Genomic DNA, 114,474 nt, shown 5'->3' with positions numbered 1-114,474 from the left:
AGGCTTTTAGCGATGCGAGCGTTCCCGCCGCACCACCAAGCTGAAGGACCAGTACACGTGGTCGGAGCTGGGTTAACCGTTCCTGCCAGCGCAAGAGCGCATCGAGGGTTCCGGCAAGCTTCAAACCGAAGGTAATGGGAAGCGCGTGCTGCATCCAGGTTCGCCCCGGCATAATCGTGGTGCGATAGCGCTCGACCTGCTGCGCCAGAATGGCGGTAAGCGTCGCGAGATCGCGGTCGGTTTGCGTTAACGCCGCGCGTAATTGCAGCACCAGCCCGGTATCAATGGCATCCTGACTGGTTGCCCCCCAGTGCACATAGCGAGCCGCATCAGCGTCCTGCGTCTTCACCTTCTGAGTGAGCTGTTTAACCAGGGGAATCGCCAGATTCCCGGCATTGGCAGCGGCAGCGGCCAGCGCCGGAAAGTCGATGTTGTGGAACTGACAGGCAGTAACGATAGGCTCTACAGCAGAAGGCGGAATCACACCGCACCGGGCCTGAGCCCGCGCCAGCGCGGCCTCAAACTCCAGCATCCCCTGCACAACCTGTTCATCGCTGAAAAGACTCGTTAGCGCGCCTGAGCGCAATAACGGGGTCAACAAACTCATTCCTGCTCCTTAAACGCGTTCAATGATCAGCGCAATCCCCTGACCCACACCAATACACATGGTGCACAGCGCGTAGCGCCCGCCGGTACGACGCAACTGATACGCCGCAGTCATCGCCAGACGACCGCCGGACGCGCCCAGCGGGTGACCCAGCGCAATCGCGCCACCGTGCGGGTTAACGTGCGCCGCATCGTCCGGCAGGCCCAGATCGCGCAGCACCGCCAGCGCCTGTGCGGCAAAAGCTTCATTCAGTTCTATCACATCCATCTGGCCGAGCGTTAACCCGGTTTGTGCCAGAACTTTACGTACCGCAGGCGCCGGGCCAAAGCCCATGATGCGCGGCGCGACGCCCGCCGTTGCCACGCCAACCACGCGCGCCAGCGGCTGTAAATCGTTCTGTGCCAGCGCCTGCTCGCTTGCCAGCAGCAGTGCACAGGCACCGTCGTTAACCCCGGAGGCATTTCCGGCCGTCACCGTACCGTCGGCGCGAACCACGCCTTTCAGCTTCGCCAGCGCCTCCAGTGAGGTACTGCGAGGATGTTCATCCAGGGTAAAACTCAGCGGCTCGCCTTTACGCTGCGGGATGGAAACCGTAATGAGCTCGTCGCTAAACATGCCGTTCGCCTGCGCCTGGGCGGTACGCATCTGGCTGCGCAACGCAAAGGCATCCTGATCGGCCCGCGAAATACCAAATTCCGTCGCCACGTTCTCTGCGGTTTCCGGCATCGAATCGACGCCGTATAGCGCTTTCATCTGCGCGTTAATGAAACGCCAGCCGATGGTGGTATCTTCCATTTTCATGCTGCGGCTAAACGCGCTTTCCGCCTTGCCCATCACGAACGGCGCGCGCGACATGCTCTCTACGCCGCCCGCGATCATTAACTGCGTTTCACCGCTTTTAATGGCACGTGCCGCCACGCCAATGGCGTCGAGGCTTGAACCACACAGACGGTTGACGGTGCTGCCCGGTACCGTTTCCGGATAACCCGCCAGCAGCAGCGCCATCCGCGCCACGTTGCGGTTATCTTCCCCCGCCTGGTTAGCACAGCCGTAAATCACATCGTCGATACGCGCCGGGTCGAGGCCACGATTACGTTCCAGCAGGGCTTTAAGCGGCAGCGCGCCGAGATCGTCCGCGCGAACGCTGGATAACGTACCGCCAAAACGGCCAAACGGTGTACGCACCGCATCGCAGATAAATGCTTGATTCATCATAGTTCCTTACGCGGTTTCCGCCACTTGTTGGTTGATCAGTTTGACCGGGGTGACGCGCTGTAGCTCGTCAAAAGAGAGGTCATTGAAAATTTCGCGCACCACCGGGCCTTTTGCGGTGATATCGATGACCGCGAGGTCGGTATAAATACGGCTGACGCAGCCGACACCGGTCAGCGGATAAGTACAATGCTGTACCAGCTTGCACTCACCGTCGCGCGTAAGGTGATCCATCATCACGAACACCTGACGCGCGCCGATAGCCAGATCCATCGCGCCGCCTACCGCCGGAATGGCATCCGGTGCGCCGGTGCTCCAGTTCGCAAGATCTCCGCTGGCCGAAACCTGATACGCGCCAAGTACGCAGATATCCAGGTGACCACCGCGCATCATGGCAAACGAGTCGCCGTGATGGAAAAAGCAGCCGCCCTGCAAAAGCGTGACGTACTCTTTACCCGCATTAATCAACTCAGGATCTTCTTCACCTGGCTGCGGTTTTGGCCCCATGCCCAGCAGGCCATTTTCGCTGTGCAGGAAAATTTCTTTATCTTCCGGCAGATAGTTAGCGATTCGCGTTGGCAGGCCGATACCTAAATTCACATAAGCCCCTTCCGGGATATCCTGAGCGACGCGTTTCGCCATATCGTCACGAGACAATTTTTGCATTGAAGGCTCCTTATGCGCGCTGCGCGTGTACGGTAAGATTTTCCAGCGAGAAGACGCGCTGAACAAAAATCCCTGGGGTGATAATGTTTTCCGGGTCCAGTTCACCGAGCGTGACCAGATTCGACACTTCCGCCACGGTGGTTTTGGCCGCCGTAGCCATAATGGGCCCGAAATTCCGCGCCGCTTTGCGATACACCAGATTGCCCCAGCGATCCGCCTGATGGGCTTTTATCAGCGCGTAGTCCGCTTTAATCGGATATTCCAGCACGTAGTGACGCCCGTCGATTTCGCGCGTTTCTTTGCCTTCGGCCAGCGGTGTGCCGTAACCGGTTGGGGTAAACACCGCACCCAGCCCGGAACCGGCCGCCTGAATGCGTGCCGCCAGGTTGCCCTGTGGCACCAGTTCCAGTTCAACTTCGCCACGGCGATAGAGGTCATCGAAAATCTGCGAGTCGACCTGGCGCGGGAATGAGCAGATCATTTTGCGCACGCGGCCCGCTTTGAGCAGCGCCGCCAGGCCAATCTCACCATTACCCGCATTGTTGTTGATGATGGTCAGCTCGCGCGCGCCCTGTTCAATCAGCGCATCAATCAGGTAGGTCGGTTGTCCGGCGGGGCCAAAACCGCCAATCATGATGGTCGCCCCATCGGGGATCCCCGCCACGGCATCGATCAGTGTCGATACACTTTTATCAATCATCAGGTTGCTCCTTGATGTGCGGTTATCGCACTTTTATTCGTTGTTCGAACAAAATGTGACCCGGTTAACGATGTCGGTCAAGGGCGATAATCGAAATATGGTGCGATAATCGAACATCATGTATCTTTAGCGAAAGAATGTGATCGATGGCAAATACGGAGAGAAAAATGGAGAAACATCCAGACGATATTCTGACGGGCGATAGCGATCCGTTTAAGGGCGACCCGAACTTTATGGCGTCGCTGGCGCGCGGGCTGGAAGTGATTCAGGCCTTTACCCCGCAGCGACGTTTGATGTCCATTTCCCAGATTAGCCAGAAAACCGGCATTCCGCGCGCTGCCGTGCGTCGTTGTTTGTATACATTGGGTAAGCTGGGATTTGTCTATGCCGAAGATGGCAAAAACTTTCAGCTGCGGCCGCGAATTTTGTCGCTCGGTCACGCCTGGCTGGCGTCAACACCGCTGGCGCGTTCAGCGCAGCCGGTGCTGAAGCACTTAAGCGACATGCTGAATGAATCATGCTCCATTGCCACGCTGGACGGTGACGATATCCTGTATATCGCCAGGGCATCCAGTTCGCGCATCATGACGATTGATCTGGATATCGGCAGCCGCCTGCCCGCCTGGTCGACATCGATGGGCCGCGTGCTGCTAAGTTATCAGCCCGAAGAGAAACTCAATGATATGCTGGCGCGCATCACCATGATTCGCTATACGCCGCAGACGATTTCCTCAGTGAGTAAGTTGAAAAGCGAGCTGAAACTGGTACGTCAGCAGGGATACGCATTAAACGATCAGGAGCTGGAAATGGGGCTGCGTTCGCTGGCGGTGCCGCTGTTTAATCCGCAAGGCCAGGTGGAAGCGGCGCTGAACGTTGGGGTGCACGCAGGCCAGGTGTCGGCTGAGGAACTCTTGTCGCGCATTTTGCCGGAGCTGCAAAAAGCCGCGACAGAACTCTCCTTGCTGCTGCGCTAGCGGCTGCGTTTGGCGTGGCGCTCCCAGTTGTCCTGCTTCGCGGCTTCCGATTTGCGCAGCGCCACATAGCACGCCCCGCTGCCGCCATGATGCGGCAGTGCGCTACAGAAGGCCTGGACGTCATCAAATTCCGTCAGCCAGCGCGCCAGATAGCTACGAACAATATTGGCATGTGAATTATCTTCCTTGCCTTTACCGTGAATAATCAACAGATTACGCAGCCCCTCTTTGTGCGCCTGCAGGATAAACGCGTACAGATTCTGCCGACACTGCTCGACCGGCTGGCGCAGCAGGTTAAGACTCGCCTGTTGGCTGTATTTACCCTGCCGGAGTTTATCGAGCACACCTACCTGTAACCCTTCGCGTTTGAATTCAAGGGGCGTGGAGAGCGGGACGATGTCAAGAAAGCCGGTCGTCAGAAAGTTATCAAGTTGCAGGGTATCGATGCGCTGTGGGGCTCGTGCATTGCGGGCTGGTTGCCAGTGTACATCCTGTGCGCGTTTTAGCGGCTGGACATCCTCCATGGCGTCAAGAAACAGCGATTTGTCGTCAAGGTTCATGAGAATCTCCCAGTTTGCAACGGACGCCCTACTATAGCGACGCGGAACCCCCGTCTCAATGCGTTTTCCTCTCAAGCCGATTATGCAGCGTCTGGATGATTAATCCCTGACTCATCTGTTGAAAAATTCAACGCGACTTAACTAAAACTTAAACAACACTAATGTTTTGTTTTTGTTGTGATTATGTGAAATATATCACCTCTGTTTTACTGGCAATCGCACCAAAAACCGTTATAAATGATTCATCTGCACAACGGATAAAAATGCGGAAACCGTTTGGAAACGCCCGTCTGTTCACTATGGGATTCGAGGATGTCATCGAATCCCTGTTTTTCTTCCCTGCTTCTACCCCGCCCACGATGCACCGCAATTGACAATTCAGGAGTATACCTCTCGCCCAAATCGCATGATATTCTGGACAAAACGTGAGCTTTAACAACAGGTAGACAATTAATGCTAACCTTGCTGGAAGATAAAATCGCCACTCCGCTTGGGCCGCTGTGGATCTTGTGTGATGAAACATTTCACCTGCGCGCCATTGAATGGGAAGAGCACAGCGATCGTATGGAACAATTGCTGGACATTCACTATCGCGGCGAAGGCTACGCGCGCGTTGCGGCGCAAAACCCTGGTGGGTTGAGTCATAAACTGGCGGACTACTTTGAGGGCGACCTGAGCGTCATCGAAAGCTTACCGACCGCCACGGCAGGAACCGCCTTTCAGCGCGAAGTGTGGCAGGCGCTACGCACCATTCCCTGTGGTCACGTTATGCATTATGGTCAACTGGCGGAACAGTTAGGACGACCTGGCGCGGCGCGGGCGGTAGGCGCGGCTAACGGGTCGAATCCGGTCAGTATAGTGGTTCCCTGCCATCGGGTGATTGGGCGAAACGGCACCATGACTGGCTATGCGGGCGGCGTTCAGCGTAAAGAGTGGCTTTTGCGCCACGAAGGCTATCTCCTTCTTTGATCTTCTGTGCCGTTTTCGGTAAACATTAATAGCAAGAGCGTCAAAAAGCTCCAAATAACATATTAATTATCAATAAGATAAAATGCGGAAACTATTTACCTTTTTAATATTAGGTGAATCAGGACTTCGCTACTTACCTGCTCACCAAAAAGATGTTAAAATTGACCAATATCAATTACGGCTTGAGCAGACTTATGATCCCGGAAAAGCGAATTATACGACGCATTCAATCTGGCGGTTGTGCTATCCACTGTCAGGATTGCAGCATCAGCCAGCTTTGCATCCCGTTCACTCTTAATGAACATGAGCTTGATCAGCTGGATAACATTATCGAGCGTAAAAAGCCCATCCAGAAGGGTCAGACCCTGTTCAAAGCGGGTGACGAGCTGAAGTCGCTGTACGCGATCCGTTCAGGCACGATCAAGAGCTACACCATCACCGAACAAGGTGATGAGCAGATTACCGGTTTCCACCTTGCAGGCGATCTGGTTGGCTTCGACGCCATTGGTACCGGGCATCACCCAAGTTTCGCACAGGCGCTGGAAACCTCGATGGTCTGCGAAATTCCATTTGAGACGCTCGACGATCTTTCCGGAAAAATGCCAAACCTGCGTCAGCAGATGATGCGTCTGATGAGCGGTGAGATCAAAGGCGATCAGGACATGATCCTGCTGCTTTCCAAAAAGAATGCGGAAGAGCGCCTGGCGGCGTTTATCTATAACCTTTCTCGTCGTTTTGCGCAGCGTGGTTTTTCTCCGCGTGAATTCCGTCTGACCATGACGCGTGGCGATATCGGTAACTATCTTGGCCTGACCGTTGAGACCATCAGCCGTCTGCTGGGTCGTTTCCAGAAAAGTGGCATGCTGGCGGTGAAAGGGAAATACATCACTATTGAGAACAGCGATGCGCTGGCGGTTCTCGCGGGGCACACGCGTAACGTCGCCTGATGTCCATCTGTTTTACGTATTAAAAAAGGGAAGCATTTCGCTTCCCTTTTTTTATTTAGCGTGTAGGCCTGATAAGCATAGCGCCATCAGGCAATTAACCACGAATAAATTTCAGGATATCCGCATTAATCACATCAGCATGCGTGGTGTGCATGCCGTGCGGGTAGCCCGGATAGATGCGCAGCGTGCTGTTGCTCAGCAGTTGATCCTGCAAAATAGCCGCGTTTTTGTACGGTACAACCTGGTCATCATCGCCCTGAAGCACCAACACCGGTACGGTGATCGCTTTCAGATCTTCCGTTTGATCGGTTTCTGAAAACGCTTTGATACCTTCATAATGCGCCTTGGCACTACCGATCATTCCCTGACGCCACCAGTTCTGGATAGTCCCCTGAGACACTTCTGCGCCGTCACGGTTAAAACCGTAGAACGGGCCGGAGGCGACGTCGAGATAGAACTGTGCACGGTTCGCGGCCAGCGCTTTACGGAAGCCATCAAATACTTCAACAGGCGTACCGCCCGGATTAGCCGCGGTTTTCACCATTAATGGCGGAACCGCGCTGACCAGAACGGCTTTCGCTACACGTCCCTGAGGCTGACCAAATTTCGCCACATAACGCGCTACCTGACCCCCGCCGGTTGAGTGCCCAACATGCACAGCATTCTGCAGGTCGAGATGTTCAACGACGGCTGAAGCATCAGCGGCGTAGTGATCCATGTCGTGCCCTTCACTCACCTGGTCGGAACGGCCATGCCCACGACGGTCGATAGCGATAACCCGGAACCCCTCGGCGAGGAAAAACAGCATCTGGTTGTCCCAGTCATCAGCGCTTAGCGGCCAACCGTGATGGAAAACAATCGGTTGTGCCTCTTTCGGGCCCCAGTCTTTGAAGAAAATATTGACGCCATCTTTAGTCGTTACAAATGCCATAAAATTAACCCCTTGTGTCGATTCATTGCTGTTAACGAAACGGGCTGCTCAGGAAATGAAGACGTTTCTGACCCAAGAATTGTGGTCAGAAGGAGTATAGATGATGGGAGAAATTTCTTGCTCCGCATCACACAATACAGCACAGAAGAGGCTCACCAGACTTGTTGGGCGATATCCGTAATAAGTTTAACTTTGTTCCACTGTTGGGCTTCGGTCAGGCTATTCCCTTCTTCCGTTGAAGCAAAACCACACTGCGGGCTGAGGCAAATTTGATCTTTCGCCACATACTGCGCTGCTTCCTCCAGGCGAGCCTTAATCCCTTCCGGGTTTTCCAGCTCACCATTTTTGGTAGTCACCAGGCCCAGCACCACCTGCTGGTGCCCGGGGCGAACAAAACGCAGCGGCGCGAAATCCCCGGAGCGATCATTGTCATATTCCAGGTAAAAAGCATCAACATTAACGCTGCCAAAGAGGATTTCCGCAACGGGTTCATAGCCGCCCTCTGAAATCCAGGTCGAGCGGAAATTACCGCGACAAACATGCAGGCCAATTATCAGGTCAGACGGTTTATTCTCCAGCGCTTTATTAATCACGCGAGCATAAATACGCGCGAGCTCATCCGGGTCTTCGCCACGTTCACGAATTTGCTGGCGTTGCGCATCAGAACATAAATAGGCCCACACCGTGTCATCAAGCTGTAAATAACGACAACCGGCGGCATAAAACGCCTGAATCGCATCGCGCCAGGTGGTCGCCAGATCGTCAAAATAAGCCTCAAGGTCAGGATAGACAGTGGCATCAATATCCTTACGACCACCACGGAAATGCAGCACGCTGGGGCTTGGAATCGTCATTTTTGGCGTCGCGCTGCCGCTGATACTCTTCAGATAGCGGAAATCATCCAGCATCGGATGCTCACCAAAACCGAGTTTACCCACCACGCGGACCCCGTGCGCTTTGGTTTGCACGCCATTAAACTGAATCCCCTGCTGCGAGTCATAACGTTCTACGCCCTGAAGACCGTCGAAGAAGTCAAAGTGCCACCACGCGCGGCGGAATTCCCCGTCGGTGACGATGTGCAGCCCGCATGAACACTGCTGTTCCACCACATGACGAATCGCCTCATCTTCAACCTGTCGCAGCTGCTGCGCACTGATCTCACCCTGTGCAAATTGCTGACGAGCAAGCTTAATGGTGTCCGGGCGTAAAAAACTGCCCACGACATCGGCGCGGAAAGGTGCGTGTTGTTTTTGCATGTGATCTCCAAAACGTCCAGTTAACCGTTGCTGAACGTGATTATTAATATTATAAATTAAGACTTCTGGATGGCTATACGTCCACCTTCACACAGGTGACCTTCACTGGCAAACGAGAAAAATTCAGCATACATGAGGAAAATTCATGTTTATGTTTCCGAAAACAGGTCAAAAAAGTGGATCTCGATCACAGTCAGCAGTACCTTAACCACCTGTATCTGCACGTTACACGCAGAGATAAGGATTGGGCCGCACGGGCCGGTAAAAGAAAAAGTTGGTTGTGAATATGAGTTTTGTTGTGCAATGGACCTTCGGCTGCATCGCGGTCGCATGGGTAATGAGAGCGTTTCTGCACGCGTGAATGCGGAAATATCAGGGTCGCAGCAATGCGGCCTTTTTGTTTCTCCAGGTTGAGAGCGTTTTTTCTCACCGCATTATTTCCCTTCAGATTTATCCTCCCGTCTTTATTAAATTTTCCTGATTTATTGATCTTGCGAAGGTTCTCCCCTGTTTCATTCACTCCATATGAGTTATCTTTTAAAGACGAACTGAGGTTACAGTTGTAAGGAGACCCTGTATGGCCAAGTATCAAAACATGCTGGTAGCCATCGATCCTAACCAGGACGATCAGCCCGCATTGCGGCGTGCCGTTTATCTACATCAACGGATTGGTGGCACCATTAAGGCATTTTTGCCTATCTATGATTTTTCGTATGAAATGACGACGTTGCTGTCTCCCGATGAGCGGACAGCGATGCGCCAGGGGGTCATTAGCCAACGTGCCGCATGGATCCGCGAGCAGGCGAAATACTATATTGAAGCAGGCGTGCCAATTGAAATCAAAGTGGTCTGGCACAACCGTCCCTTCGAAGCCATCATTCAGGAAGTCATTAGCGGCGGTCACGATTTACTGCTGAAAATGGCGCACCAGCACGACAAACTCGAATCCGTTATTTTTACCCCAACCGACTGGCACCTGCTGCGTAAATGCCCGTGCCCGGTGTGGATGGTGAAAGACCAGCCGTGGCCTGAAGGCGGTAAAGCGCTGGTGGCGGTCAACCTTGCCAGCGAAGAGCCGTACCACAACGCGCTCAACGACAGACTGGTTAAAGAGACGCTGGAACTGGCGCAACTGGTGAATCATACCGAAGTACATTTGATTGGCGCCTACCCTGTTACGCCAATCAATATTGCCATTGAACTGCCCGATTTTGATCCGAGCGTATATAACGATGCGATTCGCGGTCAGCATTTGCTGGCAATGAAAGCGCTGCGTCAGAAATATGGTATTGATGAGAAGTTTACCCACGTCGAAAAAGGGTTGCCTGAAGAAGTGATCCCGGATCTCGCGGAGCACCTTGAAGCGGGTGTGGTGGTATTGGGTACGGTCGGTCGTACAGGGCTTTCTGCGGCATTCCTTGGCAATACGGCGGAACAGGTTATCGATCACCTGCGCTGTGATTTGCTGGCCATTAAGCCAAACGACTATGAAACGCCAGTCGAACTGGATGACGACGAAGACGATTAATCGATAACGTTGTCGTCTGAAACAATAAACCCGCCATCTCGGCGGGTTTATTTTTTGCAGTTACGCTGCATTAGTGAATACCGTAACGCCAGGCAAGGTCGATCTCTTCTTTCAGCTCGAGGGAAGAAAGCGCCATCAGGTCGGCAAATTCTAATTCCAGCTGTTTCAGTTTTTTGAGGTATTGCGCGGGCGTAAGCACAGTGGTGTCACGACGAAGAAATTCAATAGCCAACTGTGCGGGGGTCAATTCGGTATCCATAGAAGCCTCTGTTTTTGAAGGAACCTGTGAAGTATATCACATCGCAGTGTCTGTTTTTTGACCAAAAACAAGCCATGGCACAAAAAAACCGTCCCCCGAAGAGGACGGTCTGTGAGGCGAAAGATAATTACAACGCTTTCAGAATCGCATCGACGCTGGCTTTCGCATCACCGAACAGCATGTGCGTGTTCTCTTTAAAGAACAGCGGGTTCTGTACGCCTGCATAACCCGTGTTCATGGAACGTTTGAAGACGATAACATTCTGCGCCTTCCACACTTCCAGAACCGGCATGCCCGCGATAGGACTCTTCGGATCGTCCTGCGCCGCCGGGTTAACGGTGTCGTTAGCGCCGATGACCAGTACGGTGTCGGTGTCGCTGAAGTCGTCGTTGATTTCGTCCATTTCCAGCACGATGTCATACGGCACTTTGGCTTCTGCCAGCAGTACGTTCATGTGACCTGGCAAACGCCCCGCAACCGGGTGAATACCGAAACGTACCTTAATCCCGCGCGCACGCAGTTTTTCGGTGATTTCTGCTACCGGATATTGCGCCTGCGCCACCGCCATACCATAGCCCGGGGTAATGATGACTGAATGCGAATTCTTCAGCATATCAGCGGTATCTTCCGCATTGATTTCGCGGTATTCGCCCATCTCTTCATCGCCGCCGGTAGAAGAACCGTCGGAGCCGAAGCCGCCGGCAATCACGCTAAAGAATGAACGGTTCATCGCTTTACACATGATGTACGACAGAATCGCACCCGAAGAACCGACCAGTGCGCCGGTAACGATAAGCAGGTCGTTGCTGAGCATGAAGCCCGCCGCCGCTGCCGCCCAACCGGAATAGGAGTTCAGCATCGACACCACAACCGGCATATCCGCCCCGCCGATTGACGCCACCAGATGCCAGCCAAAAGCCAGCGCGATAGCGGTCATGATAACCAGCACCAGCCCCTGCAGGCCGACGCTATCCGTGCGAACGAAGACCACCAGCAGCAGGAAGGAAACCACCAGCGCCGCCAGATTCAGCTTATGGCGATTCGGCAGCATCAACGGTTTTGATGAGATTTTGCCGCACAGTTTGCCGTAAGCCACCACCGAGCCGGTGAAGGTCACCGCACCGATAAAGATGCCGAGGAACACTTCAGTCAGGTGAATGTTCACCAGAATCTGTTCCTGACCTGCATCGTGATGCAGGTAGCTGTTAAAGCCCACCAGTACCGCGGCCAGACCGACAAAGCTGTGCAGAATCGCCACCAGTTCTGGCATTTCGGTCATTTCGACTTTCTTCGCCAGACGAATACCAATCGCACCGCCGATCGCCATCGCGATAATAATCCACACCACATTATGGGTATCCGGCCCGAAGATAGTGGCAATCAGCGCAATCGCCATCCCCGTGATACCAAACGTATTCCCCTGTTTGGATGTCTCGTGCTTTGAAAGCCCGGCAAGGCTGCAAATAAACAGAATTGCGGCAACAATGTATGCAGCAGTAACTAATCCTCCAGACATGTGTTACCCCTTAGTTCTTCCGGAACATTTTCAGCATGCGCTGAGTGACGGTGAATCCACCAAAAATATTAATGCTGGCGATCAGCACCGCGATAAAGCTCAGGAAGCTTACCCAACCACCGTCGCCAATTTGCAGCAACGCGCCGACGACGATAATCCCCGAGATGGCGTTAGTCACCGACATCAACGGCGTATGCAGCGCATGCGAAACGTTCCACACCACGTAGTAACCCACCACGCAGGAGAGCGCAAAGACGGTAAAGTGGCCGAGGAACTCTTTCGGCGCGACGTTGGCCAGCCAGCCAAACAGAATAATCGCCAGCGCAATCAAGGCGTATTTACGCCACGGGGAGACGGATTTCTCCGGCTCTTTTGGCGCTTCAACGGTTTTCGCAGCGGCCTGAGGCTGAGCGGATACGGTAATCGGCGGCGCAGGCCAGGTGACTTCACCTTCGCGTACCACCGTAACGCCACGCACGACAACGTCTTCGAAATCGATGGTAATAGAACCATCTTTCTCTTTGCACAGCAGTTTCAACAAGTTCAGCAGGTTAGTACCATAAAGCTGAGACGATTGCGTCGGCAGACGGCCCGGCAGATCGGTATAGCCAATCACCTTCACGCCACCGGCGGTGGTGATCACTTCATTGGCGACCGTATATTCACAGTTACCGCCATTTTGCGCCGCCAGGTCAACGATTACGCTACCCGGTGTCATGGAGTCAACCATTTCGCGGGTGATGAGTTTCGGTGCCGGTTTGCCCGGAATCAATGCGGTGGTGACAATAATGTCGACCTCTTTTGCCTGGGCGGCAAAGAGCGCCATTTCCGCTTTGATAAAGGCTTCAGACATCACTTTGGCGTAGCCGTCCCCACTGCCCGCTTCTTCTTTGAAGTCGAGTTCCAGGAACTCCGCGCCCATACTCTGCACCTGCTCTTTCACTTCAGGGCGGGTATCGAAGGCGCGCACAATCGCGCCAAGGCTGTTAGCAGCGCCAATTGCCGCCAGGCCCGCTACGCCTGCGCCAATCACCATTACTTTTGCCGGCGGTACTTTACCGGCGGCGGTGATTTGCCCGGTGAAGAAACGACCGAATTCGTGGGCGGCTTCGACAATCGCACGATAACCGGCGATATTGGCCATGGAGCTCAGGGCATCAAGGGACTGCGCGCGCGAAATACGCGGCACGGAATCCATCGCCATCACGTTAATACTGCGCGCGGCCAGTTTTTCCATTAATTCCGGATTCTGTGCCGGCCAGATGAAGCTAATCAGCGTCGTGCCTGGATTGAGCAGCGCAATTTCTTCTTCCAGCGGCGCGTTGACTTTCAGAATAACGTCGGCATGCCAGACGTTATCACCGTCGACAATTTCCGCGCCCGCCTGAGTAAACGCCTCGTCCTCAAAACTCGCCAGTTTACCCGCGCCGCTTTCCACCGCCACGCTGAAGCCAAGTTTTAGCAGTTGTTCCACCGTTTTCGGTGTTGCCGCCACTCGCGTCTCCTGGGGCCACCTCTCTTTTGGTACACCAATACGCATAGTTTTCCCTTCCATCGGTTTTTAATGATGGTTTGCCGTCATACCAGGCCAGAGCCGCTGGCGCAATAAACGCACAGCGGTTCACCAACCCAAAAATAAAACAGTAACAAACTTTCTATAACCTACTGAAAATACCCGTTGTGATCTACAACCTGAAAACACTATTTTTGATTTTATGCAGGAAAAATTACTTTGCATAAGCAGGTCAGGGATATTTACCTGAAATTGATAGCCAGGCCTGATAATTCGCTTAAGCGAAGCGGCAAAACATGATTTTTCGCCACAGTGATGAAGCGATTTAACAATATATTAACTTGAAAAAGTGATATCGATGACCCGCTTTTCCGGTCAACAGCCTGTTTTTTCAACATATCGCGAAAAGTTATGCAAAACAGTTATCCGCTTCGCATCTGATGTGAAAAATCACGCAGACAGTGAGTCGAATTAAATGCAATAATCATCGGGTTTTCAGTCAACAACAACACCAGTACCTGGTTTGCGCAAGGCGAAGGATTATTTTTATGAAGCTTAAGAACACTCTCCTCGTGTCCGCTCTGTTGTCTGCCGCGGCTGTGTCCGCTCACGCAGCGACAGAATTGACGCCGGAGCAAGCAGCCGCACTGAAACCTTACGACCGCGTCGTGGTTACCGGCCGCTTTAATGCCATTGGCGATGCCGTTCAGGCAGTTTCCCGTAAAGCAGATAAAGAAGGCGCTGCCTCTTTTTATGTGGTCGATACCTCCGATTACGGCAATGGCGGTAACTGGCGCGTGACGGCAGATCTCTACAAAGACGATGCTGCCAAAGCCGATGCCCCGAAAAACCGCATCATTAACGGTGTGATGGAACTGCCGAAAGATCAGGCCGTTGCCCTCGAACCGTACGATACCGTCACTATCCAGGGCTTCTATCGCAGCCAGCCGGAAGTAAATGACGCCATCACCAAAGCGGCGAAAGCGAAAGGCGCGTATTCGTTCTATATCGTGCGTCAGGTTGATGCCAACCAGGGCGGCAACCAGCGCATCACCGCATTCATCTATAAAGAAGATGCGAAAAAACGCGTTCTGCAAAGCCCGGATGCCATCCCGGCTGATTCCGAAGCCGGTCGCGAAAAACTGGCGAAAGGTGGCGAAGAAGCCAAAACTGTGGAAATCCCTGGCGTGGCAACCTCTGCCTCCGTGGGCGCAGGTACCGGCGTAGGCCGTTTCTTCGAAACCCAATCAACCAAAGGCGGACGTTACACTGTCACCTTACCGGACGGCACTAAAGTTGAAGAGTTGAATAAAGTCACTGCCGCGCAGATGATTCCGTTCGATAGCGTGAAGTTTACCGGCAACTACGGCAACATGTCTGAAGTATCCTACCAGGTTGCCAAACGTGCAGCCAAAAAAGGCGCGAAGTACTACCATATTACGCGCCAGTGGCAGGAACGTGGTGGTAACGTCACCATCAGCGCCGACCTCTATAAGTAATTCCCGTTGTGCATAAAGGCGGCGCTTGCCGCCTTTTTTACGCTTTTACGTCTGAACTCATTGCATGCACTCCCCACACTCCGTAAAATCCCGCGCCTGGCGCAATCTTCCATGTTTATGCGATTTCGCCAAATAAATATTCTGGTTTGATGTCGTTTACAACAGGATCCTCATGGAAAAGAAACTCGGCCTTAGCGCCCTGACCGCCCTCGTCTTAAGCTCCATGCTTGGCGCGGGTGTTTTCAGCCTTCCGCAGAATATGGCGGGCGTCGCCAGCCCGGCTGCGCTGCTTATTGGGTGGGCCATTACCGGCGTTGGGATCCTGTTTCTGGCAATCGCGATGTTAATCCTGACCCGCATTCGCCCTGACCTGGACGGCGGTATTTTTACCTACGCCCGGGAGGGATTCGGTGAGCTGATTGGTTTCTGCTCTGCGTGGGGTTACTGGCTGTGCGCGGTCATCGCTAACGTTTCTTATCTGGTTATCGTCTTTTCGGCGCTGAGCTTCTTTACCGATACGCCTGAACTTCGCCTTTTTGGCGACGGCAATACCTGGCAATCGATCGTCGGCGCCTCGGTTCTGCTGTGGATTGTACACTTCCTGGTATTGCGCGGCGTACAAACGGCGGCGGGCATTAATCTTGTCGCGACGCTGGCAAAACTGGTACCGCTCGGGCTGTTTATCGTTCTCGCAGCTATTGCCTTTAAAATGGACACTTTCACTCTTGATTTTACCGGGGTAGAGCTGGGCGTACCGGTGTGGGAGCAGGTGAAAAATACTATGCTCATCACCCTGTGGGTATTCATCGGCGTGGAAGGCGCGGTGGTGGTTTCGGCGCGCGCGCGTAACAAAAAGGATGTGGGGCGCGCCACGCTGCTGGCTGTGCTTTCCGCCCTCGGTGTTTATCTGCTGGTAACGCTGCTGTCGCTGGGCGTGGTTGCTCGTCCGGAACTGGCCGGGATGCGTAACCCATCGATGGCGGGATTGATGGTAAAAATGATGGGCTCATGGGGCGAAATCGTCATTGCCGCCGGGCTGATTGTTTCCGTTTGCGGCGCTTACCTGAGCTGGACGATTATGGCGGCGGAAGTGCCGCTGCTGGCCGCAACGCACAAAGCCTTCCCGCGCGTATTTGCCCGCCAGAACGCCAACAATGCGCCGTCGGCATCGCTTTGGCTGACCAACATCAGCGTGCAGGTCAGCCTGGTGCTGATCTGGCTGACAGGCTCTGATTACAATACACTGCTGACCATCGCCTCCGAGATGATTCTGGTACCCTATTTCCTCGTGGGCGCATTTCTGTTGAAAATTGCCACCCGACCGCTGCATCAAGCCGTGGGTATCGGTGCGTGCATTTATGGCTTATGGTTACTGTATGCTTCCGGGCCGATGCATCTGCTGTTATCCGTTGTGCTCTACGCACCGGGGTTGCTGGTGTTTATCTACGCGCGCCGTACCCATGTCGATAATGTACTGTTGAAGCGTCGCGAACTGGCATTGATTGGTTTATTACTGGTTGCCGCCATCCCGGCAACATGGCTGTTGGTGGGGTAAACGACGTACCCCATCGTGAAACGATAAGGAGACGACGATGGGAGAGACGCTTTCGCGCCCAATCCTCATTACCGGCGCGGGCCGTCGCATTGGCCTGGCGCTGGCCCACCACTTGCTCAATCAGCAGCAACCGGTGATTGTCAGCTACCGCACCCACCTTCCTGCTATTGATGTGCTGGAGAAAGCCGGCGCACAGTGTATTCAGGCCGATTTTTCAACCGATGGCGGCATAATCACTTTTGCCGAAGAGGTGAAAAAGCGCTGTAACGGCCTGCGCGCGGTGATTCATAACGCCAGTGCATGGGTGCCGGAAAGCCCACGTCAGCCGCTAAGCGACGTGATGCACGCCATGATGCAGGTGCACGTGAATGCCCCTTACCTGCTGAACCATGCGCTGGAAAGCCTGCTGCGCGGCCATGGGCATGCCGCCAGCGATATTATTCACTTTACCGATTACGTGGTGGAGCGCGGCAGCGATAAACATATCGCCTACGCCGCCAGCAAAGCGGCGCTCGACAATATGACTCGTTCATTCGCCAAAAAACTGGCGCCGGAGGTCAAAGTGAATGCCATCGCGCCGTCACTAATCCTGTTCAATGAAACCGACGACGCAGCTTATCGCCAGCAGGCTCTGAATAAATCACTGATGAAAATTGCCCCCGGCGAGAAAGAGATTATCGATCTGGTCGATTATCTGCTCACCAGTTGCTACGTGACCGGACGCACCTTTGCCGTCGACGGCGGGCGACCGCTCGCTTAATGGAAGCGGCTCCAGACCAGAATTAATAGCCAGGCGCTCAGGCTCCAGCACGCCACCGCCCCGGCCAGCGCCAGGGGCAGTCGCAGAAAACCGGTGAAATACCACAGCGACAGCAAATAGATAAAGTAAGGGATGATTGACCACATGCCGAAAACGATGGTGGCACGCAGCGCTTCCGTACCACGCTCGGTGGCGACAATGTAGTGTGCAATCATCGCAAAGGTAGGAAACAGCGGGATTAACCCGGCAATGTAGTAATTTTTTGTTTTTGCCAAAATCCCTATCAGCAAGACCACCAGCGCACCCAATAGCGCCTTAATCAGCAGTGCCATTTTTCTTCAGCCAACCAACAAGATGTGTTCGCAGCATAGCTGAATTTATGTTGTTTATGAATGATTAATGGAAGGCTACGCATAGCGGGTGTATGTTAATTCTTTTGAGCACATCTGAGCACATGAACAAGATCGTTTTCGTAGAGGATGATCCAGACGTTGGCGCACTGATCGCCGCGTATCTGGCAAAGCACGATATGGATGTTGTGGTCGAACCGCGCGGCGATACTGCCGAAGCGGCCATTGCCCGAGAGCAACCCGATCTCGTTCTGCTGGATATCATGCTACCCGGTAAAGATGGCATGACCCTGTGCCGCGATCTGCGCGGTCAGTTCCTGGGCCCAATCGTTTTGCTCACCTCGCTCGACAGCGATATGAACCACATTCTGGCGCTTGAAATGGGTGCCAGTGATTACATCCTGAAAACCACCCCGCCCGCCGTTTTACTTGCTCGCGTACGTCTGCATCTGCGCCAGCATGCCCCTTCCTCCGCTGGAATTGCCCCACAACCCGCCATGACAGCGCATAAAGCGATTCGCTTCGGCACGCTGTTCATTGACCCGGTTAACCGGCAGGTCGAACTGAGCGGCGAATCTATTGCTCTTTCTACCGCCGATTTTGACCTGCTGTGGGAGCTTGCAACCCATGCGGGGCAAATTATGGACCGCGACGCGCTGCTGAAAAACCTGCGCGGCGTCAGCTACGATGGCATGGACCGCAGCGTTGACGTAGCGATTTCACGGCTGCGCAAAAAGTTGCTGGATAGCGCGACAGAGCCTTATCGGATTAAAACAGTCCGCAATAAAGGCTATTTGTTTGCACCACATGCCTGGGATAACTGATCGTGAAAAAACTGTTCGTGCAGTTTTACCTGCTACTGTTTGTCTGCTTTCTGGTGATGACCATGCTGGTTGGGCTGGTTTATAAATTCACTGCGGAACGTGCAGGCCGACAGTCGCTGGACGATTTAATGAAAAGCTCGCTTTATCTGATGCGTAGCGAACTGCGCGAAATCCCGCCGCGTGACTGGAGCAAAACGTTAAAAGAGCTGGATCTTAACCTCTCATTTGATTTGCGCATTGAACCACTGAATAAATTCCACCTCGCCGAAGTGTCGATGAAACACCTGCGTGAAGGCGATATCGTCGCGCTCGACGATCAGTACACCTTCATTCAACGTATTCCTCGCAGCCATTATGTGTTGGCGGTCGGCCCGGTGCCCTATCTCTATTTTCTGCATGAGATGCGCCTGTTCGATGTGGCGCTGATGGCATTTATCGCCATTTCACTGGCCTTTCCGGTGTTCATCTGGATGCGCCCACACTGGCAGGACATGCTGCGCCTCGAGAGTGCCGCGCAACGTTTTGGCGAGGGCCATCTTGGCGAGCGCATCCATTTCGACAGTATGTCGAGCTTTGAGCGCTTAGGCGTGGCCTTTAACCAGATGGCCGATAATATCAACGCGCTGATTGCCAGTAAGAAACAGCTTATCGACGGGATCGCCCACGAATTGCGTACGCCGCTGGTGCGGCTGCGTTATCGTCTGGAGATGAGCGAAAACCTCAGCGCGGCGGAATCCCAGGCGCTGAACCGCGATATTGGCCAACTGGAAGCGCTGATTGAGGAGCTGCTGACTTACGCCCGTCTCGACCGCCCGCAGACCGAGCTGTCGCTCACCACGCCTAATCTCTCCGTTTGGATTGCATCGCATGTTGAAGATGTTCAGGCCGTCACGCCCGAGCGTACGCTATCGCTGAAGCAACTGATGCCCGGCGACTATGGCGCGCTGGATATGCGCCTGATGGAGCGCGTGCTGGATAATCTTGTCAACAATGCCCTGCGTTATAGCCAGAAGCAGATTCAAATTAGCCTGACGCTTGACGGCAGCCGCGCCTGTTTACGCGTAGAGGATGATGGCCCCGGCATCGCACCGTCTGAACGCGAACGGGTTTTCGAGCCGTTTGTGCGCCTCGACCCCAGCCGCGATCGTGCCACCGGAGGCTGCGGTTTAGGTCTGGCAATCGTGCACTCCATCGCGGTAGCGATGGGTGGAGAAGTCCGCTGCGACAGCAGCGAACTGGGCGGCGCAAACTTCAGCCTTCATTGGCCCGTTTATCATCACATCACCTTTCCCCCCGCTGCCTGACGCCGATTTGCACGGAGCCCGATGCCGGGCTATAGTGCAATAATTAAAAAGTATGTTGTAACTAAGGTAAAAAATGGCCAGCTATGACCTCGTTGAACGTTTAACCGGTACATTCCGTCAGCTTGAGCGCGAATTGCTTGCGGTGCGTGAGCAACTCGCTGAGTGCCGTTTGCTGGCTGCGCGCATTTTTGAGCTGCCGGAGGTGCGTAAACAGGACGAGCACGCCCCGCTGTCAGAAATTCAGGTCGTGCAGCATATTGGTAAAACTGCGCTGGCCATGGCGCTGTCGCATTTCGGTCATCTGTTTATTCAGCAGCAGTCGGAAACCCGCAGCAGTAAAGCCGCTGTGCGCCTTCCCGGCGCCATTTGTCTTCAAGTGACAACGTCACAACACGAGGCGCTGCGCGAGCGAATTTTGCGCGTGAATACCCTGAAGGCCGCGTTTGAGAAGATCATAACCGTTGATTCCGGGCTGCCGTCCGTCGCCCGCTTCGACTGGGTGCATCGTCATCTTCCGGGGCTTATCACCCTCAATGCTTATCGCACGCTGACATTGCTTGATGACCCCAGCACCATCCGATTCGGCTGGGCAAATAAACATATCATCAAAAATTTAACCCGTGATGAGGTGCTGGCACAGCTGGAAAAAAGCCTGCAATCGCCGCGCGCCGTCCCGCCGTGGACGCGCGAACAGTGGCAGGCGAAGCTGGAGCGGGAGTATCAGGACGTGGCGGCGCTGCCGCAGAAAGCGCGGCTGAAGATTAAGCGCCCGGTGAAAGTACAGCCCATTGCGAGAGTGTGGTACGCGGGGGAGCAAAAACAGGTACAGTACGCCTGCCCTGCACCGCTGATTGCGCTGGTTTCCGGGCAAGGTGCCGTCAGCGTGCCCGATTTAGGCGAGCTGCTGAATTACGATGCCGATAACGTTCAGTATCGCCATAAACCGCAGGCGCAGCCGCTACAGTTGATTATTCCACGGCTGCACCTGTGGCTGGCAACCGATTAACCTTTCGCAGGCATACTGCCGACCATGGCTTCCGGGCGAACCCAGCTATCAAACTCAGCTTCCGTGAGATAACCCAGCGACAGCGCGGAGGCTTTCAACGTTAGCCCCTCTTTATGCGCTTTTTTGGCAATTTCGGCAGCTTTGTCATAGCCAATATGCGTATTCAGCGCGGTGACCAGCATCAGCGATTCATTGAGCAACTGATTAATTCGCTCGCGATTTGGCTCGATACCCACCGCACAGTGTTCGTTAAAACTTTCCATGCCGTCCGCCAGCAGGCGAATGGATTGCAGGAAATTATGAATGATCATCGGCCGATAGACGTTCAGTTCAAAGTTGCCCGATGCCCCGCCCATGTTGATGGCGACATCGTTGCCCATCACCTGACAGCACAGCATAGTCATCGCTTCACATTGAGTCGGGTTGACTTTACCCGGCATGATGGAAGAGCCAGGCTCGTTTTCAGGGATAGCGATTTCACCGATACCACAGCGCGGGCCAGATGCCAGCCAGCGGACATCATTGGCGATTTTCATCAGCGACGCCGCTAAGCCTTTCAGGGCACCGTGGGCGTGAACCAGTGCATCACAGGTGGCGAGCGCTTCGAATTTATTGGGCGCAGTGATAAACGGCTGATGAGTAAATTCCGCCAGTTCTTTCGCCACGCGTACCGCATATTCGGGATGCGTATTCAGCCCGGTCCCCACCGCTGTTCCGCCCAGCGCCAGCTCGCCGACGTGCGGCAGGCTAAGTTCGATATGCTTCAGGTTGTGTTCCAGCATCGCCACCCAGCCTGAGAATTCTTGCCCCAGTGTTAACGGCGTGGCGTCCTGTAAATGGGTGCGGCCAATTTTGACGATATCCTGGAAGGCATCCGACTTCTGCTTAAGCGTCGATTTCAGCACGTTTAACTGTGGGATCAGCTGTTCGCGCAGGCCAATCAGTGCCGCGACGTGCATTGCCGTCGGGAAGACATCGTTTGAACTCTGGCTTTTGTTCACATCGTCGTTGGGGTGAACCTTGCGCTCCATGCCGCGCACGCCGCCCAGCAGTTCGCTCGCACGGTTGGCCAGTACCTCATTCATGTTCATGTTGGTCTGCGTACCGGAACCGGTTTGCCAGATAGCCAGCGGAAACTCATCGGCATGTTTTCCTGCCAGCACTTCATCCGCTGCGCGGATAATGGCATCCGCTTTTTCCGCCGACAGCAGGCCTAAATCCTGGTTTACCTTCGCCGCCGCACGCTTGGTGAGCGCCAGAGCGAAGATCAGCGAGACCGGCATTTTCTCCGTGGAGATGCGAAAATGCTCCAGCGATCGTTGGGTTTGTGCGCCCCACAGCTTATCGGCAGGGACATCAATGGGGCCCATTGAATCGTTCTCGCGGCGTGTCGTTGTCATTACTTTCTCCTTGATTACAAAGTGATTGTGAAGTGACATTGCTCATGCAAACCATTTTTAATTATGGAAGGTTTTACGCGTTTAAGCATAAAAAAACCGCCCCGTAGGGCGGCTAACTCATTTCACGCAGCGGGTGCATTGTGAGGCCTGAATCTGCTGGAAGAAGTCATTTCCCTTGTCATCGACGAGAATGAACGCCGGGAAGTCTTCAACTTCAATTTTCCAGATGGCTTCCATCCCGAGTTCAGGATATTCCACACACTCCAGGCTCTTGATGCTGCTTTGCGCGAGCACCGCCGCCGGGCCGCCGATGCTGCCCAGGTAGAAACCGCCGTGCTTGTGGCACGCATCGGTAACCTGCTGGCTCCGGTTACCTTTCGCCAGCATGATCATGCTGCCGCCGTGCGACTGGAGCTGATCCACGTAGGAGTCCATGCGCCCTGCGGTGGTCGGGCCAAGTGAACCAGAGGCATAACCTTCCGGCGTTTTGGCCGGGCCTGCGTAGTAGATCGGGTGATCTTTAATGTACTGCGGCAGACCTTCACCGCTGTCCATGCGCTCTTTCAGTTTCGCGTGCGCGATATCGCGCCCCACGATAATGGTGCCGGAAAGCGACAAACGCGTGGAAACCGGATATTGCGAAAGCTGTATGAGGATTTCACTCATCGGGCGGTTGAGGTCAACTTTTACCGCTTCACCCTCGCCCGCTTTACGCAGCGATTCCGGAATGTATTTGCCTGGATTGCTCTCCAGTTTTTCAATCCAGATCCCGTCGCGGTTAATTTTGGCCTTGATGTTACGGTCCGCCGAACAGGAAACGCCCATGCCCACCGGGCAGGATGCGCCGTGACGCGGCAGACGGATCACGCGGATGTCGTGAGCAAAATATTTGCCGCCGAACTGCGCGCCCAGGCCGAGGTTTTGCGCTTCAATCAGCAACTCTTTTTCGAGTTCGATATCGCGGAACGCCTGGCCGTGCTCGTTCCCTTCCGTCGGCAGGCCATCGTAATATTTGGTCGAGGCCAGTTTCACGGTTTTCAGGGTTGTTTCGGCAGAAGTACCGCCAATCACGAACGCGATGTGATACGGCGGACAGGCCGCTGTACCCAGGGTTCGCATCTTCTCAACCAGATAATTTTTCAGTTTCGCCGGGGTAATCAGCGCCTTGGTTTCCTGATAAAGATAGGTTTTGTTAGCGGAACCGCCGCCCTTTGCTATGCACAGGAATTTATATTCGTCGCCATCGACGCTGTAGAGGTCAATCTGCGCAGGCAGGTTGGTCCCCGTGTTCACCTCTTTGTACATGTCCAGCGGGGCGTTTTGCGAGTAGCGCAGGTTATCTTCAATAAAGGTGTCATACACTCCGCGCGAGAGCGCCGCTTCATCACCGCCGCCGGTCCACACGCGCTGCCCTTTTTTACCGACAATAATCGCTGTGCCGGTATCCTGACAGGTTGGCAGAATGCCTTTAGCGGCGATATCAGAGTTACGCAGGAACTGAAGTGCAACGTACTTATCGTTTTCGCTGGCTTCCGGGTCGCTGAGGATATCGGCAACCTGCTGTTGGTGCGCAGGACGGAGCATAAAAGAGGCATCGTGGAATGCGTGTTTAGCGAGGAGCGTCAGGGCTTGCGGGTCAACTTTCAGCACTTCCTGGCCGGCAAACTCGTCCACGCTAACGTAATCGGGGCTGAGGAGGTAATACTCGGTTTCATCCTTTTTCAGTGGAAAAGGATCCTGATAGTAAAAAGGTTTGTTCGACATTGTATTCTCACTTACTGCTTCAGGTGATGTTTTCTACCCGTTTGGGAATGTAGGGCAAACATGCAGAGCACATATCCATTTGCCCGGCTCAAAAGCGAGTCACCCTATCGTACACAATTTTTTAACAAAAACTGAGACTAGTACGACTTTTTATTTTTCCGGTGACGCCATAGCGCATTTATTGCTTTAATACCGCCAAAGAATCCACATTGATACAGGGCTTGATAATGCAAAAACTCATCAACTCAGTGCAAAACTATGCCTGGGGCAGTAAAAGTGCGTTAACGGAACTCTACGGCATCGCCAACCCGGACAATCTGCCGATGGCAGAACTCTGGATGGGCGCGCATCCGAAGAGCAGCTCAAAAATTACCGATAGCCAGGGGACTGTACGTTCACTGCGCGACGTGATTGACGCCGACAAAACCACGCTTTTGGGCCAAGAGGTCGCCGACCGTTTTGGCGAGCTGCCGTTCTTGTTTAAAGTACTGTGCGCCGCACAGCCGCTGTCCATTCAGGTTCACCCGAACAAGCGCGCCTCGGAAATTGGCTTTGCCAAAGAGAATGCGGCAGGTATCGCCATGGACGCGGCTGAACGTAACTACAAAGATCCAAACCATAAGCCGGAGCTGGTCTTTGCCCTGACGCCTTTCCTGGCGATGAACGCGTTTCGCGAATTCAGCGAAATTGTTTCACTGCTGCAACCCGTTGCCGGGGCGCATACCGCCATTGCCCATTTCCTCGAACAGCCGAACGGCGAGCGTCTGAGCGCCCTTTTCGCCAGCCTGCTGAATATGCAGGGCGAAGAGAAAGCGCGCGCGCTGGCAATCTTGCGCTCCGCGCTGGAGAGCCAGCAAGGCGAGCCGTGGCAGACCATCCGCGTCATTTCAGAATTTTACCCGGACGACAGCGGTTTGTTCTCACCGCTGCTGCTGAACGTGGTGAAACTCAAGCCAGGCGAAGCGATGTTCCTGTTTGCCGAAACGCCGCACGCCTACCTTCAGGGGACGGCACTGGAAGTGATGGCCAACTCCGATAACGTACTGCGCGCCGGGCTGACGCCGAAATACATTGATATTCCGGAACTGGTGGCAAACGTGAAGTTTGAGGCCAAACCGGCGGCGGAGCTGCTCACCCAACCGGTGAAAAACGGCTCTGAACTGGACTTCCCAATTCCGGTCGAGGACTTCGCGTTTTCGTTGCACGATCTCAGCACGCAGCCCACGGCAATCGCCCAGCAGAGCGCCGCGATCCTGTTCTGCCTGGAAGGTGAAGCCGTCCTGAGTAAAGGCGAAGAATCTCTGACTCTGAAGCCGGGTGAATCCGCGTTTATCAGCGCGGCAGAATCACCGGTTCAGGTGAGGGGTAACGGCAAACTGGCGCGTGTCTATAATAAGCTGAAATAAGACCATTCGACAGAATCGGTAAGCTCGATAGGCTTAGAAGTTCAGTGGGGACAAGGGTTACGCTCTTTCCCCACATTTTACGCGCTTTCAATGCGTACCAAAATCACATTACAGATAAGGCGAACCTCTTTCTGAGGAGCATTCGCCGTCCCTCACGCTCTCACCTGACAGCCATTGCATGCGATGTGACGGTAATAATCATCAGTCCTGTACTTTTACAAGTTTAAGACTCCCTTAGTAGGTAAAAGAGTTAAATGCAAATACTTCCGCGTAACCCCATAGGCCTGGCTTACCAGACCTGTTGTTATTCTTTCGGCTGGTGCTGAGAAATACCGATGATGTAACTATTGTGTAATCTACGGTGAATGAAGCATGTTAATGATAGATAGCGGAGATGACATAAAGAGCGTAATTATTATTCTCATCTTAAGTTCTAAGTGCTAAAGTTCGAAGGGCTTCCTTAATTCTGATATTTAATAGCACAAATACCTCATAAGCTTTGTCTTATTCTTGATTTAATTCGCCTCCTCCACTCCTTAGTGAGCTAATGACAATGACCACGCTGATTGAAGCACTTAACATTGAACACTTTAAACACCCCGTACGTAGTGATGCTATTCTTGATGTACGTAAGGCTGGAGCGCCTCAGTTTATTGTTTATTACAATGACAGCAAGAAAACCCAAACAGCACTATTATTAGAGAGAAATAAGTGTGCCATTCATTCCAGGTGTTATTGATCTTATCTGGTTGTCATTGCCTGAAACGGTATTTAGTATTGGCGAAGTTAAGAGTGGTTATATACTTCTTTTTCTATTATAGATAAAACAAGACTGCGTACCCATGTAAGGGTGGGAGGTACGTTATTAGTCTGGTAGAAGATAAGTAAGTTACCAACCTAATTCACATTGTCTAAAACATGCAATAATCGTCAGATAATAAAACCACTCGCAGATCACACTAAATGTTTCGCTTTCCTCTGAGATTAAACCTCCCAAATGTTAACACAAGATTATATTAACTACACCCCCTAAAATCTATATATATGTGAAAATTACCATTGTTATTTTTAAAAACCAAACGAGATATTTCCCCAATGAAGAAATTGTTTTTAGTGGCAGGCGCTCTATTCCTTTCAGGTTGTGTCAACAATATTCCAAGCAAATATGACCATTCAACAGTAAAAGGTTGTGGAATGAGCAAATCAGAACTTGTGGCAAAACTTGGCATTCCTAGCCGCACCATGAAAATTGATGACAATATAACCACATATCAGTGGGACAGTAATCAAGGAAACTCCTCTACAAATCATTCGCAAAGTAATTCTCTTGGTGGTGCTTATGGCCAATCTCAACATTATTATGGAGGAGAAACAGATTCTGGTGCTATTGGTAGCAGCGTTACTTTTGGTGATAGTTCCGATGATATTACAACTCACGTATGTGCTTATTCAGCAGGTATTGATAATAAGAGTAACAAAGTTGTTTCTGCTGATTTAGTAGGTACTGTTGATAACAAATGTTTAAATCACTTTGAAAACATGCTTAGTCTGGATAATAAAGCCGTAGTCAAACACAATGATGTAGAGACTCACAATGCCAATGTACACGACTATGCAGCATGGTGGCTCCTAATGCCAATTGGTGGATTGTTTGTCGCTATACATAACCACCATGCTGTCGCTACAGAGCTTGAACCTGTTCGTTAACCACAAAGGGCAAGGATGCCCTTTTACACCTAATTCAACCCTTCCCTATTGGATGATCTCATCCGAGGGCTTTATTCCGTTACAGGGGCACGCTTTTCTTGCGACCTATCCCAATTAAGAAAGCAACCACCGCTTCAGATTGTAGCGAGCAATTGAACACATTTTACCTCTTCTGCGCTTGTCTATTTTTGGAACAACTTGTCACTATCCCTCAAGGCGTTAGCTCCTAATGCTTCCCGTGATCGTATGTGTATGAATAAGTTGGAAACTTTACCAAACTTTGCCTGCACCCTTACCTGACACCCTATCATAAGTTACTGAATTGTCTTGATCTTGGTAACTTATTGAAGTAAATACTGAAGTTTTAGCGTGGGCTTGCTAATCTTAAACACAGCCTTATGACATAACCGGGCGATATGACTTCGCCCGGTTTCATTTTATGGATAAATGCTATGAAAAAATCGCTGGTCGCTGTTGGGGTTGTTGTTGCGTTAGGGATTATCTGGACAGGTGGAGCCTGGTATACCGGGAAACAGCTGGAAAGTCGTTTTGCGGATATGGTGGCGCAGGCCAATGACCAACTGAAACGTACCGCACCGGAAGCAGGCCTGGAGCTGAGCTATCAGGATTACCAGCGCGGCATCTTTAGCAGCCAACTGAAAATGGTGGTTAAACCGATTGCCGGCGCAGATAAAGCCCTGCTGAAACCGGGCCAGAGCGTGGTGCTTAACGAAGACGTCGATCACGGCCCGTTCCCGCTCGCCGCGCTAAAACGTTTTAACCTCATTCCGTCTATGGCCTCGGTGAATACCACTCTGGTGAATAATGACGTCACCAAACCGCTGTTTGATATCGCCAAAGGTGAGACTCCGTTTGTGGTGGATACCCGTATCAGTTACAGCGGTGATACCCACTCAGCTATCAATCTTAAACCGCTGAACTATGAAAAAGACGCTGAAAAAGTGGCGTTCAGCGGCGGTGATTTTGAACTTTCGGCAGACCGTGATGGTAACGTCGTGTCGCTTACCGGCGAAGCGGAAAGCGGCCTCGTAAATGCGGTCAACGAATACAATCAGAAGGTGCAGCTCACCTTTAATAATCTCAAAACCGAAGGCAGCAGCAAACTGGCGAGCTTCGACGAACGCGTTGGCAACCAGAAAATCAGCCTGGATAAATTGGCGGTTTCCGTTGAAGGCAAAGAGCTGACCGTTCTGGAAGGTATGACGCTGGATGGCAAATCCGACCTTTCTGCTGACGGCAAGAAAGTGAACAGCCAGCTCGATTACGCAGTTAACAGCCTGAAGCTGCAAAGCCAGGATATGGGTAGCGGCAAACTGACGCTGAAAGTCGGCAATATTGACGGTCAGGCGTGGCACCAGTTTAGCCAGCAGTATAATGCGCAGGCACAGGCGCTGCTGGCTCAGCCGGAACTGCAAAGTAACCCGGAACTGTATCAGGAAAAAATTACCGAAGCGTTCTTTAGCGCGCTGCCGGTGCTGCTGAAGGGCGATCCGTCAATTACCGTCGCGCCGCTCAGCTGGAAAAACGCCAAAGGCGAAACCACCCTGAATCTGTCGTTGCTGCTTAAAGATCCCGCGCAGGCCACTCAGCCGGTGCAAACGCTGGCGCAGCAGGTGGACACGCTGGTGAAATCACTCGACGGCAAGCTGGTTATCCCGATGGATATGGCGACCGAATTTATGACCCAGATTGCGAAGCTGGAAGGGTATCAGCAGGAAGAGGCCGAGAAACTGGCCAGCCAGCAGGTTAAAGGCTTCGCCGCGATGGGCCAGATGTTCCGTCTGACCACCACGGAAGACAACCAGGTGACCTCCAGCCTGCAGTACGCCAACGGTCAGGTGACCCTTAACGGCAACAAAATGCCGCTGGACGACTTTGCGGGAATGTTTGGTTTACAGGCTCCTGCCATTCAGCAGGATGAACCGCAGCCGCCAGTCGCGCCGAGCGAACCAGCTCCGGCTCCGGCTCCGGCTCCGGCTCCGGCTCCGGCTCCGGCTCCGGCTCCGGCACAGTAAACCACGCAGCCCCTCATTCGAGGGGCTATTTTCTTGCCACCAGCCTTGGCGGCATAATCACATTACGGGTTGACGTCTGCCCGGTATCAATGCGCTGTAAAATTCGCTCGGCCACGCTTTCGCCCATCTCACGCGCCGGGGTTGTGACCCAGGTTAACGGCACGTCATCTAATGCACTTTCCGGCACTTCGGCAAATGCCGCCAGCGTGACGCGCTGGTCAAAATAGCTCTCGACGCTGCCTTCCCCGCTTTGTCGCCCGCCGCGCATCAGGCCAAACCACGCCCCCATGGCGATCACGTTGTTGTAGCACAGCACCGCAGTGATGGTTGGATTGTGGCGCAATAACGACGTGATGGCCTCCGCCGCCTGCTTCTGGCTGGACTCGCACTCAACAACCCATTCACTGTGGAACGGCAGGCCGTACTTAATCAGCGTTGAGCAATAGCCGCCAACCCGTTCGGCACGCGTTAACGACGCGCTCTGCCCACCCAGCCAGGCAATACGCTGGTGCCCACGGCGAATGAGATCTTCGGTCACCACCTGCGCCGCCTGCATGTTATCGGGGCGAATTAAATCCACCTCATCGAGATAACTCGCACGAGAAGCGAACACCAGCGGAATATTCGACGCTTCCGCTTTCTCGCGCAGCTCGCTGGCTTGATCCACCGCTCCGGCAATCACCACGCCATCCACGCCCTGCGCCACCAGCGCATCGAAGCGCGCCAGCATGTTTTCACCCTGGCGCCCGCTTTGGGTCAGAAAAACCATTTTGCCCTGCGATTCCAGCGACGCCGTCAGCCCGGCGGTCAGCTCCGCATAAAACGGTGACGACAGTGAGCCGACAATCAGCCCAATAACGCCGGTTTGCCCGCCGCGCAAAGAGACCGCCTGACGATTACGCACAAAGCCTAACTGGTCGATGGCCTGATATACCCGCTCACCGGTCGCGCTTGAGATCCGCCCTTTCCCGCTGAGTACCAGTGAGACCGTACTCACCGATACGCCAGCGGCCAGAGCGACATCATTGATCGTGACTTTTTTTGCAATTGCCATAAGGACTGGCGATTCCTTTTAAGTGATCGATAAAACGTTTTACCTAATAAGATACTTTATAAACGTTATCATCATTTCATTATGTGATTTCACTCGCACTAAAATTGGGTAAAACGTTTTATCTTGCGCTCCACAACATCTTCAACCCATTTTTTGTACAAGGAGTCGTTCGATGACGACCAGAGCAGCACAAAAAGTCACATTGTGGGAGTTCTTTCAACAGCTTGGCAAGACATTCATGCTTCCTGTCGCCCTGCTGTCCTTCTGTGGGATCATGCTGGGGATCGGCAGCTCCCTAAGCAGCCATGACGTTCTCACGCTCCTGCCGTGGCTCGACACCCCGTTCCTGCAGGCGCTCTTTATCTGGATGAGCAAAGTTGGTTCTTTTGCCTTTAGCTTCTTGCCGGTGATGTTCTGTATCGCCATCCCGCTGGGGCTGGCGCGTGAAAACAAAGGTGTTGCGGCCTTCGCCGGTTTCGTCGGTTACGCGGTTATGAACCTGGCGGTCAACTTCTGGCTGACGGCTAAAGGTATCCTGCCGACCACCGATGCCGCGATACTGAAAGCCAATAACATCCAGAATATCCTCGGTATTCAGTCTATCGACACCGGTATTCTTGGCGCGGTGATCGCCGGGATCATCGTCTGGCTGCTGCACGAACGTTTCCACACCATTCGCCTGCCGGATGCGCTGGCGTTCTTTGGCGGCACTCGCTTTGTTCCGATTATCACCACCGTTGTATTAGGCCTGGTTGGCCTGGTGATCCCGCTGATTTGGCCGGTGTTTGCGATGGGCATTAACGCGCTGGGTCATGTTATCAACAGTGCGGGCGACTTTGGCCCAATGATCTTCGGTACCGGTGAACGTCTGCTGCTACCGTTTGGTCTGCATCATATTCTGGTCGCGCTGATTCGCTTTACCGAAGCCGGCGGCACGATGGATGTCTGCGGCCATTCTGTCAGCGGTGCATTGACCATCTTCCAGGCACAGTTAAGCTGCCCGGACACCCACGGCTTCTCCGAAAGCGCTACTCGCTTCCTGTCGCAGGGTAAAATGCCTGCCTTCCTCGGCGGCCTGCCGGGTGCGGCGCTGGCGATGTACCACTGTGCTCGTCCGGAAAACCGTCACAAAATTAAAGGCCTGCTGATTTCCGGCGTCATTGCCTGCGTCGTGGGCGGCACCACTGAACCGCTGGAATTCCTGTTCCTGTTCGTGGCCCCCGTGCTGTACGTTATCCACGCGCTGCTGACTGGCCTGGGCTTCACCATGATGGCGATTCTCGGCGTCACCATTGGTAACACTGACGGCAACGTTATCGACTTCGTGGTGTTCGGCATTCTGCACGGCCTCTCCACCAAATGGTATATGGTGCCGGTGGTGGCTGCGGTGTGGTTCGTCGCCTACTACGCGATTTTCCGCTTCGCCATTACCCGCTTTAATATCAAGACGCCGGGCCGCGATATTGAAACCAGCAGCGCCGTCGAAAAAGCGGTCACCGGGACTATCGGTAAATCCGGTTACAACACCCCGGCCATTCTTGCGGCTCTCGGTGGGTCTGAAAACATTGTCTCTCTTGATAACTGCATCACCCGCCTGCGTTTGTCCGTCGAGGATATGTCAAAAGTCGACGTTGAAGCGCTGAAAGCGAACCGCGCGATTGGTGTGGTACAGCTTAACCAGCACAACCTGCAAGTGGTGATTGGGCCGCAGGTGCAATCCGTTAAAGACGAGATTGCGGTACTGATGAATACCGTTCAGGCATAAAACGCCCTTTGCCCCTGCCGCTCGCAGGGGCAAAATAGCGTCCTCGCTAACAGTTAAGGATTTCACATGTTTGACTTTTCAACGGTGATAGACCGGCATGGCACATGGTGTACCCAGTGGGATTACGTTGCCGACCGTTTTGGTGACGCCGACCTCCTTCCGTTTACCATCTCCGATATGGATTTCGCCACCGCCCCCTGCATTCTGGATGCGCTGAGCAAACGCCTGGCGCACGGCGTCTTCGGCTACAGCCGCTGGAAAAACGACGAGTTTCCGCCCGCCATCGTTCACTGGTTCGCCCGTCGTTTTCAAAGTGTAATTGATCAGGAAAGCATTGTTTACGGGCCGTCCGTCATCTATATGGTGGCCGAGATGATTCGCCAGTGGTCCGCGCCCGGTGACGGGATTGTGGTGCACACGCCGGCGTATGATGCCTTCTTCAAAACCATTACCGGCAACCAGCGCACGATTGTCGGCGTGCCGCTGGAGAAGACCGATAACCAGTGGTTCTGCGATATGGCGAAGCTGGAAGCGGCGCTGGCGCAGCCACAAAACAAAATTCTGCTGTTGTGCAGCCCGCATAACCCCACCGGGAAAGTGTGGACGCGCGATGAGCTAAATGCGATGGCTGAACTGTGTGAGAAACACGGTGTGCGAGTCATCAGCGATGAAATCCACATGGATATGGTGTGGGGCAACCACCAGCATACTCCGTGGTGCGACGTGGCGCGCAGCCCGTGGGCGCTGTTCACGTCAGGTTCAAAAAGCTTCAATATTCCGGCCTTTACCGGGGCCTATGGGTTGATAGCCGACGAAACCGCGCGCAACGATTATCTGTTTGCGCTGAAGAGCCGCGACGGCCTCTCTTCCCCGTCGGTACCTGCGCTGGTAGCGCACATCGCGGCTTATCGCGAAGGCGAGCCGTGGCTGGACGCTCTGCGCAACTATTTACAGGATAATATGCGTTACATCGCGCAGACGCTAAATACCGCATTCCCGGAGCTGAACTGGGCAATGCCCGAGTCAACGTATCTGGCATGGGTCGATTTACGTCCATTAAACATTGACGACAACGCGCTACAGGATGTGCTGATCAAACAGCAGAAAGTGGCGATCATGCCGGGCTATACCTACGGCGAGGAAGGCAACGGCTTTATTCGCCTGAACGCGGGCTGCCCTCGATCCAAGCTAGAACAAGGCGTCGAGCGTTTGATCTCGGCCATCAATACGTTACGCTAGCAATTTTGCGCAACGATAATTTTTCGTTGCGCAAATAGCTTTTTACAGTGAAATGTTTTTATAATAGCGCGCACTTAATCTAATAAAGAGTGCGACCATGATTGATACTACGCTCCCCCTCACCGACATTCATCGCCACCTTGATGGCAACATTCGCGCCCAAACTATTCTCGATCTTGGCCGTCAGCACAATTTAACCCTTCCTGCCTCCAGCCTTGAGGCATTGATTCCGCATGTGCAGGTCACCAGTAATGAACCTGATCTGGTGAGCTTTTTAAGTAAACTCGACTGGGGCGTCAAAGTACTGGCCGACCTCGATGCCTGTCGCCGGGTGGCCTACGAAAATATCGAAGATGCCGCCCACAACGGTCTGCACTATGTCGAACTGCGTTTCTCGCCGGGCTATATGGCGATGACTCACCAGCTTCCGGTTGAAGGCGTAGTGGAAGCCGTAATCGCCGGTGTGCGTGAAGGCTGCCGTGATTTCAACGTTGAGGCGCGTTTAATTGGCATCATGAGCCGCACCTTTGGCGAAACCGCCTGCCTGCGCGAACTGGATGCCCTGCTGGCGCATCGTGACGGTATTACCGCGCTTGACCTGGCGGGCGATGAACTCGGCTTCCCTGGCAGCCTGTTCCTGAGCCACTTTAACCGCGCACGTGATGCGGGGCTGCGTATTACCGTACACGCGGGCGAAGCCGCTGGCCCGGAAAGCATCTGGCAGGCCATTCGCGAACTGGGCGCTGAACGTATCGGTCACGGCGTCAAAGCCGTAGAAGACGCGGCGCTGATGGAATTCCTGACGAAACAGCGCATCGGCGTGGAATCCTGCCTGACATCGAACATCCAGACCAGCACCGTGCCATCGCTGGCCCAGCATCCCCTGAAAACCTTCCTGGAACATGGCGTGCTGGCAAGCATCAACACCGATGACCCGGCAGTTCAGGGTATCGATATTCAACACGAATATCACGTTGCGGCACCGGCGGCCGGGCTGACGCCTGCGCAAATTCGTCAGGCGCAAATCAACGGGCTTGAAATTGCTTTCCTGTCGGAAGCCGAAAAAGCGGCGCTTCGCGCACGGGTACAAGACGCATAAAAAAACGGGCGCACAGCGTGTGCTGCGCGCCCGTTCTTGTTTACCTTCATCAGGTCAGAGAAAGCACCGCGCGATGTTTCGCGGATTCAATCCCCAGCTCAATTAATTCCATAATCTGAATAGCCTGGCTTGCCGGAACCGGGTTCTCGCCCGCGCCGTTTAGCGCATCGCGGATCGCCGCGTAGTAAGCCGGATAGTTGCCCGGCGTGGTGAGCAGCGTCTCTTCAACACGATCTTCACCGTCTACCCGCGTCAGCACGCCATCGCGCATGTCATAGCCCCAGTCTTCCTGCGGCAGGCGCTCGCCGTTCTTCAGCCGTTCTTCCTGTGGGTCGAGGCCATATTTCACGTAGCTGGCACGCGACCCGTGCACAATATATCGCGCGGTTTCAGCCGCGGCCAACAGCGTTCCGTGCAGCACCACACGGCGTTGTGGATACACCAGCACCGCATGGAAGTAATCCGTCGCCTGCGCGCCTGGCCGCAGCTGCGCGAGATCGACGAACAGGCTGACCGGCAGACCAAAAAGATTCACCGCCTGGTCCAGCAGATGTGGGCCTAAATCGTACCAGATGCCGCTGCCAGGGCCTGCCAGCTCGCGCCAGCGGTTACGCACCTGTGGGCGATAGCGGTCGAAGTGCGATTCAAAATAGGCCACCTCGCCCAGGCGGCCTTCATTAATCAGCGACTTCACGGTTAAGAAATCGCTGTCCCAGCGACGGTTATGGAACACTGACAGCAATTTACCCTGGCTTTTTGCCAGCGCATCCAGCTCTCGCGCTTGTGACAGTGTCACGGTAAAGGGTTTATCAACCACCACGTGTTTACCCGCCTCCAGCGCGGCTTTCGCCAGCGGGAAGTGGGTATCGTTCGGTGTAGGAATCACCACCAGGTCGATAGTGGGATCGGCGAAAATGTGTTTAGGTTCAGAGACCACGCTGACATTGGGCCAGTCGGCTTTAACTTTGTCGGCGTCGCTACTGGACACCACCGCCAGCTCCATCCCTGGCGTTCCGCTGATAAGCGGCGCATGAAAGGTTTTGCTGGCATAACCATACCCAATTAATCCGACACGAATACTGTCACTCATAATAGCCTCTTATCTGTGCTGTTTTTGTCCGACCCGGTGAAGCACCCGTCGCCGTGTAATCGATTTCTTATTTCACAACATATTGCGGTGACGAACAACAGATTAATAACATTATGGCGTATGGAAGCATGGAAATATCGGAAAATGAGCGAAAGACATGAATCGTTTCGGCTGAGGACTTGCGTTGCGCGCCAGGCGAGGTAAGATCTTTGTCCGTATCATTAATTTTGTCGAAATTGTCTTAATTACTATGTCTATTGTCTTTACACGGATCGTTGAACTGATCGGTTGGGGCGTACTTAGCGTCTCGGTTCTTCTTCTTGTTATCGCGCACCATATTGATAACTACCAACCGCCAGAGCCGATTGCGGCTGTACAAAAGAAATAAGTCTGTTCACTGAACAGTGACGGCGATCGCAACTGTGTAACCGGTTTCTGAAACCGGTTGCAACACCCTCTTTCCCCTCTTTACACTCACCTTATTGCACAGATAAGGAGAGTTTCATGGCTGCTTTTCCAAAAGATTTCCTCTGGGGTGCTGCAACCGCAGCCTATCAGGTCGAGGGCGCGCACGATGAAGATGGCAAAGGGCTGTCTATCTGGGACGTGTTTTCTCATCTGCCCGGAACGACTTATCAAGGAACCAACGGCGATGTCGCCGTAGACCACTACCACCGTATGCAGGAAGATGTCGCGCTCATGGCGGAAATGGGCCTGCAAAGCTATCGTTTTTCCATCTCCTGGCCGCGCTTATTACCGAATGGTCGTGGCGAGGTTAATGAAGCCGGAGTTAAATTTTACAGCGATTTGATTGATGCCCTGCTGGCGCACAATATTGTTCCGATGATTACGCTTTATCACTGGGATTTACCCCAGGCGTTGCAGGATGAAGGCGGCTGGGAAGTCCGTTCAACGGCGGAAGCCTTCGAAGAGTACGCTCGTCTGTGCTACGCCCGCTTCGGTTCGCGCGTTAAACTCTGGGCAACGTTTAACGAAACCATCGTCTTTATCGGTCATGGCTATATTACCGGTAGCCATCCGCCGTCGGTGAAAGACCCGGCCCGGGCGATTCAGGCTTGCCACCAGGTCTTTATCGCTCATGCCATGGCAGTAAAAGCCTTCCGTGAAATGAACATCGACGGCCAGATTGGCTTTGTTAACGTCCTGCAACCGCATACGCCGCTTACCGATTCACCGGAAGATACCGCCGCCAGTGAGCTGGCCGACGCCATTCACACCCACTGGCTGTACGATCCGGTGCTGAAGGGCACCTATCCGGCTGAACTTGTTACCCAGACGCAAGCCCTGTGGGGCGTGCCGCGCTTTGCGCCCGGCGATGATGAATTATTACGTAAATATCGCTGCGACTTTATCGGCCTGAACTACTACCGTCGCGAAACCGTTACCGCCAACCCAGGCGAGACGCTAACGCAGTCCAATCATAGCGGCGAAAAAAATAGCGGCGGCGAATTTGGCTTTAAAGGTTTGTTTAAATTTGTCCGTAACCCCAACGGCGTTTATACGGATTGGGACTGGGAGATTTGGCCGCAAGGGTTGACCGACGGCATTATGACTATCAAAGAACGCTATGGCGATATCCCCATCTACATCACGGAAAACGGGCTTGGCGCCAAAGATCCGATTGTTGATGGTGAGATCGTTGACCAACCGCGCATCGATTATTTGCGTATGCATATTGATGCGCTGGAAAAAGCCATTGCGTTAGGTGCCGACGTACGCGGTTATTATCCGTGGTCCTTCATCGACCTGCTAAGCTGGCTGAACGGTTACAAAAAACAGTACGGTTTTGTTTATGTCGATCATCAGCAAAACCTTGCCCGTAAGCGCAAGAAAAGCTTTTACTGGTATAAAGAAGCGATCAACAGCCACGGCAACGTGCGCTAATCCGCTCCGGGCGCCCTGGGGCGCCCAAATGCTTTTCGTGATAACGTCATTTCCTGCGATATATCAATAACGCCATTTTCTGTTCTTGAATTTGTCATTTATAACCCAAATAATTACAGCGTCCTGAAGAGAGTATGCTCGTTGCGGGCTGAACTCTTAATGAAAACGGGTGTCGATAAACTTGTTGTCAGACTGAGCGATGTGCCCTTGCGGTACCGCGCTTTTGCGCCCCTTCAGGCCCTGCGTGATTTAACATTATAAAATGGATACCTACAAATGACCGTCCTGGATTATTTATTGAAATTCCGTAAAGTCAGCTCGCTGGACAATCTCGAAAAACTTTATGATCATCTTAACTATTCGCTTTCCGACACCAATGAATTAATCAATATGTATCGCGCTGCCGATCATCGTCGTGCGGAGCTGGTTTCTGGTGGTCGTTTGTTCGATATTGGCCAGGTGCCAAAATCCGTTTGGCATTACGTGCAGTAACTATTGTTATCATCAGCGTCAGTTGCTTATACTCCACCGCCATATTTATAACTGACGCTGATAATCAGGAGACGAAATGTCGTCAAATTCTGCAGAACGAATTGGTGGATGGTTGCTCGGCCCGCTGGCGTGGCTGTTGGTCGCCCTGCTTAGCATTAGCCTGCAACTGCTGATGTTCGTTAACGCCCTGCTTAATCCGCAGATCCTGAACCTGTTAAAAGCACAAAGCAGCACGCATCTGGCCCTTTGGGTTCTCTCTTTAGCATTCGTGATTGCCATGTGGTATTACACACTGTGGCTGACCATTGCTTTCTTTAAGCGCCGTAAAAATGTGCCTAAACATTATATTATCTGGTTACTGGTCTCATTATTGCTGGCGATTAAGGCATTTGCATTCGCACCGGTGTCCGATATCATCGCGCTGCGCCAGTTATTGCTGCCGTTGGCCGCTGCGGCGCTGGTTGTGCCCTATCTCAAACGCTCATCCCGCGTGAAACGTACGTTTGTGAACCCTTAATAACCACACTCTTGCCCTGTTGTCGATGAACGCGCTTTCGTCGATAATAGGCGGCTTTTTTTGTTACAGGTCGAATGATGACTGACTACTTATTGCTCTTTATCGGTACCGTACTGGTAAATAACTTCGTCCTGGTGAAGTTTCTCGGGCTTTGCCCGTTTATGGGCGTGTCCAAAAAGCTGGAAACAGCAATGGGCATGGGGCTCGCGACCACCTTCGTGATGACGCTGGCGTCAATTTGCGCGTGGCTGATTGATACCTGGATCCTGATTCCGCTTAATCTGATTTATCTGCGCACCCTGGCCTTTATTCTGGTGATTGCCGTAGTGGTGCAATTCACCGAAATGGTGGTGCGTAAAACCAGCCCGGCGCTTTATCGTCTGCTGGGCATCTTCTTACCGCTGATCACCACCAACTGTGCGGTGCTCGGCGTGGCGCTGCTCAACATTAACCTCGGCCATAACTTTTTGCAGTCGGCGCTGTATGGCTTCTCCGCCGCCGTCGGTTTCTCGCTGGTGATGGTGCTGTTTGCCTCTATTCGTGAACGTCTGGTGGTATCGAATGTACCCGCGCCGTTTCGCGGTAACGCGATTGCGCTGATTACCGCAGGGTTAATGTCGCTGGCGTTTATGGGCTTTAGCGGGTTGGTGAAGTTGTAATGATGACCTTCTGGATTGCTGTCGCCGCTATCAGCGTTTTAGGGCTGATTTTCGGCGTCATACTGGGATACGCCTCACGCCGTTTCGCGGTGGAAGATGACCCGGTTGTTGAAAAAATTGATGAACTCTTACCGCAAAGCCAGTGCGGGCAGTGCGGCTATCCGGGCTGTCGCCCCTATGCCGAAGCGGTAAGCAACGGTGAAAAAATTAACTGCTGCGCCCCCGGCGGTGAAGCGGTGATGCTGAAAATTGCCGAATTACTTAACGTCGATCCGCAACCTGTCGACGGCGATACCGCCGTTCAGGAACCGGCGCGGATGCTGGCCGTGATCGACGAAAACAACTGTATTGGTTGTACCAAGTGCATTCAGGCGTGCCCGGTGGACGCCATTGTCGGCGCGACCCGCGCGATGCACACGGTAATGAGTGACCTCTGCACCGGCTGCAACCTGTGCGTTGCGCCCTGCCCGACCCAGTGTATTGAACTGCGTCCGGTCGCCACTACAACCGACAGCTGGAAATGGGACCTGCAAAGCATCCCGGTACGTAATATTCCTGTGGAACAACATGCTTAAGTTATTTTCCGCGTTCAGAAAAGAGAAAATCTGGGATTTCGATGGGGGGATTCACCCACCGGAAATGAAAACTCAGTCTAATGGCACGCCGCTGCGTCAGGTTCCCCTTGCGCAGCGTTTCGTCATTCCTCTGAAGCAACATATTGGTGCTGAAGGCGAGCTGTGCGTGAAGCCCGGCGATCGCGTGCTGCGCGGTCAACCACTGACGCGCGGCTGGGGGCGAATGCTGCCCGTACATGCGCCAACCTCCGGCACTATCGCCGCCATTGAGCCGCACGCCACGGCGCATCCTTCCGCCTTGCCGGAAATGAGCGTCATCATTGATGCCGATGGCGAAGATCAGTGGATCTCACGCGACGGCTGGCACGATTATCAGACTCGTTCGCGTGAAGAATTGATTGAACGAATTCATCAGTTCGGCGTCGCGGGCCTTGGCGGAGCGGGTTTCCCGACCGGCACAAAACTGCGCGGCGGCGGGGATAAAATCACCACGCTGATTATCAATGCGGCGGAGTGCGAACCGTATATCACGGCGGATGACCGGCTGATGCAGGATTGTGCGGCGCAGGTTATCGAAGGTATCCGTATTCTCGGTCATATCCTGCAACCACAGCAGATTCTAATAGGCATTGAAGATAACAAACCGCAGGCAATATCAATGCTGCGCGCGGTGCTGGCGGGCGCACATGATATCAGCCTGCGCGTCATCCCCACCAAATATCCGTCCGGCGGCGCGAAGCAGTTAACGCAAATTCTTACCGGCAAGCAGGTTCCGCACGGCGGGCGTTCATCCGATATCGGCGTACTGATGCAAAACGTCGGTACCGCGTTTGCGGTGAAGCGCGCGGTGATAGACGGCGAACCGTTAACCGAACGCGTGGTGACCTTAACCGGTGAATCCGTGAGCCGACCGGGTAACGTCTGGGCGCGTCTGGGCACACCGGTCAGTCATCTGCTTGAAGACGCGGGTTTCTGCCCGTCTGCCGAACAGCTTGTGATTATGGGCGGCCCGCTGATGGGCTTTACCCTGCCGTGGCTGGACGTCCCGGTGGTCAAAATCACCAACTGTCTGCTGGCGCCATCGCCATCGGAAATGGGCGAGCCTGAAGAAGAAAAAGGCTGTATTCGCTGTAGCGCCTGTGCGGACGCCTGCCCGGCCGATCTTCTGCCGCAGCAGCTTTACTGGTTCAGCAAGGGCCAGCAGCACGATAAAGCGACTGCGCATAATATCTCTGATTGCATCGAGTGCGGCGCCTGCGCGTGGGTCTGCCCGAGCAGCATTCCGCTGGTGCAGTACTTCCGCCAGGAAAAAGCGGAAATCTCAGCAATTCGTCTTGAAGAGCAGCGTGCCGCGGAAGCGAAAGCCCGCTTTGAAGCACGTCAGAATCGTCTTGAGCGCGAAAAACTGGCGCGTGCTGAACGCCATAAAAAAGCAGCCGTGCAGCCAGCGGCGAAAGATCAGGATGCAATCAATGCCGCGCTGGCACGCGTGAAAGAGAAGCAGCAGCAGGCCACGCAGCCGGTCATCATCAAAGCAGGTGCACTGCCGGATAACAGCGCCGTAATTGCAGCTCGCGAAGCGCGTAAAGCAAAAGCCCGAGCAGCGCAGGCAGAAAAACAGCCATCATCGGTCAGCGATGCGGTAGACCCGCGTAAAGCCGCCGTTGAAGCCGCTATTGCACGCGCTAAAGCGCGTAAAACGGAGCAGCAAGCGGCCAGTGAACCCGCTGCGACAGCGGAAACGGTTGATCCGCGTAAAGCGGCTGTTGAGGCCGCTATTGCACGGGCCAAAGCGCGTAAAGCGGAGCAGCAAGCGGCCAGTGAACCCGCTGCGACAGCGGAAACGGTGGATCCGCGCAAAGCCGCTGTTGAAGCGGCTATTGCACGTGCTAAAGCGCGTAAGGCGGAACAGCAGGCGGCCAGCGAACCCGCAGCAACAGCGGAAGCCGTTGATCCGCGTAAGGCCGCCGTTGAAGCCGCTATTGCACGAGCCAAAGCACGTAAAGCCGAGCAACAGGCCGCAAATGAGTCGGCTGCCAATGATGATCCACGCAAAGCGGCCGTTGCGGCAGCTATTGCCCGCGTTCAGGCTAAAAAAGCCGCGCAAGCTGTAAACGAGGAATAAATGGTTTTCAAGATAGCGAGTTCCCCTTATACCCATAACCAGCGCCAGACATCGCGCATCATGATGCTGGTGATTTTGGCCGCCCTGCCCGGCATTGCGGTGCAAAGCTGGTTTTTCGGCTGGGGAACCCTGATTCAGCTTCTGCTGGCCTCGCTGACGGCCTGGGCTACGGAATCGTTCATATTGCGTCTGAGAAAGCAGGCTATTGCCGCGACGCTTGCAGATAACTCGGCCTGGCTGACCGGCATTCTGCTGGCCATCAGTATCCCCCCTTTCGCCCCGTGGTGGATGGTGGTGCTGGGCACAGCTTTTGCGGTGATCATCGCTAAACAACTGTATGGCGGCTTAGGGCAGAACCCGTTTAACCCGGCAATGATTGGCTATGTTGTGCTGCTGATCTCCTTCCCGGTGCAGATGACCTCCTGGCTGCCGCCGCATGAAATTGCCGCCAACACGCCAGGTTTTATCGACGCATTACAGGTCATTTTCACCGGCCATACGGCTGCGGGCCAGGACATGAATGCGCTGAAAATGGGCATTGATGGCATCAGCCAGGCCACGCCGCTGGATACCTTCAAAACGTCGCGTCACGCAGGTCATTCGGTAGACAGCATCATGCAATCTTCGATTTATCACGGCGCACTCGCGGGCATTGGCTGGCAGTGGGTGAACCTGGCATATCTGGCGGGCGGGCTGTTTTTACTGTGGAAAGGCGCCATTCGCTGGCATATCCCGGTCAGCTTCCTGTTGAGCCTGGCCGTCTGCGCGACGCTTGGCTGGTGGTTTAATCCGGAAAATGTCGCCTCACCGCAGATGCATCTGTTGTCTGGCGCGACCATGCTGGGTGCATTCTTCATTCTGACCGACCCGGTAACCGCCTCTACGACCAACCGTGGACGCCTGATTTTTGGCGCACTGGCGGGCCTGCTGGTGTGGTTGATTCGCAGCTTCGGGGGCTACCCGGATGGCGTTGCTTTTGCTGTTTTGCTGGCGAACATTACCGTACCGTTGATTGACTACTATACGCGCCCGCGCGTTTACGGCCATCGCTGAGGATTGATGATGTTAAAAACGATGCGTAAGCACGGGGTAACCCTGGCACTGTTTGCCGCAGGCTCTACCGGCCTGACGGCGGCTATCGACCAGTTGACCAAAAATACCATCGCCGATCAGGCGGCTAAACAGCAGAACGCGCTGTTTCAACAGGTGATCCCGGCGGACCGCTATAATAACGATTTGCTGCAGAGCTGCTATTGGGTTACCGCGCCGGAGCTGGGAAAAGGTACGCATAAAGTCTATATCGCTCGTCAGGGCGAGCAGGCAGTTGCCGCCGTGATGGAAGCTACCGCACCGGATGGCTACTCTGGTGCTATTCAGCTTCTGGTCGGTGCCGACTTCAGCGGCACGGTGCTGGGCAGCCGGGTTACGGAACATCATGAAACGCCGGGGCTGGGCGATAAAATTGAGCTGCGCATTTCGGACTGGATCACCCACTTTGCCGGGAAAACCATTGCTGGCGAGAGCGACGCAACCTGGGCGGTGAAAAAAGATGGCGGCCAGTTTGATCAGTTTACCGGCGCGACCATTACGCCTCGCGCTGTGGTAAATGCAGTAAAACGCGCCGGGCTTTACGCTCAGACGTTGCCAAATCAACTTTCTAACCTGCAGGCCTGTGGAGAATAAACCATGAGCGAAGTAAAAGAGGTTATTGTCCAGGGTCTGTGGAAGAACAACTCCGCACTGGTTCAGCTACTGGGGATGTGTCCGCTTCTGGCCGTCACGTCAACGGCCACCAATGCGCTGGGCCTTGGTCTGGCCACGACCCTGGTTCTGACGTTAACCAACTTTGCCATCTCCTGCCTGCGTCGCTGGACGCCTGCGGAGATTCGTATTCCTATCTACGTGATGATTATCGCGTCGGTAGTGAGCGCCGTGCAAATGCTGATCAACGCCTACGCCTTCGGTCTTTATCAGTCATTGGGGATTTTTATCCCGCTGATCGTGACCAACTGTATCGTCGTAGGGCGTGCTGAAGCCTTTGCGGCCAAAAAAGGGCCAGCGTTATCGGCTCTGGATGGTTTTGCCATCGGCATGGGTGCGACCTGCACCATGTTTGTGCTGGGCTCCCTTCGCGAGTTATTGGGTAACGGTACGCTGTTCGACGGCGCAGACGGCCTGCTGGGCAACTGGGCGAAGGCCCTGCGTATCGAGGTGTTCCATACGGATACGCCCTTCCTGTTAGCGATGCTCCCGCCGGGTGCTTTTATTGGTCTGGGTATGCTGCTGGCGATTAAATATCTGATTGATGAACGGACGAAACAACGCAAGGCGAAAGCCGTGCCCGCCACGGACGTCGGCGTTGAAACTGCTGAGAAGGCCTGATGAATAAAGCAAAACGGCTGGAAATTTTAAGCCGCCTGCGGGACAACAACCCGCACCCGACTACCGAACTCAATTTTAGCTCCCCTTTCGAGCTGCTGATCGCGGTGCTGCTTTCCGCGCAGGCTACGGATGTAAGCGTCAATAAAGCGACAGCGAAGCTCTATCCGGTCGCTAATACGCCACAGGCGATGCTTGAACTTGGCGTGGACGGGGTGAAGTCTTATATCAAAACTATCGGCCTGTTTAACAGCAAAGCCGAGAACGTGATAAAAACCTGCCGGATGCTGATTGATTTGCACAACGGTGAAGTGCCGGAAGATCGCGCGGCGCTGGAAGCGCTGCCGGGCGTGGGACGCAAAACGGCGAACGTGGTGCTCAATACCGCGTTTGGCTGGCCGACTATCGCGGTTGATACCCATATCTTCCGCGTCTGTAATCGCACGCAGTTTGCCCCGGGTAAGAACGTAGAGCAGGTTGAAGAGAAACTGCTGAAGGTGGTACCGGCAGAGTTTAAGGTCGACTGCCACCATTGGTTGATTCTCCATGGCCGCTACACCTGTATTGCCCGCAAACCACGCTGTGGTTCCTGCATCATCGAAGATCTCTGTGAATTCAAAGAGAAGGTCGATATCTAATCTTTAAAGGCGGCGCAGTGCCGCCGCTAAATCCCTGCCGCTACGATGTTAATCATTAGAATTTTGGAAATTATTGGTGTGAACACCTTGCTCTAAACACTTTTTGTGGTTAATTCTTTTTTTATCACCTAAATTTTCTATATCCCTTGGGTTTTGAACAGCCCGGTAACATTGTGTTATCTCAATGTTATCTTCTGTTCATATAACGCCCATCAATTCAATGTGTCACCCTGGTGACGCAAGACGATCAACCAGTTATTTTTCAGAATCCAGGCTATATCACTGCCTCAAAAGCGATTCAGCAGAAGATATGGTCACTACGCCATCTTTCGCCCTGGTCAGCAGAGTAAAACGCTACCTAATGGCGATGCGTGAAATTTAAATCTGAATAACATTTATATATCTGGTCATTTGTAGTAACTTACGTATTTGTAACAGAGTATGACAAAAGCCTTGTGCGAAAGCACTGGATAGTGAACATTACTCCCCGTTTCCCTCCAGAATAACTATAAAGGCGGATGTCGATACGAATTTCCGCCCAGTAACGCCCCGTTAAGATGGGATGTAAAAAAAGAGGTATATGTGTCTACTGCAAACAATAAACCAACTGAAAGCGTAAGTTTGAACGCTTTTAAACAACCAAAAGCGTTCTATTTGATCTTCTCGATCGAACTTTGGGAACGTTTTGGTTACTACGGCTTGCAAGGTATTATGGCTGTCTACCTGGTTAAACAACTGGGTATGTCCGAAGCCGATTCGATTACGTTGTTCTCCTCCTTCAGTGCCCTGGTCTACGGTTTAGTCGCTATCGGCGGCTGGCTGGGCGACAAAATTCTGGGAACTAAACGCGTTATTATGCTGGGCGCAATTGTGCTGGCGATTGGTTATGCGCTGGTTGCATGGTCCGGTCATGACGCGGCTGTCGTGTATATGGGTATGGCGACCATTGCGGTCGGTAACGGCCTGTTCAAGGCTAACCCATCGTCCCTGCTTTCTACCTGCTACGACAAAGATGATCCGCGTCTGGACGGTGCATTCACCATGTACTACATGTCCGTTAACATCGGTTCCTTCTTCTCTATGCTGGCAACCCCGTGGCTGGCTGCGAAATTTGGCTGGAGCGTTGCATTCGCACTGAGCGTTGTGGGTATGCTGATCACCGTCGTTAACTTCGCGTTCTGCCAGCGTTGGGTGAAACAGTACGGTTCTAAACCTGACTTTGAGCCTATTAACTACCGTAATCTGCTGCTGACTATCGTGGGTGTTGTTATCCTGGTCACTATCGCGACCTGGCTGCTGCACAACCAGGATGTCGCACGTATGGTGCTGGGCGTGGTTGCGCTGGGTATCGTGGTTATCTTCGGTAAAGAAGCGTTGGCAATGCAGGGTGCTGCTCGTCGTAAAATGATTGTGGCATTCATCCTGATGCTGGAAGCGATTGTCTTCTTCGTTCTCTACAGCCAGATGCCGACCTCGCTGAACTTCTTCGCCATCCGTAACGTTGAGCACTCCATTCTGGGTATCGCGTTTGAGCCGGAACAGTATCAGGCGCTGAACCCGTTCTGGATCATCATCGGTAGCCCGATTCTGGCCGCTATCTACAACAAGATGGGCGACCGTCTGCCGATGCCGCACAAGTTTGCAATCGGTATGGTGCTCTGCTCTGGTGCCTTCCTGGTACTGCCGCTGGGTGCGAAATTCGCCACCGACGCAGGTATCGTTTCAGTAAACTGGCTGATCCTGAGCTACTGCCTGCAGAGTATCGGTGAACTGATGATCTCCGGCCTTGGTCTGGCGATGGTTGCACAGTTGGTTCCGCAGCGTCTGATGGGCTTCATTATGGGTAGCTGGTTCCTGACCACTGCCGGTGCAGCGCTGATTGCTGGCCGTGTTGCAAACCTGATGGCAGTACCTGAAAACGTCACTGACCCGCTGATGTCCCTGGACGTCTACGGTAAAGTCTTCATGCAGATTGGTATTGCCACTGGCGTTATCGCCGTGCTGATGCTGCTGACCGCATCGAAGCTGAATCGCATGACTCAGGACGACGACAAAACCGTAACTGCGCAGAAAACTGCTTCCGCGTAATGTCATCGGGAAACATTTGAATTTGAGCCGTTAACGCGAGTTAACGGCTTTTTTTTTATCCCCGCTGGCACTAACATAGCGAAATGCCCTTCGTCACCCCTGTGTGGCTCAAGATAAAAAACCGATGACATCTGCCAGAAGGAGTTAGCCATGAAACTGTTTTATAAACCTGGAGCCTGTTCCCTCGCGTCGCATATTTCGCTGCGTGAAAGCGGTCTGGATTTCACGCTCGTGGGCGTAGACCTGCAAAAGAAAGTGACTGAAACCGGGGAAAATTTCCTGCAAACTAACCCTAAAGGGCAGGTTCCTACGCTCCAGCTGGACGACAACACCGTTCTGACCGAAGGCGTTGCCATCATGCAATACATTGCCGACAGCGTCGCCGACCGTCAGCTACTTGCGCCGGTCAGCAGCATCAGCCGCTATAAAACGCTGGAGTGGCTCAACTTCATCGCCACCGAGCTGCATAAAGGCTTCACCCCGCTGTTCCGCCCGGATACGCCGGAAGATTACAAACCGACCGCTCGCGCGCTGCTGGACAAAAAAATGGCCTATATCGATAGCGAACTGGCCGATTGCGAATGGATCAGCGGCTCACGCTTTACGATTGCCGATGCGTATCTGTTCACCGTACTGCGCTGGGCATTTGCGGTGAAACTGGAGATGAGCGGTTATAAAAATATTGCGGCCTATATGGCGCGTGTCGCGGCGCGTCCTGCCGTTGCGGCAGCGATGGCGGCGGAAGGTCTGAAATAACACAAACTTTTGCGCTTATCTGGCCTGCCAGTTCCCTGCAATGTATTAAATTCGCACGATTTTGTAGGCCGAATAAGTGCAAGCGCCATCCTGCAAGATGCCGCAAAAGATGTAAAAAAGGGCGTGATTTCTCACGCCCTTTTTCATTTCTGTTGCGCTGTATTACTTCCAGCACACCAGGCAGTAGTTTTTCTTACCGCGACGCAGCAGCGTGTAGCGGCCATACAGGCGATCGCTTTCGCTGAAGGTATACTCCGGGTCGGACTGTTTCTCACCGTTGATGGTGACCGCGTTGGAGGCAATGGTTTTACGCGCCTGACCGCGAGACGGTTGCAGCTCTGAATCCACCAGCGCCTGCATCAGGTCAGCGCCTTTCTCCATCTCAACCATCGGTACGCCATCCTGCGCCAGCTGTTCGAAGTCTGCTTCGCTCAGCGCGCTCAGGGTGCCATTAAACAGGCTTTCGGTGATGCGTTTTGCCGCCACCAGACCTTCTTCGCCGTGAACCAGACGGGTAACCTTCTCGGCCAGAACGTACTGGGCACGCGGGGCTTTACCGCTGTTTTTGTCTTCTTCTTCCAGCGCATTGATCTCTTCAATGTCCATGAAGGTGAAGAATTTCAGGAAACGATAAACGTCCGCATCGGCGGTGTTGATCCAGAACTGGTAGAATTTATACGGGCTGGTTTTCTTCGGATCGAGCCATACCGCGCCGCCTTCGGTTTTACCGAATTTGGTGCCATCCGCTTTGGTGATCAGTGGAACCGTCAGGCCGAATACCTGATTTTGGTGCAGACGGCGGGTCAGATCGATACCGGAGGTGATATTGCCCCACTGGTCAGAACCGCCAATCTGCAACGCAACGCCGTGCAGTTTATTCAGGCAGGCGAAGTCATAACCCTGCAGCAGGTTATAGGAGAACTCGGTGAAGGAGATGCCCTGATCGTCACGGTTCAGACGCTGCTTAACCGCTTCTTTGTTGATCATCTGATTAACGGAGAAGTGTTTGCCGATATCGCGCAGGAAGGTCAGCACGTTCATGCTGCCAAACCAGTCGTAGTTGTTCGCGGCAATGGCTGAGTTGTCGCCACAATCGAAATCGAGGAACGGCGCAACCTGTTTGCGGATTTTATCCACCCACTCCTGAACCGTATCTTCAGTGTTCAGTTTACGCTCGGCAGCTTTGAAGCTCGGGTCGCCAATCAGACCGGTCGCGCCACCTACCAGTGCGACGGGCTTATGGCCCGCTTCCTGGAAGCGTTTCAGGCATAACAATGGAACAAGATGCCCCAAATGCAAGCTGTCAGCGGTGGGATCGAAGCCGCAATAGAGCGCGATCGGGCCTTGCGCCAGTCGCTCTGCTAACGCTTCCTCGTCCGTCACCTGGGCCACGAGGCCCCGCTCTTGCAATTGTTTAATCAAGTTACTGCTTGCCATCAAATTCTCCATGTATAAACGACTGCACCTCTGTCGGTACACGACTTTTTCGCCTGACGCGAAAGGGATATAGAATAAAGCGCCAGCCCTTTCAGCACCAGCGCTTAACGCAACAATTTTGCCCTTAAGGCGCGAGTCGGTCGATTTTCCAGTCGTTCGCATCGCGCTGGTATAAAAAACGGTCGTGCAGACGATGCTCACCGCCCTGCCAGAACTCCATCTGTTCGATGGAAACGCGATACCCGCCCCAGAAACTCGGCAGCGGTACGTCGCCCTGCTGGAACTTCTGCTTCAGTTCAAGGAATTTGCTTTCGAGGATGCCACGTGCGGAGATACGGCTCGACTGTTTAGATACCCAGGCGCCAATTTGGCTGTCGCGCGGGCGGCTGTGGAAGTATTTAACCACTTCAAGCGTAGAGAGACGCTCGGCTTTGCCGGTGACCATTACCTGACGTTCCAGCGTATGCCAGGGGAACAGCAGGCTGATACGCGGATTTTGTTCCAGATGATGCGCTTTGCGGCTGCCCAGGTTGGTGTAGAACACCATCCCTTTTTCATCGTAGTGCTTGAGCAAAACGATACGCTGGTAAGGTTGCCCGTTCTCATCAACGGTCGCCACCACCATCGCGGTAGGATCGGCGAGCTTCGCCTCACAAGCCTGAGACAACCAGCGCTCAAACAGCGTCAGCGGGTCAGCGGGAAGATCGCGGCGGCGAAGACCGCCACGGGTATACTCTCGGCGCAGATGCGCAATTTGCTGCAATTCGTCGTTATCGGACATAGCGATTGTGATTGTCAGAAATGGGTAGCGTTATTGTGCGCCGCCCGGTTGAAAATCTCAACGCTTAGGGTTTTGTAACTGACAGTTATTCAGCACGATACGGTCACGTTTGTAGACGGTAGCGTCGTTGCCTTTCGACCAGAAAACGTAAATGCCGTCAGTGTAACGCGCCCCGGATGCCGACAGACCCTGCGGCAGATGCAACTGCTGATTGTCATAAACGAAGCTGACTTCCTGACGCGGATTGTTCAGTTTGACGGTGAGCGGCTTCTCATCACACTGGTACTCCAGCGTGTCGGTTTGCATCCGTTCCATAAACTGATTGTAGGTGCTGCAACCAGCCAGCATTAAAGGAATAACAGCGATAAGTAATTTTTTCATTGGCGTGCCTTACGACTTTCCTGGTCCACAGGAGGTACGAATCCTCCCTTTTTCCTGAGTTTATCGTGCAGCACGCCAGGATGATTTCAGCAAACTCCTATTTGCGCGGATTTGCTGGGAAAATAGCACCCAGAACACTCTCCTGCGATGCGCCAGTCACCGAAGGCAGATTTCCCGGTAAACCCGCAAGGGTACGCCAGGCCAGCCATGCAAAGGCCAGCGCTTCCATGTCGTCACCGCTGATACCGTATTCATCCGTTGCGGCGACTTCCGTTCCCGGCAGCATACCGGCCAGGCGAGTCATCACTATCGGGTTACGGCTACCGCCGCCGCACACCAGCAGACGATCGCAGCCGCCGCTCAGCAACACCTGTTCGCTGATGGTGGTGGCCGTTAACTCAGCGAGCGTCGCCTGCACATCCTGCGGGCGTAGCGCCGGGAATTGCCCAAGGATGCGTTCGATCCAGCCGTAGTTGAAGTACTCGCGCCCGGTGCTCTTCGGCGCAGGCGCAGCAAAATACGGGTCGCAGAGCATCTCCTGCAACAGCGGCAACAACACTTTGCCTTCGCTGGCCCATGCCGCATCTTTGTCATACGGTTTTTGCAGATTGCGCCAGATCCAGGCGTCCATCAGCATATTGCCAGGGCCGGTATCAAAACCGCGAACCGGCTGACCCGGAATGAGCAAAGAGAGGTTGGCAATCCCGCCGATATTCAGAATCATTCGTCGCTCGCCAGGATGCGCCAGCAACGCGTGGTGGAATGCAGGCACCAGCGGTGCGCCTTGCCCGCCCAGCGCCATATCGCGACGGCGAAAATCACCTACCACGGTGACGCCCGTTCGCGCCGCAACAATATTGTTATCGCCAATTTGCAGCGTATGAGGCGCATCGCCCGTGGGTTCATGCCAGACGGTTTGCCCGTGACAGCCTATCGCCACGATATCTTCAGGCCGCAGATTTTCCTGCTTCATCAGCGCCAGCACCGCATCGGCAAACAACCTTCCCAGACGTGTATCTAACTGACCAAACTGTGAGAGCGTCAGCTGTTGCCCCTGACAAACGGCCAACACCGCTTCTTTCAGGTTAATGGGAATGGGAAACGCGAGGCTGGCCAGTTGCGCCACTCTGCTTTCATCAATAGCCGCCAGCACAACATCAACCCCGTCGAGACTGGTTCCCGACATCACGCCAATATAACGGCCTGATTTCATACGCCTTCCTTAGTTGCATAAGCAGTGGAATTACACTCCACCATAAAGCAATGCCCAATGCTATGATGCAATAATAATTTTTAGTGATATTTTATACAGCAGCTGCACACCTGGATAAAAAATGTGCGGTTTTCAGGAGGAGTGTTTAACGTTGGTTAAGTTATTCCACGTTATTATTTGTCTATAGTCGTGCAGAATATATAACCTGCCATGAGCAAATACCATATAATTACCTGATACGGATGCTCGCAAGAGCGTTTCTTGGTGAACAGGAGATTCATAAATGATGTTACGTGTTTTGGCCGCTTCAATGATCGGTTTATCGTTAGCAGGGTGCGTTAGCAGCAGCGGTCTGTCCGGCGATGTCTATTCAGCTTCCGAAGCCAAGCAGGTTCAGAATGTCACCTACGGTACCATCGTCAACACGCGTCCGGTACAGATTCAGGGCGGTGATGATAGCAACGTCATTGGCGCCATCGGCGGTGCGGTGCTGGGTGGTTTCCTCGGTAATACCATCGGTGGCGGTACAGGCCGTTCACTGGCAACAGCAGCCGGCGCTGTCGCAGGCGGCGTAGCAGGCCAGGGCGTCCAGGGTGCGATGAACAAAACCCAGGGTGTTGAGCTGGAAATTCGTAAAGATGACGGCAACACCATCATGGTTGTTCAGAAACAGGGTGACACCCGCTTCTCTGCTGGCCAGCGCGTCGTGATGGCGAGCAACGGCAGCCAGGTGACTGTTTCCCCGCGTTAATGATTTTCAGCGTGGCCTGGTCAGGCCACGCTTTCTTACTTTCTCCCACTGACATTTCCTGACTTATCTCCAGACTCGTTTAGATTCATTGACAGCGTGAATATAAACAAGCCGTTCTGTGTAATTATTATTTGCGCAAAAACAATATTCCTTCGAATAAATTCCTCTAAGATTAATCCCACCGGGCTGGATGCCCAGTGAGCCTGAGAGTATTTTCACTCCGAATAATATTGGAATGTCGTCTATGCTGATGAAATTGAAGTTTCCGTTACAGCGTTTTTTGGTTTACTTCACCATTTGTATTATAGGGATTGTTATCCTTAACCATTTTTCGGCGGCGATAATTCATCGTACTCCTACGATTGCGCCGTTGCTTTTTCCTATTTTAACTATGTTTTTAATGGTTTTTCATGCCATGATCGCCGCCTTCATGGTAATGAAATACTCCTGTGATAAACATCGTCTTTACCTCACGCCGATTGCCTTCGCCTTTGCGGGTTCCGCCATTCTGATGCTGGGCACGCTGGATAGCTTCCCGGACTGGTTTATGTGTACCGGACTAACGCGGGTTAACTATAACGACACATTAATCTTTTATTTTTTCCGAAATATTATGATGGCATTTCTTTTTATTTTCGCCGTCATTTTGTATGCATTTAAAAAACGCGAGATGCATACTTTTAAAATCCATACGATTATCCTCGTAGGCATCCTACTATTTACGTTAGGCATGCTATTATTATCCTGGCTTTACTCCAGTCATTACGAATTGCTAAGCGTAGACTTTGTAGATAATAACACCTATCAGTTTACGCAATTGTGGGGAAACCAGCTGGGATGGATATTAATTGCCCTATGGGTTATCGCTTTGCTGGCAATTCTGGTTGTGACACAGCTCAATAATATATTCTGGTACAGCGGAGCCTTCTTTTGCGCCTGCTACATCTTTACCCTGATTGTGCTGATGTCGTCGGGGCATAGTGCGGGTTATACCTGGTATGAAGCCCGTTTGTTCGAAACCATCTCCACTATGTTCCTGATTCTTGTGCTGCTCTGCGATGTCTTTACGCTCTATCGTCAGTCCAACACCCGGTACATGCATTCGTATCAAAACTCTATCCGCGATCCGCTGACGCAACTTTTTAACCGTAGCTATTTCTACGACACGTTTACCGCATTGATGCCAAAAGTCGCGACCGGGCAACCTATCTCGGTGATTGTCAGCGACCTGGACCACTTTAAACGTATCAACGACAAATACGGCCATTTGCAGGGCGATAAGGTGATTCAGTTTGTCTCAAAGGTGCTACAGGATTCCGTTCGACAAAATGATGTTGCCGCACGCATCGGCGGAGAAGAGTTCGCCCTGCTGCTGGTCGGCGCGTCCTCAGACGTTGCCGAAGGCATTGCCGAGCGTATTCGTGTTGCCATTGCCAGCCAGGACGCTGAAAGTAGTCAATCGCAATTGCCGGAGCCTATCACTATCAGTATGGGCGTTTTCACCGCCACTGACCTGACGGTTAACGTTGAAGAGTGCGTGCGTCGGGCGGATGAAGCGATGTATCGGGCAAAAGAAGCCGGGCGCAACCGCGTGGTGGTATGGGAATAGGACGTAAAAAAGCCCTGTCTTCTGGCAGGGCTTCTGGCGAACACAATCAATCTCTGGATTGCAGATCGATAATGTTTTGTTCCAGCTTATGGATAAGCGCAACCAGCTGGTCGGTCTCTTCCGGCGAGATCCCCGAAAGAATTTCGCCCCGCGTCTTACTGATCACCGCTTCCATCTCTTCAATCAATGGTTCGGCTTTTTCAGTCAGTTTTATTCTCTTAGCACGACGATCGTTTGCGCACGTTTGGCGAGAGATAAGCCCTTTCTCTTCCAGTTGATCCAGAGTGCGAACCAATGACGGCTGCTCGATGCCGATCGCTTTAGCCAGCTGGATCTGCGACTGCTCAGGGGGCAACTGATGAATATTATGCAGCGTGACCCAGTGCGTCTGCGTGAGTTCCAGAGGTTTGAGGCGATGGTCGATCAGAGCACGCCAAATGCGCACCAACCGTGCCAGATCAGAACCTAATGGCGATTCCAATTTCATCTCCTTATAATTAGCTTGCTAAGTTATTATACTGATTTTAGAATAGTGTGCAGTATTTAAATACTCAAAACAAATGTATTGCTGCATACGCGCAAAGCAGAGCAATGATTTACACTGTGTTAAAATTGTCTGCATGGCGTTAGCGTTACGCTCACTATCGAGTCTTAACTCTTCAATTGCAAAGGATTTCTGCTTGTGAAGTCGATTCTTCAACTCCCGGGACTACCGCTGCAAGACCTTATGGTGGGTGCCTCTATCTATTTCCCACCGCTATTTAAAGCCGTCCTGCTCGGCTTTCTTATCTGGCTGGTTGCGCACCAGCAACTCCGTGACTGGATGTACGCGGGCGATATCTGGCATCCCTTGCTGATGGATCTCTCGCTGTTTGCCCTGTCCGTATGTGGCGCGTTGCTGATTTTAGTTCTGTGGTGAAGCTATCTAAATGAAAAAATTAAAATATTTCTCTACGCTTCTGGTTGCTGCCCTGGCAGCCATCGCGGTCTGGCTGTGCTGGAACTATTACATGCAATCCCCCTGGACGCGCGACGGGAAAGTCCGCTCAGAGCAGGTCAATATTACCCCGCAGGTTTCCGGCAGCATTCTGAAATTGAATGTGAAGGACAACCAGTTTGTTAAAGCAGGCGACGTCCTGTTTGAGATTGACCCAACGCCGTGGCGCATTGCCGTGATGAACGCCGAAGCGCAGCTGGCAAAAGCGCAGTCTGACCTGGTGAAAGCTAACCATGAAGCCACACGCCGTCAGAACCTGCCGCATAATTATATTTCAGCAGAAGATCTCGATAGCGCAAATATGTCGGTCAAAGCCGCTAAAGCCACCGAGGATGCCGCCGCCGCAGAGCTTGAACATGCCCGCTGGCAGCTGACGCAAACCCTCGTCAAAGCGCCGGTCGACGGCTGGGTCACTAATCTGTCTACACGCGTCGGCAACTATGCCACTCAGGGCCAACCGGTGTTTGCGCTGATCGACAGTCATTCATTCTATGTCGTCGGCTATTTTGAAGAGACCAAGCTGCGACATATCGCACCAGGCGATAGCGCCTCTATTCAGCTCTACAGCAACGGCAAAACGTTACAGGGTCACGTCAACAGTATTGGTCGCGCGATTTACGACCAAAGCCTGGAGAGCGACAGCAGCCTGGTGGCCGACATCAAACCCAATATCCCGTGGGTTCGTCTGGCGCAGCGTGTTCCGGTGCGTATCGAATTTGATAGCCTGCCGGATGACGTCGTGCTGGTCGCGGGGACGACCTGCTCCGTATCGATTGGCAGCCAAAAATGACCTTACCCAGTCTGAGCCTGGCGTCACTGCCCTGGTTTAAGGCAAGCCCGGCGCAGTGGCGATACGCATTACGTAACGGTATCGCCATGTGCCTGGCGCTGAGCATCGCCTACTACCTGCAACTGGATGAACCTTACTGGGCGATGACCTCCGCAGCGGTAGTGAGTTTTCCTACCGTCGGCGGCGTTATCAGCAAGAGTTTTGGTCGTATCGCCGGTAGCCTGTTTGGCGCCTGGGCGGCGGTGATTATTGCGGGACATACCTTAACCGATCCGTGGCTGTTTTTAGTCTGTATGGCAGGCTGGATAAGCTTCTGCACCTGGGCATGCGCGATGTTCACCAACAACGTGGCCTACGCGTTTCAACTGGCGGGCTATACCTGCGCCATTATCGCGTTCCCGGTGATCAACGTCACCGATGCCACCGAACTGTGGACTATCGCACAGGCGCGTGTTTGCGAAGTGATTGTCGGGATTTTATGCGGCGGGTTGATGATGATGATCCTGCCCAGTACGTCCGACGGCACCGCACTGCTGACCGCGCTTAAAAACATGCATGCCCGCCTGCTTGAACACGCCAGCCTGCTCTGGCAACCGGTGACGACCGATGCGATTCGCACCGCGCATGAAAGCGTCATCGGCCAGATTCTTACCATGAACCTGCTGCGTATTCAGGCATTCTGGAGTCATTATCGTTTTCGCCAGCAAAACTCGCTGTTGAATGCGCTTCTCCACCAGCAACTGCGGCTAACCAGCGTGATCTCCAGCCTGCGACGCATGCTGCTCAACTGGCCCAATCCCCCGGAAAATATTCGCCTGGTGATTGAACAACTTTTGCAGGCGCTGGCGCGGCCCGGTTGCGATATCTACACCGTTGCGCGGATCATTGCGCCGCTGGCTCCGACCGACCCGCAGGATTACCGTCATCGCGCATTCTGGGATCGTCTGCGGTATTTCTGCCGCGTTTATCTTGCCAGCAGCCGATGGATTTCGCGGCTGGAAAATGCGACCGCCGTTTCCGAATTTGCCGTACCTGCCGCGCCCGCCCTGATGCGCCATACGGATCACGCGGAGGCCGCCTGGAACGGCGTGCGCACTTTCTGCGCCCTTCTGGCAGTCGGCGCGTGGGCTATCAGCACACAATGGGAGTCGGGTGCCGCGGCGCTGACGTTATCGGCTATCTGCTGTGTACTCTATTCCGTTTCACCTTCGCCGTTTAACTCACTGACGCTGTTGATGCGCACCCTGGTGCTGCTCTCTCTGTTCAGCTTTGTGGTTAAATTTGGCCTGATGGTGCAAATAACCGATCTGTGGCAATTTCTGCTTTTTCTGTTTCCGCTGCTGACCACTATGCAGTTACTCAAATTACAAATGCCGAAGCGCGCCGGGCTGTGGGGGCAACTGATTGTCTTTATGGGCTCGTTTATCGCCGTGACCAATCCGCCGGTCTATGACTTTGCGGATTTTCTGAATGATAATCTGGCTAAGATCCTCGGCGTTGGGCTGGCATGGATGGCCTTTGCCGTACTAAAACCCGGTTCCGATGCGCGCAAAAGCCGTCGCCATATTCGTGCGTTACGGCGTCACTTTGTCGACCAACTCAGCCGCCATCCCAACAACAGCGAGCACGATTTTGAGTCGCTGGTTTATCACCATATCAGTCAGTTAAGTAACAGTAAGGATGAGCTGGCCCGGCGCTGGCTACTGCGCTGGGGCGTGGTATTGTTGAACTGCAGCCACGTGGTGTGGCAGTTACGCAGTTGGGAAGCGCGCTCTGACCCGCTTTCACAGGTGCGCGATCTCTGTATCAGCCTGCTGCGCGATGTGATGAGTGAGCGCGGCGTACAGCAACGTCCGCTCACCACGTCACTACAGGAATTACAACGTATCTCCGAGGCACTGTCCCATCACCACCAGCCTGCCGCCCGGGAACTGGCGTCGATTGTCTGGCGCCTGCACTGCTCATTATCGCAGCTGGAACAGGCGCCGGTAACCGGAACGATTACCGAGCGAGCTACTTAATCACCCCACAGGCATAGCGCGCCCCGCCGCCGCCGAGCGGTTTGGGATGATCGGACATGTTATCGCCGCCCACGTGGATCATCAGCGCCTTGCCTTCAATGTCCGCAAATTTCTTCAAGCGTGGCGCGTAGACCGGCGTGGTGGCTTTTCCGTCTTTATCAACGATTAACGCAGGTAAATCACCGAGATGGCCTTTGCCATCCGGCCCTTCATGTTTACCGGTTTTTTCAGGATCGAAATGGCCACCGGCGGCTTCCGCAGCGCTGGCTTTCCCCTCTTTGATGGCGGGCTGGCAACTGCCGTTGGCATGAATATGGAAACCGTGTTCTCCAGGCGGTAATGCCTTGAGATCGGGCGCAAACTCCAGCCCTTTATCCGTTTCGCTAATTTTGATGCTACCAATTGACTGGCCGACGCTTTGGGATGTGACAAGATTCATTTCAACATTGTCACCCGCAGCCTGTGCGCCAGCAGAAAAAGCCAGCGCAAGGATAGTCAGGGTAAATCTTTTCATGAGACCTCCGTTACTGTCGTGTCCCCGTTAAGTGTAAACCAGGGACACGTTTTTCACCGGGGGTCGGGGAAATGGCTCAGGGAACGTCAAAGCCTAAAGCCGCCTTGCGGATGCGGAACCACTGCTGACGCGTCATTTCCAGAGACTGGGATTCAATCGCTGAGCGTACGCGCTCAATTTTACCGGAACCGATGATTGGCAACGGTTTCGACGGCAGACGCATCACCCAGGCGTAAACCACCTGCTCGATGCTGGCAGCGTTTAGCTCCGTGGCGACCTGCGCCAGTTCCGCGCGTAACGGCTGGAACTCGTCGTCGTTAAACAAGCGCCCCCCGCCAAGGCAGGACCACGCCATCGGACGAATGCGCAGCTGCTGGAGTTGATCCAGCGTGCCGTCGAGAATTGTCGGCTGATGAATGGGCGAGATTTCAACCTGATTGGTCGCCAGTGTAAACGGCAGACGCGACTGCAACAATGCGAACTGTGCTGGCGTAAAGTTTGAGACGCCGAAGTGGCGCACTTTTCCGCTCTGATGCAGGTTCAGAAATGCTTCTGCCACTTCGTCAGCGTCCATTAGCGGATCCGGGCGGTGAATAAGCAGCAGATCCAGACGGTCGGTCGCCAGGTTAATCAGCGACTGTTCTGCACTGCTGATAATGTGCTTGCTGTCGGTAATGTAGTGGCCCAGCACGTTTTCGGCTTTCGCCGTGGTGGCGATACCGCACTTGGTGACGATTTCCATCCGCTCGCGCAGATGCGGCGCCAGCTTCATCGCTTCGCCGAATGCCGCTTCACACTGATATCCACCGTAAATATCCGCGTGATCGACCGTCGTCACGCCCAGGTCGAGGTGCTCTTCAATAAAACTCACTAACTGACGGGCGGACATGTTCCAGTCCATCAAACGCCAGTATCCCATGACGAAACGTGAAAATTCCGGCCCTTGCGGCGCCAGGGTAATACGCTGAACCATAACAGCTTCCTCAACGAAAATTTGTAACGAGTATACGCAATTCTGCCGTTAAAACAGTGAGGGCTGCTGAGGTTCTTCGGCATCGTTGGTTTTGTTTGCGCGTAATTTGCGCAGCAGACGCTGTCGGCAGAGGCGTAATACCTCCTGCTTTTGCGTATCGCTCATCTTTTGCCAGTTAAAGCGCTCATCGCGACTGCGCATACAGCCCCGGCAATATCCGCGCTCATCACTCTGACATATACCCCGGCACGGACTCTGCACCGGGAAAAATTCCAGCTGCTCCGCCACGTTGGCCTCCTGTTAACGACGCTTCTTCACATTGAAGACGTTTACGCTCGCCTCTGCAACTTTATTGTCAACGGGCCAGGCGAAAAATAACTTGCACTAGACCGATTGGTCTATTAGATTATTTCCCCATGAGCAAACAGAGTGAACACGATACCCGCGAACATATTCTGGCCACCGGCGAGCAGCTTTGCATGCAACGCGGTTTTGTTGGAATGGGCTTAAGCGAACTGTTGAAAACGGCGGAAGTTCCGAAAGGATCGTTCTACCACTATTTCCGTTCGAAAGAAGCCTTTGGCGTCGCGATGCTTGAACGCTATTTTGCCGATTACCACCAACGCCTTGCGCAACACTTTGCCTCGGGTGAAGGGACCTATCGCGATCGCCTGCTGGCTTACTATCAGCAGGCCGTTAACCAGTTTTGCCAGCAGGGAAAAATTAGCGGTTGTTTAACCGTGAAACTCTCCGCTGAAGTGTGCGACCTGTCGGAAGACATGCGTACAGAAATGAATAAAGGCGCCAGTCAGATTATCAACCTGCTGGCGCAGGCGCTGGAACAAGGTCGTCGTCACGGTTGTTTACGCTTCGACGGCGAGGCGCATACCCAGGCTGAGGTGCTCTATTCACTCTGGCTGGGCGCGAACCTCCAGGCCAAGATTTCAAAGAGTTCGACGCCGCTGGAAAGCGCCCTGGCACACGCCAAAATTATGATTGCAACGCCCGCACAATAAGGGCGTTTTATTTTATCGAATCACTAGACGACCGGTCTACTCAGGAGTCACTATGTCGCAAGAAAAACTGTTTACCCCGCTGAAAGTGGGCGCTGTTACTGCCCCTAACCGTGTCTTTATGGCCCCGCTCACCCGCTTACGCAGCATTGAGCCAGGCGATATCCCAACGCCGCTGATGGCTGAGTACTACCGTCAACGCGCCAGTTCAGGGCTGATTATTTCTGAAGCGACGCAGATCTCCGCCCAGGCGAAAGGCTATTCCGGCGCGCCGGGCCTCTACAGCAAAGAGCAAATTGCCGCATGGCAAAAAATCACCGCGGGTGTTCACGCTGAAGGCGGCCGCATTGCCGTGCAATTCTGGCATACCGGGCGTATTTCCCACTCCAGCCTGCAACCTGGCGGCCAGGCTCCGGTTGCGCCATCTGCCCTTAGCGCCGGAACGCGTACTTCCCTGCGTGACGAAAACGGTCATGCTATTCGCGTTGATACCTCTATGCCACGTGCGCTGGAAACCGAAGAGATCCCAGGGATTGTGAATGATTTCCGTCAGGCAGTCGCCAATGCCCGTGAAGCCGGTTTCGACCTGGTTGAACTGCACTCCGCACACGGTTATTTACTGCATCAGTTCCTTTCGCCGTCTTCTAACCACCGTACCGATCAGTACGGTGGCAGCGTCGAAAACCGTGCACGTCTGGTACTGGAAGTGGTTGATGCCTCGATTGAAGAATGGGGTGCAGACCGCATTGGGATCCGCGTATCGCCGATTGGTTCCTTCCAGAACGTGGACAATGGCCCGAACGAAGAAGCCGATGCGCTGTATCTGATTGAAGAACTGGGCAAACGTGGGATTGCTTACCTGCACATGTCTGAACCAGACTGGGCCGGTGGCGAACCGTACAGCGAAACGTTCCGTGAAAAAGTGCGCGCCCGCTTCCAGGGTGTGATTATCGGTGCCGGGGCCTACACGCCGGAAAAAGCCGAAGATCTGATCCAAAAAGGGTTGATTGACGCCGTTGCCTTTGGCCGCGCATATATCGCCAACCCGGACCTGGTCGCTCGTCTGCAACGCAAAGCGGAACTCAACCCGCAGCGTCCCGAAAGCTTCTACGGCGGCGACGCCGAAGGTTACACCGATTACCCTACGCTGTAATCGTGCATTGATAGCGGCAGGGATCCGCCGCTATACTAAAATAATGTTTTGTTTTAAATAACGATTATCCAGTGAGAGGAAATTATGCGCTTATTGCACACCATGCTTCGTGTCGGCGACCTGCAACGCTCCATCGAGTTTTACACCAAAGTACTGGGTATGAAACTGCTGCGTACCAGTGAAAACACCGAGTACAAATACTCCCTCGCCTTCGTCGGCTACGGTGACGAAAAAGACGAAGCGGTAATTGAGCTGACCTATAACTGGGGCGTCGATAAATACGACCTCGGCAATGCTTATGGCCACATCGCCCTGAGCGTTGACAACGCCGCAGAAGCCTGTGAGCGTATCCGTAACAACGGCGGTAACGTTACCCGTGAAGCGGGCCCGGTAAAAGGTGGCACCACGGTTATCGCCTTCGTTGAAGATCCGGACGGTTATAAAATCGAACTGATTGAAGAAAAAGATGCCGGCAAAGGCCTCGGCAACTGATTCCCCACGGGCGCTACGGCGCCCGTTCTTTTATCCGCTTTTACTGCATCCCCTGGCAAAATTTGCCATAATGCGCGCTACTTTTTTCAGGTTAAGAGATTCTAATGTCCGACAATGCGCAACTGAATGGTCTGTGCGACCGTTTTCGTGGTTTTTATCCCGTGGTGATTGATGTGGAAACCGCCGGATTCAACGCCAAAACTGATGCTCTGCTCGAAATTGCAGCGATCACGTTGAAAATGGATGAAGATGGCTGGTTGATGCCGGACACCACTGCACATTTCCATGTTGAGCCGTTTGAGGGTGCGAATCTGCAACCGGAAGCGCTGGCGTTTAACGGGATTGACCCAACTGACCCTGAGCGTGGCGCCGTAAGCGAACATGACGCGCTGCATGCCATTTTCAAAATGGTGCGCAAAGGCCTGAAAGACGCGGGCTGCAACCGCGCCATTATGGTCGCGCATAACGCTACCTTCGATCACAGCTTTATGATGGCCGCCGCCGAGCGCGCGAATCTGAAACGCAATCCGTTCCACCCCTTCGTGACTTTCGATACCGCTGCGCTGAGTGGGCTGGCGCTGGGGCAAACCGTTCTGTCGAAAGCCTGTATTGCCGCAGGTATGGCCTTTGACGGCGAGCAGGCGCACTCCGCGCTGTACGATACGGAACAAACTGCGCAGCTCTTCTGCGAAATCGTCAACCGCTGGAAACGTCTGGGTGGCTGGCCGCTGCCAATGGCTGCTGAATAAATCACATAAAAAAAGCGACCGTTTCAGGTCGCTTTTTTTTGCCAGAAGGCGGCTAACGCTGTAACCGCCTGCGAATTACTCCGCTTTCGGCTCTTCTTCTTTATATTTTGCAGCAGTCTCTTTGATCAACTGCTGCAATTCGCCGCGCTGGTACATCTCGATGATGATGTCGCAGCCGCCAACCAGTTCGCCATCTACCCACAGCTGCGGGAAGGTCGGCCAGTTCGCGTATTTCGGCAGCTCAGCGCGGATTTCCGGGTTTTGCAGAATATCTACGTAAGCAAAACGTTCGCCACAGGCAGAGAGCGCCTGGACAGCTTGTGCGGAAAAACCGCAGCTTGGCAGTTTCGGGGAACCCTTCATGTACAGCAGGATGGGGTTCTCGGCGATCTGACGTTGGATTGTTTCAACAGTTGTGCTCATTGTCTTACTTCCTTAACTTCGAATACCACATGTAGTCTGACATTGTAGCGTTTCAGACCTCAGACGGAAAATAACATTTTATTCACTCTTTACTATTTTACCGTCTGAGCGCAGAAGATGCCTTCGAAATGTCACTTTAGCAGCCTGCCGATAAAAAAACTGTGCATTTTTTGGCTGATTGTATTTCGATTGCTGTTTTTTTTTGCACTTGCTAACGAAACACTATTTTAGATACAAAATCGCTATTAACTTTATTGGTTTATATGGATTAGAATTGATGAGTTTTGTAAATCATACCCAGGCATGAATTTTATGCCTCCATACTCAGAGGATTGCTCAGTGGCGCGAATAAAAAAAATGTCGATCACGCTCTGTGCTTTGCTGTTTTCATCATTAGCATTCTCGCCGCTCTCGCACGCTTCCGGTCACACGAAAGCCACGGCGGCGCAAAAATCGCTTTCCGCAAAAGGAAGCGAACGGAAGAAGAAAAATACCGTCAGCAAAAGCAGCAGCAAGAAGAAGTCCACCGCCTCAACCAATAAAAAAACCACCACGAAGGCGACGGCAAGTAAAAAAACCACCTCTACCGCCAGCAAATCATCCCGCATCGCGCGCACTGCCAGCACCACGAAGACGGCCACTACGCGCCGGGGCAAAAGCAGCACGATGAAAACCGCAGCGGCAAACGTCACCACCAAATGCGTGGTGCGGAAGGGCCATAAGAAATCCTGCACCACCAGCGCAGTGGAGAGCAAACCGTTAACCATCGCCGAAGCGCATAAAGCGCGCGTGCAGAAAGCGCAGAAAACCGCGATGAACAAATTGATGGACCAGATTGGCAAACCTTACCGTTGGGGCGGCACCTCGCCACGCACCGGTTTTGATTGCAGCGGCCTGGTGTATTACGCGTATAAAGATCTGGTGAAATTCCGTATCCCGCGTACCGCTAACGAAATGTACCACCTACGCGATGCCCGTGCGATTGACCGGGGTGAGCTGGAGAGCGGCGATTTAGTGTTCTTCCGCACACGTGGGCGCGGCACCGCCGATCACGTTGGCGTCTATATCGGCGGCGGGAAGTTTATTCAGTCTCCGCGAACCGGTCGCGATATTCAAATCACCTCCCTCAGTGAAGACTACTGGGATCGCCACTACGTCGGCGCGCGCCGCGTGATGACCCCGAAAACCATCCGCTAACCCCTGCCCTGCCACGCTGCTGGCAGGGTAACCTTCTCTTTTATCACACCTTTTAATTTGCTACTCTATCCACACTCAGTACAAGGTTACTGGGGATATTAACTATAAAAAGGAGAGTAGCAATGTCGTTCGAATTACCTGCATTACCGTATGCCAAAGACGCTCTGGCACCGCACATTTCTGCCGAGACGCTCGAATATCATTATGGGAAACACCACCAGACTTACGTCACCAACCTGAACAATATGGTGAAAGGGACGGCGTTTGAAGGCAAATCGCTGGAAGAGATCATTCGCACCTCTGAAGGCGGCGTGTTTAACAACGCAGCACAGGTCTGGAACCACACCTTCTACTGGCACTGCCTGGCACCGAACGCCGGTGGCGAACCGACCGGTGAAGTGGCAGAAGCCATCAACCGTGCTTTCGGTAGCTTTGCTGAGTTTAAAGCGCAGTTCAGCGATGCCGCCGCGAAAAACTTCGGTTCTGGCTGGACCTGGCTTGTGAAAAAAGCCGACGGCAGCCTGGCGATTGTCTCTACCTCTAACGCGGGTACGCCGTTGACGACGGATGCCAAACCGCTGCTGACGGTAGATGTGTGGGAGCACGCTTACTATATTGATTACCGCAATGCGCGCGTGAGCTATCTGGAGCACTTCTGGGCGCTGGTAAACTGGAAGTTTGTTGCTGAGAATCTGGCGGCATAAAGAAATGACGCAGAAGGGTTTCCCCTTCTGCGTTTTTGTTACTGGCTAACCACGGCCTCTTCACCCTGTGAACGGCTGCTGAAGAAGACCAGCAGCAGTGCAACCCCTGCTACAATCGCCCCCATCACTGGCACAAAGCTGTAACCCAGGCCGCCGGAAATCACCGCCCCACCGGCTACGGCCCCCAGCGCATTGCCAAGATTAAACGCACCAATGTTGACCGAAGATGAAAGCCCCGGCGCTTCATGCGCAACACGCATTACGCGCATCTGCAATGGTGGCACCACGGCAAAGGTCGCCGCGCCCCACACCACCATACTGAATGCCGCGCCGATTTCCGTACGCGCCAGGAACGGGATCGCCAGCATAATCAACATCAACAGCAGCAGAAAACCTTTCAGGGTGCCGCTGACCGAACGGTCAGCAAATTTACCGCCAAGATAGTTACCGATTGAGAAGCCCACGCCAATCAGTACCAGCATTAAGGTGATAAAGGCAGGCGTCGCATGCGTGATAGTGTGCAGCACCGGTGAAATGTAGGTATAGAGCGTGAACATCGCCCCGGCACCCAGCACGGTCGTGAGCAACGCAGACAATACCTGCGGGCGTACCAGCACCGACAGTTCACGTTTCACGTCCGGTTTCTCGCCCGCCCCGCCTTTCGGCAGGGATAACCACAGGCCGATAATGGCAATCACGCCAAGCCCAGCCGTCGCCAGGAACGACATGCGCCAGCCGATGGTCTCTCCAAGCCACGTGGCCGCCGGAACGCCGCCGATATTGGCGATGGTTAACCCCATAAACATGGTTGCTACCGCGCTGGCTTGTTTATGTTTTGGCACCACGCTTGCGGCAACCACCGACCCCAGGCCAAAGAACGCGCCGTGGTTGAGGCTGGTTATAATGCGCGACAGCATCAGCGTGGTGTAATCCGGGGCGATAGCAGAAAGGACGTTACCCAGGGTAAAAATCGCCATCAGGAAAATTAAGGCATTGCGGCGTGCGCGGTGTGAGAGCAGCAGCGTCATCAGCGGCGCGCCAACCATGACACCTACAGCGTAGGCGCTGATCAACATACCTGCGGCAGGAATCGAGACATCAACCCCTTTGGCAATAACGGGTAATAGCCCCATCGGCGAAAATTCGGTGGTACCGATCCCGAATGCGCCTACGGCTAACGCCAGTAAGGGATAATTCACTTTCATGCTTTGACTCCGGTTTGCCGCAAACGCAGAGCGGCGTGACAACAGATTGCAAAAGCATGACATCAATCACAAAAAAACAGAAGTGAACAAATTAGCAAAATATTTTTGCTGAATTGATAACAATCGAAGAGAGGGAGAGCCGTCTCTCCCTTTAGGATGGGTTAATGCAGGACGGCGGTCAGCGCGGCCGCGACGATCAGCGCCAGCGTAATAACCGTTGTGGTAATTGACATCTTCAGTTCGGTACTCATCAATTTTTCTCCTTATTATCCCCACACCAAAAGTGAGCTATGTCATTTTTGCACACTTATTCGCAAAAATCTTCCCGGATTTCACGCAATAACCGATTTTGCGCTTCCACTTTTGGCAAAGATAAGACAAAATTCGACGCTTATTAAAAAGTGTATCGGCCATTGACCCCCTCCTGTCGTCCTGTGTCGTTTTCCCGGCGAACCGCAATTCATAACATTGCGCCAGGGTGAGTGAAGGCAAACGTTTTCGTATTGAATCGATCAGGGGCAGGCCCGGGTCTGGAGTGAGATGGAATGGCAACTATTAAAGATGTAGCGAAGCGCGCAAACGTTTCCACTACAACTGTATCACATGTGATTAACAAGACGCGTTTTGTCGCCGAAGAGACGCGTGAAGCGGTATGGGCGGCAATCAAAGAATTGCACTACTCTCCCAGCGCCGTGGCCCGTAGCCTGAAGGTCAATCACACCAAGTCCATTGGTTTGTTGGCGACCAGCAGTGAAGCTGCCTACTTTGCAGAAATTATTGAAGCCGTTGAGAAGAACTGCTTCCAGAAAGGCTATACCCTGATCCTCGGTAATGCGTGGAACAACCTTGAAAAACAGCGCGCGTATCTCTCCATGATGGCGCAGAAACGCGTGGACGGCCTGCTGGTGATGTGTTCCGAATACCCGGAACCGCTGCTGCAAATGCTGGAAGAGTACCGCCATATTCCGATGGTGGTTATGGACTGGGGCGAAGCGAAAGCTGACTTTACCGACTCGGTTATCGATAACGCCTTCGAAGGCGGCTACATGGCTGGTCGCTATCTGGTAGAACGTGGGCATCGCGAAATTGGCGTGATCCCAGGTCCGCTGGAGCGCAACACCGGTGCAGGTCGTCTGGCTGGCTTTATGAAAGCCATGGACGAGATGATGATCAAGGTGCCGGAAAACTGGATCGTGCAGGGCGATTTCGAACCGGAATCCGGCTATCGTGCGATGCAGCAAATTCTGTCCCAGAATCCGCGCCCTACCGCTATCTTCTGCGGTGGCGATATCATGGCGATGGGTGCGTTGTGCGCCGCAGACGAAATGGGACTGCGCGTGCCGCAGGATATCTCCCTGATTGGTTATGACAACGTGCGCAACTCACGTTTCTTCACCCCGGCGCTGACCACTATCCACCAGCCGAAGGATTCCCTCGGAGAAACCGCCTTCAATATGCTGATGGACCGAATTGTCAGCAAACGCGAAGAGTCGCAGTCCATCGAGGTGCACCCGCGCCTGATTGAACGCCGCTCCGTGGCCGACGGCCCGTTCCGCGACTATCGCCGTTAATCGCCACAGCGAACGCTCAATTCGGGCGTTCGCAGCCATTCGCTGTTCAGCGTTTCACTGTCTCCCAGATACTCTAATAACCAGCTTAGCGCCGGTGAACTGTCGTTTTGCTGCCAGGTCAGGCAACAGGCCGCATCGGGAAACGGGTTTTCCAGCTCCAGGGCAACCCATTCGCCTTTATCTATCTTCGGTCGCGCAAAATGCTCTGGCACCATGCCAACGCATAATCCTGCGGATAAGCAGGTTTCTGACGATTCCCAGTCGGGCACCACGACCCTTTTCTGATTATCCAGCAACCAGGTGGTACGTTTCGGTAACGACCGTGACGTATCTTCGCGCACCAGCGACGGCCAGTTGCGCAACACGTCATCACTCAGCGGCCCTGTCATCTGTGCTAGCGGATGCGTGCTGGCCACCACGCACTGCCAGCTCAGCATACCCATGTCGCGGAACGCATATCGCCCCCCAACAGGGATGGCGCGCGTCGCGCCAATCGCTAACTCCACTCGCCCATCGGCCAGGGCATCCCACACGCCGTTAAATACCTCCTGATACGCCAGCAGCTCTACGTCACTGAAGTGGCGATAAAAATCGACAATCATTTGTCGGGTGCGCTCTGGTTTTACAATATTGTCCACCGCGATAGCCAACTGCCCTCTCCAGCCATTGGCAATTTGCTGACACTGCTGACGGGTGATCTGCATTTTTTTGATAACAGACCGCCCCTCCTTTAAAAACCACGCCCCGGCAGGGGTTAATTCCACATCCCGGTGGCGCCGTTCGAACAGCGGAACCGCCAGCCACTCTTCCAGTTGTCGCACCGTATAGCTGATTGCAGAAGGCACCCGGTGCAGCTCATTTGCCGCGCCGCTAAAGCTTCCGTTACGCGCGACGGCATCCACAACTTCCAGTGAATATTCAGACCACATTTTCTGCTCACAAAATTTTTGAAACCAATACGCAAATATTAGCGTTTCACAAGCCAGATTTCACTCTCTACACTCTCAGCCTCCTCCAAAACAAGAAAAGGCGTTTTTATGCAACCTGGGAAAGGATTTTTAGTCTGGCTGGCGGGCCTGAGTGTGTTAGGTTTTCTCGCCACCGATATGTATCTTCCGGCCTTCGCCGCGATTCAAAGCGATCTGCAAACGCCAGCGGCTGCCGTAAGCGCAAGCCTGAGTTTGTTTCTCGCCGGGTTTGCCGTGGCGCAGCTGCTGTGGGGACCTCTCTCAGACCGCTATGGCCGCAAGCCTGTTTTGCTGATTGGCCTGACGATTTTTGCCCTTGGTTGTCTGGGAATGCTGTGGGTTCGCGATGCCACCACCCTGCTGATCCTGCGCTTTGTGCAGGCGGTCGGCGTCTGTGCAGCCGCGGTAACCTGGCAGGCGATGGTGACCGATTACTACCCGGCCCAGCGCACTAACCGTATTTTTGCGACGATTATGCCGCTTGTCGGGCTTTCTCCGGCGCTGGCCCCGCTGCTGGGAAGCTGGATCCTGCATCATTTTGAATGGCAGGCCATCTTTGCCACCCTCTTTGCCATCACGCTGATTTTGATGATCCCGGCGCTGCGCCTGAAACCCGCGCACAAAAAGGTTGCCGTCACTGGCGATAAACTGACCTTTATGAAGCTGTTACGCAGCCAGGACTATCGCGGCAACGTACTCATCTACGCCGCCTGCTCCGCCAGCTTCTTCGCCTGGCTGACCGGCTCGCCGTTTATTCTTAATGCGATGGGCTACAGCCCAACTGTGATTGGTCTGAGCTATGTGCCACAAACCATTGCCTTCCTCGTGGGTGGTTACGGCTGCCGCGCGGCGCTGCAAAAATGGGATGGTGCAAAACTGCTGCCATGGCTGCTGTTGATTTACGCCGTCAGCGTCCTGGCCACCTGGGGCGTCGGCCTCACCGCACATGTGTCGCTCACCGCGCTGCTGATTCCATTCTGCGTGATGGCAATGGCTAACGGCGCGATTTACCCGATCGTCGTGGCGCGCGCGCTGCGTCCGTTCCCTCAGGCAACAGGCCGCGCGGCAGCATTACAGAATACGCTGCAATTAGGTCTTTGCTTCCTCGCAAGCCTGGTGGTTTCTTCACTGATTGCCGCCCCGCTGCTGGCCACCACCAGCGTAATGGTCGCCACCGTCGTTCTCGCCGGAATAGGCTATAAGATGCAGGCTGGCGCAGCAGAGAATTCAGCGGAAGAAACTTCTCGCGCCTAACATCATGAATATCAATGTTATTAACTCGTAGTTAGTTTGCTAAGATTTTTGATTGAATCAGTAGATTTTGCGTCCTATACTGAATCGGTATCACATAATTACGATAGTTATTACTTGTTAACGGGAGCAGGACGCCTCCCGGTTCCCCAGGGATGGTCTTTTCGGCAAGGGTTATCTCCCTTCCTCTGTGCTACGTCGGATAGCAGGCTCACGGAAGTTCCGTGAGATTTCTCACAAACTCTAAAAAGCGTCTACGCTGTTTTAAGGTTCTGATCACCGGGTCGGGATGGAGAAGCTATGAGCTCATCGTGTATAGAAGAAGTTAGGGTACCGAATGATGACTGGTACCGCATCACCAACGAATTGTTAAGCCGGGCAGGCATCGAAATTAACGGTAACGCCCCCTCAGACTTGCAGATCAAAAATCCCCAATTTTTTAAACGTGTATTGCAGGAAGGTTCTCTGGGGTTAGGCGAAAGCTATATGGACGGCTGGTGGGAATGCGAGCGTCTGGATATTTTCTTCCAGAAAGTCCTGCGAGCCGGGCTGGAAAATCAACTGCCCCGCCACCTGAAAGATACGCTGCGCATCGCGGCGGCCCGTCTGTTTAATCTGCAAAGTAAAAAACGTGCCTGGATGGTGGGTAAAGAGCATTACGATCTTGGCAACGATCTCTTCAGCCGCATGCTGGATCCCTTTATGCAGTACTCTTGCGGGTACTGGAAAGACGCCCAGACTCTGGAAGAGGCCCAGCAGGCGAAGCTCAATCTGATTTGTCAGAAACTGAAACTTGAGCCCGGCATGCGCGTGCTGGACATCGGCTGCGGCTGGGGTGGTCTGGCGCAGTTTATGGCCGAGCACTATGGCGTGAGCGTGGTCGGCGTGACCATTTCCGCTGAACAGCAGAAAATGGCGCAACAGCGCTGTGAAGGGCTGGACGTCACGATTCTGCTTCAGGACTACCGCGACCTGCACGATAAGTTTGACCGCATCGTTTCCGTCGGCATGTTTGAACACGTTGGGCCGAAAAACTACGCCACCTATTTCTCAGTGGTCGACAGGAACCTGAAACCTGACGGTTTATTCCTGCTGCACACTATCGGTTCAAAGCGAACAGACCTTAACGTCGATCCGTGGATCAACAAATACATCTTCCCGAACGGCTGCCTCCCCTCCGTGCGCCACATTGCGGATGCCAGCGAGCCGCACTTTGTGATGGAAGACTGGCACAACTTTGGCGCAGATTACGACACCACGCTGATGGCCTGGCATGAGCGTTTTCTGGAAAGCTGGCCGGAAATCGCGGACAACTATTCGGAACGTTTCAAACGGATGTTCACGTATTATCTGAACGCCTGCGCGGGGGCATTTCGCGCACGTGACATTCAACTCTGGCAGGTGGTGTTCTCGCGTGGCGTGGAGCACGGTTTACGCGTCGCACGCTAGTTAATCTCCCCCGGCATACACCGGGGGATTTTTTTTAGGCTTCCGGCTGCGCGGCTGCGATGGCTGCGGCTTCTTTCGCCGCCAGTACGCGTTCGACCGTATCAACAACCGCCTGCGTCTGCGGGTCAATTTCGATATTGATTTTATCGCCCAGACGCTTCGCGCCAAGCGTGGTGCGTTGCAGCGTTTCCGGGATCAGATGCACGCAGAAGCGCGTTGGCGTCACTTCACCGACCGTCAGGCTGATGCCATCAATACCGATAAAGCCTTTATACAGGATGTACTTCATCAGTGACGGGTCCTGGATTTTAAACCAGATCTGCTTGTTGTTTTCGGAGGTGACGATTTTCGCCACTTCAGCGGTGGTCATAATATGGCCCGACATCAAATGCCCGCCAATTTCGTCGCTGAATTTAGCCGCGCGCTCAACGTTAACCACATCACCCACGTTCACATCACCCAGATTAGTAATGCGTAGCGTCTCTTTCATCAGATCGAAGCTAATCTGATTACCATTAATTTCGGTCACGGTCAGGCAGCAGCCGTTGTGCGCTACCGATGCGCCCGTTTCCAGGCCATCCAGCATGTAGTCCGGCAGCTCTACAACGTGCGTGCGGAAATTTGGTTTTTCATCGATGGACACGATTTTTGCCGTGCCCTGCACAATACCAGTAAACATGCACTTAACTCCTGTCGATAATTACTCCGGCGGGGCTTACGGCCACACCGTATTTTCTGATACGAACAATAACAGTTGCCCAAACAGGTTGCCAGCCTCGGCGTAAAGACGTCGATTTTTAGACTGGCTTAATGGCAAATCCCCGCTACAATAGCTGGCAATCCTCTTTATTATCTTCTTGCTGCCTGTTCAGGCGGCTTTTCTGTCTCTCAAATAACAAAAAATATAGGTGTTAACGTGCAGAAGTATTTTAGCGAAGCGCGTCAGTTATTGGCTCTGGCTATCCCCGTTATTCTTGCGCAGGTTGCCCAAACGGCAATGGGGTTTGTGGATACCGTGATGGCGGGTGGTTACAGCGCGACCGATATGGCCGCCGTGGCTATCGGGACCTCCATCTGGTTACCGGCCATTTTATTTGGTCACGGTCTGCTGCTGGCGCTGACGCCAGTCATAGCTCAGCTCAATGGTTCGGGCCGACGCGAGCGCATTGCGGCGCAGGTTAGTCAGGGATTCTGGCTGGCGGGCCTGGTGTCCGTGTTAATTATGGTTGTTCTGTGGAACGCGGGCTATATCATCCGCTCAATGCATAATATCGACCCGGCGTTGGCCGATAAAGCTGTCGGCTATTTACGCGCACTGCTGTGGGGCGCGCCGGGCTATCTGTGCTTCCAGGTTGCGCGTAACCAGTGCGAAGGGCTGGCGAAAACCAAACCGGGCATGGTGATGGGGTTTATTGGTTTACTGGTTAACATTCCGGTGAACTATATCTTTATCTACGGTCATTTCGGCATGCCGGAACTGGGCGGCGTGGGCTGCGGCGTAGCTACTGCTTCGGTCTATTGGGTGATGTTTATTAGCATGCTCTACTATGTTAAGCATGCCGGCTCGATGCGCGATATCCGCAATACCGAAGGCTTTGTTAAACCTGATGTCGCGGTACTTAAACGTCTCTCTTCACTCGGGTTGCCGATTGCGCTGGCGCTGTTTTTCGAAGTCACCCTGTTTGCCGTAGTGGCACTGTTGGTATCGCCGTTGGGTATCGTCGACGTCGCAGGACACCAGATCGCGCTGAACTTTAGCTCGCTGATGTTCGTTCTGCCGATGTCGCTGGCGGCGGCTGTCACTATTCGCGTGGGATTCCGTTTGGGCCAGGGCTCAACGCTGGATGCGCAAACATCGGCATGGACCGGGCTGGGCGTTGGCGTTTGTATGGCGGTACTGACGGCCATTTTTACCGTGTCGCTGCGCGAGCACATCGCCCTGCTGTATAACGATAACCCTGAAGTGGTGACGCTCGCGGCACAGTTGATGTTGCTGGCGGCGCTGTACCAGATTTCTGACTCCATTCAGGTGATCGGCAGCGGTATTTTGCGTGGTTATAAAGATACGCGTTCCATCTTCTTTATCACCTTTATCGCCTATTGGGTGCTGGGCCTGCCAAGCGGTTACGTGCTGGCGCTCACCGATCTGGTGGTTGATAGAATGGGGCCTGCCGGTTTCTGGCTCGGCTTTATTATCGGCCTGACCTCTGCGGCGATTATGATGATGCTGAGAATGCGCTTTTTACAGCGTCAGCCGTCAAGCCTGATATTGCAGCGTGCTTCGCGCTAATTCTTTAAAGGCCGCATCCGTGCGGCTTTTTCATTAATGATGCAGCATTTCATCAACGACCTGCTCCGTGGTCATTTGCCACGGATAGTAGGTCGGCCAGTTATCCATCTCTTTCAACAGCGCTTCCTGTGATGTGTTGCCCATAAAAATGTGGAAATGGGCGGATTTACGCGGCGCAATGGTGTGATCGCTAAACTGCACGAATTTTGGCGCGGCTGAACCGGCATCCTGACACTCAAAAAGATAGCGTACGCCCTTCTTTCCTGACGTGTAGGTCAAAATTTTATGTCCGGCATAACGGTAGTGACAGGCGTTAACCTTATCGCCGACATGAAACTCCATCACGCCATTTTCAATACCAATCGTGTCGACGTCGGTCGCATACCCTTTGCGGTAATAAGCCTTGAGTTCTTCGGCAGTTTTACCCGATTCTTTTGCGGCTTTCTGCTTAAAAACAGGATCAAGGTCGCCTTTCAGCAGCAGGCCGTTAACGGATTGCCATACGCCATCCCAGTCAGAAAGCGCACGATCTTTTACCGCGCTGTCTTCGAAAATACCGTTCGCCGCTTGTTGCTCGGCAGCCGTTAGCGGAACGCCATGGCTATGGTCGCCATGCGCATAGGCTGCGCTGGCCGTCATCAATGCTACCGTCAGTGTGATTTTCCCCAGATGTTTCAACGCCATTCCCTCATTCGTAAAAAAAATAAATGTTATATTATAACATTTCAGTTTTCAACACGAACACGGCAAACCGCCATCACACCTGTCGCCCAAAAGCCACTCGGGTCACCGAATAATCGCTAACGGCAGAAAAATGCGCCAGATGTGCGTAAAACTTCTCCAGTCACATGAAATTGCCTATTTTCCCCTTGCCACATCCTGCGGCTGCCGCTAATATTCGTCCCCGTTGTCACGACAACAATGCGTTCGTAGCTCAGTTGGTTAGAGCACCACCTTGACATGGTGGGGGTCGTTGGTTCGAGTCCAATCGAACGCACCATTATGCGTTTATAGCTCAGTTGGTTAGAGCACCACCTTGACATGGTGGGGGTCGTTGGTTCGAGTCCAATTAAACGCACCATTATGCGTTCGTAGCTCAGTTGGTTAGAGCACCACCTTGACATGGTGGGGGTCGTTGGTTCGAGTCCAATCGAACGCACCATTCTCGTTTTATCTCTCCTCTTCTTTCTTATTTTTTATCCTCTGCTCATCATCTATTTTAAATAAATAAAAAGCTCCATGAGTAATGAACAACAATTTGCCCATTACCCACGACGCCTTCAACGGTGCTTAGCGATATGTAATCTGTAATACCTGTAAATTAGGATTGTCCGCAACGTTATACACTTGTGCCGTCGCGAGATGCTGCATCATGGTAAATTGTGCGCCCTGACGTAGTGATTGCGTTTCGCGCTGCTGCTTTCCATCACGGAAACAGGAGACGTGAACCACATCACGTTCAGGATTGACGCGGCAGGCTTCTTCAACAATCGAGCCGCGGAAGTGAATTACCCCTGAATTAGCGTTCGCCAATACAGGGCATGCAAAGAGAGCGGCCATCAGGCCAAACTGAAGAGTACGTTTCATCCGTGTATACCTCACGTCCTGTGAGAAAGTCCAGTGACGCGGTGGACGAGCGCCCATCAATCATTGATAAGCTTTTATTTCAACCATCCCACATCACATCCAAATAAGCCGAGAATGTTTTAAGAATTTTCTCAAGCTCATAATTAATGTAGCGTGATTTTTTACGGCTGAAAATAGTATTACCCGCGATATCTTCTATCGATAATCAAAAATGAGAGGTCGCGCAAGTCTACGTCGTAGAGCTCATGCTCAAATTATTTGCGACCTGATGATTTTCCAATCGACCGGTGTAACTCATTGATTCTCTTCATTGAACGAATAGTGCGCTGCGATGTGGTTGATGCCACGCTCAGCACCAGCATTTCAAGGCATACCATCACCGTGCCATGCAGCGGCACGCGTCCATTTTCGCCACGCGGAACGTCAATAACCACCTGCGACAGCTCGCTGAATCGTGATTCCGTCGCCTGGGTCAGCAAAATCACCGGGATCCCCAAACGCTTCGCCTCGCCAAGCGCAGTTAGCCCTTCCCGGTGCGGCGACTTCTGCCCCATCATAATCAGCACATCACCGCGCTGCATAGAGATAAGCTGTTCCGCCAGGCTGAAGCCGGTACGGTTAAGCACATAAGACGATAAACCAATGCGGCTGAATAAGCGCGCGGTGTATTCCGAAAGGATCCCGGATGCGCCAATACCAAATAATCCGACCTGACGCGCCTCACTCAGCAGCGCGACGGCCTGGGCGATAGCGACACGGTTGTGTGGGCTGGCCAGCATTTCACAGGCGCGTTGGTGCCCTTCCAGCACAAAGTCGATGCTGGAATGTACGTCGCTGGTTAATTCGCTGACCGTTGACACCATTTTCTCCGACGAGGTGATAGTGGGGCCAAACCAGTGCGCCATCGTCTGTTTTAAATCACGCAACCCGGCGAAACCCAGCGCCTGAATGGCGCGCACCACGGTGGCATCCGACGTTTGTGTGGCATGGGCGATTTCCATCGCCGTGTGGTCAAGCACCGCTTCTCGATGGTCGTCAATCCACTGCACGACGGCCAACAGGCGCGGAGAAAGCTGTGCGCTACGGTGGCGTAATCGTTCGCCAAACAGATCGACCCGGCGTTTATCTTTGCGTTGCGGCATGCGTGTCATTTTGCGTCTCCTGGCACTGGCCGCCCGGCGATATGCGATTGTACCTGCGCCACCATTAGACTCAACGCGGCAAAGGAGTTGGAAATCACCTCTTCACGCGGCAGCAGAATGTAACGACCGATACGGCAGGCTTGCATAAAATCACACCAGCCCGGCATCACTTTTTCCATTGCCTGTAGTTCATCCTGCGGTTTACCCCCCGTGTCTGAACGGTATGTTGCAAAGATAAAATCCGCATCCAGATCGGGAAGTTGCTCTGCGCTGACGTCGATACGCTGCCCGTCAGGAATCGCATCAACCAGCGGCGGGAAGCGGAAGCCCGCATCACGTAATACGCGTCCCAGAGTGTGATAGCTATGATGCACGGTGACTTTGCCATTATTGGCCTGAATCACCGAAACCGTGATTTTCTGCGTATCTATCGTCTGTTTAAGCTGCGCGATTTGCGCCTGATAGCGACGTTCCAGCACAGCAAGGCGCGCCTGGGTGCCGGTGAGCTGCGCCAGTTTGCTGTAAATACGCGGCGCACTGCCGAGCAGATGATCGATACTGACGGTCGGCGCGATTTTCGCCAGTTGTTCCACCGGCACATTCCGGTTCGGTTCCGTAATAATCAGATCGGGCTTTGCCGCGGCAATGGCCTCTACATCGATATCAGCCGTGCCAATAAAGGCGATGTCGCTGTTATCAAAGTCGATGCCTGTAAGCTGCGCGCTGGAGCGCAAATAGTGGCTGCCGTCCGGGCGCGTACGACCGTGGCTGGCGACTGGCGGCACACCCAGCTCAATCAGCGGGATCGTGATATCCAAATCGTGAAGAGAGACAATTCGCTGCGGATGCACGGGTACCTGCACCACGCGTCCGAGATCGTCGGTAAACGGTTGAGTTTGCGCACCTGCCGATGCCACCACACCTGCCAGCATGAGTAATAACCAACGCATGATTCAGTCCTTATAAAACGTCGCGACGACGCCATAACAGCAAAATGAAAAAGGGACAGCCAAACAGAGAAATCACAATGCCTGCCGGAATTTGTAAGGGGGCAAAAGCCAGCCGTCCAACCGTGTCGGTCACCAGTACCAGCAGCGCGCCGATGAGCGCGCTGCCGCTCAGCAACGCCACCTGCCCGCCGCGCAGCCAGAATCGCGCCATATGCGGGGCCATAAGCCCCACAAATCCCAGGCTGCCGACGCAGGAAACGCTCGCCGAGGTCAGCAGGACGGGTGCCAAAAACCGCAGCCAGGTTAAACGCATGATATTCACACCTAACCCGTTAGCAACCTGATTGCCCAGCAGTGCTACATCTGCCGCCCGGGCGGTGAGATAGAGAATGATCATCGCAGGCAGCGCCCAGACCAGCGCCACCAGCAGCAGCGGCCAGGTCGCGGCGTGCAAACTTCCGGCAAGCCAGGTCATCGCCGTTTGCACATCGCGAATATCCGCCGTAGTAATAAAAATCCCCATCGCCGCCGACAGCGCCCACGACACGCCAATACCCACCAGAATAAACCGTGGGCGCGAAAGATCCCTTGCCAGCACCATCACCAGCAGGGCAATCAGCAGCCCGCCCGCCATCCCGGCGAGTGGACGCCAGACCAACCCTATGGACGGAAACAGCAAAATCAGCGTGAGCACTACCACGCTGGTTCCCTCTTTGACGCCAATTAAACCGGGGTCGGCGAGGCCATTGCGGGTAATAGATTGCATCGCCGCCCCCGCCATACCGAGCATGCCGCCGCACAGTACCGCCATCAGCAGGCGCGGCAGGCGGATATCCCGCACGATGGTTATCTGCTGCGCGTCGAGCGCCTCGGGCATAAAAAGCGCCTTCCCGATAGCGCTGGCGGGGATGGGTAACGACCCGCGCGTGACGCCAAAGAGAATCAACATTACGATAATTGCCGCCAGTGTCGCCGCAATTTTTAACGCTCGCGGGCGGATCAGCCGCTGAAATACGCCCAGCGATAATCGACGAAAGCCAGCGCGTGCAATGACGTGATTCATTTGAAAAACCTCACGGCAATCAGGATAAACAGCGGTGCGCCCACCAGCGCGGTCATTACCCCCGTCGCCAGCTCCTGCGGCGCCAGCAACCAGCGAGCAAAGATATCGGCAATCAGCAAAAGCGCGGCGCCCACCGGCATAGCCAGCAGTAAGCCACTGCGCAGGTTGTGTCCGGCCAGATAGCGCACAATATGCGGCACCACCAGGCCAATAAAGCCAATGGGCCCGGCGACCGTCACCGCGCCGCCGCACAGCAGCGCAATGGCGACAACCGACAACGCACGTGTGCGCGTCACATTCACGCCAAGCCCGCGGGCAACGTTATCGCCGAGCGCCAGTTGGGCGATACGCGACGCCAGTAGCATTGCCATCAGCAGGCCTGTTGCCATGGGGATCACGGCAATGCGAAGTACGCTCTGGCTCACGCCCGCCAGATCGCCCGCAAGCCAGGTGCGCATGGCCTGCAACGTTTGTTCATCGAGGATCAGAATCGCCGCACTTACCGCCGACGCAAACGCTGACAGCGCCACACCGCAAAGGGTGATTTTCATCGCCGTCGGGCCGCTGCGCCCGGCGCTGGCGGTGAACATCACCAGCGCGAATAATCCACCCGCGCCGCAGGCCGCTACCAGCGGTTGCATCACGCCCCAGTGCGCCGAAGAAACACCCAACGCCGAGCAGATCACCACCGCCAGCGTGGCACCGGCATTCAGCCCAAGAATATGCGGCTCGCCCAGCGGATTGCGGATAATCGTTTGCAGAAGCATCCCGGCGACGCCCAGCGCCGCGCCGGTAAGCAGCGCGGCGATAAGACGCGTCAATCGCAGGCTGACAATAATGCGATGGTCAAAATTGCGCGGATCGTAACTCAGCAGCGCCTCTACCACCGTGCGCGGGGAAATGGCCCGCGCCCCTAAGCCAAGATGGATTACCGCACTCGCCACGAGCACCAACGTAAGGGGCACAACTGCCAGCGTTGCACGACGCAAAGAAGGGTGTCGGGCGATCGACGAAGCCGCCATCATGCGCGGTCCGCCACTGCGCGAAAAGGCATAAACCACGGTTTGCCATTCTGCGGGTTTATCATCATCTCGACGTCCACATCAAACACATGGCGGATCAGCTCCGGCGTACAGCGGGTCAGGTCGTCCAGCACCTCAACCACCCGTCCCTGTTTCATCAGCACCAGCGTATCGGCGTAATTGACCGCGAAATTGAGGTCGTGCAGAACGGTGACCACGGTGCGGCCATGATCGCGGGTTAAGCGTTGCAGAAGTTGCAGGATCTCCACCTGATAACGCAGATCCAGCCACGCCGTCGGTTCATCAAGCAGAATGGTCGGTGTCTGCTGCGCCAGCGCCATCGCTATCCAGCAGCGTTGACGCTGCCCGCCAGAGAGACTCTCAACGGGTAAGTGCGCCAGAGCAGCGGTGCCCGTAAGAGCCAGCGCGTCTGTCACCGCGCGTTCATCATCATCAGACCATTGGCGAATCAGCCCCTGCCAGGGAAAGCGTCCCCTTGAGACCAGTTCAAAAACGGTTAATCCTTCCGGCGTGATCGGTGACTGCGGCAAAATGCCCATCTGTCGGGCGACCTGTTTAGTGGGCTGTTGATGAATGTCGCGCCCGTTCAGGTGTACGCTTCCGCCCTGCGGTTTTAATGTCCGCGCGATGGTCGATAACAGCGTCGATTTTCCCGACCCGTTAGCGCCGATCAGAACGGTGAGTTTCCCGGCAGGAAGCGTAAGGTTGATATCATTGACGATACGCTGGCTGCCATAGCCCGCGCATAACGATTTCAGCACAATGCCTTGTTCGGCGTGCGGTGATTGCCGTTGTGGCATGGTTTAACTCTCCGGCCACTGCGGCCTGGCTTCAAATTGTAATAAATCTCATTCTCTTTTGATCATGCAGCGTCGTAATGTAGTAGTCAATAGCGCTACATCTTCAGCTCGCTTTACGGCTACATCGTGTACACAATGCCGTTCACAAAGTCAGTAATGCATTATTTATCAGATATATATTTTCTTTCCCCTCCACTTACCGCCGCCAATTTCGGTGCGAATCACGCCCCTCTATTTTTATTACCATAATCATTTACTACTACATTCCCGCATGGTTGAATGATTCTCAATTACAAACCTGAGCGTATCTCACGATCGCAAACAGGTAAGCCATGCGATTCCGGGAAATGACTTTTCGTGATTTTGAGCTGCCAGATAAGGCAGCTTTTTTATGGGAAAACAGACAGATGACACACTTAACCCCGTCGTTCACGGGCAAAAATGGCTACGCGCTTTTTTCACTACTCTTCCTTGGCGTGACAACCGCCCCTTCCGTCAACGCGGCCACCGCCGAGCAAAAGCCGACGGAAGAGACGATGACGGTCGACGCAAGCGTCGCACAGGCCGATAAAAACGTGACCGACGGCTATCAACCATTAAGCACCTCTACCGCCACGCTCACATCGATGCCGATGCTGGATATTCCGCAGGTTGTGAATACGGTCAGCGATCGGGTACTTACCGATCAGCATGCCACTACGCTTGATGAAGCGTTGTATAACGTCGCCAACGTGGTGCAAACCAATACGCTTGGCGGCACGCAGGATGCGTTTACCCGTCGAGGCTTCGGCGCCAACCGCGACGGTTCGATTATGACCAACGGCCTGCGTACCGTGTTGCCTCGTAGCTTCAACGCCGCCACCTCACGCGTGGAAGTGCTGAAAGGCCCCTCCTCTACGCTGTACGGCATTCTCGACCCTGGCGGGTTGATTAACGTCGTGACCAAACGTCCGGAACAACAATTTGCAGGCGAGATTTCCGCCACCTCCAGCAGCTTCGGCGGCGGTACCGGGCAGCTTGATGTGACCGGCCCGATTGAAGGCACGCGGCTGGCTTATCGGTTAATCGGCGAATATCAGCATGAAGATTACTGGCGTAATTTTGGCAAGGAGCAAAGCAGCTTTATCGCCCCTTCCCTGACCTGGTTTGGCGATGATGCGACGGTTAACGTGTCTTACTCGCACCGCAACTATCGTACACCGTTCGATCGCGGCACCATTTTCGACCTCGACACCGGGCATGCGGTGAAGGTTTCGCGCAAAGAGCGTTTCGATGAGCCTTACAATGAAACCAACGGTGAGTCGGATCTGGCGCAGCTAAATGCCGAGTATCGCCTCAACTCCGAATGGACGGCGCGTTTTGATTACAGTTTCAGCCAGGATAAATATGACGATAACCAGGCGCGCGTGACGGCCTATGACTCTGCCACCGGCGACCTGACGCGTCGCGTCGATGCCACGCAGGGTTCAACCCAGCGGATGCACAGCACGCGGGCGGATCTTCAGGGCAATATTGTGATTGGCGGTTTCTATAACGAGCTTCTGACCGGCGTGGCGTATGAAAATTACGATCTGCTGCGCACGGATATGATTCGCTGTAAGAATGTTAAAGGATTCAATATCTACAATCCGGTATACGGAACAGTGGGAAAATGCACCACCGTGTCTGAATCCGACAGCGATCAGCGCATCAAACAGGAGAGCTACGCGACCTACGTTCAGGACGCGTTATATCTGAGTGATAAATGGATTGCCGTGGCGGGCGCGCGTTACCAGTACTACACGCAATATGCCGGGAAAGGTCGTCCGTTTAACGTCAATACCGACAGCCACGATGAAAAACTGACGCCGAAATTTGGCCTGGTTTACAAGCTATCGCCCTCGGTTTCGCTGTTCGGCAACGTGTCACAGGCTTTTATGCCGCAGTCATCCATCGCCAGCTATATCGGCAACCTGCCACCGGAAGAGTCAACCGCCTATGAACTGGGTGCGAAATTCGATCTGTTCGATGGCGTAACCGCCAACATCGCGCTGTTTGATATTCATAAGAAAAATGTGCTCTACACCGAAGACGTGGGTGACGAAACTGTCGCTAAAACCGCAGGCAAAGTGCGCTCGCGCGGTGTCGAAGTGGATGTTGCCGGTTCACTGACCGAAAACCTCAACGTGATTGCCAGCTATGGCTACACGGATGCGAAAGTGTTGGAAGACCCGGACTACGCGGGTAAACCACTGCCAAACGTGCCGCGCCATACCGGTTCGCTGTTCCTGACCTATGACTTCAACAACGTTATCGACAGCAATACGCTGACCGTCGGCGGTGGCGGCCACGCGGTGAGCCGCCGCAGCGGCACCAACGGCGCGGATTATTACCTGCCGGGCTATGCGGTAGCCGATGTTTTCGCGGCGTACAAAATGAAGCTGAAATATCCCGTCACGCTGCAGGTGAATGTTAAGAACCTGTTTGATAAGACCTATTACACGTCGTCTATCGCCACCAATAATCTGGGCAACCAGATTGGCGATCCGCGAGAAGTACAATTCACGGTTAAAATGGCGTTCTGAACCCTCTGGCAGCCCTTGCGGCAAGGGCTGCCTCATCCGAAACATTTACACATACTTGCAATCACCCTTCACTTCCCGACACTTCCAGCAATCATAATATCCGTTTATGTTTTAGCGACTTGTTAACTGGATGAACATGATGAGTAAACAAAGACGTGTTTCGCGTTGGGCAATGGGCATCGCGCTTGCCGCCACCGTTGCGTGGAGCCTGCCCGTTTCAGCCAACACCTGGCCGCTGCCAACCAACGGTAGCCGTCTCGTCGGGGAAAACCGCTATCATGTGGTTGAGAATGACGGCGGCTCGCTGGAGGCAATCGCTAAAAAGTATAACGTCGGTTTCCTGGCGTTATTGCAGGCAAACCCTGGCGTTGATCCCTACGTTCCGCGCGCAGGCAGCGTACTGACCATTCCGCTACAAACGCTTTTGCCGGACGTGCCGCGTGAAGGTATCGTCATCAATCTGGCGGAATTACGCCTCTATTACTACCCGCCAGGAAGCAACAAGGTTACCGTCTACCCTATCGGCATTGGTCAGTTAGGTGGTGATACGGTAACACCAACCATGGTGACCACCGTATCGGACAAACGTGCCAACCCGACCTGGACACCCACGGCAAACATTCGCGCGCGCTATAAAGCACAGGGCATAATTTTGCCTGCGGTGATGCCCGCCGGGCCGGATAACCCAATGGGACATCACGCCATTCGCTTAGCGGCTCAGGGCGGCGTTTATCTGCTGCACGGAACGAACGCCGACTTTGGTATCGGCATGCGCGTCAGCTCCGGCTGTATTCGCCTGCGCGATGGCGATATCCGCAACTTGTTTGAGAAAGTTACGCCGGGCACCAAAGTGAATATCATCAACACGCCGATTAAAGCCTCGGTTGAACCGGGCGGCGTGCATCTGGTTGAAGTTCACCAGCCGCTGTCAAAACATATCGATGATGACCCGAAAACGCAGCCTATTGTGCTGAATGAGACGATGAGTGCGTTTAAAGAGAAGGCACAGACGAATACGGATGTGATGAACTATGCGATGGAGCTGCGCTCCGGCATGCCGGTTGACGTCACCCGCCATCATGTTGCGCAAGAGCAGTCGATGTAACGCTGATTCCAGACAGGCAAAAGCCCTGAGTGATGCGATCACTCAGGGCTTTTTTATGGCAGTGGCTTATTTAAAACGGCATTAATGAGGGAGTTAATGCTTATTTATAAATAACAGCCGTACCGTGCAGGTTGTTCGGACCACTTACTGAAGTGATACGGAACGATTTAGCGCCCATTTCGTCTGCTTTCTGAGACAGCTGATCTTCCAGAGAAGCCAGGTTCGGGCCTGCTGATGCCGCGATGGTACCGACTTTGTGCTGATCCGCCGGGGTAGATTGAACTTCAACCGCAGCGAAACTTGCGAATGACAGAGAACTCAGAACAGCGGCGAGAGCCAGAGTTTTTACGTTTTTCATGATTATGACCTATGCAGATGAACTATGATGTAGAGCAAACTTTATTAACTTAACGATCGATAAGGTAATGATAATGAGATCTGGATCACTCGTCAACATGATTTTTATAACGATCATTTAAATAATTAAAATCAGCCTATTTTTCATACCCATATGAATTATTTATTTTTGGGAATTCACCGCTGGCAGCCTGAAGCGATTATTTTTATAATGAGCGTTCACTAAAACCGAAAGAGGTACAACGGCACTATGACAACTGAGACGCAAAGTTGCGCTAAAAAGGGCCGTGGTCGACCAAAAGTATTTGACCGGGAAGCAGCGCTGGATAAAGCAATGACGCTTTTCTGGCAGCATGGCTACGAAGCCACGTCACTCTCCGATCTCGTAGAGGCCACGGGCGCAAAAGCACCTACCCTGTATGCAGAATTCGTGAATAAAGAGGGGCTGTTCCGCGCCGTTCTCGATCACTACATCGCTCACTTCGCTGCTAAACATGAAGCGAAGCTCTGTTGTGATGACAAGCGTGTGGATGAGGCGCTGAAGGATTACTTCACCGCTGTCGCGACCTGCTATACCAGTAAAGACACTCCGGCGGGCTGCTTTATGATTAACACGTCCGCCGCGCTGGCGGCGTCGTCGAAAGAGATAGCCAAAACCATTAAATCCCGCCACGCCGTTCAGGAACAAACCCTGCGCGAGTTTTTACAGCATCGTCAGGAGAAAGGTGAAATTCCGGCCGGGAAAGATGTGAATGAGCTGGCGCTTTTCTTAAGCTGCGTATTGCAGGGCATGTCGATTAGCGCTCGCGAAGGCGCAAGTTTTGACACGTTGATGCAGATTACCCGCACGACGCTGGGGTTGTGGCCGCATATGTTGGGTGAGTGATTTTCTGGCAATAGGATAACGGTTGAGACGGGGAGCGCTGGTATGTGAAGAACTCCCCGTTACGATAAAAGCGCTCTATTTTTCATCATCAGGCACACCGTTTTGAATAGCTTCAAGTCTTTTATCCATTAACACTCGAAAGCAACATGATATTGAAAATTATAAAAACAAAAAATATTTTTACCCGTCGAATATAATTAAATCCCTTCATGCTGACTCCGCCACAGTACCCCGTTACACAGCATCAAGTGACATTGGCTGATAATTATCAGGTCCAATCCGTTTGTCTTTATCTGGTGGTTCTTTTTCTTCATTAAATTGCTCCTTTAACGCCAAAACAGTCGCAAAATGAAGTCGTTCACAAAATTTTTGATTAGCTATTTTACACTGACTGGAAGAGAGAAATTGCAGTTTTTCAAGGTCTTCCTTATCCGTATACGTGCTAATATGACTAAGGATATAATCCGCTAAAGGTGGTCTGGCTTTAATTAGAGGTGATAATTCCTCAAGTCTGTACCATTCATCAACCAGCAGTCTCGCAATTCGGTCTGACGTTCCTTCGAGGATGTAACCATCATCACAATTGCGATAACGTGTATAGAAATCGTCTACGGCTCGCCAGGATGTTAGCGTGTCCATCGCGATGTCGGCTTTATCAAAAGTTTGCGAGGGACATAACGCCGCATTAGGAGAGAATGTAGTGAGTGTCAATATGAAAAATAATGTATTCATTTTATATAATCCACAATAGCATTTAAGCTATCATTATACTAAGTTAACTGTCGCCATATCTCGTACAACATTCAGGATGATGAACTCATTGTTCACTCTCTTCTGAGAACTGTTTATTAGTTATTAAAAAAAACCATTCCTAACCCTAAAAAATAACATAAATAAAAACCCAACATTAAACATCAATTTGTATCCTTTAGAAAAGTTCATTTTGTTTTTAATAAAACCACCAAGAAAAGACTTACTTAAGTTCTGTTGATTATAGGTTTGATGGAAGGATGCCATATTATCGATACCGGAATCAATAATTGAGAAAACGAAGAAATATAAAAAGACATAAGCTGCAACCCAGCCACTCACTTCTGACAAACCCATAAGATCCTCTTTTTGCAACCACACACTAATTTGCATAAAGGAGAGGCATCCGATTAGCCCCCAGAACATTCGACATATTTTATTAATATTTTTTTCGCTCATCTCTATTCCTTTTGAACATAACAATTACTACCAACTGACTATAAGATTAGATATGTAATTAATTTTTTGGGGGGTAAGGATTTCATGTTTATAATAATTTGTACTGAACGAATTAACTTTGACCATGATTTCTCCATGCAAAAGCATGGGCCTTTGATTTCACTCCCCAAATCGTATCCAGCTCTCTGGCGAGTAAAAAGTTGTTGTCAGCCTTAGTGACGATTGCCTCTATAAGACCTGTTGCTACAGCCGTCGCCAACTCGTCATTGAGGTTCTTCAATATGCTTGAAGATGGCGTTTTTTTGATTTTTGTCGAGACGACAGAAATTTCCTGCAATAGCCTTACCAATCTGTGCAAACAATATCACTACTGGTGCTTTTTGGGGATACCAGTGCTTATTAACCAATATAATAGTTTGGGATATGCCATCATCAAATGATACCATTTTTTGTAGATATTTAATGCGGGTTTTGTTCATTGAATTTTATACTCTAACAACAGCTTTTATTTTGCTACTTAATCAAAAATAAATAACACACTCATCTTAAATGCTATTGCATTGTCAATTTGATATAATAATTAATTGAGAATATCACTTGATGGTTCCAAGGGTAATCGCTCGAGCATTACGAATCTCACATCATTAATATTTTTAAACCTAACAACGCTCTCATCCCTATAATCACCGACATTAACATCATGCGAACTATTACTTTTATCGACAACACCAATACACCATACTTTCTTGTAATTATCATCATTTGGTTTTTCCAGAAAGAAAAATCAGAAGATAACAATGGTGTTAATGCGTATCATCCAATAAAATTGACCCATCGCCCTTTTCTAATACTTTCCTCAACCATATGAAGTGTAATCGGTTCGTACTTATCATATATTTCATCAACTTTGCCCGCTAGTTTTTTAAAAATATTCTTTAAAAAAATATCAAACTTAAAAAACAAGAGCATTTCCAAGTTATCTATACAGGCTACATCTTCAGAAATTTCCATAGGAAAATACTCGTCAAAAATAAAATCATTCAATTCAACATTAAAAACCTCATGTAAAACCTTAAAAATATCTTCTGCTGTCTCACCAAACAAATTTAGATCATGAAAAAGCCTTGTGTCATATGTATATGTAGCTATTTTTTCTCTGAAAATCTGGCCGTCCTCAAAAAATCTAAAATTACAGCACCAAGTGTAAAAGAGTGAGATTCTGTTGACTTATACATAAAACCTACCTATGTAGCTGTATAGAATAATGCTCCACTTTCGGCCAACCTTGGCAGGGCATGTTTATTAAAACTCTGTCTGGCTACGCCATATCGGTCTGTGATGTTTCCATCAATTGCAATGATGTCTTTATCATCTGAGGAATAGCAGTCATGCATCCAGTTAATAAAGCACTCGTGATATCTTGCAGGACTGATACAGGCTACAACTCTGGCAATGGTGTCGTGAACAGAAATGCCATTTTCAAAATCACCATATTGCTTCAAAAAATCGAGATGCGTTTCACCAAAACCCTCTATCGCTGGATCTTTCTATGATATAATCTGTTCCCTTTGTTGGCATTTAGAAAAAATCAACACATTCTACTTAGCAAGGGTCATTTATACTATTACGACCATTTTCTTACCCATTTATTTATTTTCCGATCAATAACATTATCACTAAATACAATATCATAATAAATATTATTTTCTTTAAACAGCGTTTTTATGGAGATATCACTCCCATAAACTTCACCTTTACTTGAAATATTACTCAAGCAAATTCCACTTGAAATATGATACCTTGAGACATTTACATATTTTACACTTACTAGTTCATCGTTAAAAAATGACAATATCACATCAACACTGCCACATACCGTATCCATTTTCATTATACTAATTATTGAGAAAGATGCATCTCCTCTTTTAATATACTCACCATTTCTAGTTATACTTTTATTATCCATAAGTGAAATCATTTTACTTACATCTCCACGAGAAGACCTACCATTAATACTGAGCGGTTGGTAAATCTGTTTTTTATAAATTATAAATGACCAGACAAGAACAATAAAAAATAAAAAATAAAAAATGCATATGTAACGTTTAAACATCAATAAATTCCATCCGGAAGAGTTGTTGTTGGTGATAATTTATCACCTCCTAAACCATACAATCCACCAGAGTTATATTTTTCGACGCATGATTCAGTGCAAGACTTTAATTCCAAACCACATGATATGCCTACATTATTATTTTTCATATCCATTTTAGCTTCTTTTACAGGTTGAGGCGGGGTGGCTCGATTACCAGCCATTTCGTGATTTAAACCAATAAGATATGCTCTGAATGGCCCAAAACTCTTAGTCATACGACAGGTCCAATAACAATGTCTCAAAGCATCACCGGAACCGTTGTGAATTTGATCTCTACCAACTATATCGACTGCTGATCTTGCGAAATTGTCTGCAGCAGTTGCCATCAGAGAACCAGCCGCAGCGCCAGGTGTACCAAGGATGATTAAGGCATACATGTCTTCCTGCATATCTAACCCTAAGGGATCTGTATATACAGTTGGGTTTAATGGATACTGATACAGATTCCATCCTCCTTTCAGTCCTATCGGATCCTGTGTGATATACCTCCCCAGCAACGAATCGTAGTACCGGTTACGGTTATAGTACAGCCCCGACTCCTCATCATACTGCTGTCCCGGCAAACGGTACGGCTGGTACAGATGATGTGGGTTCTCCTCGTTAAGCTGGTTTCCCCACTCGTCATATTCCCCGCTCCACGCCGTATTGCCTTCTTCGCTGATGAGCGCCAGCGGCAGTCCCCGGTGGTCGCAGTGATACAGATGCAGTGAGCGTGCCGGTGTGTACTCCGGCTCCACCTGTTTTGCCAGTTGCTCCACCGTCAGCCCGCACTGTGCCAGCCATGCATGGCTTTCACGGCTCACGCTGTCGGCCCGTATCTCTCCCTCCAGCCTGTCCAGCATCATCACCAGCTCTGGCGGGAACACCACACCGTGACCGTCCTCACTCCCTTCCTGCTGTAACTTCTCCGCCAGGCTGCGGCGCTGCGCTTTTTTTAGTTCGCCGTTCTCTGTTTCGATGCAGATGAGCGGCGTGAAGCTCCCCGGCTGGTAGACCGTCTGGATACGTGTGGTGTCGGTCTGTATCGTCGTCAGGCGGTCGCCGTCCCAGCCATACCACGTCAACTCCGGTGTACGCGACAGCGACATCCATCCCGTCAGGTCACGCGCGCGACGCCACACCCGTTTCCCTGTCCGGCGGCCCAGCGGGTCATAGAGATAGCGGCTCTCGACCAGCGGCTCGCCATGCTGTATCCGCGTATAAAACACCAGGCGGTGCTGGCTGTCGTAATGGTAGTGGTGCGTCCGCTCGTCGTACATCCGGATAACCCCTTCCGGGATGCGGTCCGTCTTCTCCGTCAGCCTGCCGTATTCATCGTAGCGGTAGACATAGTGCGCATCCTCCGCGATGCGGTTATCCGGCCACGCCGTGAGGGTGCTGTCCGCGTGCAGTTCCGGGTCCGGCAGCCGGTTGCCCGCCGGGTCCGTCGCATACGGGATACGGATGTCCAGGTCTGATGTGGTCGTGCGTACGCTCGCCAGTCTGCCCGTGGAGCTGTAGCCGTAATCCCGCGTCTGTCGCGGGCCGCTGATGCGGATTAGCTGTCCGTTGTCGTTCCAGCTGTAGTCACGGTCATACACCAGGCTGTTCAGATGCTGGCTCTGTAGCTGTCCGGCGGAGTTGTATGTGCTGGTCAGTTCGTATGCGCTATTGCCGAAGCGGCGCACTGTCTCCCGGTGCAGCCTGTCCCGCGTGTACTCCAGCAGCGGCGTCCCGCCCAGCTTCATTCCCGCCAGGTAACCGCTGCCATACGTCAGCCACTCCACCGGCGGCAGGTTGTCCGGCGTGACGCGGTTTGCCAGCCCCTGCTCGTTGTATGCGTGCTCTGTCTCATGCTGCCAGAGCAGTTCCCCCGTCTCCGGATTATGTACCGTCTGGCGCTCGACGGTGAGACGGCCTTTATCATCATAGCCGTAGTGGACAGCGACACGGTGGCCTTCACTGAGATGGCTGATGTCTGTCAGCCAGCCGTGCTCGTCATACTGCCACTGTTCTGCCGGCTCACCGTTCACCGTGCGGTGCGTGATACGGTCCGATTCATCGTAGAACCAGAGGGTGACAAGCCCCTCATCTTCACTCTGCGTGAGTTTTCCGGTCAGGTCATAATGATAACGTTGCGTCCGCCCGTCAAAGCCGCTCTGCTGTACCAGCCGATCCAGCGCATCGTAACCGAAGGCGCTGTGGCTGCCGTTCTCGTTGGTCAGCGTGGTGACACGTCCGGCAGCATCGTACTCCATGCTGCGCGTCAGCCCGCCCTGCGTGGTGCTGACCGCCGTTCCCCACGCATCGTACTCTGTCTCGCTCCGGTTGCCGTCCGGGGTGATAATAGCGGTCAGGTCGCCTGCGGCGTTGTACTCATACCGCGTTTCATGGCCCTGCGTGTCTTTTGCTGAGATTAACCGGCCACGGTTGTCATAGCTGCGGTAAAGGCTGATACCTTCCTCACGGTGGACCGCCGTCATCTGACCAAAGCAGTCATATTCATAGCGGGTCTGGTAGCCGGAGCAGTCAGTGAACGCCAGCAACTGCCCGTAGCGGCTCCACGTCATCTGCCGGGTGCTGCCCGTCGCATCCGCTGTTGCGGTCGGTAATTCACTGTGTGGATTATCATATGCATACCGGGTGACGTCCCCGCTGCGCGATATCTCCGTTACCAGCCGGTCCAGCTCATCATATTCCCGGCGGCTCTCCAGCCCGTCCGGGTATACCACCGCCGTCACCTGGTTTCCGTCGTTATAGTAAAATTTCGTCTCCCTGCCGTCCGGCGTGGTGATATCCGTGATATCCCCTGACACCACATTCAGACCGTACTCTGTCCGCCGTCCCGCCGCATCCGTCTGCGCCGTCAGTCTCCCCGCCGGGTCAAACTCGCTGCGGGTGACGCTGCCGTCTGCCTGTTCTTTTTTCACCACCCGCTTCAGCCCGGCCTCGCCTTCTGTATGCAGCACCTCACGCCGGTTCAGGCTGTCCGTTACGGTTATGCTGTCTTTCTCATACTGGTAGGTATAGCTTAAGCCAGCCGGGTTCAGCTGCTCTGTCACCCGCCCCGCATCGTCGTACCGGTAGCGCATCTCCGGCCTTCCCGCGTAACGGTGCGCCACCATCCGGCCCGGGTGCTGCGGGTCATACGTGAAAGCGCGCACCTGCGTATTGCTGCGGTCATATACCGCCATCAGTCCACCGGCTTCCGTATACGTATACCGCGCCAGTGGCGCACCGGGCAGGCTATCCGGGTATGCCGGGTCGTGCGTCAGCCACACCGCTGAAAGACGGATACCGCTGTCAGTACCGTATTCGGTACCGGGCAGTGTGTCAGGGAACTCTAAGTCTGAGAGAGGGCGGGGAGTGTCAGGGGAAGATAACGAAGCAGTGCGCTGTTTACGGGCATCTTCCGCCCGCTGCGCCTGCGTGGTCAGCACCAGACGGAACTCACGTCCGGCACCGTCCGTCACGCCGGTAATTTCCCCGGCCAGGTCGCCTGCGGCCTCGCGCCGGTACGCTAATGTGCGCCCGAAGCGGTCCGCCAGCCCGGTCAGCACCCGGTACGGCGGCAGCGGCGCTGGAAGCACTTCCTCCGTGCCTGGTACCCGCTCACTCCAGCCCAGTATCCACCACGGCCCCTGTGCGCTGTTCATCGCCAGGTAAAGATGCGGGCTTAACCGGATATCCGGCGGCAGCGACGCCCACAGCCGCCCCAGCGTGTGGCCGTCCGGCTGCGCTGCCTTACCGCCGCGCACCAGCCACAGCGACTCGCTGCGGCTGTAAACCGCCTCCCCCGGCAGCAGCGGCTCAAAGTGAATGCTCCGCCCGCCGTTGTCGTTGAGTATAAGTCCGTCATCGCGTAGCTGTAGGCGGATATCAGAAGGCGCTTTCCAGCCGGGACCGAAAACGCCCACCGGCGCAGGCGTCTTCGTCCGGTAGCTGCTGTAGGTGCGGGAGAGAATGAACGGCAGCGGGCCGGGCAGGGCAAGGTCCGTCTCGCCGGGCTGTACTTTTGCACCGAGCAGCGGGTTTACCGGGTTGCCGGAAGTGTAGCCGCCCGGACACACCGAGCACGCCACGCCTGTGGGCGCGCCTATCAGCACCCCCGCCGAGCCCTGGACTATCGGGCCACCGTACTGGGTCATATCCCCCTGGCGCGCCGCTGGTTTTCCGCTCATGATTCAATTCCTTATGTTATCCATCGTTAGTACGGGTTTGTTCCTGAGTACCTTATTTGTTAAATATTCGGTGTACGCTGCTTTAACCAGGTGTTTTAGGTGGGGCTTTCGAGGCTGCACAGTTCCAGTTAATCAACATTGAATCACCATTAACCTGCTCCTTACCCTGCAAATGAACTTTTGTGCCGTTGAGAAAAATTTGGCCGTCCTTAGTCAGCACCAGCCTTGCCTTACCACAGCAGAGCTCCAGATGCTCTCCTGCCGAGTAAATCGCAGTCTGCCCGGTATCATCCTTCTTCGTTTTGCCAACGGTGAAGGTGACGTCATTTCCCACTTTGACGTCATAACCCAGGCCGACCATCAACGACTTATGCAAGCCAATCTGCGAGGACTGCATCAGCGCCACCGAGGTGTTCATGACGCCGCCTACGGTTGTCTGGTAAGCCACGCCCACGTTTAGTGCACGAACAAGCCCTACCGTTTCCGCCTGATTCATCCCCACTGTAATAACCTGGTTATTGCCCACCTTTTCTATCTGGTTAACCCCCACCGTCTGTATCTGATTGTTGGCAACCGCAATCACCTGATTGTTGCCGATAGTCTCGGCATGGTTGTTTATCACATCGGTGGTGCGGTTATTCAGCACCTCGGTGTTCATATTCTTCTGCGCGTGGATGTAGACCTGTTCTTTCCCGGTCGCATCGTCAAACTTCAGTTCATTAAACCCGCTGCCCTTATAGGTTTTCGAGCGGATAGTCATCTGCGTTTTCGTCCCCGGCAGGCTGCCGGGGGTGCGGTTTTCCTGGTGGTAAGTGCGCCCCATAATGATCGGCTGGTCCGGATCGCCGTTGAGGAAGTCCACAATCACCTCCTGACCCACACGCGGTATCGCCAGGTTGCCGAACCCGGTGCCTGCCCACGCCTGTGCCACACGGATCCAGCATGAACTGTCCTGGTTTGATGGGTTATAGCGGTCCCAGTTAAATTTCACCCGCACGCGGCCATGTTCATCACAGAAGATTTCTTCCCCCGCCGGCCCTGTCACCACGGCGCTCTGCGGGCCATCCACCAGCGGTTTAAGCATCGGCTGTGGCCGCCATGTTCTGTCTGCCGGGATCACCGAAAAATAGTTATCGAGCGTGGTGCCTGAACCCCTGCGTCCCGGCACCGCCTGTGGCTGCTCGCCGTGCAGTTCACTTGCCACCACCTGCCATTCCCGGTTCAGGTTCGCCTGCGGATGCCCCGTCAGAACAATCCGCCTCCCCGGCCATACCTCCGGAGAGCGGCTTTTTCCACGCGCCACCTCTGCGTTGTTGCGCCAGCCGTCCATTTGCCAGCGGGCAAAGTTCTTCCCGTGCGCATCTTTAAATCGCCCCGGATAGTCAAATACCTCATATTGCGTGCGCTGGTAGTCCTGGTGCTGGCCTTCCTGATCAAAACGCCCTGCCCAGCCGGGTCGTTTAAAGGTGTAGTCTTTAGCGACTACGGAGGAAGGACGGATTTGTGCGCTATAGCGAAACTGGCTGATGCAGAGGGTGCTCACCTCGGTACGGGTGTTCGGGTTCCAGGGGATTTCAAAAGATTTGGGCAGATGGCGGACCGTGTCGCACAGCACCAGGCTCTGGTCGGTACTTTTGTAAGCATGCTCCTCATAAAAGAAGATGCCTTCCTCCGCTGCCATCCGGCGCAGGAAATCGTAATCAGTTTCACCGTACTGGACACAAAACTCACGGGAAGGATGCTGCTCGCTGAACAGCGGACTCCACTCGGTCACCCCGTTTTCCTGCAATATCGTGCCGAGGATGCTTTTGATGTCCTCGTTCTGGAAGATACGGAAGTTCTGGCGCAGCCCTGCGCGCCACAGCGGTGGGCACACCTTCATGCTGTACAGCATCTGGTTTTTGTCGTTCTCCCCCAGTTCAAACCAGGTCACCAGGCCTTTCACCCGGCGCTGTACGTCATCGCCCTGCCATATCGTCAGGTAGGCCATTTTGTCGAGGATCTGCTGAAATTCAAGGGAGAGAAACTGCTGGCTGACCAGAGAGAGATCGAGGGAAAAGAGCGAAGAGAGTGACTGGTTCAGATGAAAGGAAACCACGGCAAACGCGTCCGGCGGCAGGCCATCCACTTCCAGTGTGAAACGTAATCCGGTTGACATAGCAACCTCCTTGTAAACGAGATAAGTGCAAGACGCTACCGCCACACCGTGAAGCGCGCCGGGCTCTTCTGCACGCATGCAGTCTACGTAAAGGCCATACTCTTTAAAGTGACTCGTCCCGTTTCAATAAGTAATTCGGATTTCATAAAGATGGATGTAAGTGACAAAAAAAAGCCCCTCAGCCTGAGCGAATGAGGGGCTAAAACAACATTAACGCTATTTTTACGTTTTGTTAGTCAGGACCAATTGGCCATTATTATCCAGCGGAATTTGCGTTCCGGGATCTTTATCCATACGGATTTTCCCCTGCTGGTCGCCAATTTTATACGTCACGTCATATCCGAGCATTTTCTCGGATTTGTCATACACTGTTTTGCAGCGTTTCTGAGTGCTGGTGTAGGTATCATTATCCTGCATTGAGCCCTGGATCTGATTCCCGGCGTAGCCGCCGCCTAATGCCCCTACCACCGTGGCAACGTCTTTCCCGCGTCCGCCACCAAACTGGTGACCAATCACGCCGCCCGCGACAGCGCCGAGCACGGAACCGGTAATCCGGTTTTCATCCTGTACAGGGCGGCGATGGGTAACGGCCACATTGCGGCACTCTTCTCGCGGGGTTTTCACGGTCTCTTTGATAGGCTTAGCCGAAATGACCTGCGCGTACTGCGGGCCGCGGTCGAACACGTTCAGGCTGGCGACTGCCGCCACGCCAAGCGCGGCTGCGACGCCAATCCCTATACCCGCCAACATCGATTTATTCACGGGAGATCCTCCTTTGTTGCTGATAGTAACAATTCTGCAACTTGACGAGGGGGTTAGCAAATGAGAAAGCGGATGAAAAGTGCGAGATAAAACCACAAACCAGCGTGATTCAGAGGAGTCTTAGCGGGAATTTCCGTTAGTCAGCGAACAATCTGCTGAAAACGGCCCGACTGAGTGTCGGGCCGGAATGTTACATTAGTGCAGTTTCAGGCGCGGGCGGATAACGCGGTTGATACTGCCGACCAGCATCATCAGGCCGGTTTTGATGTAGCCGTGCAGCGCAATCTGGTGCATACGGTACAGCGAGATATACACCATACGCGCAATGCGCCCTTCAACCATCATCGAGCCGCGCATCAGATTGCCCATCAGGCTGCCGACCGTCGAGTAGTTCGAGAGCGAAACCAGCGAGCCGTGATCTTTGTAAGAATACGGTTTCAGCTCTTTGTCCTTCATCTGCGCCAGAATGTTGTTCAGCGCGCAGGTTGCCATCTGGTGCGCAGCCTGAGCGCGCGGCGGTACAAATCCGCCTTCCGGACGTGCGCAGGACGCACAGTCGCCGATCGCATAAATGTCTGCATCGCGCGTGGTCTGTAGCGTTGGCTCAACCACCAGCTGGTTGATACGGTTGGTTTCCAGGCCGCCAATCTCTTTCATAAAGTCTGGCGCTTTAATGCCTGCTGCCCATACCATCAGGTCGGCCTGAATATACTCGCCGTCTTTGGTGTGCAGGCCACCTTCATCGGCGCTGGTGACCATGGTCTGCGTCAGGACGCGCACGCCCATTTTGGTCAGCTCGTTGTGAGCGGCACCGGAAATACGCGGCGGCAGCGCAGGCAGAATACGTTCGCCCGCTTCCACCAGCGTGACGTTCAGCGCGTCGTTGGTCAGGCCTTTGTAGCCGTAGCTGTGCAGCTGTTTCACCGCGTTGTGCAGTTCAGCTGAAAGCTCAACACCCGTTGCCCCACCGCCAACGATGGCGATGTTGACTTTACCGTTCGCACCCAGGTTCGCTGAATATTTCAGGAACAGATTCAGCATCTCCTGGTGGAAACGACGCGCCTGATGCGGGTTATCGAGGAAGATGCAGTGCTCTTTCACGCCCGGCGTGTTGAAGTCGTTGGAGGTGCTGCCCAGCGCCATCACCAGCGTGTCATAAGCCAGCTTACGTTCCGGCACCAGCAGGTCGCCCTTCTCATCACGCAGTTCAGCGATGGTAATGGTTTTCGCTTCACGGTTGATGTCCATCACTGATCCCAGTTGGAACTGGAAGTGATGGTTACGCGCGTGCGCCAGGTAGCTCAGCGCATCCACGCCTTCATCCAGCGAACCGGTTGCCACTTCGTGCAGCAGCGGCTTCCACAGATGACTGTGGTTGCGATCCACCAGCGTAATTTTCGCTTTTTTGCTCCGGCCAAGCTTTCTACCCAGTTGAGTAGCCAGTTCCAGGCCGCCAGCGCCACCACCCACAATAACGATTCTTTTGATTGGTGTAGTCACGTGACCCCCTTAAAAATTATTAACCAATTGTTAATTAAAAGTTATTAAAATAGCTCTTATCTAACAACAAGTTACTATCCCGAAACCATTCAGCAGCAAGAAGAATAACATGAACGGTGCATTGGTCATACCAAATTTGATATGTATCAAGTTTTACCGCGCAGAAGTTAAACAACTTTAGCGTTTAGTGGGATTTTTGGTGGGTGATGGGAGTGAAAAAAGGAGGGAAATTTAACATTTCACGCCCCAGAACGGGGCGTGAAAAAACGACGTCAGCCTAAGGTTTTAAAGGCTTTGATGCGTTGCAGATGTGGCGAGATATTTTTGAATTTATGCCCCTGAACGTCATCCCAGATAATTTCATAAAAGTGATGCAGTTCCTGTGCCGAACGCTGGCTGTCGAGCGCTTCATCCTTCCGGGAGAGGATCGCCAGGCAGCGGTCGCGGTTTTTCTCGCGGAAGTTGTTCACACACTTGGTGGCAATATCGACATACTCTTCCGGGCGGTCAATCTTCCCGTCCATGTTCTCGTTAGGGAACAGATTCGGGTTGAAAATCACCTGACGAACATCGCATAAAAAGCCGATGCGTTCCGCCCAGTAGCCGCCGAGCCCCACGCCGCAAATCAGCGGGCGCTCGTCAACGTTGAGCTGCAACATTTTGTCCACTTCTTTCAGCAGATGCTGCATGTCATGTTTTGGATGCAGCGTACTGTAGCTAATCAACCTCACATCCGGGTCGATAAACTGCAGCTGCAACACCTTTTCATGGTTACCTGGGCTGTTCGAGTCAAAACCGTGCAAATAGATAATCATTTGATCCTCACCACAACTCCCTTGTCGGGAGGGTTAATGGCCTGCCTTCACGTCCTGCCAGCGTTCGTGGAGCTGTTCCAGTTGCGCACTGACTGTCTTCCAGCGGGCGGAATCCCTTAAGGCCTGACGTGTAAATGAACCTTTATGATACAATTTCGTAACACGTTCAGCATTGATCGGCGACAGGTTATCAAGAACGCTGACCGCTCCTTTACGATTATTGCAGACCAGGATCATATCGCAACCCGCATCCAGCGATGCCTGGCCGCGCTCGGCGTAGCTGCCCATAATCGCCGCGCCTTCCATCGACAAATCGTCGGAGAAAATCACGCCATCGAAGCCTAACTCACCGCGCAACACGGTTTTCAGCCAGTGCGGCGAGCCGCTTGCCGGGCGCGGGTCTACGTCGCTGTAGATGACGTGCGCAGGCATAATGGCATCGAGTTTGTTTTCCGTAATCAGCGTCTGGAACACCGCCATATCTTTCGCGCGAATGTCGGCTTCGCGACGAGGATCGCGCGGCGTCTCTTTATGCGAATCAGCGGTGACCGCCCCGTGTCCGGGGAAGTGTTTACCGGTAGTTTTCATACCGGCGCTGTGCATGCCGTCGATAAAATGACGCGCCATCGCCAGCGCTTTTTGCGGATCCGCATGATAGGAGCGCTCGCCAATCGCAGCGCTGATATGCCCGACGTCCAGCACCGGGGCGAAGCTGATATCAATATCCATGGCGATCATTTCGCTGGCCATCAGCCAACCGGCCTCAACCGCCAGGCGTCCGCCCTCTTCCTCGCCGAGTACGGCGACAAAAGATTGTGCGGCAGGCAGGCGAGTAAAGCCTTCACGGAAACGCTGCACCCGGCCACCTTCCTGATCGACCGCCACCACCAGATGATTGCGCGACGCCTCGCGGATCTGGCGCACCAGTTCGCGCAGCTGCGCGGGATCATGATAGTTACGGGTAAATAAAATCAGGCCACCCACCAGCGGATGCGCCAGAATCTCGCGCTCTTCCGCATCCAGCTCGTAGCCTTCTACATCCAACATTACCGGACCCACACTGACCTCTCTTATCGTTTTTCCTTTAACTGACACCAAATTTCATCTGCCAGCGTGATAAATTGCCGGTCGCCGGTCTGCTGCCAGCGACACTCATACCAGCCCGCCATGAGCGTTAACACCCAGGGCCGCCAGCGTAAAATTTGTTGCCATAGCGCTTCTGGCGCAATGCGCGCCCGTGCCGCGTACGCATCGCTGTATTCACGGCGTTGACGCGCGTCCTGCATCCACACCGACGCCAGCTCCAGCGCGATATCGCCGTCCCCGGCATACTCCCAGTCAATCAGTCGTAACCCTACAGGCGTATGCACAATGTTGCCCGCGTGAACATCCATATGCAATGGCGAAAGGCGCAGCGGCTGCGGCTCTCGCTGCTTTTGCAGGCGATGCAACGTGCGCAGCCAGAACGGCGTGCGTCGCGCAGGATCGCACTGCTGCCAGTAGCGTTCCAGCAACGGCAGCACCGTTACTCGCCAGCCGAAACGCGGCTGCTGATGCAGATGATACAGGAGAGACGCCAGTTGGCGAGGGGGCGGCAGCACGCTTTTCACCTCTCCGCTGAAAAATTCGACGGCCATCCAGCCAGAGGTATAAAAAACCGGCTTCGGGGCGAGCGTGGAGGGTAAACGCGTGAGCGCGTGATATTGACGCAGGAAGTGAAATTCGCGGGGCTGCGCCGTGTGGTGCTGGCGCAAGACCCGCTGCTGCTCACCGCAGGCGATGATACAGCTACTGCCACTCAGCCCTGAATAATCAGGGCTGGCGACGAGATGATACTGAGGGAAATAGCGTGACAGAACCGCATCACGCGTGAGCTTATTGTTGCGTAACGGCACCGCTACCTGACCAGATAATTTCGCCCGTCTGTACCAGCATCAGCTGCATTTTCAGTACCGGGGAATTCACGTTGCCGGTGGCGTTGCTGTACAGCACATACTGTGCGCCGACGTTACGGGCAATCCCCATCGCTTTACTGCGCGAACCGAGGCTATCCTGCGGCGACAGGCCAAGCTGCTGTTTGGCGACAGCCAGTTGCTGCGCGGAAACCAGGGTGAACTTGCCGTTGCCGGTCAGTGCGTTACGCAGCGCGGTTGTCGCTTCAGCCGCGTTCAACGTTCCGTTGGTACGGTTATTCACGCTATCGACCAGCAGAATGCTGCCCGCGTTCACGCCGCTGGCCTGCAACATTTTGCCTGCCATCGGCTGTACCGCGCCGTTCCAGTCATAGTGACGAACGCGTGGCGCAGGCTGCGACGGCTGTTGATCCGGATGCTCAATCGGGCCAGGCTGCTGCGGGATCGTCGGAACAGAAGGCACTGTCGGTACCGGCTGCTGCGGTTCGACAGGCTGTTGTGGTGTTGGCTTCGCCTCTTCCACCGGTGCGGGTTGTTCTTGTTTCACCACGCACCCGGAGAGCAGGACAGCCAGTGCCGAAATTAGCGCATAGCGACGCAATGTAGTCATTCCGTTTTACCCCTTACAAATAAAGATAAAGTCGGACTTTATGTGCGCCCAGGCTGCTGGCGCTGCCGTACAGCGTGACCGATCCCATAGCCGGGATGGTGACGGTACGTGGCGCTTCAAGCGGGTGCATTTCCAGTCCTCTGGCTTCATACCAGTAAAAACGATAATGAAGGGTGACAGGTTCACGCCTTTCATTGAACAGCTTCGCGCTGGCGGTCGCCTGAATTTCCGACCGCGTCAGTTCAGGCTTTTCCGCGCTGATCCCGGCGGCCAGGACATTCGATTCCATCACCAGCGTCTGCTGATCGCCCACCGGAATTTCCGGATGCGAACCACAACCGGCCAGCAAAAATGCAGCCAGTAGCGCGGCTGAAAAGCCTGCTTTCATCACTTAACCTTTATGTGCCAGCATCGGCCCAAGCGGACGACCGCCCAGCAGATGCATATGAATATGGAAGACTTCCTGCCCGCCGTGGCGGTTGCAGTTCATGATCAGACGATAGCCATCGTCAGCAATACCTTCGTCACGGGCAATTTTTGCCGCCACGGTCACCATGCGGCCCAGCACCTGTTCGTGCTCAGGCGCCACGTCATTGGTGGTGGCAATCAGGATGTTAGGCACGATCAGAACGTGAGTCGGCGCCTGTGGGGAGATATCGCGGAACGCGGTAACCAGCTCATCCTGATAAACGATATCCGACGGGATTTCGCGACGAATAATTTTGCTGAAAATAGTTTCTTCTGCCATGAGGGATTCCTTAATTATGCGACCGTGCGAATTCCTGTTATTGATCTTCAGGCTTTTCTGATGCACGGGAGACTGAGTAAGAGTATGAGCGACTTACTCGTTGTCTTTCAACCTGATTACGCTTTTTATTGTATTAACTCGGAAAAAGCCCGGCAAGAAGGTAAAAATCGTAGGGAATTGATAGGCCGGGCAGCATTGCGCCGCCCGGTAAAAATGCGCTTAAGAAGCGTCGATGGCGGTGGATGCCTGCTTCTGTCGATTCATTAACCAGAAAACCGCCACGCCCGCTAAAACAATCCCCGGCGCGGAGGCCGCCATCACCCCCACGGTGCCGGTACCCAGCGCCAGCATTTTTCCGGCCAGCAGCGGGCCGCTCATCGCGCCCAGTCGGCCAATCGCTACCGCCGTACCCACGCCCGTGGCGCGGATTTCAGTGCGATAAAAGAGCGGTGCCAGCGCATACAGCACGCTCTGCCCGCCCGTGGCAAACAGCCCGGCAACAAAACCTGAAAGCAGCATCATGCTCAGCGAGTCCGCCGAACCTAGCGCCAGCAGCGAGGCCAGCATGCCGCTGTAAATCAGCAGCGACATGCGCATTGGGCTCAGTTTGTCCATCAGCGCACCGAGCACAAGCGTCCCCACCGCGGCGCCAATTTGCAGGGCAAACATCACGCCCGCCGCCTGTGAGCCACTAAAGCCCTGATCGACCAGCAGCATCGGCAGCCAGTTAATCAGCATATACACCACTAACAGGGTGAAGAAGTAACAGAGCCACAGCAGTAAGGTGGACGATGCCGTCCCCGGCGCGAGTAACGCGCGCAGTGGTGCGGGCGACGCCGTCTGTTGATGGGTGAAAGCCTGCGACTCGGGCAGCCAGCGCATCAGCAAAGGCACCAGCAGCAGTGGCACCACGCCGCCCACCCAGAATACGGTTTGCCACGCCTGCGCCAGGCCGCTGAACCCCAGCGCCGCCGCCAGCGCCGCGCCAATTGGCACACCGCAGTACATCAGGCTCACCGCCGTGCCACGAAAACGCGGGCCTGCCGCTTCAGAAGTCAGGGCAATCAGGTTAGGCAACGCCGCGCCGAGCCCCACGCCGGTCATCAGGCGCGCAAAGACCAGCGACGGGAAACTCCACGCCAGCGCGGTGGCTATCGAAAAGAGCCCGAACAGCACCACCGATCCCAGCAGAATGCGTTTACGCCCATAGCGATCGGCCAGCATTCCGCCCACCAGCGCACCGGGCAGCAGACCCAGTATTCCGGCGCTAAAAATCCAGCCCATCTGCATTTTATCGAGCGAAAAAGCCTGGGCGATACCGACGGCGGCAATGCCAGCCGCCTGTAAATCAAGCCCTTCCATCAGGGCGACCAAAAAACAGAGCCCGATAGTCAGTATCAGGCGAGACGTTGCAGGTGTAGAGGCGATGTTCGACATAGCGTTACCTTTGCGAGGGTGACAGGTGAAAGGCGGCTGATACGTTGCCAACCGCGCATTTTTTCCTTGCAAACGCGCCCGCCGGGCATCATGCCAGGCGGGCAAAGCTTTCTTGTTATGTTTTACGCTTTGGCTTTCAGGTCGAGCGCCACATCGACGATCATGTCTTCCTGGCCGCCAACCATCCGGCGTTTACCCAGTTCAACCAGAATATCTACCGCACTCAGGCCGTAGCGCTGCGCCGCCACTTCGCTGTGACGCAGGAAGCTGGAGTACACCCCGGCATAACCGAGCGCCAGCGTTTCACGGTCAACGCGCACCGGGCGATCCTGCAATGGACGCACCAGGTCGTCTGCCGCCGCCATCAGCGCATACAGGTCCGTGCCATGATCCCAACCGAGTTTATCCGCCGCAGCAATAAACACTTCCAGCGGCGCATTCCCGGCCCCCGCGCCCATGCCCGCCAGGCTTGCGTCAATGCGGTCACAGCCCTCTTCCACCGCCACGATCGAGTTCGCCACACCGAGGCTCAGGTTGTGGTGTGCGTGCATCCCGGTTTGTGTTTCCGGCTTGAGCACCGCTTTCAGCGCGCGGAAACGGTCGCGAATATCGTTCATATTCATCGCGCCGCCGGAATCAACCACGTAGATGCAGGTTGCGCCGTAGCCTTCCATCAGCTTCGCCTGTTTCGCCAGATTTTCCGGCGTGGTCATATGGCTCATCATCAGGAAGCCAACGGTGTCCATGCCCAGCTCGCGCGCGAAGGCGATATGCTGCGCGGAGACATCCGCTTCGGTGCAGTGCGTCGCCACACGTACCACGCGCGCGCCAGCCTGATAAGCGGCTTTCAGATCATGCAGCGTGCCGATGCCAGGAATCAGCAGGGTGGCGATTTTAGCGTGCTTCACCGTGTCGGCAGCGGCTTCAATCCATTCGATGTCGCTGTGCGCGCCGAATCCGTAGTTAAAGCTGGAACCCTGTAAACCATCGCCGTGCGCCACTTCGATAGAATCCACGCGCGCATCATCCAGCGCTTTGGCAATCTGGCGCACATTGTCTAAGGAATACTGGTGGCGAATGGCGTGCATGCCGTCACGCAGCGTGACGTCGGAGATATAGAGTTTTTTACCGTTCATGCGACTTCTCCTGCTGCTTTCACCATGGTTTGCGCCATTTTTTCCGCCGTCGACATCGCCGCTGAGGTCATGATATCGAGGTTTCCGGCGTAGGCGGGCAGATAGTGCGCCGCGCCTTCGACTTCCAGATACACCGCCGTTTTCAGGCCGGAGAACTGGCCGATACCCGGAATGGTCACCGGTTTATCCTGCGGAATAATTTCAAACTGCACTTTTTGCTTCAGGCGGTAGCCCGGCACATACGCCTGCACGGCGGCGGCCATCTCTTCAATCGACGCTTCAATTTCGATTTGCGAGGCGTCCTCACTCAGCACATACACCGTGTCACGCATCATCACCGGCGGCTCTGCCGGGTTGAGAATAATGATGGCTTTGCCTTTCGCCGCGCCGCCCACCACTTCAATGGCCTGCGAGGTGGTTTCGGTAAATTCGTCGATATTGGCGCGTGTGCCCGGCCCGGCGGATTTACTGGAAATCGAGGCAATAATTTCCGCGTAATGCACCTTCGCCACGCGGGAAACTGCCGCTACCATGGGAATCGTCGCCTGCCCGCCGCAGGTCACCATGTTGACGTTGCCCTGGCTGAGGTTTTTATCGAGATTCACCACCGGCACGCAGTACGGGCCAATCGCCGCAGGCGTCAGGTCAATCAGGCGAATATTGGGTTTCTTCGCCCGCAGCGCGGCGTCATTTTTCACATGTGCCCCGGCGCTGGTAGCGTCAAAGACGATATCAATATCGGCGAATTCCGGCATCGCCATCAGGCCATTGACGCCCTCATGGGTGGTGGCGACGCCCATGCGACGCGCGCGCGCCAGGCCGTCGGATTCCGGGTCGATCCCGACCATCACCGCCATCTCAAGGTGCTTGCCGTTGCGCAGAATTTTGATCATCAGATCGGTGCCGATATTACCTGAACCGATGATGGCGACTTTTATCTTACTCATGACTGACTTCCTTCTTGTGCGGCAGAGAACGTGGCTGCCACAGAACCAATACCTTCAATAAGCGCCTCAAAACGATCGCCTGGATTGATGGCGACCATCGGGCCCAGCGCGCCGGTCAGTACGATGTCGCCCGCGCGCAGCGGTTCGCCAAGGCTCGCCATCTTGCGCGCCAGCCAGACGGCAGCGTTCAGCGGATGCCCCAGACATTCGCTGCCGCGCCCGCTGGATACCTGTTCGTTATTACGCGTCATCTGCATGGTGCAATTTTTCAGGTCTAACCCTGCCGGGCGCATCGCCGGGCTGCCGATGACGTACACGCCGCAGGAGGCGTTGTCCGCTACCGTATCGACAAACTTAATCGACCAGTCACGTACGCGGCTGCCCACCACTTCCAGCGCGGGCAGCACCCATTCAATAGCGCCGTATAGCTCATCAAAGGTGGTATCGGCGTTTGGCAAATCGCGATTCAGCACCAGCGCAATTTCTGCTTCAATTTTCGGTTGCATCACACGATCAAAAGGGATCGTGTCGTTGTCGCCGTAACACATATCGGCGAACAGCGTGCCGAAATCCGGCTGGTCAACGCCCAGCTGTTGCTGCACTTTCGGATGGGTAAGGCCAATTTTGCGCCCGACCACGCGACGGCCTTTCGCCACCGCGTGTTCCACATTGAGAGCCTGGATGGCATAAGCAGCTTCGGCATTATCAAGGCCGATAATGTCGCGCAGCGGCGCAATCGCCTGCCCGGTTTGTTCGGCCTCGCGCAGGGCGGCGGCCAGTTGTTCCAGTGTTTGTACAGACATCTCAGCTCCTTATGCGCGGTTGAGGTAATCCAGCACCAGTTGGTTGAAGGATTCTGCATGTTCCCACTGGGCCCAGTGACCGCAGTCGCGGTAGATGTGCAACTCAGAACCATTAATGCCGGAAAGCAGACGAAGGCCCGCATCCATCGGAACGAAACGGTCGTTGCGGCCCCAGACAATCAGCGTGGGGGCTTTGATTTCAGCCAGTCGCGGGCTAAAGTCCGGGAACTGTTTCGGGTTGGCTTCCAGGCTCTTGATGAAGTTTTCCAGGTGATTGCGACGCGCCAGCATATTGTTGAGACGCGCTTCAAACAGCGCTTCGGTCAGATCGCTTGGGTCATAGACGAAGATGTTCATCATCTTCTTCAGGTTGTCGATATTCGGTTCGCGATACAGGCCGTTCAGCAGCTTGATGCCTTCCGTTGGCATCGGGGTGAACAGGCTCATCCCGCCCGTACCGCCGCCCATCAGGACCAGTTTGCCGACGCGCTCCGGCCAGGTCAGAGTAAACGCCACCGCGCTGTGCCCGCCCATGGAGTTACCCAGCAGATGCACCTTCTGGATATCCAGTTGATCCACGACGCTTTTCAGGATGCGAGCATTCAGGTCAGAACGGGAGCCGCTGTTAATAATGGTGTCGCTTTTCCCCCAGCCAGGGCAGTCGAGCAGGATAACGCGATAGCCGGCTTCCACCAGCGGGTCGATGTTACGGCTAAAGTTCGCCCAGCCGGTTGCGCCAGGGCCTGAACCGTGCAGCATGACGACGGTTTCATCGCCCTGCCCACAATCGTTAAAATGGATGCGCAGCGTCTCGCCGCCCTCTTCAACATTCAGAAAACGGCTGGTTGCGGCTTCAGTTTGCGGTTGGTAGGTCATTGTTTTTCTCCTGCTTTAATTCTGTGAACGGGCGCTGAGGGAACCGAAACCGGCAATCCATTCGGGGATTGGGCGGTAGTAACGCCCCTCGGTGCGATAGTCGCCAAAGGCCGACAGCGCGGCAAACGCGGCGACCCAGGTCTTAATTTCGTGGGTAGATTTCCCGGCAATGGCCGAAAGCTCTTCATTACTGACGGCATCCAGTTCGCCCAAACGTTTCTGTTCAAGCAGCGTCATAAACTGGTTATCCCAGACCGGGTTGAGCGGATGCAGGCTTTTCTGATCTTCAATAAACTTTTCGGCGGCTTCGATAACGCGGCGCTGACGCAGCTCACGCTCATTCGGCGGCAGATGCTTCCCGCTGCCCAGCAGGCGGTCGCGCATATGGGCATCGACCTTCGCCAGTTCCGGCACCGGCGGTTGATGCGATAACCCGCCAGAACCCAAAATCAGCACGCGCTTGTTCAGCGTGGTGAGGAAACGACCAATCACTTCCCCCATCATGCGGGTACGCTGGAAACCCGGCAGCGGCGTGGCGACTCCGTTGATGAAGATCGGCAGCACCGGCCGAGAATCCAGACCGCCTAACAGAAACTCCAGCGGCTGGGCAAAACCGTGGTCCACCTGCATGCAGTAGGAAACCGCCAGGTCAATACCGTTTTTCATGGTGTAGTGCGCACAAGCTTCCGCGATATCCGTCGGCACCGGCAGTTCTCCCGCCGCGCTGGAAAAGTCGCCAATCGCCGTCGCGCCAACGCCCAGGCAGAACGGCGGCATCACGTCGTAGAAGAAGCCGTTGTAGTGATCGGGGGCAAACAGCACCACCAGTTCCGGGTCAAAAGCCGCAATGCGTTCGCGCGCGGCGGCAATCACACCATCCACTTCATCCAGTACCGGCTGTGCCGGGTCGACATAGCCGACCAGCGGCGTGTGGGAGAGACAATGCAGATATGCGTTCATATCAGGCCACCTTTTCAACAGGAGCGGAGGATGAAACGGCTTGCAACGCCATAACGCTGGCAAGCTGGTTAAGTTGGTTACCCAGCGTTTGCGGAATAGCCAGCGCGGCGACGAAGCGGTCCGGGCGAATGACCGCCAGCGACGCATCCTGCGCGGCGAACCAGGTTTTCAGCCGGTTTTGCGTATCGCCTAAACGAATCACGCCCTCGACGTTGTCCTGCAGGGTGTGAATCTGCACCTCTGGCACGACCTGAATAAATCGTGTGCCCAGCGCGCGCCAGCGGGCAATTTGCTGCTCGCTCATGCCCCACAGCGGGTTACAGCCCCAGCCGATAATGGCGAAATTAGCACCAATCACGTCATCCAGCAGCGTCACCTCGCCGCTCTCGCGGGTCACTTTTGGCTGAATGAACATCTTGCCGACCGGGGAGTTTTTGGCGCGGGGATCGATCACCAGCGCCCCTTCGCGATACTGCGGCATCGGTTTAAAGCGCATTTCGAGGAAGTAACGTTTCACCGGCGGGATGTAGTTCAGCACCCAGGAGATCCCATCACGCACGTTGCCGTGCCAGCGTTTTGACGGCGCAAGGACGTTTCCGGCGGTGACGGATAAATCAATCATCGCTTTGGCGTGGTCGCGACGCTCCTGCTGGTAGGTGTTGAGCAGACGTTCGCCCGCTTTACCGTTCACCACCAGCGCCAGCTTCCAGGCGAGGTTGAAGGCATCGCGCATCCCGCTGTTGTAACCCTGCCCCTGCCAGACCGGCATGATGTGCGCGGCATCGCCCGCCAGCAGCACGCGATCAACGCGGAAACGTTCAGCAATGCGCGCGTTATGGGTGTAGACGCGCTGGCGAATCAGTTCGACGTGATCGGGATTCGGCAGCACTTTGCTCAGCAACCGACGCATGTTGTGCGGCTCGCTCAACTGTTCTTCGGTTTCGCCCGGCATCACCATAAACTCGAAGCGACGTACACCATGCGGCAGCGCGGCAGAGACATAAGGGCGCACCGGGTCGCAGCACAGGTAAATGTGCGGCGTCGATAAAGGGTCGTTGGCGATATCAATCACTATCCATTTATTCGGCGCGGTTTTGCCTTCAAACGGCACATTGAGCGTACGACGCACCACGCTCGCCCCGCCATCACAGGCGACCAGCCAGTCGGCTTTCACCGTTTCGCGCTGGCCTTCCGGGCCTTGCAGATTAATTGTGACGCCGTCACTATTTTGACTAAACGCTTCCAGCTCGCGCGAGAAAAGCACCCGCACGTTCGGGAAACGCGACAGCCCTTCATACATCACCGCATCGACCTGCGGCTGAATAAAGGCGTTTCGCCGCGACCAGCCAAACTCGTCGGTCATTGGCTGAATATCGGCAAAGCAGCGCCCCTTCGGAGTCAGGAAACGCATCGCATGCCACGGCGTGGTATGCGGCAGCACGTTCTCCACCAGGCCGACCGACTGCATGGCGCGCAGCGCTTCATCGTCAATACCGATGGCGCGCGGGTAGTCGATCAGTTTGTCGAGCTTCTCAACCACCAGTACCTCGACGCCCATCTGCCCAAGGTAGTTCGCCATCATCAGGCCCACCGGGCCCGCGCCGATAATGGCGACCTGAACGGACTGCTGAACGGCAGGCTGGATATCGGGATTAATCGTTGTCATGTCATTACCTCACTTCTCGGACCAAATAACCGGTACGGATACGCCCGCGCCGTCATTTGTTAATTTGATGTGAACATTTTTTTATAATGCGCTCAGTATATGTCCGGTGATTTAGGCTACAATCAAAACAGGCTCGGAGGTGCACTCCGTGCACACGGTTGTTTCAACTCTAGAATTGTCAGGAAATATGAAGAACAACGAGACGACGGAATACAAAACAGTACGCGGATTAACCCGAGGGTTATTGTTATTAAATTTGTTAAATAAATTCGATGGAGGCGCATCAACCGCGACGCTGGCTGAGTTTAGCGGCCTGCACCGCACCACCGTTCGACGGCTGCTGGAAACGCTCCAGGATGAAGGCTACGTTCGCCGCAGTTTGTCCGACGACAGCTTCCGTTTGACGATGAAAGTTCGTCAGCTCAGTGAAGGATTTCGTGACGAACATTGGATTTCTGCACTTGCAACGCCATTACTTGGCGAATTATTGCGCGAGGTCATTTGGCCGACCGATTTAACCACCCTCGACGTTGACGCCATGGTGGTGCGCGAAACTACCCACCGTTTTAGCCGTCTCTCTTTTCACCGCGCCATGGTTGGCCGCCGCCTGCCGCTGCTGCTGACCGCATCGGGTATTACCTGGCTGGCGTTTTCCGCCGAGCACGACCGCCAGCCGATTATCGATATGCTGGCAGGCCGCCCGGAGCCGGAATACCAGCTGGCGCGCGAGCCGGAAAAGCTGGCCTCGATTCTGGAACGCACGCGCCATAATGGTTATGGCGAAAACTTTGGCGGCTGGCAGCAGGAGGAAAAAATCGCCTCCATCGCCGTGCCAGTGCGCAGCCAGGGCCGGGTAATGGGCTGTCTTAACCTGGTGTATATCGCCAAAGCGATGACCATTGAACAGGCGGCGACGAAGCATTTGGGGGCGTTGCAGCGAGTAGCAAAACAGATTGAGGAGCGCATGGAGGAACAGGAAATTATCTACGAGCACCCCTCTCTTTAGAAATTAATAGGTACTTGCCCCACAACCATTTGCAATCCCCATCGTTATATATTCAAATACACATCGAAATTTCCCCTTCTCTTAGAGCCACTTCATGTTGAATGTAAAACGTCTGCTCCCCGGCATCGCGCTGCTCTGCGCCACGTTTGCCGTTGTTTCTCCCGCCGAGGCGGATCGCACGCTCACCGACCAGCTTGGCCGTCAGGTCACCCTGCCCGATACTGTTAAACGCGTGGTGGTACTGCAACACCAGACGCTCAATCTGCTGGTGCAGTTAGACGCCGGTCAAGACGTGGTTGGCGTACTCAGCAGCTGGAAAAAACAGCTGGGCCCCGATTTCGCACGCTTTATGCCGACACTCTCCGCTCTGCCCATGCCCGGCGACCTGACGCAGGTGAATATCGAAAGCCTGTTGGCGCTGCATCCACAGGTGGTGTTCGTCGCCAACTATGCGCCTGCGGCGATGATCCAGCAGATTCAGGATGCGGGCATCCCGGTTGTCGCGATTTCGCTGCGTGAAGATGCCGCAGGTGAAAAAAACAAAATGAACCCAACGATGGCGGATGAAGAACACGCCTATAACGAAGGGCTTAAACAGGGTATTCGCCTGATTGGCGCGGTGGTGAATCGCGAGAAGCAGGCAAACGAACTGATCCGCTACACCTTTAGCGCGCGCCAGAAATTCAACGCACCGGTCGCGGATATTCCTGAAGACAAAAAAGTCCGTGTTTATATGGCCAACCCGGATCTCAACACCTATGGCTCCGGAAAATATACCGGCCTGATGATGCAGCACGCGGGCGCAATGAACGTCGCAGCGGCGACGGTGAAAGGCGCGCGTCAGGTCTCACTGGAGCAGGTATTGCAGTGGAACCCGCAGGTGATTTTCGTGCAGGATCGCTACCCGGAAGTGGTCAAAGAAATCACCACTGACCCACAATGGCAGACCATTGACGCGGTGAAAAATCATCGCGTCTGGCTGATGCCGGAATACGCCAAAGCCTGGGGCTACCCGATGCCGGAAGCGCTGGCGATTGGCGAACTGTGGATGGCGAAAAAACTCTATCCAGAGCGCTACAAAAACGTCGATGTCGACGCCCAGGCCCAGGATTATTACCAACGCTTCTACCGCACCAACTGGCAGCCGCATGCTCAACCGTAGTCAACCGCTGGCGCTTCAGGGTGGGTTGATGCTGCTCACCCTTTTTCTTGCCGTGGTGTCACTTTGCTTTGGTCAGTATCCTCTCCCCCTGCGAGATGTGCTCTGGCAGCTGTTTCATCCCAATGCGCCTGCGGATATCGCGCAGCAGATAGTCTGGACAGTGCGTATGCCGCGCGTGTTGATGGCGCTGCTGGCGGGCGGTGCGCTGGGGTTGTGCGGTGCGACGCTTCAGGGCGTGTTCCAGAATCCGCTGGTCGATCCACATATCATCGGCGTTACCTCCGGCTCCGCTTTCGGCGGAACGCTGGCGATTTTGCTGGGGTTTAGCGCCCCGCTGATGATGGGCTCCACGTTCTTCTTTGGCCTGTTGGCACTCTGTCTGGTCTATCTCATCGCCGCGTTACAGGGGCGTGAAAGCACGCTGATATTGATCCTCGCCGGGATCATTCTCAGCGGTTTCTTTGCCGCGCTGGTCAGCCTGATGCAGTATCTCGCCGATACGGAAGAGACGCTGCCCAACATCGTGTTCTGGCTGCTCGGCAGTTTTGCGACGGCAAACTGGCACAAAACGCTGATGCTCGCACTTCCGGTCGCCCTGGCCGCTGCAGTCCTGTTTAAACTGCGCTGGCGCATTAATTTACTGTCGCTCGACGATAAAGATGCGCGCGCATTGGGTGTTAACGTCACACCGCTGCGTCGCGGCGTGCTGGTGTGCTGCGCGTTACTGGTTGCCGCGCAGGTAGCGGTAAGCGGCAGTATTGCATGGGTTGGACTGGTGATCCCCCATCTGGCCCGTTTGCTGGCGGGTGCGGATCACCGTCGCCTGCTGCCAACCGCGTTCTGGCTAGGCGCCAGCTTTATGATTGTGGTGGATGATGTGGCGCGCACGCTGACGGCGGCGGAGATCCCTATCGGCATTCTGACCGCACTGATTGGCGCGCCGCTGTTTACCCTGTTACTGGTGCGCAACGCCCGCCGAGGAGCCCGCTCATGACCGCGTCGCTTTCTCTGAATGCACTGGTGTATGGTCATCAGCAGCCGCTGTTTTCACCAATGACGCTCAATTGCCGTCCTGGTGAAATCTGGGCGGTGTTGGGGGCGAATGGACGCGGGAAGAGCACGTTGCTCGATACGGTGACCGGCGTGCTGCGGACAATTTCTGGCAGCGTAGACGTACGCGGCGGCGTGGGGATTGTGCCGCAATCTTTTCGCCCGGCGTTTGCCTGGCGGGTGCGGGATGTGGTGCTGATGGGCCGGGCGCGGCATATCGCTCTGTTTGCGCAACCCAAACGGGAGGATGAGCAACAGGTGATGCAGGCGCTGGCGCAGCTAAATATTGCGCATCTGGCCGATACATTGTTCCACGCCCTTTCCGGCGGCCAGCAGCAGCTGGTGATGATTGCGCGCGCCCTGGTCAGCGCCAGTCAGAATATTTTGCTCGATGAGCCCTGCTCGGCGCTGGATCTCGCCAACCAGCAAACCGTGTTGCAACTGATTAGTAACCTGGCACACGATCAGTCGCGTACGGTGGTGTTCACCACGCACGATCCCACCCATGCGTTGCAAATCGCCAGCCACACGTTGCTGCTGTTGCCCAACGGCGAGTGGCTGGCTGGCGCAACGTCGGACGTCGTTCAGGAAACAAACCTGCAACGCGCGTATGGTCTGCCGGTGCGTAAGATCCAGCTTGCGGATTACGCGTGCCCGGTGCTGGCACCGCTGTTTTCAATTCACCGCTAAAAAACCCGCATCGCGCAGGCAACGCTGCCCAACATCCGCAAGAATGAAGGCATACAGTTTCTGCGCATTTTCACTCTCCGCCAGCCGTGCGACGTGGTAATCACAGCGAATATTCTGCGCCTGCGGAAGCTCAACCACGCGCAGAGAGTCGTCGTGCATTAACGCGGCGGCATAGTGCGCATAGCCAATAAACAGATCGGTAAGATCCTGTTGCAATAACCATTTACTGGCGATCTCACCTGACGGAATGCTGAGCGAGTCGCGCCCGCCTACCAGCTGCACAGCGTGGGATTTCAGTTGCTCACCGAGGCCGGGCTCAAGGCTGTTTAGATTATCAAACAGCTGCCAGGTGTAATCACCGGAAGGGTCGCAGCCTGGCGTGGAGGTGGCCAGACGTAAATCGGGGTTGCGCAGAAGCGTTAACGCGTCGCCCTCGAGGTGGCGACGCGCGGTCAAAATTAAGGTGTTGCGGGCAAAAATCTGGCTTTCCCGCGCCAGCCCCTGCGCAATCAGCGTTTCTGGGTGTTGCGCGTTAGCCGAAGCAAACACGTCGCACGCCTCGCCCGCTTCGATACGCTCACGCAGCAGCCCGGCCGGGCCAAAATTCAGGTTCACCGGGATGGCGGTTTGCGCGGTAAAGCGTTCAATCAGGGGAATAAATGCGCGACGCAGGCTGCCTGCGGCGAAAAGCGTTAGGGTGGATGGCATAACAAAATCCAGCGGAAAAACGGATATTTTAGCGGGATTATGCGCAATGTGCAGCCTGTAAAAAATGCCGGGGGCGCTGCGCTTGCCCGGCCTACAAGGTTGACGATCCCGTAGGCCTGATAAGCGTAGCGCCATCAGGCATCATCTCCGCACTCGCCGGGGGCGCTGCGCTTGCCCGGCCTACAAGGGCTCAAAATCCCGTAGGCCTGATAAGCGCAGCGCCATCAGGCAAAAGCATCATGATTCGATTTGAGCCAGCGCACGCAACTGCTCCGGCGTTGCCACCGGCAGATGGAAGAAATCGAGATACGCGGGGATCATCTCAAACAACATATCGGTACCCTGCTGAGTCGCACAGCCGCGCGCTTTCGCTATCGCCAGCAGCGGTGTGACGGCTTGCTTCATAACCACTTCACCGACGAACATCTCCGGCGTAAGCAATTCCGCGGGCAGCGGCAGCGGGTCGTCCGGGTTCATTCCCAGCGGCGTGGCGTTCACCACCAACTGATGCCCGCAAGGATCGTTTGTCATTAGAGCGATCTTCAAGCGCGGATAGTGCGCCTGTAAGCGCATGGCGAGCGCCGCCGCCATTTCCGGACGATTGTCATACAGCGTGAGCGCCGCAACACCCGCTGCCGCTAAAGAGGCGGCAATCGCCGAGCCGACCCCGCCGCTACCGACCACCAGCGCGCGGGCACCTCTTGTTTGGAAGCCTTTGCCCTGAATACCGCGCACAAAACCGTCGCCATCGAACATTTCGCCGGTAAGCGTGCCATCCGCCTCGCGACGAATGGCGTTACATGCACCAGCGATGGCTGCTGTCGGACTCAGACGCGCCATCAACGCACAGGTCGCCACTTTATGCGGCATGGTGACCAGCGCGCCGGCAATATTGGTCATTTTGAACAATGTCGGTACGAAAGCCGCGTAATCCGCGGGCGTGA

111 protein-coding genes, 3 tRNA genes and 1 pseudogene (2 of these 115 only partly in view) are annotated in these 114,474 nt (G+C 54.0%); 54 read left to right on the top strand and 61 right to left on the bottom strand.

Features of this window, described 5'->3' with window-relative positions; all coding sequences use genetic code 11:
- The 4 genes in view from G163CM_RS05635 to G163CM_RS05620 are tightly spaced (at most 10 nt apart) and all read right to left on the bottom strand, a layout consistent with a single transcriptional unit that may run on beyond the window.
- On the bottom strand, positions 1-607 hold the beginning of the coding sequence (locus tag G163CM_RS05635) for a 3-carboxy-cis,cis-muconate cycloisomerase (RefSeq protein ID WP_231827179.1). 758 nt of this gene lie to the left of the window's left edge; the window shows 607 of its 1,365 coding nt (coding positions 1-607); it begins with the start codon at positions 605-607; its stop codon lies beyond the left edge, outside the window.
- A 9-nt stretch (positions 608-616) separates the two neighbouring features.
- The gene (gene pcaF / locus G163CM_RS05630) at positions 617-1,819 is read right to left on the bottom strand and encodes a 3-oxoadipyl-CoA thiolase (RefSeq protein ID WP_231827178.1); all 1,203 of its coding nucleotides are present in this window, start codon (positions 1,817-1,819) and stop codon (positions 617-619) included.
- Positions 1,820-1,828: 9 nt separating this feature from the next.
- Positions 1,829-2,485 (bottom strand): 3-oxoacid CoA-transferase subunit B, encoded by a 657-nt coding sequence (locus tag G163CM_RS05625; RefSeq protein WP_231827177.1) that lies wholly within the window; start codon positions 2,483-2,485, stop codon positions 1,829-1,831.
- 10 nt (positions 2,486-2,495) lie between these two features.
- Positions 2,496-3,185: a 3-oxoacid CoA-transferase subunit A gene (locus tag G163CM_RS05620; RefSeq protein WP_231827176.1), complete on the bottom strand. Its 690-nt coding sequence runs from the start codon at positions 3,183-3,185 to the stop codon at positions 2,496-2,498.
- A 167-nt stretch (positions 3,186-3,352) separates the two neighbouring features.
- Here G163CM_RS05620 and G163CM_RS05615 point away from each other — a divergent pair, with 167 nt between their 5' ends.
- Positions 3,353-4,159: an IclR family transcriptional regulator domain-containing protein gene (locus G163CM_RS05615; protein WP_231827175.1), complete on the top strand. Its 807-nt coding sequence runs from the start codon at positions 3,353-3,355 to the stop codon at positions 4,157-4,159.
- Here G163CM_RS05615 and smrA read toward each other — a convergent pair.
- Positions 4,156-4,719: a DNA endonuclease SmrA gene (smrA, locus tag G163CM_RS05610; protein ID WP_015964311.1), complete on the bottom strand. Its 564-nt coding sequence runs from the start codon at positions 4,717-4,719 to the stop codon at positions 4,156-4,158. The two genes, G163CM_RS05615 and smrA, sit on opposite strands and share 4 nt — an antisense overlap.
- Before the next feature lie 453 nt (positions 4,720-5,172).
- On the opposite strand from smrA, the gene ogt reads away from it, so the two are divergent.
- Together ogt and fnr are read left to right on the top strand one after the other, a co-directional pair.
- Positions 5,173-5,688, top strand: a complete 516-nt coding sequence (gene ogt, locus G163CM_RS05605) for a methylated-DNA--[protein]-cysteine S-methyltransferase (RefSeq protein WP_231827174.1) — start codon at positions 5,173-5,175, stop codon at positions 5,686-5,688.
- 194 nt (positions 5,689-5,882) lie between these two features.
- Entirely contained in the window at positions 5,883-6,635 is a 753-nt protein-coding gene (gene fnr / locus G163CM_RS05600; RefSeq protein ID WP_015964308.1) for a fumarate/nitrate reduction transcriptional regulator Fnr, read from the top strand.
- A 94-nt stretch (positions 6,636-6,729) separates the two neighbouring features.
- Here fnr and G163CM_RS05595 read toward each other — a convergent pair whose 3' ends face one another.
- Both G163CM_RS05595 and G163CM_RS05590 read right to left on the bottom strand, forming a co-directional pair.
- Complete coding sequence (locus tag G163CM_RS05595) at positions 6,730-7,566, bottom strand: alpha/beta fold hydrolase (protein ID WP_231827173.1); 837 nt, start codon at positions 7,564-7,566, stop codon at positions 6,730-6,732.
- A gap of 152 nt (positions 7,567-7,718) precedes the next feature.
- Positions 7,719-8,822, bottom strand: coding sequence for a cobalamin-independent methionine synthase II family protein (locus G163CM_RS05590; RefSeq protein ID WP_231827172.1), 1,104 nt, complete (start codon positions 8,820-8,822; stop codon positions 7,719-7,721).
- Between the two features lie 577 nt (positions 8,823-9,399).
- On the opposite strand from G163CM_RS05590, the gene uspE reads away from it, so the two are divergent.
- Positions 9,400-10,350: a universal stress protein UspE gene (gene uspE, locus G163CM_RS05585; RefSeq protein WP_015964305.1), complete on the top strand. Its 951-nt coding sequence runs from the start codon at positions 9,400-9,402 to the stop codon at positions 10,348-10,350.
- Positions 10,351-10,420: 70 nt separating this feature from the next.
- On the opposite strand, the gene G163CM_RS05580 is transcribed toward uspE, so the two are convergent.
- The 3 genes from G163CM_RS05580 to pntA form a co-directional block, all read right to left on the bottom strand.
- The gene (locus G163CM_RS05580; RefSeq protein ID WP_015964304.1) at positions 10,421-10,609 is read right to left on the bottom strand and encodes a YdiH family protein; all 189 of its coding nucleotides are present in this window, start codon (positions 10,607-10,609) and stop codon (positions 10,421-10,423) included.
- Between the two features lie 127 nt (positions 10,610-10,736).
- A complete protein-coding gene (gene pntB / locus G163CM_RS05575) occupies positions 10,737-12,125 on the bottom strand; it encodes a Re/Si-specific NAD(P)(+) transhydrogenase subunit beta (RefSeq protein WP_231827171.1) in 1,389 nt (462 codons plus the stop codon).
- Between the two features lie 10 nt (positions 12,126-12,135).
- On the bottom strand, positions 12,136-13,665 hold the full coding sequence (gene pntA / locus G163CM_RS05570; protein WP_231827170.1) for a Re/Si-specific NAD(P)(+) transhydrogenase subunit alpha: 1,530 nt from the start codon (positions 13,663-13,665) through the stop codon (positions 12,136-12,138).
- Positions 13,666-14,186: 521 nt separating this feature from the next.
- On the opposite strand from pntA, the gene ydgH reads away from it, so the two are divergent.
- From ydgH to folM, 3 genes are all read left to right on the top strand, one after another.
- On the top strand, positions 14,187-15,137 hold the full coding sequence (ydgH, locus tag G163CM_RS05560; RefSeq protein ID WP_231827169.1) for a DUF1471 family protein YdgH: 951 nt from the start codon (positions 14,187-14,189) through the stop codon (positions 15,135-15,137).
- A 172-nt stretch (positions 15,138-15,309) separates the two neighbouring features.
- On the top strand, positions 15,310-16,692 hold the full coding sequence (locus G163CM_RS05555) for an amino acid permease (protein WP_231827168.1): 1,383 nt from the start codon (positions 15,310-15,312) through the stop codon (positions 16,690-16,692).
- A 37-nt stretch (positions 16,693-16,729) separates the two neighbouring features.
- Positions 16,730-17,452, top strand: coding sequence for a dihydromonapterin reductase (gene folM / locus G163CM_RS05550; protein WP_231827167.1), 723 nt, complete (start codon positions 16,730-16,732; stop codon positions 17,450-17,452).
- Here folM and G163CM_RS05545 read toward each other — a convergent pair.
- On the bottom strand, positions 17,449-17,784 hold the full coding sequence (locus G163CM_RS05545; RefSeq protein ID WP_015964298.1) for a GlpM family protein: 336 nt from the start codon (positions 17,782-17,784) through the stop codon (positions 17,449-17,451). The genes folM and G163CM_RS05545 overlap by 4 nt on opposite strands.
- A 122-nt stretch (positions 17,785-17,906) precedes the next feature.
- Between G163CM_RS05545 and rstA the strand changes: the two genes are divergently transcribed.
- The 3 genes from rstA to tus all read left to right on the top strand — a co-directional run bounded on the left by rstA (position 17,907) and on the right by tus (position 20,936).
- Entirely contained in the window at positions 17,907-18,626 is a 720-nt protein-coding gene (rstA, locus tag G163CM_RS05540) for a two-component system response regulator RstA (RefSeq protein ID WP_231827166.1), read from the top strand.
- A 2-nt stretch (positions 18,627-18,628) separates the two neighbouring features.
- Positions 18,629-19,930, top strand: coding sequence for a two-component system sensor histidine kinase RstB (gene rstB / locus G163CM_RS05535; RefSeq protein WP_015964296.1), 1,302 nt, complete (start codon positions 18,629-18,631; stop codon positions 19,928-19,930).
- A 73-nt stretch (positions 19,931-20,003) separates the two neighbouring features.
- Entirely contained in the window at positions 20,004-20,936 is a 933-nt protein-coding gene (tus, locus tag G163CM_RS05530) for a DNA replication terminus site-binding protein (protein WP_231827165.1), read from the top strand.
- Here the strand turns inward: tus and fumC are convergent.
- Both fumC and fumA read right to left on the bottom strand, forming a co-directional pair.
- Entirely contained in the window at positions 20,933-22,336 is a 1,404-nt protein-coding gene (gene fumC, locus G163CM_RS05525; protein ID WP_231827164.1) for a class II fumarate hydratase, read from the bottom strand. The two genes, tus and fumC, sit on opposite strands and share 4 nt — an antisense overlap.
- A gap of 117 nt (positions 22,337-22,453) precedes the next feature.
- Positions 22,454-24,100, bottom strand: coding sequence for a class I fumarate hydratase FumA (fumA, locus tag G163CM_RS05520; protein ID WP_231827163.1), 1,647 nt, complete (start codon positions 24,098-24,100; stop codon positions 22,454-22,456).
- A gap of 227 nt (positions 24,101-24,327) precedes the next feature.
- Between fumA and manA the strand changes: the two genes are divergently transcribed.
- The 3 genes from manA (at position 24,328) to G163CM_RS05505 (ending at position 29,249) form a co-directional block, all read left to right on the top strand.
- Positions 24,328-25,506, top strand: a complete 1,179-nt coding sequence (manA, locus tag G163CM_RS05515) for a mannose-6-phosphate isomerase (protein ID WP_231827162.1) — start codon at positions 24,328-24,330, stop codon at positions 25,504-25,506.
- Between the two features lie 1,095 nt (positions 25,507-26,601).
- Complete coding sequence (locus G163CM_RS05510; protein WP_231827161.1) at positions 26,602-27,213, top strand: hypothetical protein; 612 nt, start codon at positions 26,602-26,604, stop codon at positions 27,211-27,213.
- Positions 27,214-27,665: 452 nt separating this feature from the next.
- Complete coding sequence (locus G163CM_RS05505; protein WP_231827160.1) at positions 27,666-29,249, top strand: YdgA family protein; 1,584 nt, start codon at positions 27,666-27,668, stop codon at positions 29,247-29,249.
- A 25-nt stretch (positions 29,250-29,274) separates the two neighbouring features.
- Here G163CM_RS05505 and G163CM_RS05500 read toward each other — a convergent pair whose 3' ends face one another.
- Positions 29,275-30,303 (bottom strand): Mal regulon transcriptional regulator MalI, encoded by a 1,029-nt coding sequence (locus G163CM_RS05500; protein WP_231827159.1) that lies wholly within the window; start codon positions 30,301-30,303, stop codon positions 29,275-29,277.
- Between the two features lie 172 nt (positions 30,304-30,475).
- On the opposite strand from G163CM_RS05500, the gene malX reads away from it, so the two are divergent.
- The 3 genes from malX to add all read left to right on the top strand — a co-directional run bounded on the left by malX (position 30,476) and on the right by add (position 34,406).
- On the top strand, positions 30,476-32,068 hold the full coding sequence (gene malX, locus G163CM_RS05495) for a maltose/glucose-specific PTS transporter subunit IIBC (protein ID WP_231827158.1): 1,593 nt from the start codon (positions 30,476-30,478) through the stop codon (positions 32,066-32,068).
- Between the two features lie 66 nt (positions 32,069-32,134).
- Positions 32,135-33,307, top strand: a complete 1,173-nt coding sequence (locus tag G163CM_RS05490) for a MalY/PatB family protein (protein WP_231827157.1) — start codon at positions 32,135-32,137, stop codon at positions 33,305-33,307.
- Between the two features lie 97 nt (positions 33,308-33,404).
- Positions 33,405-34,406, top strand: a complete 1,002-nt coding sequence (add, locus tag G163CM_RS05485) for an adenosine deaminase (RefSeq protein ID WP_231827156.1) — start codon at positions 33,405-33,407, stop codon at positions 34,404-34,406.
- 49 nt (positions 34,407-34,455) lie between these two features.
- Here the strand turns inward: add and G163CM_RS05480 are convergent, their stop codons facing one another.
- Positions 34,456-35,496 carry an oxidoreductase gene (locus G163CM_RS05480; protein ID WP_231827155.1) on the bottom strand — a complete coding sequence of 347 codons (1,041 nt, stop codon included), beginning with the start codon at positions 35,494-35,496 and terminating at the stop codon, positions 34,456-34,458.
- 250 nt (positions 35,497-35,746) lie between these two features.
- Here G163CM_RS05480 and blr point away from each other — a divergent pair, with 250 nt between their 5' ends.
- From blr to gstA, 13 genes are all read left to right on the top strand, one after another.
- Positions 35,747-35,884: a division septum protein Blr gene (blr, locus tag G163CM_RS05475; protein ID WP_015964285.1), complete on the top strand. Its 138-nt coding sequence runs from the start codon at positions 35,747-35,749 to the stop codon at positions 35,882-35,884.
- A gap of 116 nt (positions 35,885-36,000) precedes the next feature.
- The gene (locus tag G163CM_RS05470; RefSeq protein WP_231827154.1) at positions 36,001-37,401 is read left to right on the top strand and encodes a GH1 family beta-glucosidase; all 1,401 of its coding nucleotides are present in this window, start codon (positions 36,001-36,003) and stop codon (positions 37,399-37,401) included.
- Positions 37,402-37,677: 276 nt separating this feature from the next.
- Complete coding sequence (gene ydgT, locus G163CM_RS05465) at positions 37,678-37,893, top strand: transcription modulator YdgT (RefSeq protein WP_015964283.1); 216 nt, start codon at positions 37,678-37,680, stop codon at positions 37,891-37,893.
- Positions 37,894-37,969: 76 nt separating this feature from the next.
- A complete protein-coding gene (locus G163CM_RS05460) occupies positions 37,970-38,410 on the top strand; it encodes a DUF2569 domain-containing protein (RefSeq protein WP_231827153.1) in 441 nt (146 codons plus the stop codon).
- Between the two features lie 77 nt (positions 38,411-38,487).
- Positions 38,488-39,069, top strand: a complete 582-nt coding sequence (rsxA, locus tag G163CM_RS05455; protein WP_015964281.1) for an electron transport complex subunit RsxA — start codon at positions 38,488-38,490, stop codon at positions 39,067-39,069.
- Positions 39,069-39,644 carry an electron transport complex subunit RsxB gene (gene rsxB, locus G163CM_RS05450; RefSeq protein ID WP_015964280.1) on the top strand — a complete coding sequence of 192 codons (576 nt, stop codon included), beginning with the start codon at positions 39,069-39,071 and terminating at the stop codon, positions 39,642-39,644. Before rsxA ends, rsxB begins: the two co-directional genes overlap by 1 nt.
- On the top strand, positions 39,637-41,769 hold the full coding sequence (gene rsxC, locus G163CM_RS05445; RefSeq protein ID WP_231827152.1) for an electron transport complex subunit RsxC: 2,133 nt from the start codon (positions 39,637-39,639) through the stop codon (positions 41,767-41,769). The genes rsxB and rsxC overlap by 8 nt, the downstream gene beginning before the upstream one ends.
- Positions 41,770-42,822, top strand: coding sequence for an electron transport complex subunit RsxD (gene rsxD / locus G163CM_RS05440; RefSeq protein WP_231827151.1), 1,053 nt, complete (start codon positions 41,770-41,772; stop codon positions 42,820-42,822).
- A 9-nt stretch (positions 42,823-42,831) separates the two neighbouring features.
- Positions 42,832-43,452: an electron transport complex subunit RsxG gene (rsxG, locus tag G163CM_RS05435; protein WP_015964277.1), complete on the top strand. Its 621-nt coding sequence runs from the start codon at positions 42,832-42,834 to the stop codon at positions 43,450-43,452.
- A gap of 3 nt (positions 43,453-43,455) precedes the next feature.
- A complete protein-coding gene (locus G163CM_RS05430) occupies positions 43,456-44,151 on the top strand; it encodes an electron transport complex subunit E (RefSeq protein ID WP_113856956.1) in 696 nt (231 codons plus the stop codon).
- The gene (nth, locus tag G163CM_RS05425; protein WP_231827150.1) at positions 44,151-44,786 is read left to right on the top strand and encodes an endonuclease III; all 636 of its coding nucleotides are present in this window, start codon (positions 44,151-44,153) and stop codon (positions 44,784-44,786) included. The genes G163CM_RS05430 and nth overlap by 1 nt, the downstream gene beginning before the upstream one ends.
- 582 nt (positions 44,787-45,368) lie before the next feature.
- Positions 45,369-46,874 (top strand): dipeptide/tripeptide permease DtpA, encoded by a 1,506-nt coding sequence (gene dtpA, locus G163CM_RS05420; RefSeq protein WP_231827149.1) that lies wholly within the window; start codon positions 45,369-45,371, stop codon positions 46,872-46,874.
- Between the two features lie 150 nt (positions 46,875-47,024).
- Positions 47,025-47,630, top strand: a complete 606-nt coding sequence (gene gstA / locus G163CM_RS05415; RefSeq protein ID WP_231827148.1) for a glutathione transferase GstA — start codon at positions 47,025-47,027, stop codon at positions 47,628-47,630.
- Positions 47,631-47,792: 162 nt separating this feature from the next.
- Here the strand turns inward: gstA and tyrS are convergent, their stop codons facing one another.
- The 4 genes from tyrS to anmK form a co-directional block, all read right to left on the bottom strand.
- Positions 47,793-49,067, bottom strand: a complete 1,275-nt coding sequence (tyrS, locus tag G163CM_RS05410) for a tyrosine--tRNA ligase (protein WP_231827147.1) — start codon at positions 49,065-49,067, stop codon at positions 47,793-47,795.
- Between the two features lie 124 nt (positions 49,068-49,191).
- On the bottom strand, positions 49,192-49,848 hold the full coding sequence (pdxH, locus tag G163CM_RS05405; protein ID WP_015964271.1) for a pyridoxamine 5'-phosphate oxidase: 657 nt from the start codon (positions 49,846-49,848) through the stop codon (positions 49,192-49,194).
- 57 nt (positions 49,849-49,905) lie between these two features.
- Positions 49,906-50,229, bottom strand: a complete 324-nt coding sequence (mliC, locus tag G163CM_RS05400; RefSeq protein WP_015964270.1) for a C-type lysozyme inhibitor — start codon at positions 50,227-50,229, stop codon at positions 49,906-49,908.
- A 97-nt stretch (positions 50,230-50,326) separates the two neighbouring features.
- Entirely contained in the window at positions 50,327-51,442 is a 1,116-nt protein-coding gene (anmK, locus tag G163CM_RS05395; RefSeq protein WP_231827146.1) for an anhydro-N-acetylmuramic acid kinase, read from the bottom strand.
- A 283-nt stretch (positions 51,443-51,725) separates the two neighbouring features.
- Between anmK and slyB the strand changes: the two genes are divergently transcribed.
- Positions 51,726-52,193 carry an outer membrane lipoprotein SlyB gene (gene slyB / locus G163CM_RS05390; RefSeq protein WP_015964268.1) on the top strand — a complete coding sequence of 156 codons (468 nt, stop codon included), beginning with the start codon at positions 51,726-51,728 and terminating at the stop codon, positions 52,191-52,193.
- A gap of 244 nt (positions 52,194-52,437) precedes the next feature.
- The gene (locus G163CM_RS05385) at positions 52,438-53,802 is read left to right on the top strand and encodes a sensor domain-containing diguanylate cyclase (protein WP_231827145.1); all 1,365 of its coding nucleotides are present in this window, start codon (positions 52,438-52,440) and stop codon (positions 53,800-53,802) included.
- 46 nt (positions 53,803-53,848) lie between these two features.
- Here the strand turns inward: G163CM_RS05385 and slyA are convergent, their stop codons facing one another.
- A complete protein-coding gene (gene slyA, locus G163CM_RS05380) occupies positions 53,849-54,289 on the bottom strand; it encodes a transcriptional regulator SlyA (RefSeq protein ID WP_041686238.1) in 441 nt (146 codons plus the stop codon).
- Positions 54,290-54,529: 240 nt separating this feature from the next.
- Between slyA and G163CM_RS05375 the strand changes: the two genes are divergently transcribed.
- Genes G163CM_RS05375 through G163CM_RS05365 form a run of 3 tightly spaced genes read left to right on the top strand, consistent with a single transcriptional unit; the run spans position 54,530 to position 57,610 of the window.
- Positions 54,530-54,721: a DUF1656 domain-containing protein gene (locus G163CM_RS05375; protein ID WP_051051017.1), complete on the top strand. Its 192-nt coding sequence runs from the start codon at positions 54,530-54,532 to the stop codon at positions 54,719-54,721.
- A 10-nt stretch (positions 54,722-54,731) separates the two neighbouring features.
- The gene (locus G163CM_RS05370) at positions 54,732-55,589 is read left to right on the top strand and encodes an efflux RND transporter periplasmic adaptor subunit (RefSeq protein ID WP_231827144.1); all 858 of its coding nucleotides are present in this window, start codon (positions 54,732-54,734) and stop codon (positions 55,587-55,589) included.
- Positions 55,586-57,610, top strand: coding sequence for an FUSC family protein (locus tag G163CM_RS05365; RefSeq protein ID WP_231827143.1), 2,025 nt, complete (start codon positions 55,586-55,588; stop codon positions 57,608-57,610). The genes G163CM_RS05370 and G163CM_RS05365 overlap by 4 nt, the downstream gene beginning before the upstream one ends.
- Here the strand turns inward: G163CM_RS05365 and sodC are convergent.
- The 3 genes from sodC to G163CM_RS05350 form a co-directional block, all read right to left on the bottom strand.
- Positions 57,603-58,124: a superoxide dismutase [Cu-Zn] SodC gene (gene sodC / locus G163CM_RS05360; protein ID WP_015964262.1), complete on the bottom strand. Its 522-nt coding sequence runs from the start codon at positions 58,122-58,124 to the stop codon at positions 57,603-57,605. The genes G163CM_RS05365 and sodC overlap by 8 nt on opposite strands.
- A 76-nt stretch (positions 58,125-58,200) precedes the next feature.
- Positions 58,201-59,097, bottom strand: coding sequence for an aldo/keto reductase (locus tag G163CM_RS05355; protein WP_015964261.1), 897 nt, complete (start codon positions 59,095-59,097; stop codon positions 58,201-58,203).
- A gap of 48 nt (positions 59,098-59,145) precedes the next feature.
- Positions 59,146-59,385: a DUF1289 domain-containing protein gene (locus G163CM_RS05350; RefSeq protein ID WP_015964260.1), complete on the bottom strand. Its 240-nt coding sequence runs from the start codon at positions 59,383-59,385 to the stop codon at positions 59,146-59,148.
- A gap of 128 nt (positions 59,386-59,513) precedes the next feature.
- Between G163CM_RS05350 and G163CM_RS05345 the strand changes: the two genes are divergently transcribed.
- The 4 genes from G163CM_RS05345 (at position 59,514) to rnt (ending at position 62,504) form a co-directional block, all read left to right on the top strand.
- Positions 59,514-60,113, top strand: a complete 600-nt coding sequence (locus G163CM_RS05345; RefSeq protein ID WP_015964259.1) for a TetR/AcrR family transcriptional regulator — start codon at positions 59,514-59,516, stop codon at positions 60,111-60,113.
- Between the two features lie 52 nt (positions 60,114-60,165).
- Positions 60,166-61,263 (top strand): alkene reductase, encoded by a 1,098-nt coding sequence (gene nemA / locus G163CM_RS05340; RefSeq protein WP_231827142.1) that lies wholly within the window; start codon positions 60,166-60,168, stop codon positions 61,261-61,263.
- A gap of 84 nt (positions 61,264-61,347) precedes the next feature.
- Positions 61,348-61,755, top strand: coding sequence for a lactoylglutathione lyase (gloA, locus tag G163CM_RS05335; protein WP_015964257.1), 408 nt, complete (start codon positions 61,348-61,350; stop codon positions 61,753-61,755).
- 104 nt (positions 61,756-61,859) lie between these two features.
- Positions 61,860-62,504 (top strand): ribonuclease T, encoded by a 645-nt coding sequence (gene rnt, locus G163CM_RS05330; RefSeq protein WP_015964256.1) that lies wholly within the window; start codon positions 61,860-61,862, stop codon positions 62,502-62,504.
- A 75-nt stretch (positions 62,505-62,579) separates the two neighbouring features.
- Here the strand turns inward: rnt and G163CM_RS05325 are convergent, their stop codons facing one another.
- Positions 62,580-62,927, bottom strand: coding sequence for a Grx4 family monothiol glutaredoxin (locus G163CM_RS05325; protein ID WP_015964255.1), 348 nt, complete (start codon positions 62,925-62,927; stop codon positions 62,580-62,582).
- 339 nt (positions 62,928-63,266) lie between these two features.
- Here G163CM_RS05325 and G163CM_RS05320 point away from each other — a divergent pair, with 339 nt between their 5' ends.
- Both G163CM_RS05320 and sodB read left to right on the top strand, forming a co-directional pair.
- A complete protein-coding gene (locus G163CM_RS05320; RefSeq protein ID WP_231827141.1) occupies positions 63,267-64,124 on the top strand; it encodes a C40 family peptidase in 858 nt (285 codons plus the stop codon).
- Between the two features lie 122 nt (positions 64,125-64,246).
- A complete protein-coding gene (gene sodB, locus G163CM_RS05315) occupies positions 64,247-64,828 on the top strand; it encodes a superoxide dismutase [Fe] (RefSeq protein ID WP_015964253.1) in 582 nt (193 codons plus the stop codon).
- A gap of 38 nt (positions 64,829-64,866) precedes the next feature.
- Here sodB and G163CM_RS05310 read toward each other — a convergent pair whose 3' ends face one another.
- Together G163CM_RS05310 and cydH are read right to left on the bottom strand one after the other, a co-directional pair.
- Positions 64,867-66,096 carry an MFS transporter gene (locus G163CM_RS05310; protein ID WP_420851390.1) on the bottom strand — a complete coding sequence of 410 codons (1,230 nt, stop codon included), beginning with the start codon at positions 66,094-66,096 and terminating at the stop codon, positions 64,867-64,869.
- A gap of 98 nt (positions 66,097-66,194) precedes the next feature.
- Entirely contained in the window at positions 66,195-66,284 is a 90-nt protein-coding gene (gene cydH / locus G163CM_RS05305) for a cytochrome bd-I oxidase subunit CydH (protein WP_015964251.1), read from the bottom strand.
- Between the two features lie 294 nt (positions 66,285-66,578).
- Here cydH and purR point away from each other — a divergent pair, with 294 nt between their 5' ends.
- A complete protein-coding gene (gene purR / locus G163CM_RS05300) occupies positions 66,579-67,604 on the top strand; it encodes an HTH-type transcriptional repressor PurR (protein WP_231827140.1) in 1,026 nt (341 codons plus the stop codon).
- Here the strand turns inward: purR and punR are convergent.
- Positions 67,601-68,533 (bottom strand): DNA-binding transcriptional activator PunR, encoded by a 933-nt coding sequence (punR, locus tag G163CM_RS05295; RefSeq protein ID WP_231827139.1) that lies wholly within the window; start codon positions 68,531-68,533, stop codon positions 67,601-67,603. The genes purR and punR overlap by 4 nt on opposite strands.
- A gap of 108 nt (positions 68,534-68,641) precedes the next feature.
- Between punR and punC the strand changes: the two genes are divergently transcribed.
- Together punC and cfa are read left to right on the top strand one after the other, a co-directional pair.
- A complete protein-coding gene (gene punC, locus G163CM_RS05290) occupies positions 68,642-69,826 on the top strand; it encodes a purine nucleoside transporter PunC (protein WP_231827138.1) in 1,185 nt (394 codons plus the stop codon).
- A 297-nt stretch (positions 69,827-70,123) separates the two neighbouring features.
- A complete protein-coding gene (gene cfa / locus G163CM_RS05285) occupies positions 70,124-71,272 on the top strand; it encodes a cyclopropane fatty acyl phospholipid synthase (RefSeq protein ID WP_231827137.1) in 1,149 nt (382 codons plus the stop codon).
- Between the two features lie 34 nt (positions 71,273-71,306).
- Here cfa and G163CM_RS05280 read toward each other — a convergent pair whose 3' ends face one another.
- Positions 71,307-71,951 carry a riboflavin synthase gene (locus G163CM_RS05280; protein WP_015964246.1) on the bottom strand — a complete coding sequence of 215 codons (645 nt, stop codon included), beginning with the start codon at positions 71,949-71,951 and terminating at the stop codon, positions 71,307-71,309.
- A gap of 237 nt (positions 71,952-72,188) precedes the next feature.
- Here G163CM_RS05280 and mdtK point away from each other — a divergent pair, with 237 nt between their 5' ends.
- On the top strand, positions 72,189-73,562 hold the full coding sequence (gene mdtK, locus G163CM_RS05275) for an MdtK family multidrug efflux MATE transporter (protein ID WP_015964245.1): 1,374 nt from the start codon (positions 72,189-72,191) through the stop codon (positions 73,560-73,562).
- A 33-nt stretch (positions 73,563-73,595) separates the two neighbouring features.
- Here mdtK and zinT read toward each other — a convergent pair whose 3' ends face one another.
- Positions 73,596-74,246, bottom strand: a complete 651-nt coding sequence (gene zinT, locus G163CM_RS05270; protein ID WP_231827136.1) for a metal-binding protein ZinT — start codon at positions 74,244-74,246, stop codon at positions 73,596-73,598.
- A gap of 239 nt (positions 74,247-74,485) precedes the next feature.
- Here zinT and G163CM_RS05265 point away from each other — a divergent pair.
- The 3 genes from G163CM_RS05265 (at position 74,486) to G163CM_RS05255 (ending at position 74,724) form a co-directional block, all read left to right on the top strand.
- A tRNA-Val gene (locus G163CM_RS05265) sits at positions 74,486-74,562 on the top strand.
- 4 nt (positions 74,563-74,566) lie between these two features.
- Positions 74,567-74,643: transfer RNA gene (locus G163CM_RS05260), tRNA-Val, on the top strand.
- Between the two features lie 4 nt (positions 74,644-74,647).
- Positions 74,648-74,724 (top strand) — tRNA-Val (locus tag G163CM_RS05255).
- Between the two features lie 128 nt (positions 74,725-74,852).
- Here G163CM_RS05255 and G163CM_RS05250 read toward each other — a convergent pair.
- The 6 genes from G163CM_RS05250 to G163CM_RS05225 form a co-directional block, all read right to left on the bottom strand.
- Positions 74,853-75,149, bottom strand: coding sequence for a hypothetical protein (locus tag G163CM_RS05250; RefSeq protein ID WP_231827135.1), 297 nt, complete (start codon positions 75,147-75,149; stop codon positions 74,853-74,855).
- A gap of 254 nt (positions 75,150-75,403) precedes the next feature.
- The gene (locus tag G163CM_RS05245; protein ID WP_231827134.1) at positions 75,404-76,300 is read right to left on the bottom strand and encodes a MurR/RpiR family transcriptional regulator; all 897 of its coding nucleotides are present in this window, start codon (positions 76,298-76,300) and stop codon (positions 75,404-75,406) included.
- Positions 76,297-77,241 carry an ABC transporter substrate-binding protein gene (locus tag G163CM_RS05240; RefSeq protein ID WP_231827133.1) on the bottom strand — a complete coding sequence of 315 codons (945 nt, stop codon included), beginning with the start codon at positions 77,239-77,241 and terminating at the stop codon, positions 76,297-76,299. Before G163CM_RS05240 ends, G163CM_RS05245 begins: the two co-directional genes overlap by 4 nt.
- Before the next feature lie 10 nt (positions 77,242-77,251).
- On the bottom strand, positions 77,252-78,304 hold the full coding sequence (locus tag G163CM_RS05235; RefSeq protein WP_231827132.1) for a FecCD family ABC transporter permease: 1,053 nt from the start codon (positions 78,302-78,304) through the stop codon (positions 77,252-77,254).
- The gene (locus tag G163CM_RS05230; protein ID WP_420851438.1) at positions 78,301-79,326 is read right to left on the bottom strand and encodes a FecCD family ABC transporter permease; all 1,026 of its coding nucleotides are present in this window, start codon (positions 79,324-79,326) and stop codon (positions 78,301-78,303) included. The genes G163CM_RS05235 and G163CM_RS05230 overlap by 4 nt, the downstream gene beginning before the upstream one ends.
- Positions 79,326-80,147, bottom strand: coding sequence for an ABC transporter ATP-binding protein (locus G163CM_RS05225; RefSeq protein ID WP_015964238.1), 822 nt, complete (start codon positions 80,145-80,147; stop codon positions 79,326-79,328). Before G163CM_RS05225 ends, G163CM_RS05230 begins: the two co-directional genes overlap by 1 nt.
- Before the next feature lie 407 nt (positions 80,148-80,554).
- Between G163CM_RS05225 and G163CM_RS05220 the strand changes: the two genes are divergently transcribed.
- Complete coding sequence (locus G163CM_RS05220) at positions 80,555-82,711, top strand: TonB-dependent siderophore receptor (RefSeq protein ID WP_231827130.1); 2,157 nt, start codon at positions 80,555-80,557, stop codon at positions 82,709-82,711.
- A 139-nt stretch (positions 82,712-82,850) separates the two neighbouring features.
- Positions 82,851-83,816 (top strand): L,D-transpeptidase LdtC, encoded by a 966-nt coding sequence (gene ldtC / locus G163CM_RS05215; protein WP_231827129.1) that lies wholly within the window; start codon positions 82,851-82,853, stop codon positions 83,814-83,816.
- A 100-nt stretch (positions 83,817-83,916) separates the two neighbouring features.
- Here the strand turns inward: ldtC and bhsA are convergent, their stop codons facing one another.
- On the bottom strand, positions 83,917-84,174 hold the full coding sequence (gene bhsA, locus G163CM_RS05210) for a multiple stress resistance protein BhsA (protein WP_015964235.1): 258 nt from the start codon (positions 84,172-84,174) through the stop codon (positions 83,917-83,919).
- Positions 84,175-84,423: 249 nt separating this feature from the next.
- Between bhsA and G163CM_RS05205 the strand changes: the two genes are divergently transcribed.
- The gene (locus G163CM_RS05205; RefSeq protein ID WP_015964234.1) at positions 84,424-85,059 is read left to right on the top strand and encodes a TetR/AcrR family transcriptional regulator; all 636 of its coding nucleotides are present in this window, start codon (positions 84,424-84,426) and stop codon (positions 85,057-85,059) included.
- A gap of 234 nt (positions 85,060-85,293) precedes the next feature.
- Here the strand turns inward: G163CM_RS05205 and G163CM_RS05200 are convergent, their stop codons facing one another.
- The 23 genes and pseudogenes from G163CM_RS05200 to G163CM_RS05090 form a co-directional block, all read right to left on the bottom strand.
- Entirely contained in the window at positions 85,294-85,791 is a 498-nt protein-coding gene (locus G163CM_RS05200; protein ID WP_231827128.1) for a hypothetical protein, read from the bottom strand.
- Positions 85,792-85,914: 123 nt separating this feature from the next.
- Positions 85,915-86,268, bottom strand: a complete 354-nt coding sequence (locus G163CM_RS05195) for a hypothetical protein (protein ID WP_231827127.1) — start codon at positions 86,266-86,268, stop codon at positions 85,915-85,917.
- 263 nt (positions 86,269-86,531) lie between these two features.
- Positions 86,532-86,747 carry a hypothetical protein gene (locus tag G163CM_RS05190; protein WP_231827126.1) on the bottom strand — a complete coding sequence of 72 codons (216 nt, stop codon included), beginning with the start codon at positions 86,745-86,747 and terminating at the stop codon, positions 86,532-86,534.
- Positions 86,748-87,081: 334 nt separating this feature from the next.
- Positions 87,082-87,417 (bottom strand): DUF1493 family protein, encoded by a 336-nt coding sequence (locus G163CM_RS05185; protein ID WP_255690498.1) that lies wholly within the window; start codon positions 87,415-87,417, stop codon positions 87,082-87,084.
- Between the two features lie 194 nt (positions 87,418-87,611).
- Positions 87,612-87,803, bottom strand: a pseudogene (locus G163CM_RS05180) (transposase family protein); the annotation flags it as partial.
- Positions 87,804-87,892: 89 nt separating this feature from the next.
- The gene (locus G163CM_RS05175; RefSeq protein WP_231827124.1) at positions 87,893-88,381 is read right to left on the bottom strand and encodes a YdcD family protein; all 489 of its coding nucleotides are present in this window, start codon (positions 88,379-88,381) and stop codon (positions 87,893-87,895) included.
- Positions 88,381-92,583 carry an RHS element core protein gene (locus tag G163CM_RS05170; RefSeq protein ID WP_231827123.1) on the bottom strand — a complete coding sequence of 1,401 codons (4,203 nt, stop codon included), beginning with the start codon at positions 92,581-92,583 and terminating at the stop codon, positions 88,381-88,383. The genes G163CM_RS05175 and G163CM_RS05170 overlap by 1 nt, the downstream gene beginning before the upstream one ends.
- Positions 92,584-92,665: 82 nt before the next feature.
- Positions 92,666-94,741: a type VI secretion system Vgr family protein gene (locus tag G163CM_RS05165; protein ID WP_420851389.1), complete on the bottom strand. Its 2,076-nt coding sequence runs from the start codon at positions 94,739-94,741 to the stop codon at positions 92,666-92,668.
- 222 nt (positions 94,742-94,963) lie between these two features.
- Positions 94,964-95,503, bottom strand: coding sequence for a glycine zipper 2TM domain-containing protein (locus tag G163CM_RS05160; protein WP_015964230.1), 540 nt, complete (start codon positions 95,501-95,503; stop codon positions 94,964-94,966).
- Between the two features lie 195 nt (positions 95,504-95,698).
- The gene (locus tag G163CM_RS05155) at positions 95,699-97,003 is read right to left on the bottom strand and encodes an NAD(P)/FAD-dependent oxidoreductase (protein WP_231827122.1); all 1,305 of its coding nucleotides are present in this window, start codon (positions 97,001-97,003) and stop codon (positions 95,699-95,701) included.
- Between the two features lie 272 nt (positions 97,004-97,275).
- Positions 97,276-97,818 carry an alpha/beta hydrolase YcfP gene (ycfP, locus tag G163CM_RS05150; RefSeq protein ID WP_015964228.1) on the bottom strand — a complete coding sequence of 181 codons (543 nt, stop codon included), beginning with the start codon at positions 97,816-97,818 and terminating at the stop codon, positions 97,276-97,278.
- Positions 97,819-97,851: 33 nt separating this feature from the next.
- Positions 97,852-98,877 (bottom strand): beta-N-acetylhexosaminidase, encoded by a 1,026-nt coding sequence (gene nagZ, locus G163CM_RS05145; protein WP_231827121.1) that lies wholly within the window; start codon positions 98,875-98,877, stop codon positions 97,852-97,854.
- An 11-nt stretch (positions 98,878-98,888) separates the two neighbouring features.
- Entirely contained in the window at positions 98,889-99,713 is an 825-nt protein-coding gene (gene thiK / locus G163CM_RS05140; RefSeq protein ID WP_231827120.1) for a thiamine kinase, read from the bottom strand.
- Positions 99,694-100,332: a penicillin-binding protein activator LpoB gene (lpoB, locus tag G163CM_RS05135; RefSeq protein WP_231828333.1), complete on the bottom strand. Its 639-nt coding sequence runs from the start codon at positions 100,330-100,332 to the stop codon at positions 99,694-99,696. The genes thiK and lpoB overlap by 20 nt, the downstream gene beginning before the upstream one ends.
- Before the next feature lie 22 nt (positions 100,333-100,354).
- Entirely contained in the window at positions 100,355-100,729 is a 375-nt protein-coding gene (locus tag G163CM_RS05130) for a YcfL family putative periplasmic lipoprotein (protein WP_108476813.1), read from the bottom strand.
- A gap of 3 nt (positions 100,730-100,732) precedes the next feature.
- Positions 100,733-101,089: a purine nucleoside phosphoramidase gene (gene hinT / locus G163CM_RS05125; RefSeq protein ID WP_015964223.1), complete on the bottom strand. Its 357-nt coding sequence runs from the start codon at positions 101,087-101,089 to the stop codon at positions 100,733-100,735.
- Positions 101,090-101,308: 219 nt separating this feature from the next.
- The gene (gene mhpT / locus G163CM_RS05120; protein WP_231827119.1) at positions 101,309-102,526 is read right to left on the bottom strand and encodes a 3-(3-hydroxy-phenyl)propionate transporter MhpT; all 1,218 of its coding nucleotides are present in this window, start codon (positions 102,524-102,526) and stop codon (positions 101,309-101,311) included.
- Between the two features lie 122 nt (positions 102,527-102,648).
- Positions 102,649-103,662 (bottom strand): 4-hydroxy-2-oxovalerate aldolase, encoded by a 1,014-nt coding sequence (gene mhpE / locus G163CM_RS05115; protein ID WP_015964221.1) that lies wholly within the window; start codon positions 103,660-103,662, stop codon positions 102,649-102,651.
- Positions 103,659-104,609, bottom strand: a complete 951-nt coding sequence (mhpF, locus tag G163CM_RS05110; RefSeq protein ID WP_149462655.1) for an acetaldehyde dehydrogenase — start codon at positions 104,607-104,609, stop codon at positions 103,659-103,661. The genes mhpE and mhpF overlap by 4 nt, the downstream gene beginning before the upstream one ends.
- A complete protein-coding gene (gene mhpD / locus G163CM_RS05105) occupies positions 104,606-105,412 on the bottom strand; it encodes a 2-keto-4-pentenoate hydratase (protein ID WP_231827118.1) in 807 nt (268 codons plus the stop codon). Before mhpD ends, mhpF begins: the two co-directional genes overlap by 4 nt.
- A gap of 9 nt (positions 105,413-105,421) precedes the next feature.
- Complete coding sequence (mhpC, locus tag G163CM_RS05100; protein WP_231827117.1) at positions 105,422-106,288, bottom strand: 2-hydroxy-6-oxonona-2,4-dienedioate hydrolase; 867 nt, start codon at positions 106,286-106,288, stop codon at positions 105,422-105,424.
- Positions 106,289-106,303: 15 nt separating this feature from the next.
- On the bottom strand, positions 106,304-107,248 hold the full coding sequence (gene mhpB, locus G163CM_RS05095) for a 2,3-dihydroxyphenylpropionate/2,3-dihydroxicinnamic acid 1,2-dioxygenase (protein WP_231827116.1): 945 nt from the start codon (positions 107,246-107,248) through the stop codon (positions 106,304-106,306).
- Position 107,249: 1 nt separating this feature from the next.
- Positions 107,250-108,914 carry a bifunctional 3-(3-hydroxy-phenyl)propionate/3-hydroxycinnamic acid hydroxylase gene (locus G163CM_RS05090; RefSeq protein WP_231827115.1) on the bottom strand — a complete coding sequence of 555 codons (1,665 nt, stop codon included), beginning with the start codon at positions 108,912-108,914 and terminating at the stop codon, positions 107,250-107,252.
- A gap of 187 nt (positions 108,915-109,101) precedes the next feature.
- Between G163CM_RS05090 and G163CM_RS05085 the strand changes: the two genes are divergently transcribed.
- The 4 genes from G163CM_RS05085 (at position 109,102) to G163CM_RS05070 (ending at position 112,822) form a co-directional block, all read left to right on the top strand.
- Positions 109,102-109,920, top strand: coding sequence for a DNA-binding transcriptional regulator (locus G163CM_RS05085; protein ID WP_231827114.1), 819 nt, complete (start codon positions 109,102-109,104; stop codon positions 109,918-109,920).
- A 94-nt stretch (positions 109,921-110,014) separates the two neighbouring features.
- Positions 110,015-111,082, top strand: a complete 1,068-nt coding sequence (locus tag G163CM_RS05080; protein WP_231827113.1) for an ABC transporter substrate-binding protein — start codon at positions 110,015-110,017, stop codon at positions 111,080-111,082.
- On the top strand, positions 111,069-112,076 hold the full coding sequence (locus G163CM_RS05075) for a FecCD family ABC transporter permease (protein WP_015964213.1): 1,008 nt from the start codon (positions 111,069-111,071) through the stop codon (positions 112,074-112,076). Before G163CM_RS05080 ends, G163CM_RS05075 begins: the two co-directional genes overlap by 14 nt.
- Complete coding sequence (locus tag G163CM_RS05070; RefSeq protein WP_231827112.1) at positions 112,073-112,822, top strand: ABC transporter ATP-binding protein; 750 nt, start codon at positions 112,073-112,075, stop codon at positions 112,820-112,822. The genes G163CM_RS05075 and G163CM_RS05070 overlap by 4 nt, the downstream gene beginning before the upstream one ends.
- Here G163CM_RS05070 and modA read toward each other — a convergent pair.
- A complete protein-coding gene (gene modA / locus G163CM_RS05065) occupies positions 112,808-113,530 on the bottom strand; it encodes a molybdate ABC transporter substrate-binding protein (protein ID WP_231827111.1) in 723 nt (240 codons plus the stop codon). The genes G163CM_RS05070 and modA overlap by 15 nt on opposite strands.
- 237 nt (positions 113,531-113,767) lie before the next feature.
- Positions 113,768-114,474: the 3' portion of a shikimate dehydrogenase family protein gene (locus G163CM_RS05060; RefSeq protein ID WP_231827110.1), read on the bottom strand. The gene runs 130 nt beyond the window's last position; only the last 707 of its 837 coding nucleotides appear in the window; the start codon falls outside the window, past its right edge; its stop codon occupies positions 113,768-113,770.

Source organism: Pseudocitrobacter corydidari (assembly GCF_021172065.1).
Lineage (GTDB): Bacteria > Pseudomonadota > Gammaproteobacteria > Enterobacterales > Enterobacteriaceae > Pseudocitrobacter > Pseudocitrobacter corydidari.
This window is presented reverse-complemented; position numbering and strand designations above follow the sequence as displayed.

Bases quoted from the DNA above. Each gene is read 5' to 3' on its own strand.
- pcaF (WP_231827178.1), bottom strand. From the start codon at position 1,819: ATGAATCAAGCATTTATCTGCGATGCGGTGCGTACACCGTTTGGCCGT.
- G163CM_RS05625 (WP_231827177.1), bottom strand. From the start codon at position 2,485: ATGCAAAAATTGTCTCGTGACGATATGGCGAAACGCGTCGCTCAGGAT.
- G163CM_RS05620 (WP_231827176.1), bottom strand. From the start codon at position 3,185: ATGATTGATAAAAGTGTATCGACACTGATCGATGCCGTGGCGGGGATC.
- G163CM_RS05615 (WP_231827175.1), top strand. From the start codon at position 3,353: ATGGAGAAACATCCAGACGATATTCTGACGGGCGATAGCGATCCGTTT.
- smrA (WP_015964311.1), bottom strand. From the start codon at position 4,719: ATGAACCTTGACGACAAATCGCTGTTTCTTGACGCCATGGAGGATGTC.
- ogt (WP_231827174.1), top strand. From the start codon at position 5,173: ATGCTAACCTTGCTGGAAGATAAAATCGCCACTCCGCTTGGGCCGCTG.
- fnr (WP_015964308.1), top strand. From the start codon at position 5,883: ATGATCCCGGAAAAGCGAATTATACGACGCATTCAATCTGGCGGTTGT.
- G163CM_RS05595 (WP_231827173.1), bottom strand. From the start codon at position 7,566: ATGGCATTTGTAACGACTAAAGATGGCGTCAATATTTTCTTCAAAGAC.
- G163CM_RS05590 (WP_231827172.1), bottom strand. From the start codon at position 8,822: ATGCAAAAACAACACGCACCTTTCCGCGCCGATGTCGTGGGCAGTTTT.
- uspE (WP_015964305.1), top strand. From the start codon at position 9,400: ATGGCCAAGTATCAAAACATGCTGGTAGCCATCGATCCTAACCAGGAC.
- G163CM_RS05580 (WP_015964304.1), bottom strand. From the start codon at position 10,609: ATGGATACCGAATTGACCCCCGCACAGTTGGCTATTGAATTTCTTCGT.
- pntB (WP_231827171.1), bottom strand. From the start codon at position 12,125: ATGTCTGGAGGATTAGTTACTGCTGCATACATTGTTGCCGCAATTCTG.
- pntA (WP_231827170.1), bottom strand. From the start codon at position 13,665: ATGCGTATTGGTGTACCAAAAGAGAGGTGGCCCCAGGAGACGCGAGTG.
- ydgH (WP_231827169.1), top strand. From the start codon at position 14,187: ATGAAGCTTAAGAACACTCTCCTCGTGTCCGCTCTGTTGTCTGCCGCG.
- G163CM_RS05555 (WP_231827168.1), top strand. From the start codon at position 15,310: ATGGAAAAGAAACTCGGCCTTAGCGCCCTGACCGCCCTCGTCTTAAGC.
- folM (WP_231827167.1), top strand. From the start codon at position 16,730: ATGGGAGAGACGCTTTCGCGCCCAATCCTCATTACCGGCGCGGGCCGT.
- G163CM_RS05545 (WP_015964298.1), bottom strand. From the start codon at position 17,784: ATGGCACTGCTGATTAAGGCGCTATTGGGTGCGCTGGTGGTCTTGCTG.
- rstA (WP_231827166.1), top strand. From the start codon at position 17,907: ATGAACAAGATCGTTTTCGTAGAGGATGATCCAGACGTTGGCGCACTG.
- tus (WP_231827165.1), top strand. From the start codon at position 20,004: ATGGCCAGCTATGACCTCGTTGAACGTTTAACCGGTACATTCCGTCAG.
- fumC (WP_231827164.1), bottom strand. From the start codon at position 22,336: ATGACAACGACACGCCGCGAGAACGATTCAATGGGCCCCATTGATGTC.
- fumA (WP_231827163.1), bottom strand. From the start codon at position 24,100: ATGTCGAACAAACCTTTTTACTATCAGGATCCTTTTCCACTGAAAAAG.
- manA (WP_231827162.1), top strand. From the start codon at position 24,328: ATGCAAAAACTCATCAACTCAGTGCAAAACTATGCCTGGGGCAGTAAA.
- G163CM_RS05510 (WP_231827161.1), top strand. From the start codon at position 26,602: ATGAAGAAATTGTTTTTAGTGGCAGGCGCTCTATTCCTTTCAGGTTGT.
- G163CM_RS05505 (WP_231827160.1), top strand. From the start codon at position 27,666: ATGAAAAAATCGCTGGTCGCTGTTGGGGTTGTTGTTGCGTTAGGGATT.
- G163CM_RS05500 (WP_231827159.1), bottom strand. From the start codon at position 30,303: ATGGCAATTGCAAAAAAAGTCACGATCAATGATGTCGCTCTGGCCGCT.
- malX (WP_231827158.1), top strand. From the start codon at position 30,476: ATGACGACCAGAGCAGCACAAAAAGTCACATTGTGGGAGTTCTTTCAA.
- G163CM_RS05490 (WP_231827157.1), top strand. From the start codon at position 32,135: ATGTTTGACTTTTCAACGGTGATAGACCGGCATGGCACATGGTGTACC.
- add (WP_231827156.1), top strand. From the start codon at position 33,405: ATGATTGATACTACGCTCCCCCTCACCGACATTCATCGCCACCTTGAT.
- G163CM_RS05480 (WP_231827155.1), bottom strand. From the start codon at position 35,496: ATGAGTGACAGTATTCGTGTCGGATTAATTGGGTATGGTTATGCCAGC.
- blr (WP_015964285.1), top strand. From the start codon at position 35,747: ATGTCTATTGTCTTTACACGGATCGTTGAACTGATCGGTTGGGGCGTA.
- G163CM_RS05470 (WP_231827154.1), top strand. From the start codon at position 36,001: ATGGCTGCTTTTCCAAAAGATTTCCTCTGGGGTGCTGCAACCGCAGCC.
- ydgT (WP_015964283.1), top strand. From the start codon at position 37,678: ATGACCGTCCTGGATTATTTATTGAAATTCCGTAAAGTCAGCTCGCTG.
- G163CM_RS05460 (WP_231827153.1), top strand. From the start codon at position 37,970: ATGTCGTCAAATTCTGCAGAACGAATTGGTGGATGGTTGCTCGGCCCG.
- rsxA (WP_015964281.1), top strand. From the start codon at position 38,488: ATGACTGACTACTTATTGCTCTTTATCGGTACCGTACTGGTAAATAAC.
- rsxB (WP_015964280.1), top strand. From the start codon at position 39,069: ATGATGACCTTCTGGATTGCTGTCGCCGCTATCAGCGTTTTAGGGCTG.
- rsxC (WP_231827152.1), top strand. From the start codon at position 39,637: ATGCTTAAGTTATTTTCCGCGTTCAGAAAAGAGAAAATCTGGGATTTC.
- rsxD (WP_231827151.1), top strand. From the start codon at position 41,770: ATGGTTTTCAAGATAGCGAGTTCCCCTTATACCCATAACCAGCGCCAG.
- rsxG (WP_015964277.1), top strand. From the start codon at position 42,832: ATGTTAAAAACGATGCGTAAGCACGGGGTAACCCTGGCACTGTTTGCC.
- G163CM_RS05430 (WP_113856956.1), top strand. From the start codon at position 43,456: ATGAGCGAAGTAAAAGAGGTTATTGTCCAGGGTCTGTGGAAGAACAAC.
- nth (WP_231827150.1), top strand. From the start codon at position 44,151: ATGAATAAAGCAAAACGGCTGGAAATTTTAAGCCGCCTGCGGGACAAC.
- gstA (WP_231827148.1), top strand. From the start codon at position 47,025: ATGAAACTGTTTTATAAACCTGGAGCCTGTTCCCTCGCGTCGCATATT.
- tyrS (WP_231827147.1), bottom strand. From the start codon at position 49,067: ATGGCAAGCAGTAACTTGATTAAACAATTGCAAGAGCGGGGCCTCGTG.
- pdxH (WP_015964271.1), bottom strand. From the start codon at position 49,848: ATGTCCGATAACGACGAATTGCAGCAAATTGCGCATCTGCGCCGAGAG.
- mliC (WP_015964270.1), bottom strand. From the start codon at position 50,229: ATGAAAAAATTACTTATCGCTGTTATTCCTTTAATGCTGGCTGGTTGC.
- anmK (WP_231827146.1), bottom strand. From the start codon at position 51,442: ATGAAATCAGGCCGTTATATTGGCGTGATGTCGGGAACCAGTCTCGAC.
- slyB (WP_015964268.1), top strand. From the start codon at position 51,726: ATGATGTTACGTGTTTTGGCCGCTTCAATGATCGGTTTATCGTTAGCA.
- G163CM_RS05385 (WP_231827145.1), top strand. From the start codon at position 52,438: ATGCTGATGAAATTGAAGTTTCCGTTACAGCGTTTTTTGGTTTACTTC.
- slyA (WP_041686238.1), bottom strand. From the start codon at position 54,289: ATGAAATTGGAATCGCCATTAGGTTCTGATCTGGCACGGTTGGTGCGC.
- G163CM_RS05375 (WP_051051017.1), top strand. From the start codon at position 54,530: ATGGTGGGTGCCTCTATCTATTTCCCACCGCTATTTAAAGCCGTCCTG.
- G163CM_RS05370 (WP_231827144.1), top strand. From the start codon at position 54,732: ATGAAAAAATTAAAATATTTCTCTACGCTTCTGGTTGCTGCCCTGGCA.
- G163CM_RS05365 (WP_231827143.1), top strand. From the start codon at position 55,586: ATGACCTTACCCAGTCTGAGCCTGGCGTCACTGCCCTGGTTTAAGGCA.
- sodC (WP_015964262.1), bottom strand. From the start codon at position 58,124: ATGAAAAGATTTACCCTGACTATCCTTGCGCTGGCTTTTTCTGCTGGC.
- G163CM_RS05355 (WP_015964261.1), bottom strand. From the start codon at position 59,097: ATGGTTCAGCGTATTACCCTGGCGCCGCAAGGGCCGGAATTTTCACGT.
- G163CM_RS05345 (WP_015964259.1), top strand. From the start codon at position 59,514: ATGAGCAAACAGAGTGAACACGATACCCGCGAACATATTCTGGCCACC.
- nemA (WP_231827142.1), top strand. From the start codon at position 60,166: ATGTCGCAAGAAAAACTGTTTACCCCGCTGAAAGTGGGCGCTGTTACT.
- gloA (WP_015964257.1), top strand. From the start codon at position 61,348: ATGCGCTTATTGCACACCATGCTTCGTGTCGGCGACCTGCAACGCTCC.
- rnt (WP_015964256.1), top strand. From the start codon at position 61,860: ATGTCCGACAATGCGCAACTGAATGGTCTGTGCGACCGTTTTCGTGGT.
- G163CM_RS05325 (WP_015964255.1), bottom strand. From the start codon at position 62,927: ATGAGCACAACTGTTGAAACAATCCAACGTCAGATCGCCGAGAACCCC.
- sodB (WP_015964253.1), top strand. From the start codon at position 64,247: ATGTCGTTCGAATTACCTGCATTACCGTATGCCAAAGACGCTCTGGCA.
- G163CM_RS05310 (WP_420851390.1), bottom strand. From the start codon at position 66,096: ATGTCATGCTTTTGCAATCTGTTGTCACGCCGCTCTGCGTTTGCGGCA.
- cydH (WP_015964251.1), bottom strand. From the start codon at position 66,284: ATGAGTACCGAACTGAAGATGTCAATTACCACAACGGTTATTACGCTG.
- purR (WP_231827140.1), top strand. From the start codon at position 66,579: ATGGCAACTATTAAAGATGTAGCGAAGCGCGCAAACGTTTCCACTACA.
- punR (WP_231827139.1), bottom strand. From the start codon at position 68,533: ATGTGGTCTGAATATTCACTGGAAGTTGTGGATGCCGTCGCGCGTAAC.
- punC (WP_231827138.1), top strand. From the start codon at position 68,642: ATGCAACCTGGGAAAGGATTTTTAGTCTGGCTGGCGGGCCTGAGTGTG.
- cfa (WP_231827137.1), top strand. From the start codon at position 70,124: ATGAGCTCATCGTGTATAGAAGAAGTTAGGGTACCGAATGATGACTGG.
- G163CM_RS05280 (WP_015964246.1), bottom strand. From the start codon at position 71,951: ATGTTTACTGGTATTGTGCAGGGCACGGCAAAAATCGTGTCCATCGAT.
- zinT (WP_231827136.1), bottom strand. From the start codon at position 74,246: ATGGCGTTGAAACATCTGGGGAAAATCACACTGACGGTAGCATTGATG.
- G163CM_RS05250 (WP_231827135.1), bottom strand. From the start codon at position 75,149: ATGAAACGTACTCTTCAGTTTGGCCTGATGGCCGCTCTCTTTGCATGC.
- G163CM_RS05245 (WP_231827134.1), bottom strand. From the start codon at position 76,300: ATGACACGCATGCCGCAACGCAAAGATAAACGCCGGGTCGATCTGTTT.
- G163CM_RS05240 (WP_231827133.1), bottom strand. From the start codon at position 77,241: ATGCGTTGGTTATTACTCATGCTGGCAGGTGTGGTGGCATCGGCAGGT.
- G163CM_RS05235 (WP_231827132.1), bottom strand. From the start codon at position 78,304: ATGAATCACGTCATTGCACGCGCTGGCTTTCGTCGATTATCGCTGGGC.
- G163CM_RS05230 (WP_420851438.1), bottom strand. From the start codon at position 79,326: ATGGCGGCTTCGTCGATCGCCCGACACCCTTCTTTGCGTCGTGCAACG.
- G163CM_RS05225 (WP_015964238.1), bottom strand. From the start codon at position 80,147: ATGCCACAACGGCAATCACCGCACGCCGAACAAGGCATTGTGCTGAAA.
- G163CM_RS05220 (WP_231827130.1), top strand. From the start codon at position 80,555: ATGACACACTTAACCCCGTCGTTCACGGGCAAAAATGGCTACGCGCTT.
- ldtC (WP_231827129.1), top strand. From the start codon at position 82,851: ATGAGTAAACAAAGACGTGTTTCGCGTTGGGCAATGGGCATCGCGCTT.
- bhsA (WP_015964235.1), bottom strand. From the start codon at position 84,174: ATGAAAAACGTAAAAACTCTGGCTCTCGCCGCTGTTCTGAGTTCTCTG.
- G163CM_RS05205 (WP_015964234.1), top strand. From the start codon at position 84,424: ATGACAACTGAGACGCAAAGTTGCGCTAAAAAGGGCCGTGGTCGACCA.
- G163CM_RS05200 (WP_231827128.1), bottom strand. From the start codon at position 85,791: ATGAATACATTATTTTTCATATTGACACTCACTACATTCTCTCCTAAT.
- G163CM_RS05195 (WP_231827127.1), bottom strand. From the start codon at position 86,268: ATGAGCGAAAAAAATATTAATAAAATATGTCGAATGTTCTGGGGGCTA.
- G163CM_RS05190 (WP_231827126.1), bottom strand. From the start codon at position 86,747: ATGAACAAAACCCGCATTAAATATCTACAAAAAATGGTATCATTTGAT.
- G163CM_RS05175 (WP_231827124.1), bottom strand. From the start codon at position 88,381: ATGTTTAAACGTTACATATGCATTTTTTATTTTTTATTTTTTATTGTT.
- G163CM_RS05170 (WP_231827123.1), bottom strand. From the start codon at position 92,583: ATGAGCGGAAAACCAGCGGCGCGCCAGGGGGATATGACCCAGTACGGT.
- G163CM_RS05165 (WP_420851389.1), bottom strand. From the start codon at position 94,741: ATGTCAACCGGATTACGTTTCACACTGGAAGTGGATGGCCTGCCGCCG.
- ycfP (WP_015964228.1), bottom strand. From the start codon at position 97,818: ATGATTATCTATTTGCACGGTTTTGACTCGAACAGCCCAGGTAACCAT.
- G163CM_RS05130 (WP_108476813.1), bottom strand. From the start codon at position 100,729: ATGAAAGCAGGCTTTTCAGCCGCGCTACTGGCTGCATTTTTGCTGGCC.
- hinT (WP_015964223.1), bottom strand. From the start codon at position 101,089: ATGGCAGAAGAAACTATTTTCAGCAAAATTATTCGTCGCGAAATCCCG.
- mhpT (WP_231827119.1), bottom strand. From the start codon at position 102,526: ATGTCGAACATCGCCTCTACACCTGCAACGTCTCGCCTGATACTGACT.
- mhpE (WP_015964221.1), bottom strand. From the start codon at position 103,662: ATGAACGGTAAAAAACTCTATATCTCCGACGTCACGCTGCGTGACGGC.
- mhpF (WP_149462655.1), bottom strand. From the start codon at position 104,609: ATGAGTAAGATAAAAGTCGCCATCATCGGTTCAGGTAATATCGGCACC.
- mhpD (WP_231827118.1), bottom strand. From the start codon at position 105,412: ATGTCTGTACAAACACTGGAACAACTGGCCGCCGCCCTGCGCGAGGCC.
- mhpC (WP_231827117.1), bottom strand. From the start codon at position 106,288: ATGACCTACCAACCGCAAACTGAAGCCGCAACCAGCCGTTTTCTGAAT.
- mhpB (WP_231827116.1), bottom strand. From the start codon at position 107,248: ATGAACGCATATCTGCATTGTCTCTCCCACACGCCGCTGGTCGGCTAT.
- G163CM_RS05090 (WP_231827115.1), bottom strand. From the start codon at position 108,914: ATGACAACGATTAATCCCGATATCCAGCCTGCCGTTCAGCAGTCCGTT.
- G163CM_RS05085 (WP_231827114.1), top strand. From the start codon at position 109,102: ATGAAGAACAACGAGACGACGGAATACAAAACAGTACGCGGATTAACC.
- G163CM_RS05080 (WP_231827113.1), top strand. From the start codon at position 110,015: ATGTTGAATGTAAAACGTCTGCTCCCCGGCATCGCGCTGCTCTGCGCC.
- G163CM_RS05075 (WP_015964213.1), top strand. From the start codon at position 111,069: ATGCTCAACCGTAGTCAACCGCTGGCGCTTCAGGGTGGGTTGATGCTG.
- G163CM_RS05070 (WP_231827112.1), top strand. From the start codon at position 112,073: ATGACCGCGTCGCTTTCTCTGAATGCACTGGTGTATGGTCATCAGCAG.
- modA (WP_231827111.1), bottom strand. From the start codon at position 113,530: ATGCCATCCACCCTAACGCTTTTCGCCGCAGGCAGCCTGCGTCGCGCA.